The organism is Agrobacterium rubi TR3 = NBRC 13261 (assembly GCF_000739935.1).
GTDB classification, from domain to species: domain Bacteria; phylum Pseudomonadota; class Alphaproteobacteria; order Rhizobiales; family Rhizobiaceae; genus Agrobacterium; species Agrobacterium rubi.
In genome coordinates this window covers 461,372-576,714 of record NZ_BBJU01000007.1, presented here as the reverse complement: position 1 = coordinate 576,714, position 115,343 = coordinate 461,372, and the positions used below count along the sequence as shown (strand labels likewise).

General features: G+C 57.9%; 104 protein-coding genes and 1 tRNA gene (2 of these 105 running past the window's edge). 34 read left to right on the top strand and 71 right to left on the bottom strand.

Annotation, left to right across the window (positions count from 1 at the left end; translation table 11 throughout):
• The 3 genes from RRU01S_RS07130 to RRU01S_RS07120 form a co-directional block, all read right to left on the bottom strand.
• Positions 1–407, bottom strand: the 5' portion of a protein-coding gene (locus tag RRU01S_RS07130) for an LON peptidase substrate-binding domain-containing protein (protein WP_045229507.1). It extends 265 nt beyond the left edge of the window; the window shows 407 of its 672 coding nt (coding positions 1–407); its start codon is at positions 405–407; the stop codon falls past the left edge of the window.
• 121 nt (positions 408–528) lie between these two features.
• On the bottom strand, positions 529–1,506 hold the full coding sequence (gene trxA, locus RRU01S_RS07125; RefSeq protein WP_045229506.1) for a thioredoxin: 978 nt from the start codon (positions 1,504–1,506) through the stop codon (positions 529–531).
• Positions 1,507–1,560: 54 nt separating this feature from the next.
• On the bottom strand, positions 1,561–2,070 hold the full coding sequence (locus RRU01S_RS07120; RefSeq protein WP_045229505.1) for a prolyl-tRNA synthetase associated domain-containing protein: 510 nt from the start codon (positions 2,068–2,070) through the stop codon (positions 1,561–1,563).
• A gap of 257 nt (positions 2,071–2,327) precedes the next feature.
• On the opposite strand from RRU01S_RS07120, the gene RRU01S_RS07115 reads away from it, so the two are divergent.
• Positions 2,328–2,402 (top strand) — tRNA-Gly (locus tag RRU01S_RS07115).
• 178 nt (positions 2,403–2,580) lie between these two features.
• Here the strand turns inward: RRU01S_RS07115 and RRU01S_RS26730 are convergent.
• The 7 genes from RRU01S_RS26730 to RRU01S_RS07080 all read right to left on the bottom strand — a co-directional run bounded on the left by RRU01S_RS26730 (position 2,581) and on the right by RRU01S_RS07080 (position 13,847).
• Positions 2,581–4,308, bottom strand: coding sequence for a sensor histidine kinase (locus RRU01S_RS26730; RefSeq protein WP_045229504.1), 1,728 nt, complete (start codon positions 4,306–4,308; stop codon positions 2,581–2,583).
• 103 nt (positions 4,309–4,411) lie between these two features.
• Entirely contained in the window at positions 4,412–7,510 is a 3,099-nt protein-coding gene (locus RRU01S_RS07105; protein ID WP_045229503.1) for an efflux RND transporter permease subunit, read from the bottom strand.
• Positions 7,507–8,769 (bottom strand): efflux RND transporter periplasmic adaptor subunit, encoded by a 1,263-nt coding sequence (locus RRU01S_RS07100; protein ID WP_081880023.1) that lies wholly within the window; start codon positions 8,767–8,769, stop codon positions 7,507–7,509. The genes RRU01S_RS07105 and RRU01S_RS07100 overlap by 4 nt, the downstream gene beginning before the upstream one ends.
• 367 nt (positions 8,770–9,136) lie before the next feature.
• On the bottom strand, positions 9,137–10,150 hold the full coding sequence (locus tag RRU01S_RS07095) for an esterase-like activity of phytase family protein (RefSeq protein ID WP_327787046.1): 1,014 nt from the start codon (positions 10,148–10,150) through the stop codon (positions 9,137–9,139).
• 22 nt (positions 10,151–10,172) lie between these two features.
• Positions 10,173–12,077, bottom strand: a complete 1,905-nt coding sequence (cobT, locus tag RRU01S_RS07090) for a cobaltochelatase subunit CobT (RefSeq protein WP_045229502.1) — start codon at positions 12,075–12,077, stop codon at positions 10,173–10,175.
• A 98-nt stretch (positions 12,078–12,175) separates the two neighbouring features.
• On the bottom strand, positions 12,176–13,165 hold the full coding sequence (cobS, locus tag RRU01S_RS07085) for a cobaltochelatase subunit CobS (protein ID WP_045229501.1): 990 nt from the start codon (positions 13,163–13,165) through the stop codon (positions 12,176–12,178).
• Between the two features lie 64 nt (positions 13,166–13,229).
• Positions 13,230–13,847 carry a J domain-containing protein gene (locus RRU01S_RS07080; protein ID WP_045229500.1) on the bottom strand — a complete coding sequence of 206 codons (618 nt, stop codon included), beginning with the start codon at positions 13,845–13,847 and terminating at the stop codon, positions 13,230–13,232.
• 113 nt (positions 13,848–13,960) lie between these two features.
• On the opposite strand from RRU01S_RS07080, the gene RRU01S_RS07075 reads away from it, so the two are divergent.
• A complete protein-coding gene (locus RRU01S_RS07075; protein WP_045229499.1) occupies positions 13,961–14,242 on the top strand; it encodes a BolA family protein in 282 nt (93 codons plus the stop codon).
• Between the two features lie 6 nt (positions 14,243–14,248).
• On the opposite strand, the gene aroB is transcribed toward RRU01S_RS07075, so the two are convergent.
• Positions 14,249–15,382: a 3-dehydroquinate synthase gene (aroB, locus tag RRU01S_RS07070; protein WP_045229498.1), complete on the bottom strand. Its 1,134-nt coding sequence runs from the start codon at positions 15,380–15,382 to the stop codon at positions 14,249–14,251.
• A 12-nt stretch (positions 15,383–15,394) separates the two neighbouring features.
• The gene (locus RRU01S_RS07065) at positions 15,395–15,985 is read right to left on the bottom strand and encodes a shikimate kinase (protein WP_045229497.1); all 591 of its coding nucleotides are present in this window, start codon (positions 15,983–15,985) and stop codon (positions 15,395–15,397) included.
• Between the two features lie 171 nt (positions 15,986–16,156).
• Between RRU01S_RS07065 and RRU01S_RS25780 the strand changes: the two genes are divergently transcribed.
• From RRU01S_RS25780 to RRU01S_RS07035, 6 genes are all read left to right on the top strand, one after another.
• Positions 16,157–16,309, top strand: coding sequence for a hypothetical protein (locus RRU01S_RS25780; protein ID WP_045229496.1), 153 nt, complete (start codon positions 16,157–16,159; stop codon positions 16,307–16,309).
• A 20-nt stretch (positions 16,310–16,329) separates the two neighbouring features.
• Positions 16,330–17,283 carry a site-specific tyrosine recombinase XerD gene (locus RRU01S_RS07055; protein WP_045229495.1) on the top strand — a complete coding sequence of 318 codons (954 nt, stop codon included), beginning with the start codon at positions 16,330–16,332 and terminating at the stop codon, positions 17,281–17,283.
• A gap of 63 nt (positions 17,284–17,346) precedes the next feature.
• Positions 17,347–18,300 carry an acetyl-CoA carboxylase carboxyltransferase subunit alpha gene (locus tag RRU01S_RS07050; RefSeq protein WP_045229494.1) on the top strand — a complete coding sequence of 318 codons (954 nt, stop codon included), beginning with the start codon at positions 17,347–17,349 and terminating at the stop codon, positions 18,298–18,300.
• Between the two features lie 230 nt (positions 18,301–18,530).
• On the top strand, positions 18,531–19,985 hold the full coding sequence (locus RRU01S_RS07045) for a sensor histidine kinase (RefSeq protein ID WP_045229671.1): 1,455 nt from the start codon (positions 18,531–18,533) through the stop codon (positions 19,983–19,985).
• Positions 19,982–20,419, top strand: a complete 438-nt coding sequence (locus RRU01S_RS07040; protein ID WP_045229493.1) for a response regulator — start codon at positions 19,982–19,984, stop codon at positions 20,417–20,419. The genes RRU01S_RS07045 and RRU01S_RS07040 overlap by 4 nt, the downstream gene beginning before the upstream one ends.
• A gap of 7 nt (positions 20,420–20,426) precedes the next feature.
• Complete coding sequence (locus tag RRU01S_RS07035) at positions 20,427–21,467, top strand: sensor histidine kinase (RefSeq protein ID WP_045229492.1); 1,041 nt, start codon at positions 20,427–20,429, stop codon at positions 21,465–21,467.
• A gap of 11 nt (positions 21,468–21,478) precedes the next feature.
• Here the strand turns inward: RRU01S_RS07035 and RRU01S_RS07030 are convergent, their stop codons facing one another.
• The 4 genes from RRU01S_RS07030 to RRU01S_RS07015 form a co-directional block, all read right to left on the bottom strand.
• Entirely contained in the window at positions 21,479–22,234 is a 756-nt protein-coding gene (locus RRU01S_RS07030) for a L,D-transpeptidase (RefSeq protein WP_045229491.1), read from the bottom strand.
• A gap of 29 nt (positions 22,235–22,263) precedes the next feature.
• Complete coding sequence (locus RRU01S_RS07025) at positions 22,264–23,268, bottom strand: L,D-transpeptidase family protein (protein ID WP_165572213.1); 1,005 nt, start codon at positions 23,266–23,268, stop codon at positions 22,264–22,266.
• 196 nt (positions 23,269–23,464) lie between these two features.
• Entirely contained in the window at positions 23,465–25,288 is a 1,824-nt protein-coding gene (locus tag RRU01S_RS07020) for an ABC transporter ATP-binding protein (RefSeq protein ID WP_108722580.1), read from the bottom strand.
• 60 nt (positions 25,289–25,348) lie between these two features.
• A complete protein-coding gene (locus RRU01S_RS07015; RefSeq protein ID WP_045229488.1) occupies positions 25,349–26,545 on the bottom strand; it encodes an aminotransferase class V-fold PLP-dependent enzyme in 1,197 nt (398 codons plus the stop codon).
• A 127-nt stretch (positions 26,546–26,672) separates the two neighbouring features.
• Here RRU01S_RS07015 and RRU01S_RS07010 point away from each other — a divergent pair, with 127 nt between their 5' ends.
• A complete protein-coding gene (locus RRU01S_RS07010; RefSeq protein WP_234936105.1) occupies positions 26,673–27,482 on the top strand; it encodes an IclR family transcriptional regulator in 810 nt (269 codons plus the stop codon).
• An 8-nt stretch (positions 27,483–27,490) separates the two neighbouring features.
• Here RRU01S_RS07010 and RRU01S_RS07005 read toward each other — a convergent pair whose 3' ends face one another.
• From RRU01S_RS07005 to RRU01S_RS06980, 6 genes are all read right to left on the bottom strand, one after another.
• Entirely contained in the window at positions 27,491–28,021 is a 531-nt protein-coding gene (locus tag RRU01S_RS07005) for a RidA family protein (RefSeq protein ID WP_081880011.1), read from the bottom strand.
• 12 nt (positions 28,022–28,033) lie between these two features.
• A complete protein-coding gene (locus tag RRU01S_RS07000; RefSeq protein ID WP_045229485.1) occupies positions 28,034–29,239 on the bottom strand; it encodes an amidohydrolase/deacetylase family metallohydrolase in 1,206 nt (401 codons plus the stop codon).
• Between the two features lies 1 nt (position 29,240).
• A complete protein-coding gene (locus tag RRU01S_RS06995; protein ID WP_045229484.1) occupies positions 29,241–30,119 on the bottom strand; it encodes an ABC transporter permease in 879 nt (292 codons plus the stop codon).
• Between the two features lie 13 nt (positions 30,120–30,132).
• Entirely contained in the window at positions 30,133–31,074 is a 942-nt protein-coding gene (locus tag RRU01S_RS06990; RefSeq protein ID WP_045229483.1) for an ABC transporter permease, read from the bottom strand.
• 85 nt (positions 31,075–31,159) lie between these two features.
• Entirely contained in the window at positions 31,160–32,689 is a 1,530-nt protein-coding gene (locus RRU01S_RS06985; RefSeq protein WP_045229482.1) for an ABC transporter substrate-binding protein, read from the bottom strand.
• 140 nt (positions 32,690–32,829) lie between these two features.
• On the bottom strand, positions 32,830–33,846 hold the full coding sequence (locus tag RRU01S_RS06980; RefSeq protein WP_045229481.1) for a LacI family DNA-binding transcriptional regulator: 1,017 nt from the start codon (positions 33,844–33,846) through the stop codon (positions 32,830–32,832).
• A gap of 132 nt (positions 33,847–33,978) precedes the next feature.
• Here RRU01S_RS06980 and RRU01S_RS06975 point away from each other — a divergent pair, with 132 nt between their 5' ends.
• The 6 genes from RRU01S_RS06975 (at position 33,979) to RRU01S_RS06950 (ending at position 40,151) form a co-directional block, all read left to right on the top strand.
• A complete protein-coding gene (locus RRU01S_RS06975) occupies positions 33,979–35,013 on the top strand; it encodes a Gfo/Idh/MocA family protein (RefSeq protein ID WP_045229480.1) in 1,035 nt (344 codons plus the stop codon).
• 50 nt (positions 35,014–35,063) lie between these two features.
• Positions 35,064–35,930 (top strand): sugar phosphate isomerase/epimerase family protein, encoded by an 867-nt coding sequence (locus tag RRU01S_RS06970; protein WP_178119215.1) that lies wholly within the window; start codon positions 35,064–35,066, stop codon positions 35,928–35,930.
• Positions 35,931–36,003: 73 nt separating this feature from the next.
• Positions 36,004–37,239, top strand: a complete 1,236-nt coding sequence (locus tag RRU01S_RS06965; protein WP_045229478.1) for an ABC transporter substrate-binding protein — start codon at positions 36,004–36,006, stop codon at positions 37,237–37,239.
• Positions 37,240–37,357: 118 nt separating this feature from the next.
• A complete protein-coding gene (locus tag RRU01S_RS06960; RefSeq protein WP_045229477.1) occupies positions 37,358–38,260 on the top strand; it encodes a carbohydrate ABC transporter permease in 903 nt (300 codons plus the stop codon).
• Positions 38,257–39,084, top strand: a complete 828-nt coding sequence (locus RRU01S_RS06955) for a carbohydrate ABC transporter permease (RefSeq protein WP_045229476.1) — start codon at positions 38,257–38,259, stop codon at positions 39,082–39,084. The genes RRU01S_RS06960 and RRU01S_RS06955 overlap by 4 nt, the downstream gene beginning before the upstream one ends.
• Positions 39,081–40,151 (top strand): ABC transporter ATP-binding protein, encoded by a 1,071-nt coding sequence (locus tag RRU01S_RS06950; protein WP_045229475.1) that lies wholly within the window; start codon positions 39,081–39,083, stop codon positions 40,149–40,151. Before RRU01S_RS06955 ends, RRU01S_RS06950 begins: the two co-directional genes overlap by 4 nt.
• A gap of 1 nt (position 40,152) precedes the next feature.
• Here the strand turns inward: RRU01S_RS06950 and RRU01S_RS06945 are convergent, their stop codons facing one another.
• The gene (locus tag RRU01S_RS06945) at positions 40,153–41,895 is read right to left on the bottom strand and encodes a M14 family metallopeptidase (RefSeq protein WP_045229474.1); all 1,743 of its coding nucleotides are present in this window, start codon (positions 41,893–41,895) and stop codon (positions 40,153–40,155) included.
• 96 nt (positions 41,896–41,991) lie between these two features.
• A complete protein-coding gene (locus RRU01S_RS06940; protein ID WP_045229473.1) occupies positions 41,992–42,792 on the bottom strand; it encodes a hypothetical protein in 801 nt (266 codons plus the stop codon).
• Positions 42,793–42,826: 34 nt separating this feature from the next.
• Here RRU01S_RS06940 and RRU01S_RS06935 point away from each other — a divergent pair, with 34 nt between their 5' ends.
• Positions 42,827–43,147: a hypothetical protein gene (locus tag RRU01S_RS06935; RefSeq protein ID WP_045229472.1), complete on the top strand. Its 321-nt coding sequence runs from the start codon at positions 42,827–42,829 to the stop codon at positions 43,145–43,147.
• Between the two features lie 20 nt (positions 43,148–43,167).
• Positions 43,168–43,965: a creatininase family protein gene (locus tag RRU01S_RS06930; RefSeq protein WP_045229471.1), complete on the top strand. Its 798-nt coding sequence runs from the start codon at positions 43,168–43,170 to the stop codon at positions 43,963–43,965.
• Here the strand turns inward: RRU01S_RS06930 and RRU01S_RS06925 are convergent.
• Positions 43,953–44,924, bottom strand: a complete 972-nt coding sequence (locus RRU01S_RS06925) for a LysR family transcriptional regulator (protein WP_045229470.1) — start codon at positions 44,922–44,924, stop codon at positions 43,953–43,955. The genes RRU01S_RS06930 and RRU01S_RS06925 overlap by 13 nt on opposite strands.
• Before the next feature lie 179 nt (positions 44,925–45,103).
• Between RRU01S_RS06925 and RRU01S_RS06920 the strand changes: the two genes are divergently transcribed.
• The 6 genes from RRU01S_RS06920 to RRU01S_RS06895 all read left to right on the top strand — a co-directional run bounded on the left by RRU01S_RS06920 (position 45,104) and on the right by RRU01S_RS06895 (position 51,168).
• Positions 45,104–46,120: an ABC transporter substrate-binding protein gene (locus RRU01S_RS06920; protein ID WP_045229670.1), complete on the top strand. Its 1,017-nt coding sequence runs from the start codon at positions 45,104–45,106 to the stop codon at positions 46,118–46,120.
• 113 nt (positions 46,121–46,233) lie between these two features.
• Complete coding sequence (locus RRU01S_RS06915; RefSeq protein WP_045229469.1) at positions 46,234–47,061, top strand: ABC transporter ATP-binding protein; 828 nt, start codon at positions 46,234–46,236, stop codon at positions 47,059–47,061.
• On the top strand, positions 47,058–47,852 hold the full coding sequence (locus RRU01S_RS06910) for an ABC transporter permease (protein WP_045229468.1): 795 nt from the start codon (positions 47,058–47,060) through the stop codon (positions 47,850–47,852). Before RRU01S_RS06915 ends, RRU01S_RS06910 begins: the two co-directional genes overlap by 4 nt.
• Positions 47,852–49,168 carry a cytosine deaminase gene (locus RRU01S_RS06905; protein ID WP_045229467.1) on the top strand — a complete coding sequence of 439 codons (1,317 nt, stop codon included), beginning with the start codon at positions 47,852–47,854 and terminating at the stop codon, positions 49,166–49,168. Before RRU01S_RS06910 ends, RRU01S_RS06905 begins: the two co-directional genes overlap by 1 nt.
• 3 nt (positions 49,169–49,171) lie before the next feature.
• Positions 49,172–50,578, top strand: a complete 1,407-nt coding sequence (locus RRU01S_RS06900; protein WP_045229466.1) for an FAD-binding oxidoreductase — start codon at positions 49,172–49,174, stop codon at positions 50,576–50,578.
• On the top strand, positions 50,578–51,168 hold the full coding sequence (locus RRU01S_RS06895; protein ID WP_045229465.1) for an NAD(P)H-dependent oxidoreductase: 591 nt from the start codon (positions 50,578–50,580) through the stop codon (positions 51,166–51,168). The genes RRU01S_RS06900 and RRU01S_RS06895 overlap by 1 nt, the downstream gene beginning before the upstream one ends.
• A gap of 49 nt (positions 51,169–51,217) precedes the next feature.
• On the opposite strand, the gene RRU01S_RS06890 is transcribed toward RRU01S_RS06895, so the two are convergent.
• Positions 51,218–51,607, bottom strand: a complete 390-nt coding sequence (locus tag RRU01S_RS06890; protein ID WP_045229464.1) for a RidA family protein — start codon at positions 51,605–51,607, stop codon at positions 51,218–51,220.
• 381 nt (positions 51,608–51,988) lie between these two features.
• On the opposite strand from RRU01S_RS06890, the gene RRU01S_RS06885 reads away from it, so the two are divergent.
• The 4 genes from RRU01S_RS06885 to RRU01S_RS06870 all read left to right on the top strand — a co-directional run bounded on the left by RRU01S_RS06885 (position 51,989) and on the right by RRU01S_RS06870 (position 58,230).
• Positions 51,989–54,598, top strand: coding sequence for a bifunctional diguanylate cyclase/phosphodiesterase (locus RRU01S_RS06885; RefSeq protein WP_045229463.1), 2,610 nt, complete (start codon positions 51,989–51,991; stop codon positions 54,596–54,598).
• 37 nt (positions 54,599–54,635) lie between these two features.
• The gene (locus RRU01S_RS06880; protein WP_052815998.1) at positions 54,636–55,880 is read left to right on the top strand and encodes a type III PLP-dependent enzyme; all 1,245 of its coding nucleotides are present in this window, start codon (positions 54,636–54,638) and stop codon (positions 55,878–55,880) included.
• A gap of 12 nt (positions 55,881–55,892) precedes the next feature.
• Positions 55,893–57,059 (top strand): DMT family transporter, encoded by a 1,167-nt coding sequence (locus RRU01S_RS06875; protein WP_045229462.1) that lies wholly within the window; start codon positions 55,893–55,895, stop codon positions 57,057–57,059.
• 103 nt (positions 57,060–57,162) lie between these two features.
• Positions 57,163–58,230, top strand: coding sequence for an alginate lyase family protein (locus RRU01S_RS06870; RefSeq protein WP_131367772.1), 1,068 nt, complete (start codon positions 57,163–57,165; stop codon positions 58,228–58,230).
• 20 nt (positions 58,231–58,250) lie between these two features.
• On the opposite strand, the gene RRU01S_RS06865 is transcribed toward RRU01S_RS06870, so the two are convergent.
• The 9 genes from RRU01S_RS06865 to RRU01S_RS06825 all read right to left on the bottom strand — a co-directional run bounded on the left by RRU01S_RS06865 (position 58,251) and on the right by RRU01S_RS06825 (position 69,074).
• On the bottom strand, positions 58,251–59,651 hold the full coding sequence (locus RRU01S_RS06865; RefSeq protein ID WP_045229460.1) for a mannitol dehydrogenase family protein: 1,401 nt from the start codon (positions 59,649–59,651) through the stop codon (positions 58,251–58,253).
• 4 nt (positions 59,652–59,655) lie between these two features.
• On the bottom strand, positions 59,656–60,852 hold the full coding sequence (gene uxuA, locus RRU01S_RS06860; RefSeq protein ID WP_045229459.1) for a mannonate dehydratase: 1,197 nt from the start codon (positions 60,850–60,852) through the stop codon (positions 59,656–59,658).
• A 69-nt stretch (positions 60,853–60,921) separates the two neighbouring features.
• Positions 60,922–61,923 (bottom strand): zinc-binding alcohol dehydrogenase family protein, encoded by a 1,002-nt coding sequence (locus tag RRU01S_RS06855; RefSeq protein ID WP_234902031.1) that lies wholly within the window; start codon positions 61,921–61,923, stop codon positions 60,922–60,924.
• Positions 61,924–62,018: 95 nt separating this feature from the next.
• Positions 62,019–63,542 carry a UxaA family hydrolase gene (locus RRU01S_RS06850; protein WP_045229458.1) on the bottom strand — a complete coding sequence of 508 codons (1,524 nt, stop codon included), beginning with the start codon at positions 63,540–63,542 and terminating at the stop codon, positions 62,019–62,021.
• 4 nt (positions 63,543–63,546) lie between these two features.
• The gene (locus RRU01S_RS06845; RefSeq protein ID WP_045229457.1) at positions 63,547–64,392 is read right to left on the bottom strand and encodes an amidohydrolase family protein; all 846 of its coding nucleotides are present in this window, start codon (positions 64,390–64,392) and stop codon (positions 63,547–63,549) included.
• The gene (locus RRU01S_RS06840; protein WP_045229456.1) at positions 64,389–65,405 is read right to left on the bottom strand and encodes an aldo/keto reductase; all 1,017 of its coding nucleotides are present in this window, start codon (positions 65,403–65,405) and stop codon (positions 64,389–64,391) included. Before RRU01S_RS06840 ends, RRU01S_RS06845 begins: the two co-directional genes overlap by 4 nt.
• A gap of 64 nt (positions 65,406–65,469) precedes the next feature.
• Entirely contained in the window at positions 65,470–66,402 is a 933-nt protein-coding gene (locus RRU01S_RS06835) for an ABC transporter substrate-binding protein (protein WP_234936108.1), read from the bottom strand.
• Positions 66,403–66,496: 94 nt separating this feature from the next.
• Positions 66,497–67,528 (bottom strand): ABC transporter permease, encoded by a 1,032-nt coding sequence (locus RRU01S_RS06830; protein WP_045229454.1) that lies wholly within the window; start codon positions 67,526–67,528, stop codon positions 66,497–66,499.
• A complete protein-coding gene (locus RRU01S_RS06825) occupies positions 67,518–69,074 on the bottom strand; it encodes a sugar ABC transporter ATP-binding protein (protein ID WP_045229453.1) in 1,557 nt (518 codons plus the stop codon). Before RRU01S_RS06825 ends, RRU01S_RS06830 begins: the two co-directional genes overlap by 11 nt.
• Before the next feature lie 219 nt (positions 69,075–69,293).
• Between RRU01S_RS06825 and RRU01S_RS06820 the strand changes: the two genes are divergently transcribed.
• Positions 69,294–69,974: a FadR/GntR family transcriptional regulator gene (locus tag RRU01S_RS06820; protein WP_045229452.1), complete on the top strand. Its 681-nt coding sequence runs from the start codon at positions 69,294–69,296 to the stop codon at positions 69,972–69,974.
• A gap of 18 nt (positions 69,975–69,992) precedes the next feature.
• On the opposite strand, the gene RRU01S_RS06815 is transcribed toward RRU01S_RS06820, so the two are convergent.
• Positions 69,993–71,012: a DUF808 domain-containing protein gene (locus RRU01S_RS06815; protein WP_045229451.1), complete on the bottom strand. Its 1,020-nt coding sequence runs from the start codon at positions 71,010–71,012 to the stop codon at positions 69,993–69,995.
• 165 nt (positions 71,013–71,177) lie between these two features.
• Positions 71,178–73,223, bottom strand: coding sequence for a transketolase (tkt, locus tag RRU01S_RS06810; RefSeq protein WP_045229450.1), 2,046 nt, complete (start codon positions 73,221–73,223; stop codon positions 71,178–71,180).
• Between the two features lie 258 nt (positions 73,224–73,481).
• Between tkt and gnd the strand changes: the two genes are divergently transcribed.
• Positions 73,482–74,516, top strand: coding sequence for a phosphogluconate dehydrogenase (NAD(+)-dependent, decarboxylating) (gene gnd / locus RRU01S_RS06805; protein ID WP_045229667.1), 1,035 nt, complete (start codon positions 73,482–73,484; stop codon positions 74,514–74,516).
• A 29-nt stretch (positions 74,517–74,545) separates the two neighbouring features.
• Here gnd and RRU01S_RS06800 read toward each other — a convergent pair whose 3' ends face one another.
• The 13 genes from RRU01S_RS06800 to RRU01S_RS06740 form a co-directional block, all read right to left on the bottom strand.
• Positions 74,546–74,806 carry a hypothetical protein gene (locus tag RRU01S_RS06800; protein ID WP_045229449.1) on the bottom strand — a complete coding sequence of 87 codons (261 nt, stop codon included), beginning with the start codon at positions 74,804–74,806 and terminating at the stop codon, positions 74,546–74,548.
• Between the two features lies 1 nt (position 74,807).
• Complete coding sequence (locus tag RRU01S_RS06795; protein WP_052815996.1) at positions 74,808–75,107, bottom strand: helix-turn-helix domain-containing protein; 300 nt, start codon at positions 75,105–75,107, stop codon at positions 74,808–74,810.
• A gap of 124 nt (positions 75,108–75,231) precedes the next feature.
• Positions 75,232–76,119 (bottom strand): ribokinase, encoded by an 888-nt coding sequence (locus tag RRU01S_RS06790; protein WP_045229447.1) that lies wholly within the window; start codon positions 76,117–76,119, stop codon positions 75,232–75,234.
• Positions 76,116–76,991 carry a MurR/RpiR family transcriptional regulator gene (locus RRU01S_RS06785; protein WP_045229446.1) on the bottom strand — a complete coding sequence of 292 codons (876 nt, stop codon included), beginning with the start codon at positions 76,989–76,991 and terminating at the stop codon, positions 76,116–76,118. The genes RRU01S_RS06790 and RRU01S_RS06785 overlap by 4 nt, the downstream gene beginning before the upstream one ends.
• Positions 76,988–77,965 carry an ABC transporter permease gene (locus RRU01S_RS06780; RefSeq protein ID WP_045229445.1) on the bottom strand — a complete coding sequence of 326 codons (978 nt, stop codon included), beginning with the start codon at positions 77,963–77,965 and terminating at the stop codon, positions 76,988–76,990. Before RRU01S_RS06780 ends, RRU01S_RS06785 begins: the two co-directional genes overlap by 4 nt.
• A 16-nt stretch (positions 77,966–77,981) precedes the next feature.
• Positions 77,982–79,508: a sugar ABC transporter ATP-binding protein gene (locus RRU01S_RS06775; protein ID WP_045229444.1), complete on the bottom strand. Its 1,527-nt coding sequence runs from the start codon at positions 79,506–79,508 to the stop codon at positions 77,982–77,984.
• Positions 79,509–79,566: 58 nt separating this feature from the next.
• Entirely contained in the window at positions 79,567–80,631 is a 1,065-nt protein-coding gene (locus tag RRU01S_RS06770) for a sugar ABC transporter substrate-binding protein (RefSeq protein WP_045229443.1), read from the bottom strand.
• Between the two features lie 79 nt (positions 80,632–80,710).
• Entirely contained in the window at positions 80,711–81,682 is a 972-nt protein-coding gene (locus tag RRU01S_RS06765) for a sugar phosphate isomerase/epimerase family protein (RefSeq protein ID WP_045229442.1), read from the bottom strand.
• Positions 81,683–81,922: 240 nt separating this feature from the next.
• Complete coding sequence (rbsK, locus tag RRU01S_RS06760; RefSeq protein ID WP_045229441.1) at positions 81,923–82,843, bottom strand: ribokinase; 921 nt, start codon at positions 82,841–82,843, stop codon at positions 81,923–81,925.
• Positions 82,844–82,891: 48 nt separating this feature from the next.
• Positions 82,892–83,752 carry a carbohydrate ABC transporter permease gene (locus RRU01S_RS06755; RefSeq protein WP_412674278.1) on the bottom strand — a complete coding sequence of 287 codons (861 nt, stop codon included), beginning with the start codon at positions 83,750–83,752 and terminating at the stop codon, positions 82,892–82,894.
• A 74-nt stretch (positions 83,753–83,826) separates the two neighbouring features.
• Complete coding sequence (locus RRU01S_RS06750) at positions 83,827–84,936, bottom strand: carbohydrate ABC transporter permease (protein ID WP_045229439.1); 1,110 nt, start codon at positions 84,934–84,936, stop codon at positions 83,827–83,829.
• Positions 84,937–85,022: 86 nt separating this feature from the next.
• Positions 85,023–86,684 (bottom strand): type 2 periplasmic-binding domain-containing protein, encoded by a 1,662-nt coding sequence (locus RRU01S_RS06745; protein ID WP_045229438.1) that lies wholly within the window; start codon positions 86,682–86,684, stop codon positions 85,023–85,025.
• A gap of 61 nt (positions 86,685–86,745) precedes the next feature.
• Positions 86,746–87,807 carry an ABC transporter ATP-binding protein gene (locus tag RRU01S_RS06740; RefSeq protein WP_045229666.1) on the bottom strand — a complete coding sequence of 354 codons (1,062 nt, stop codon included), beginning with the start codon at positions 87,805–87,807 and terminating at the stop codon, positions 86,746–86,748.
• Between the two features lie 350 nt (positions 87,808–88,157).
• Here RRU01S_RS06740 and RRU01S_RS06735 point away from each other — a divergent pair, with 350 nt between their 5' ends.
• Entirely contained in the window at positions 88,158–88,604 is a 447-nt protein-coding gene (locus tag RRU01S_RS06735; RefSeq protein WP_178119207.1) for an RbsD/FucU family protein, read from the top strand.
• 27 nt (positions 88,605–88,631) lie between these two features.
• On the opposite strand, the gene RRU01S_RS06730 is transcribed toward RRU01S_RS06735, so the two are convergent.
• From RRU01S_RS06730 to paoA, 5 genes are all read right to left on the bottom strand, one after another.
• On the bottom strand, positions 88,632–89,612 hold the full coding sequence (locus RRU01S_RS06730; RefSeq protein ID WP_052815994.1) for a GGDEF domain-containing protein: 981 nt from the start codon (positions 89,610–89,612) through the stop codon (positions 88,632–88,634).
• Between the two features lie 64 nt (positions 89,613–89,676).
• Entirely contained in the window at positions 89,677–91,443 is a 1,767-nt protein-coding gene (locus RRU01S_RS06725; protein WP_045229437.1) for a sensor domain-containing phosphodiesterase, read from the bottom strand.
• A gap of 625 nt (positions 91,444–92,068) precedes the next feature.
• A complete protein-coding gene (gene paoC, locus RRU01S_RS06720; RefSeq protein WP_045229436.1) occupies positions 92,069–94,267 on the bottom strand; it encodes an aldehyde oxidoreductase molybdenum-binding subunit PaoC in 2,199 nt (732 codons plus the stop codon).
• A gap of 3 nt (positions 94,268–94,270) precedes the next feature.
• On the bottom strand, positions 94,271–95,221 hold the full coding sequence (locus RRU01S_RS06715; RefSeq protein ID WP_045229435.1) for an FAD binding domain-containing protein: 951 nt from the start codon (positions 95,219–95,221) through the stop codon (positions 94,271–94,273).
• The gene (paoA, locus tag RRU01S_RS06710; protein WP_108722571.1) at positions 95,218–95,808 is read right to left on the bottom strand and encodes an aldehyde dehydrogenase iron-sulfur subunit PaoA; all 591 of its coding nucleotides are present in this window, start codon (positions 95,806–95,808) and stop codon (positions 95,218–95,220) included. Before paoA ends, RRU01S_RS06715 begins: the two co-directional genes overlap by 4 nt.
• A 253-nt stretch (positions 95,809–96,061) precedes the next feature.
• Between paoA and RRU01S_RS06705 the strand changes: the two genes are divergently transcribed.
• From RRU01S_RS06705 to RRU01S_RS06695, 3 genes are read left to right on the top strand one after another with little or no spacing between them, the layout of a single operon-like run.
• On the top strand, positions 96,062–96,643 hold the full coding sequence (locus RRU01S_RS06705; protein WP_045229434.1) for a DUF6030 family protein: 582 nt from the start codon (positions 96,062–96,064) through the stop codon (positions 96,641–96,643).
• A 20-nt stretch (positions 96,644–96,663) separates the two neighbouring features.
• The gene (locus RRU01S_RS06700; RefSeq protein WP_108722578.1) at positions 96,664–97,005 is read left to right on the top strand and encodes an XdhC family protein; all 342 of its coding nucleotides are present in this window, start codon (positions 96,664–96,666) and stop codon (positions 97,003–97,005) included.
• Positions 97,005–97,709: an XdhC family protein gene (locus RRU01S_RS06695; protein WP_045229432.1), complete on the top strand. Its 705-nt coding sequence runs from the start codon at positions 97,005–97,007 to the stop codon at positions 97,707–97,709. The genes RRU01S_RS06700 and RRU01S_RS06695 overlap by 1 nt, the downstream gene beginning before the upstream one ends.
• Here RRU01S_RS06695 and RRU01S_RS06690 read toward each other — a convergent pair.
• The 11 genes from RRU01S_RS06690 to RRU01S_RS06640 form a co-directional block, all read right to left on the bottom strand.
• Entirely contained in the window at positions 97,689–99,344 is a 1,656-nt protein-coding gene (locus tag RRU01S_RS06690; RefSeq protein ID WP_045229431.1) for an NTP transferase domain-containing protein, read from the bottom strand. The two genes, RRU01S_RS06695 and RRU01S_RS06690, sit on opposite strands and share 21 nt — an antisense overlap.
• Positions 99,345–99,445: 101 nt before the next feature.
• Positions 99,446–100,639 carry an ABC transporter substrate-binding protein gene (locus RRU01S_RS06685; RefSeq protein WP_081880010.1) on the bottom strand — a complete coding sequence of 398 codons (1,194 nt, stop codon included), beginning with the start codon at positions 100,637–100,639 and terminating at the stop codon, positions 99,446–99,448.
• A 40-nt stretch (positions 100,640–100,679) separates the two neighbouring features.
• Complete coding sequence (locus tag RRU01S_RS06680) at positions 100,680–101,762, bottom strand: branched-chain amino acid ABC transporter permease (RefSeq protein WP_081880009.1); 1,083 nt, start codon at positions 101,760–101,762, stop codon at positions 100,680–100,682.
• A 4-nt stretch (positions 101,763–101,766) separates the two neighbouring features.
• A complete protein-coding gene (locus tag RRU01S_RS06675) occupies positions 101,767–102,672 on the bottom strand; it encodes a branched-chain amino acid ABC transporter permease (RefSeq protein ID WP_045229429.1) in 906 nt (301 codons plus the stop codon).
• Between the two features lies 1 nt (position 102,673).
• Entirely contained in the window at positions 102,674–103,408 is a 735-nt protein-coding gene (locus RRU01S_RS06670) for an ABC transporter ATP-binding protein (protein ID WP_045229428.1), read from the bottom strand.
• Positions 103,405–104,157, bottom strand: coding sequence for an ABC transporter ATP-binding protein (locus RRU01S_RS06665; protein ID WP_045229427.1), 753 nt, complete (start codon positions 104,155–104,157; stop codon positions 103,405–103,407). Before RRU01S_RS06665 ends, RRU01S_RS06670 begins: the two co-directional genes overlap by 4 nt.
• A gap of 255 nt (positions 104,158–104,412) precedes the next feature.
• Entirely contained in the window at positions 104,413–105,384 is a 972-nt protein-coding gene (locus tag RRU01S_RS06660; RefSeq protein ID WP_045229426.1) for a 5-oxoprolinase subunit C family protein, read from the bottom strand.
• Entirely contained in the window at positions 105,374–106,249 is an 876-nt protein-coding gene (locus tag RRU01S_RS06655) for a 5-oxoprolinase subunit B family protein (RefSeq protein ID WP_045229425.1), read from the bottom strand. The genes RRU01S_RS06660 and RRU01S_RS06655 overlap by 11 nt, the downstream gene beginning before the upstream one ends.
• A gap of 12 nt (positions 106,250–106,261) precedes the next feature.
• Positions 106,262–107,626 (bottom strand): acetyl-CoA carboxylase biotin carboxylase subunit, encoded by a 1,365-nt coding sequence (locus RRU01S_RS06650; RefSeq protein WP_045229424.1) that lies wholly within the window; start codon positions 107,624–107,626, stop codon positions 106,262–106,264.
• Complete coding sequence (locus RRU01S_RS06645) at positions 107,626–107,859, bottom strand: acetyl-CoA carboxylase (RefSeq protein ID WP_045229423.1); 234 nt, start codon at positions 107,857–107,859, stop codon at positions 107,626–107,628. The genes RRU01S_RS06650 and RRU01S_RS06645 overlap by 1 nt, the downstream gene beginning before the upstream one ends.
• 73 nt (positions 107,860–107,932) lie before the next feature.
• Entirely contained in the window at positions 107,933–108,655 is a 723-nt protein-coding gene (locus tag RRU01S_RS06640) for a LamB/YcsF family protein (RefSeq protein ID WP_045229422.1), read from the bottom strand.
• Between the two features lie 137 nt (positions 108,656–108,792).
• On the opposite strand from RRU01S_RS06640, the gene RRU01S_RS06635 reads away from it, so the two are divergent.
• A complete protein-coding gene (locus RRU01S_RS06635) occupies positions 108,793–109,698 on the top strand; it encodes a LysR family transcriptional regulator (RefSeq protein ID WP_045229421.1) in 906 nt (301 codons plus the stop codon).
• Between the two features lie 21 nt (positions 109,699–109,719).
• Here the strand turns inward: RRU01S_RS06635 and RRU01S_RS06630 are convergent, their stop codons facing one another.
• From RRU01S_RS06630 to RRU01S_RS06610, 5 genes are all read right to left on the bottom strand, one after another.
• On the bottom strand, positions 109,720–111,102 hold the full coding sequence (locus tag RRU01S_RS06630; RefSeq protein ID WP_045229420.1) for an aspartate aminotransferase family protein: 1,383 nt from the start codon (positions 111,100–111,102) through the stop codon (positions 109,720–109,722).
• A gap of 64 nt (positions 111,103–111,166) precedes the next feature.
• Complete coding sequence (locus RRU01S_RS06625; protein ID WP_045229419.1) at positions 111,167–113,515, bottom strand: xanthine dehydrogenase family protein molybdopterin-binding subunit; 2,349 nt, start codon at positions 113,513–113,515, stop codon at positions 111,167–111,169.
• The gene (locus RRU01S_RS06620; RefSeq protein WP_045229418.1) at positions 113,508–113,981 is read right to left on the bottom strand and encodes a (2Fe-2S)-binding protein; all 474 of its coding nucleotides are present in this window, start codon (positions 113,979–113,981) and stop codon (positions 113,508–113,510) included. The genes RRU01S_RS06625 and RRU01S_RS06620 overlap by 8 nt, the downstream gene beginning before the upstream one ends.
• On the bottom strand, positions 113,978–114,832 hold the full coding sequence (locus RRU01S_RS06615; protein ID WP_045229417.1) for an FAD binding domain-containing protein: 855 nt from the start codon (positions 114,830–114,832) through the stop codon (positions 113,978–113,980). The genes RRU01S_RS06620 and RRU01S_RS06615 overlap by 4 nt, the downstream gene beginning before the upstream one ends.
• 132 nt (positions 114,833–114,964) lie before the next feature.
• A protein-coding gene (locus tag RRU01S_RS06610) for a hydantoinase B/oxoprolinase family protein (RefSeq protein WP_045229416.1) crosses the window boundary here: on the bottom strand, positions 114,965–115,343 show its 3' portion. 1,589 nt of this gene lie beyond the right edge of the window; 379 of the gene's 1,968 nt are visible here — the last part of the coding sequence; its start codon lies beyond the right edge, outside the window — the gene reads right to left on this strand; its stop codon occupies positions 114,965–114,967.

Below are 115,343 nucleotides of genomic sequence, written 5' to 3'. Positions count from 1 at the left end.
TCATCGCTTTCGCCCGAGAGATCGGCGATGAACGGGGCATGTCTGAAGCTGCGGTAGGGCTTGCCAGCCGTCGCCTCTTCCAGCAAGCGGAAACGGCAAATGCCGCTCAATGAAATCATGTAGCGACCATCGCCCGTTTCCGAAAACGAGGTGATGCGGCCAAGGCAGCCAATCTGGCTCAGCTGACCTGCATCGGCACCGCCATCCAGCGAGGTGAGCGACGGTTGGACCATGCCGATCAGCCGATGTCCGGCAAGCGCGGCATCGATCATCGCCAGATAGCGCGGCTCGAAAATATTGAGGGGAAGCTGCCCTTCCGGCAGGAGAAGCGCGCCAGGAAGCGGAAACACGGGTACCACATCCGGTAGATCGGTGGTCTTCAAATATCTCGCATTACCGACTTGCATGGAAATGTCCTCAATTTCGAGACGTCTGGCAGGCCCGGCTCTATTCTGCCGTCGGGACTGCCAGACTTCGCAGATACCCTCTATAGATGTGTGCCGCGTGCCTGCACCGCAAGGCGAGCCGTCAGGAAAACAGGATCGAGGACAGTTTTCGACGGCCTGTTACCGAGGCCGGGTCCTTGAAGCCCCAGCTTTCGAAAAACTCGACCAGTTGCTTGCGGGCGCCATCGTCTTCGAAGGTGCGATCCTTGCGCATGACGGTCAGCAGCTGTTCAGCCGCTTCGTCGCGTCTGCCTTGCGCATTGAGGATTTTGGCCAGCTTCATGCGTGCCTCGTGATTGTCGGGATTGGCCGCCAGCTCACGCTCCAGCGCTGTGGGATCGCCCAGCGCTTTCGCCTCTTCATATTGGGCAAGCTTCTTCAAGGCGGCCTGAACGGCGGCATCGGCACGCAGCTCATCGGACAATGCGCCCAGCAGATCGCTGGCGCGCGGATAATCGCCAACGGCAATCATGCATTCGGCGATACCGGCAACGGCCTGCGGATTTTCCGGGTCCACCTGCATGACGAAGCCGAAGAGCTGCGCGGCACCCTGATGATCACCATCGGCGAAAAGCTGTTTGGCCTCGGCCAGAGCGGCATCGATCTCGGCCTGCGGATCATTGCCAGCAGGGCCAGCGATCTTGTCGATGAATTCCTTGATCTGGCTTTCTGGCACCGCGCCCATGAAACCGTCCACGGGACGGCCATCCTGAAACGCGACAATGGCCGGAATGGACTGGATGCCGAGCTGGCCGGGAATGGAGGGATGATCATCGATGTTGAGCTTGACGAGTTTGACGCGTCCGCCTGCCTCGTTGACGACCTTTTCCAGCACCGGCGTCAGCTGTTTGCACGGGCCGCACCATGGCGCCCAGAAATCGACCAGAACCGGCTGGCGGCGCGATTCCTCCATCACATCCTTGGAGAAGGCGGCGGTGGTCGTATCCTTGATGTAGCCACCGGCTGGGGCTTCCGCAGTCGTCGGCGCATTTGCATATTGCACGGAGCCGGTCATCTGTCCGCCCATGGACGTTCCGTAGGGGTTGTTCGTACCGCTCATGTCTGGTCTCCGTTCATTTTGCATGTGTCGCTGGTCTGGCGCAAAGATCGTACTTTATTCCGTCACTTTCAAGATGAGCGGCGTGTGACCCGTCGCCTCCAGAAAGCGAACAAGGTCATCGCGACCGATCGTCGTCGTCGCATCGTTGGACAGCGGGTGGCCGTTGATGAGATCATGTTTCATCAGCTCGCTGTCGAGAACGAAGGTGACGTTGTGATCCGTATCGTTGATGGCACCGAAGACGGTGACGGAACCCGGGACGACGCCGAGATATTCCAACATCTTTTCCGGCTTGCCAAACGACACCCGGCTGGAAGCATCAATGGTCTTATGAACCGTCTTCAAATCCACGACGGCGTTTTCTTCGACTGTCAGGACGAAATACTGATCCTTCTTGTCCTTCACGAAAAGGTTCTTGGTATGGCCGCCAGGAATGCGGTCGCGCAGCGATTCCGACTCGGCAACCGTAAAGACGGGCTCATGCTCCATCGTTTTGTGTTCGATGCCGAGACTGTCCAGCAAGGCAAAAAGGTCCTGCGCCGTTTTCGGGGATTGCTCCGTCATGTCTGCCCTTTCGCGTCATCGTTCCCAGTGTTCGATGATATCGTCATTAGGCGCTCAAGATGGGTTTTGCAATCACCTTTGGAATTTAATCATCAAAAATACTCAATGTTTTCCGTAACTTGTATGCTTTTTGGAATTTTTCTGAGTGTTTTTGTCATTTCCCTGTTGCATTTAAAAAGCGGTTGAGCGATATAGCCCTCGTCGCCGCAACGCAGCGACCCGCGGTTCAGCGATCTACCCCGAACCAGCGGATTTGAGCGGGTGTAGCTCAGGGGTAGAGCACAACCTTGCCAAGGTTGGGGTCGAGGGTTCAAATCCCTTCGCCCGCTCCAATTTTCCCTTACCATGAAAATTGACCACAGGTTCTGACATGAGAACCTTACTTTTGCCTATGGTTGTCGTCGTCGTAACGACAGTGCGCACCGCGTCTAACTTTCTAAAAAATCGAATCTCTTGCGACTGCATCTGGTGATTCCAGCGCAGTTTTTTCGATCACTCATCGAGAATCATTCAGGTGGGCATGGAGAACGTGAAACGCGTCTCATCAGCGTCGGAGTGGACATCGATCTTGCCATTGTGCGCTTTGGCAATCTCCGAGGCAATGTAAAGGCCAAGGCCGAGACCCTTCATGCCTGGACGCATATCGCCGCGTCTGAAGGGTTGAAACAGCCTTTCCAGCATATCCGGTGCGATTGGCTTGCCCTGGTTGCTGACGCTGATGGTGAGGTGCCCCTGCGCGATGGCGCCATCGATCCTGACGGCACCGACATCGGTGCCATGGGTGAGCGCGTTCGACACCAGGTTGGACAGCATTTGCGCCATGCGGAAACGATCGACCAGCACGGGGACGGGAATATCAAGATTGACGTCGATGCTGCGGGCGGGATGAGCGACTCGCAATTCATCCACGACATGGAACAGCGTCGTGCTCAGATCGTCCTCGAACAGTTCCAGCGAGATGCCACCGCCAAGCCGTGCGCGGGCAAGGTCCATGACATTGTCCACCAGACCGCCCATGCGGGCAATGCTGGCTTTCATGAGGTTGAGAACCAGAGGGCTGCGTTCGGTCCAGCCTTCCTTCAACAGGCGAGACGTTCCCGCATCGACCGCTGCAATGGGATTGCGCAGATCGTGGCCCAGCACGGCGATGAACTGCTCGCGCAGTTCGGCAACCGTGCGCTCACGCTCCAGCATGTCCTGCGCGACTTTCAGACGCTCGCCGGAATCCAGATGCTGGCCGATGAGTTCTGCAAAAAGCTTGAAGGTGCCGAGAACCTGCGGGTTCTTGATCTTTGCCGGGTTGGGATCGATGGCGCAGAGCGTTCCGAAGAACTGGCCGTTCGACAGGATGATCGGCTCGGAAATATAACTGCGCAATCCGTAGACACGTGGCGTGTGGTGGTCGCGGTAGACAGGATCTTCTGCCGCATCGTCGAAGACGATCGTTTCGCGATGGTCACGGATTTCGTTGCAGAGCGTGCTTTCGACCGGCAGTTCGTCGCCCGGTTTCAGGCCAAAGCCGACATGATCCAGTGCATGGCAGGTGATCCATCTGTCTTCGGTGACCCTTGCCACGGCGGCAAAGCCCATGCCCGTCATGCGCAGCACCACGTCCAGAATGGTGGGAACCGCAGCGATGGCGGCGACGCGGGCGATATCAGCGGAAAAATCGCCCTGCCCTTCGCTGGCCTGTGATGAGAAGCGGCGCGACTGCGCAAGGTCGCTCGACAAGGAGCCGATCAGTTCGATGGTTTCGAACGCGGAGGCTGCTGCACTGGCCAAAGCTTCCAGCGTCTCGATTTCCCACTGGCTCGGCTCATAGGTCTGCGCCCAGTAGGCGGCGATCACGCCAACGGGGTTTTCGGCGCCCACCGGCGCCATGGCCAAGGCCTTGACGAAGGTGCCCTCGTAAAGCTCATAGGGAACGCGGTCGTCTTTGGAAATATCGCAAATGACCGTGGTCTGCCGGTTGAGCATGGCCCAACCGCTGACGCAGGCCATCATCGGGAAGCTCTTGCCCTTCCACAGCGGGCCAATGGCGTCTTCTTCCACATAGTGGCAGAGATCACCATCGCGGCGAATGATGGCAATGCCCTCGCAGCCTATTAGAAAGCGCGCGGAGGTACGGATCGTTTCCGTCACGTCGTCCCAGCTTCTGGCACGAACGATGCGCGCCATGGCATCGGTCAGCTTAGATAGGGACGTCAATGGAACAGGCGAGAAATCATGCAATGCCATGTCGTTCTTCTTTCCCGGAACTATGGCCGTGTTGCATCGAAGACCCACTCTCGCACAAATTAGCATGTTGCGCAAATTTATCATGCAAAGGGACTTTGGCCGGTTACGGCTGCGATGGATGCGCAACCGGCTCGTGGTGGCCTTTCTTCCAGAACGACTTGATGAAATCCGAGAGCCGCTCGATTTCCACGAAAATCACCGGCGTCATGAACAGCGTCAGGATCTGGCTGACGATGAGGCCGCCCACCACGGCGATGCCGAGCGGTTGGCGCAATTCCGAGCTCGCACCGGTGCCGACCGCGATGGGCAGCGCGCCGAACAATGCGCAAAAGGTCGTCATCATGATGGGTCGCAGGCGGCGCACGGCAGCCTCGTGAATGGCCTCCAGCGTCGGCATATGCTCCTCGCGCTGCAAGGTCAGTGCAACATCGATCATCATGATGGCGTTCTTCTTGACGATACCGATCAGCATCAAAAGCCCGATCAAGGCGATGATCGACAGGTCGAAGCCGAAGAGCTTCAACGTCAGCAACGCGCCGAAGGCAGCAGACGGTAGGCCGGACAAGATGGTGAGCGGGTGCAGGAAGCTTTCATAGAACACGCCGAGCACGATGTAGATCGTCAGGATCGCAGCGCCGATCAGCAGGCCGGTGCTATCGCTGGTCTGCTTGAAGATTTGCGCGGCACCGGCAAGATTGGTGGTGACAGTCGATGGTACCTGTATCTGCTGTTTCAGCTCATCAATACGCGCGGTGGCCGAGCCGAGGGACACGCCTGCTGGCAGGTTGAAGGATAGCGTCACGGAGGTTAGCTGTCCCGTCTGGTTGACCGTGACAGGTCCGGCCGCACGGGTGATCGTCGCGAAACTGGCAAGCGGAACGAGCGCGCCGGAACTGGAACCGACCCGCAGCGCGCCGAGCGTCTGCTCGTTCCATTGCATCGACTGGTCGTATTCCAGAATGACATCGTAGCTGTTGCCGGTGGCCTGGATTTGCGCGGCCTGATAGCTGCCGAACGCCGCCTCCAGCGTCTGGCGCAGCGACTGTGAGGTAACGCCGAGCGTATTGGCCCGGTCATTGTCGATGGTGAGATGCGCCTGAAGCGCGTTGTCCTGCAAGTCGGATGCGACATCGACGAAATAGCTGCCATCGGCACGCATGGCATCGCCCAGGGTTTTCGACCATTGGCGGGCGAGCTTGGCATCGATCGACTGCAAGACGACCTGATACATGCTCTGCGAGTTGCGACCACCAAAACGCAGGCTCTGCTGCGGCGTGATGAACGTCTTGAGACCCGCAATGCCCGACAGCGAATGTCTGAGCGAGTTGAGCGTCACATCCAGCACCGGCCGCTGTTCGAAGGGCTTGAGCTGAACGAGGAGAGAGCCTGCGTTCAATGCCGAGCCGCCTGGGCCGGCACCAAGCGTGGAGGTGACATGGGCAACGGCCGGATCGGCCGACACGATGGCGGCGGCCTGGGCCTGAAGCGCGCTCATGGCTTGGTAGGAAATATCCTGCCGTGCCTGCGTGGAGACGGTCAGCAAGCCAATATCTTCGGTGGGGAAGAAGCTGCGCGCGAGGCTGGTAAACATCCAGCCAGAGCCGACGAGCGTCAGCACGAACATCACCATGATGATAAAGCGATGTTTCAAGCACCAGCCGACGGACCTGCCATAGGCGGCGGTTGCCCGGTCGAACAGTGTCGGTTTTCTGTCCTTCTCCTCTGGCTTGTGCGGCAGGCGGGCGGCAAGCATAGGGGTGACGGTGAGCGAGACGACAGCCGACGACAGAATGGCGAGTGTGACGACCACGCCGAATTCATTGAGCACGCGCCCGACGATGCCACCCATCAATAGGATGGGCAGGAAGACAGCGACGAGTGAAATCGACATGGAGATGATGGTGCCTGTGACTTCGCTGGCGCCTTCGATAGCCGCCTGGAAAGGCGGCATGCCCTCTTCCACCTTGCGCACGATATTTTCGAGCATGACGATGGCATCATCCACCACCAGACCGACTGAAAGCGTCAATCCGAGAAGAGAAATGTTGTCGATGGAAAAGCCGAGCGCATACATGGCGCCCAGTGTGGCGACCAATGACAGAGGCACGGCAAGGCCGGGAATGAAGGTGGCCCAGACCTGGCGCAGAAAGAGGTAGATGACGAGAATGACGAGGCCGAGCGTGATCATCAGCGTCACCTCGACATCGTCCACCGCCGCGCGGATGGACACCGAGGCATCGTTGACGACGTTGATGTGCATGTTGGCAGGCAGGCTTTTCTGCAACTCCGGCAATTTGGCCTTGATCGAATCGACCACGGCCACCGTATTGGCGCCTGGCTGGCGTTGAACGGCCAGCACGATTGCCGGCGTGCCATCCAGCCAACTGCCCTGATTGACCACCTCGACGCTATCCTTGACGGTTGCCACATCTTCCAGCCGCACGATGCGACCGTTGGGTCTGGCAATGATCAACGTGCGAAAGGAGGCCGCATCGGTGCGCTGGGTGGTGGCATCAATGGTCAGCGCCTGCGAGCTGTTCTGCAACGTTCCGACCGGCGACTGGTCGTTGGATGCAGCAAGCGTGTTGGAGACATCGTTGAGCGACAAGCCACGGTTCGCCAGTTTGGTCGGATCGACCTCGACACGCACGGCATAGGTTTTCGCGCCGTAGACCTGCGCCTGTGCCACACCAGAAATGGTCGAAAGCGCGGGAGAAATGATGTTCTCCGCGATATCATCCATCTTCGTCAGATCAGCCGCGTCGCTTGTCAGCGCCAGAATGATGACGGCGGCATCTGCGGGGTTGGACTTGCGATAACTGGGGGGCGAGGTCATGTTATCGGGCAATTGCCGCTGCGTACGGGCGATGGCCGCCTGAACGTCAGCCGCCGCCGCATCGATGTTACGCGACAGGTTAAACTGGATGGTGATCTGGGTGTTGCCGAGCGACGAGCTTGCGGTGATCGTATCGATACCGGCGATGGTTTCGAACTGCTTGATGAGCGGCGTGGCCACCGAGCTCGCCATCGTGTCGGGTGCGGCACCGGCCAGCTGTGCCGAAACGTTGATGGTCGGGAAATCCGCTTGTGGGAGTGCCGCGACGGGCAGGTTTTTATAGGCTGCGACACCGCCAATCAGAACTCCCATGATGAGCAGGATCGTGGCGACCGGACGACGAATGAAGATTTCAGAGATATTCATGTCGCGTCACCCGTCACGGGTGCCGTGGCTGGTTTCGTGTCGGCTTTGTCCTTGGGCTGGTTGACGATGACATGGCTGCCATTGATGAGGGATGCCTGCCCTTCCGTCACGACTGTTTCGCCGTCCGCCAGACCCTTCGAGATGCCTGCGACATCGCCATTGGTCAGCGCCAGCGTGACTTGCCGCTGCTCGACCGTTTTGTCGTCGCGCACGACGTAACAGACGAAGCCGCCGCCTTGCGGTTGGAGGGCCACGAGCGGAACGGTCACCAGATTGTCCATCTGACCTGCTTTGACGGTGACCTTCAGGGATTGTCCTGGCCAGAAGGTTTCGGGGTCGTTGTCGAGGCGCATGCGAAGCTTGAAGGTGCCGGATGCCTGATCGACGGTGTTGTCGATGAAGATGATATCGCCTGAGCCTGTTGCCTGACCATCCTTCTGCTGCGCCTGGGTGGAAAAGACATCGGCGGTCAGAATCTTCTTGGTCATGGCGGCCCGCACGAGGTCCAGATCGGGCTCCGGCAAGGCGAACTCCGCCAGCACCGGCTTCATCTGCGTGAGCATGACCACCTCGCCACCCGGCGCGACATAGGCACCCGGTGACAGGAGCACGGCGCCCAACTTGCCATCGAAGGTCGCGCGTATCTGCGTTTGCGACAGCGTGACATTGTCGGCTGCGATGTTCGACCTGTCGACGGACAGCGTGGCGTTTGCCTGTTTGACCGTCGCATTCGCATCGCTGAACTGTTGCTGCGTATCGACACCCTGCTTGCTCAGCGATTCGACGCGGGCAAGCGTTGCCTGGGCCGCTTCCAGGATGGCCTGATCCCGCAAAAGAACGGCTTCGTCGCGTTCTATGTTCGCCTTGATCGTGCGGTCGTCGAGCTGCACCAGAAGGTCGCCAGCCTTCACCTCCGCACCGTCATTGACCAGAATGTTGGCAACGATGCCTGAGATCGGGCTCGTCAATGCCGTAGATGCTACGGGGACGATAGCGCCGATCGTCTGGCGTGTGACCGGCAGAGACCCTGCTTTTGCCGTCGCAACCGTCACCGCCGATGGCCGCCCGCCTGCCTGCCCCCCGCCGCCGCCGCCGTGTTTCCCACCACTTCTGGCTTGGCCTTCACCGGCAGCCTGCGTCTGGGTGGTTGCCGAGGTTGGCTTGGCCCAGGACGGCAAATAGGCTTCCACGGCATCGCGGTTGACGAAAAGCAATGTGGAAATGGCAATGATGACTGCGACTGGTATGATATACCGCATGCGGAAGTCCTTTGAAGGCATTCGAGCCGATGGACAGAAGACGTTCTTTCTAACGCGCACAGCAAACGGGATTGGAAACTCCGCTGGCTAAACGTGTAGACTTTCAAATTGCATGTATAGTTTTAGTAATAGTCCTGCCGGGAGCGCTCCAGCGGCGTCATCATACTTAGCCCGCACTTCCTAAATAAACGTTATTCAGGAAAGGTCGACCGATGACGCAGCAGCCATCATTCCCTTTCCAACACTTAACGCGTCAATGTACGAAAACGGAAGACGATGTAATATTAAATTACTGTAATATTTAAGCTATTTCAAAAGTATCGATGAAAATGCGTTTGGAGATCACGGCTTTACAGGACCGAAACCGTCAATCCAGCAGCTTGAATTCCAGCATCACATTTCGTTGCAGAAACGAGTGATTGTCGTCGGACACCAGAATGAGATGCAGCGCGCCATCCGCTGCCTTGATGATATCCATGCCTTCCATATTGTCGATATCGTTGGACATTCCCGCCTCGATCAGGATTTCCCCATCCACGACCGCACCCGGTTTGATGGCATCTGCCTTGATGCGGCGAATGCGCATGCCGATGCCGACGGACAGTTCGAAGCGCCGCTCCAGCAACAGCAGGTCGCCATTGGGCAGAAATGCGCCATCGGTCACGGAAAAGGAATGGTCGTGGGTAACCGCGAAGAGGCCTTTTCGCGGGCCTTCCAAAATGGCGGCAAACAGGTTTCCATTGTTGTCGAGGCTTGCTTCCGCAACCACGACCATCGAACCGCGCAACGGGCCATCGGCGGGAGACAAGGCAAGTGTTTCCATTCCAGCGTTGCGGCGAAACTCGTTGTCGGGGATCAGGTGCGGCAACTGCCCGATCGGCTTTGCCGTTTCCAGAGTGTCGGTGGAATAGATCATGATGCGGGGCCGCTGCTCATAGCTGACGAAGGCGCGATTGCCCCGCAGCGCCAGCCCTTCCGAATCCATATCGCGCTTTCGCTTCGCCTCATGACCGGTCTCGTCCAGCATGGGATCGATCCGCACGTTCGACAGGCCTGATAAAAGGCCAGCGGAATTGCGCTCGATGGCACCCGCCATAAAGTGGCCGGTATCCAGAACCGCGAGAAAATTGCGGCCATTAGGCAGGAAGCGGATGCTTGAGATGGCACCGAACAGCGGTTCGGGAGACCGCATCACCAGACCACCGACGAATTCCAGATTGCCGAACTGCTTCTGGGGAGAGCCGACTTTGAACTCGGAAATCAGCCGCGCACTGACCGGCACATCTATGGTACCGGCGGCAATGCCGGACGGGATGAGGGTTGCAGCCAACAGCGCAACGCAGGCGGCAAAACCGACGATGCTTCGTTTGGCTGCTGCCACGACGCTGCGTCTGCCGCGCAGCTTACCCTGCACGGCGCATCCTGCCGGACCGGCGCGGTGCGGTGCTGGTGTCTTCAAACAGGGCGGCGAGCTGTTCTGTCATCGCGCCCGCCAATTCGTCCGCATCCACGATGGTGACGGCACGGCGGTAGTATCGGGTGACATCATGGCCGATACCGATGGCCAGCAGTTCCACGGATGAGCGCGTCTCGATCTGCTCGATGACGGCGCGCAGGTGGCGCTCGAGATAGTTGCCCGGATTGACCGACAAGGTGGAATCATCCACCGGCGCGCCGTCAGAGATCATCATCATGATCTTGCGCTGTTCGGGGCGATTGATGAGGCGATTATGCGCCCACATCAGAGCTTCGCCATCGATGTTTTCCTTCAGCAGGCCTTCACGCATCATCAGGCCGAGATTGCGACGTGCACGACGCCATGGCGCATCTGCGGATTTGTAGACGATGTGGCGGAGATCATTGAGGCGACCGGGAGATGGCGGCTTGCCACCGGCCAGCCACTGCTCACGCGATTGTCCGCCCTTCCAGGCCTTGGTGGTGAAGCCGAGAATTTCGACCTTGACGCCCGAACGCTCCAGCGTCCGTGCGAGAATATCGGCGCAGGTAGCGGCAACGGTGATCGGGCGGCCACGCATGGAGCCGGAATTGTCGATGACCAGCGACACGACCGTATCGCGGAACTTGGTATCGCGTTCCTTCTTGAAGGACAGCGGCTGCATCGGGTCGATCACCAGACGGACAAGACGTGCCGGATCGAGGTAGCCCTCTTCCAGATCGAAATCCCAGGAACGGTTCTGCTGCGCCATGAGGCGGCGTTGCAGGCGGTTGGCCAAGCGACCGACCGCACCCTGCAAATGCGCAAGCTGCTTGTCGAGGAAGGCGCGAAGGCGATCCAGCTCGGCCTCATCGCAGAGTTCTTCTGCGGAAATTTCCTCGTCGAATTCCTCCGTGAAGATGCGGTAATCGACCTTCTCGTTGAAATCGTCGAAGGGGCTGTTGGGGCGGCGGGTTTCGCCGGGTGTCTCGGAATCCTCATCGAGATCGTCGGACATTTCGTCCTCCGACATCTCAGCGCCATCCATTTCGCCGTCTTCCATCTGCTCCTGAGAGGCTTCGCTCTCTTCGGCGGGGGCGGCATCGGAACCGGCTTCTTCTTCGACCTGCTCGTCCTGCGTTTCATTGCTAGCGGGCTGGTCTTCCTCGGATTCCGTTTCCTGGCTTTCGGGCTGATCTTCTTCGTCGCCGAAATCTTCCGCCATCTGCATGGAGGTCAGCATTTTGCGGATGAGTTTCGAAAACGCCTTCTGGTCTTCAACGACCTTCGACAAATCCTGAAGGTCGGCGGAGGCCTTGTCTTCGATGAAGGAGCGCCACAGATCCAGCACCTTGCCGGCGCTTTCCGGCGGCTTTTCCCCGGTCAGCCGCTCGCGCACCATCATGGCGATGGCTTCGGCCAGCGGCGCGTCTTCCTGGGTGTTGATATTGACGAAATTGGCCTTGGCGTATTTCTCTGTGTTCATGGCGCGCATATTCGCGGCCATGCCGGGCATGCGCCGCGCGCCGATGGATTCGACACGTGCCTGTTCCACCGCATCGAAGATCAGCCGCGCATCTGGCCCCTGCGGGGCCATGGTGGCGTGAACGTCGCTATCGTGGCAGGCAATGCGCAACGCCATGGAGTCACCGAGACCACGGGTAATCGCGATTTCCTGGGCAGTCGGCTTCTTGGAGATTTCCGGCAGGCGCATGCGCTCACCGGCAAGACCCGGTCGCTCATTGGCGAAGGTGACTTCGACTTCCGCATCGCCCGCAATCGAGCGCACGCATCCCGTAATGGCCTGACGCAGCGGTTCTGCATCGATCATCATTCCGGATTTGGGTCTCACATTGTCGCCACGGCCTGCCATTGTCTTTCCTGTCGATTCCAGGACGTCACCCCTCCAACGAAATGGCAGGGTGACGTCTTCAACTCATGGGTGATATCATCCGGAAAAGCCGGGGAATATCATGCGCTGAGAACGATGTTCGCAGCGCTTTCCTTCAACTCGACGCCGAATGCGCGCTGATAATGCTCGGCCACCAGCGTCCGCTCCAGCTCATCGCACTTGTTGAGGAAGGTGACGCGGAAGGCAAAGGCGACATCGCCGAAGATATCGGCGTTTTCAGCCCAGGTGATGACGGTACGCGGGCTCATGACCGTGGACAGATCGCCATTGACGAAGGCGGCGCGGGTGAGGTCGGCAACGCGCACCATCTTGGACGCGGTTTCGCGACCCTTGGCGTTGTCGAGACTTTTGACCTTGGCAACGACGATGGCCACTTCCTGCTCGTGCGGCAGATAGTTCAGCGTCGTCACAACCGACCACCGGTCCATCTGTGCCTGGTTGATCTGCTGCGTGCCGTGGTAAAGACCGGTCGTATCACCGAGACCCACCGTGTTGGCGGTCGCGAAAATGCGGAATGCAGGGTGCGGGCGGATAACCCGGCTCTGGTCGAGCAGTGTCAGGCGACCAGACGATTCCAGCACACGCTGAATGACGAACATCACATCCGGGCGACCTGCATCGTATTCGTCGAACACCAGCGCGACATTGTGCTGGTAGGCCCAGGGCAGAATGCCGTCCTTGAATTCGGTGACCTGCTTGCCGTCTTTCAGAACGATGGCGTCCTTGCCGACGAGGTCGATACGGCTGACATGGCTATCGAGATTGACGCGAACGCACGGCCAGTTGAGGCGGGCAGCGACCTGCTCGATATGGGTGGATTTACCGGTGCCGTGGAAACCGGAGACCATGACGCGGCGATTGTGCGCGAAGCCCGCGAGAATGGCGAGCGTCGTATCGCGGTCAAAAAGGTAATCCGGGTCTAGGTCCGGCACATATGCGTCGCCCTTCGAATAGGCGGGCACGCGCAAATCCGTGTCGATACCGAAAACATCACGCACGGAAACGGTGGTATCCGGCAGGTTGGTAATATCCAGGTCAATTTTGCTCATAACGTCTCCAAGGCGGGTAGCAGCCACCCGGCCACATATCTATCAGGCGGTCACAGGAAAGGGCTTAGCAGAAACCGGATTGCTTTAACAATTGGTAGGCTTGAATAACAGCCCGAAAACGCTCTTCCGATCCGCGATCACCACCATTAGCATCAGGATGATGCTTTTTGACAAGGTCCTTATAGCTGCGTTTGATCTGTTCTTGCGTTGCGTTGACGGTCAATCCCAGCGTATCGAAGGCCTTCTGCTCCAGTGTCTTGAGCTTGCGGGCCTGCTGATAACGCGGGCCGCCCGAGCGCCCCTGCCCGGCAAAGCCGAAAGGATCGCGAATGCGCGCATTCGCCGCGCCCGAGCGAAGCGTCGAATGCAAAGGGCTGTCGCTGGCTGTCTTGTTGACGCCGACGGTCCAGGTGGGGCGGTGGCCGGTTATGGCCTCTTTCTGGTAGCGGGCAATCTCGTTGTCGGAGAGCCCGGAAAAGTAGTTGTAGCCCTTGTTGTAGTCCTTCACATGCTCGAAACAGAACATGAAGAATTGCCCCTCGGCATTGCGGCCGACGGGAGCGCGGTGAACGCCCGGCTTGGCACACCCATCCCACTGACAGGTCGGCGCCTTGATTTCAGGCTCCGGATCCCGTCTGCGGCGTGTGCGAATGCGGTCGAAGTATTTCGAATCCAGTTTCATGGTATCCTAATTATGGGGCGCGAAAGCGCGCCAAACAAGAATTGACAAAGTGGAATGTTGCAGGCTTCTAGAGAGCCCCTTCGACACGCAATACTGATTTGGAGACCGAACAGATGGCCCTGCGAGAGCGCATAGAAAACAAGCTCAACGAGACGTTTTCGCCAGTCCGGCTGAATGTGATCGATGAAAGTCACCTGCATGCGGGTCACCAGCCGGATATGACCGGCACCGGCGAAACGCATATGCGGGTTCAGATCGTGTCCGACAGCTTCTCCGGCAAGTCACGGGTGGACCGCCACCGCGCCATCAACGCACTGTTGAAGCCGGAACTCGACGCGGGCCTGCATGCGCTGGCGATAGACGTGGCAGCGCCGGGCGAAACGACCCGGTTCTAAAACTGCTCAGCCGGGGTGCTTTTCGCTCAGGAAGGACTGCACTTCGGACGCCGCGACATCGTCGGCCACAAAGGATTGGCCGATGCCATGGGTAAGGATGAAGGTGAGCTTGCCGCCCTTGACCTTCTTGTCCTGCGCAATGGCCGCCATCAGCGTTTCCACCGGCGGCAGTTCTCCGGGAATATCCTTCATCGTCGTCGGCAGACCAACGGCCTTCAAATGCGCTTCGACGCGGGCCGCATCGTCAGGGCTTGCCAGGTTGAGACGAGCCGAAAACTGATGCGCCAGCACCATGCCGATGGCGACGCCCTCGCCGTGGACGAGGCGTTTGCTGTCATAGTCTGTCGCAGCTTCCAACGCGTGGCCGAAGGTGTGGCCGAGATTGAGAAGGGCGCGGACGCCGTTTTCCTTCTCGTCGGCCACGACCACATCGGCCTTGGCCTGGCAGCTCGTCGCAATCGCCTGAATGCGCGCGGGGCCGCCCTTCAGGACATCTTCCCAGCTTTTTTCCAGCCAGGCAAAAAACTCCGGCTTGTCGATGAGGCCATATTTGACGACTTCGGCATAACCGGCACGAAATTCGCGTGGGCTCAGCGTGTCGAGGACCGCCGTATCGGCCAGCACCAGATCGGGCTGGTGAAAGACACCGACGAGGTTTTTGCCGTGGCGTGTGTTGATGCCCGTCTTGCCGCCGACGGACGAATCCACTTGCGCCAGAAGTGACGTGGGGATTTGCACGAAGCGCACGCCGCGACGAACGATGCCGGCAGCAAAGCCCGCGAGATCGCCGATGACGCCGCCGCCGAGTGCGATCACGGCATCGTTACGTTCGATGCGCGCCGACAGCACCGTGTCGCAGACCGTCATCAGATGGTCGAAACTCTTGGTCTTTTCCCCAGCGGGCAGCGTCAGCGACACCGCCTCGATGCCATCGGTCTGCAACCCATCCACCAGCGCTTCGAGATAGAGCGGGGCGACATGCTCATCGGTGATGATGGCGGCGCGCTTGCCCTTGAGGCGGGATGAAATCTCGCCACCAGCACGCGCCACCAGACCCGGTCCGATCAGAATATCGTAGGCACGTTCGCCCAGCGGCACGTGAACGAGGCGTTCGTCGGTGGACATGTCGGGAGATGTCATGGGGATCAGGCCTTATTGTTCCGTACTGGCGATGGCTTCCAGCACTTCTTTCACGATGATTTCCTTGCGGACATCCCGCGATTCGATGGTTATGTCGGCTTCCTGGTAGATCGGATAGCGTCGTTCCATGAGTGCCAGTAAAGTGGCTTTTGGGTTTTCGGTCTTCAAAAGCGGGCGGTGCTCGCGTTTGCTGACCCGCTCCCACAGAACCTCCAGATCGGCCTTGAGCCACATGGAAATGCCGCCGCGCTTGATGTGCCTGCGGGTGTTATCATTGACGAAAGCGCCGCCGCCTGTCGAGACGACCTTCGGCCCGCCACGCAGCAACCGCTTGATGACCCGCATTTCCAGTGCGCGGAATTCGTCTTCGCCATAGGATGCGAACAGTTCGGAAATGGTCATGCGCGACACGCGTTCGATTTCGGCGTCGGTATCGACAAAGGGAATTCTTAGCTGTTGCGCGACAAGCCTGCCGATTGCGGATTTGCCAGCGCCCATCAGGCCGACGAAAATCACGTTGCGTCTTCCAAGCTTCGCCCGGGCTCTTTCACCGATAGTTTTTTCACCCAAACCAGAGTGAGTCGTTGTGCTGGTTTCGCTCATGAATGATGGCCCGTTTGGCATCGGTATCTGCAAATGTTTACCAAGCGTCAAGCCTAATTGCGCCTTATAGAAAGAGAATCGCTTTGGAGACGCATTTCACGATCAAGACACTGGCCTTGTCGTTGATCGAGCCGCCTCTCATATAGTGTACGAGACCTGCCCGGAGTATCCATGCCAACCCTTTTACGTTTCATCTTCGTCCTGGCTGCCATCGCGGGCATCATCTATGGCAGCATGATTTCGCTGGTGATGCTGGTGCAGCCAAGGGAGCGCGAGGTGACGGTGCGCATACCCTCCGAAAAGCTGAACCCGCCCACGCCATGACCGAAAGAAAGCGCGCCTGAATGGCTGGACAGGATACGGCACGGCTGGAGAGTTTTCTGGAGATGATGAGCGCCGAACGTGGCGCGGCACTCAACACGCTGACGTCCTATGACCGCGATCTCAACGATCTCAGGGAATTTCTAAGGGCCAGAAACACGCCTGTCGCGGACGCGACGACATCGGATATCTCCGCCTATCTCGGCCATCTCTCAGCGCAGGGCTTTGCCGCCTCGTCGCAGGCGCGGCGTTTGTCCTGTCTGCGGCAATTCTACAAGTTTCTGTATTCGGAAGCGCTGCGGGGAGACGACCCGACGAGCATTCTGGACTCGCCCAAGAAGGGTCTTTCGCTTCCCAAGATCATGAGCGTTGCCGATGTCTCGGCCCTTCTTGCGCAGGCGCAAAAGGAAGCGCAGACGGAAGGCGCCGGGCAGCTGTCACGCATCCGCATGCATCTTTTGCTGGAGCTTCTCTATGCCACGGGCATGCGCGTGAGCGAACTCGTTTCGCTGCCCGCGGCCGTGCTGCGCCATGAGGGACGGTTTCTGATGATCCGTGGCAAGGGCAACAAGGACCGGATGGTTCTGCTGTCACGCACGGCGATGGAAGCGATGGACAGCTATGACCGCGCCCGCAAGCTGCTGGCACCCAAAGTGGAGGGAAAGCCGGAAAGCCCGTGGCTGTTTCCATCGAACGGCAAGCAAGGCCATCTGCCGCGGCAGGTGTTTGCGCGTGATCTGAAGGACATCGCCATCCGGGCCGGGTTGTCGCCCTCTGCCATCTCGCCGCACGTCATGCGGCACGCCTTTGCCAGTCACCTGCTGCAGAACGGCGCAGACCTTCGCGCCGTGCAGGAATTGCTGGGCCATTCGGACATTTCCACGACACAAATCTATACGCATGTGCTGGAAGAAAGGCTGCAAGAGCTGGTACAAACGCACCACCCTCTTGCCAAACAGGCCAAAAACCTTGAATAGAGCGACCGGAACCGCCGGGACCACCCGGTCAAACCTTGCGCAAAACGATCGGAAACGGATCTCATGCACAGCTACCTCGACTTCGAAAAACCTATCTCGGACCTTGAAGGCAAAATTCTGGAGTTGAAGAAACTCGCAGCCGAAGACGAGAGCATAGATACGTCGGAGGAGATTTCGCGCCTGGAATCGCGCGTCCGGGACGCGATGCTGGACATCTACTCCAAGCTGAACGCCTGGCAGAAAACGCAGGTCGCACGCCATCCGCAGCGCCCGCATTTCGTCGATTATGCCAAGGCACTGTTCACCGACTTCACGCCGCTGGCCGGTGACCGCAAATTTGCCGAGGATGCAGCAATCCAGGCAGGCCTTGGCCGTTTCAATGGCCGGCCGGTTGCGATCATCGGACAGGAAAAGGGGAACGACACCAAATCGCGCCTGAAGCACAATTTCGGTAGCCCACGCCCCGAAGGATACCGCAAGGCGATCCGCGTGCTGGAACTGGCTGACCGTTTCTCGCTGCCGGTGATCACCCTGATCGATACCGCAGGCGCCTATCCCGGCGTTGGTGCGGAAGAGCGCGGCCAGGCGGAAGCCATCGCCCGCTCGACCGAAATGTGTCTGAATGCAAAAGTTCCGATCGTCTCGGTGGTGATCGGCGAAGGCGGTTCGGGTGGGGCAATCGCCATTGCCACCGGCAACCGCGTTCATATGCTCGAGCACGCCATTTATTCGGTCATCTCGCCGGAAGGTGCGGCTTCCATTTTGTGGCGTGATTCGACGCGTGCCAAGGAAGCGGCCACCAATATGAAAATCACATCAGAAGATCTGAAGTCGCTTGGCGTGATCGATTCCATCATTCCCGAGCCGCTGGGAGGCGCCCATCGTGACCCCGCAACGGTGATCGAAGCGACCGGCAAGACGATCGAGGCGGCGCTGGCGGACCTGACACCTCTCTCCGGCAGCCAGCTTCGCGCCGAGCGTCGCCAGAAATTCCTCGATATCGGCCGCAACCTCTAAACAGGACCTGCGCCTGACGAAAAAAGCCCACCAGCGATAACCGCGGTGGGCTTTTTTGTGTATCCGTTCAGCCTCGCACCAGCGCGTTGTTCGATAAAAGTGAACAACTTAACCATTAATGCGGCAACGCCTTGCATATGGCATATCCGCTGGATTACTTACGAACCAACTTAAAAGCTACGGGGTTTGGGGTGGCAAAACTATCTGCGTTCGTTCAGCGAACAATGATCATGTTCGGGTTGGGGATCGCACTGCTTCTCGGCATGGTCGGGACGTCGCTGTGGCTTGTGCAGGCGAACAACAAATACTCGCAGGAAACCGCCGATCTGCGCCGGGTGCGTGCTGCTATTCTAGACGTGCTGACCACGATACAGGACGCCGAAACGGGCCAGCGTGGCTACCTGCTGACGGGTGACGAGCGCTACCTTGCTCCCTATCAGGACGCGTTGAAAACCCTGGACGAAAAACGCCAGCGGCTGGTTGAGCGTATCGGCGACAGGCGCGAATATCTTAACGACCTCCCCGCGCTTCAATCCAACCTCGACGCCAAGATGGCCGAAATCGGACGCGCCGTTCAGCTGATGAACGAAAACAAGACGTCTGAGGCCATCGACTTGGTGCGCAGCGACACCGGTCTTGCCTATATGCGCGATATCAGGGCCACGCTTGGGCGCTTCCAGGAAACAGCCGACAATCGGCTGCGCATCATCGTTGCCGATCAACTGGCCGCTGCGGAAAATCTGCGCTGGGTGACCATCGTCGGTGCTGTCGCCATCCTGGCCGTGCTGGGTGGAGCGCTTGCTCTCATCTCCAAATATATCCGTGAACTCATGCGGTCGCGCGAAGAGGTAGACGAGCTGAACAGAGGTCTGGAAGAACGCGTCGACGAGCGCACCAGAGACCTTGTGCGTGCCAACCAGGAAATCCAGAAATTCGCCTATATCGTGACCCACGATCTGCGCGCACCTCTGGTCAACATCATGGGCTTCCTGTCGGAATTCGATACGTCTTTGAAGCCCGTCCAGGCCTTCGTTCTGGCAGACGGCAAGCCCCTGTCCGAAAACGACGTGCGCGATGCAAGGCTGGCCGTGGAAGAGGATTTGCCGGAAGCCATGCGCTTCATCCGCTCCTCCACCCGCAAGATGGACCAGCTGATCAACGCCATTTTGAAGATTTCGCGCGATGGCCGCCGGAAGCTGCAGGCTGAAAAAGTGGATTTGAAGGACCTGCTGCTCACGGCGGGCGCCAGTGTGCAGCATCAGGTCAGCGCCGTCGGTGGCAAGATCGATGTCGACGTACAGAGCTTTACCGTCGTCACCGACAGGATTTCGATCGACCAAATCCTCGGTAATCTCTTCGATAATGCCGTCAAGTACCAGATGCCCGGACGCCCCCTGGAATTGACCGCCCGTATTCTGCCGCAAGGGCGCGGTACCGTACGCATCGATGTGAGCGACAATGGTCGCGGCATTGCCGAAGACGATCTGGAACGCGTTTTCGAACTCTTCCGCCGTGCGGGCATACAGGACCAGCAGGGTGAAGGCATCGGACTTGCCCATGTGCGCTCGCTGATCAGAAATTTGGGTGGAGACATCACGGTCGCGTCCGAGCTCGGCAAGGGAAGCACGTTTCACCTGACATTGCCGACCGATCTTAGAAAAATAACGCGAGGGAACGACATATGAAAGCAACCGGACAGGAAGTCACGATCGTGATGATCGAGGACGATGAGGGCCATGCGCGCCTTATCGAAAAGAATGTGCGCCGTGCCGGCGTCAACAACGAGATCGTGCCCTTTACCCTTGGTCACAAGGCACTGGATTTCATCCTCGGCCCGGAACGAGACGGTCTCGTCAGCAAGGACCGCTATCTGCTCATTCTCCTCGACCTGAACTTGCCCGACACATCGGGAATCAAGATTCTCGAACAGATCAAGAGCAACGAATACACCAAACGCCTTCCGGTTGTGGTATTGACGACGACGGATGACGAAACCGAGATTCAGAAGTGCTATGATCTCGGCGCGAATGTCTATATCACCAAGCCGGTGGACTATGAGGGGTTTGCAACCGCCATCAGAAATCTCGGTCTGTTCTTTTCCGTAATTCAGGTCCCGTGAACGCTTAATGACTTTAAGAATACTCTATGTCGATGACGACCCTACCCTTGCAAAGCTCGCACAACGCGTGCTGGGTCGGCATGACATAAACGTTATTCATGCATCCTCCGTTGCTGCCGGACTTGAAGAGTTCCGTGCAGGCAGCTTCGATGCCGTGGTTCTGGACCATTATTTCCAGAATGGTACTGGCCTTCAGTTTCTGGCGGCGATTGGCGAGGCATGCCGGGATATCCCGGTTCTCTACGTCACCGGTGCCAGCGAAGCCCAGATTGCCATCGATGCCCTGAAAGCGGGTGCCGCCGACTACGTCATCAAGAATGTTGCCGACGATTTCTTTCCGCTTCTGCTGAATTCCATTCACCACGCGCTGGACAACTTCCAGCTTCGTCGGGAAAAGGAAGAGGCGGAACGGCAATTGGTTCAGGCTAAAGAGCGCGCCGAGCTTATTTCCAAGGAAATGAACCACCGGATCGCCAACAGTCTGTCGCTGGTGTCGGCCATGATCCGGATGCAGTTGAACGCCGTGACGACGGCTGAGGCCCGTACTGCACTTCTGGAAACGCAGAGCCGCATTTCCGCCATCGCCGGTGTGCATCGCAGTCTCTACACGGCCTACAATGTCGGCGAGGTCGAGCTCGACTCGTATCTGTCATCGATTATCCAAGATCTTGCCAAATCGGCCCGCGACAGCGAAAAAATCCAGATCGCAACACATATGGACCCGGTCAAGGCGTCGCCCGATCAGGCCGTGGCGCTGGGTGTTATCGTGACCGAATTGACCACGAATGCTTTGAAATATGCCTATCCCGATGGCGTCGGCGAAATCCGTATTCTGCTGAAAACGGACGGAAGCCTCGTGCGCCTTGTGGTCGAAGACGACGGCATCGGCATGGACAGCGCCAACCCGCCTAAGGGCACCGGCCTTGGTACCCGGCTGATCACAGCCATGGCGCAGAGCCTCAAGGCAAAGCTCACCCAGTTTCCGACCGAATCATCCCAGGGCGCATCCGTTTGCGTCGAATGGGAAGGAAACATTCCCTCCCATTAGAGCGTTTGCGCTCAATAATACGGGTCCGGGTAGGGCTGGTCCCCCATGGGTGCCAGACCTGGTGCAACGGCCACAGATTGCGATGCGCCTGCACCCGACATCACGACAATCGGCGTGCCATCTGGGACGCGATTGTAGAGATCGACGATGTCCTGGTTCATCAGGCGCACGCAACCCGACGACACCGACTTGCCGATGCTCCACCACTCCGGCGAGCCGTGCAGACGATAGATCGTGTCCTGGCCATCCTTGAAGATATAAAGCGCACGCGCACCGAGCGGGTTCTTGAGACCGGGCTCCATGCCGCCATTGGCGGAACTGTAGGGCGCTAGCTCCGGCTGGCGTGCAACCATCTCGTCCGGCGGGGTCCAGCGCGGCCATTGGCGCTTGTACTGGATGACGCCCCTGCCCGCCCATTCGAAACCGGCGCGGCCCAGGCCAACGCCGTAACGCATGGCCTGATTGCCTTCATAGGTGAGATAAAGGAAATGGTTGGCGGTATCGACCACGATCGTGCCGGGGCGTTCGCCCGTTGGGTTGTCCACCATCTGGCGATAAAAGCGCGGGTCGATTTTCTCGTAGGGTATGGCGGGAAGCGGGAACTGCTCATCCGGCTTTGGACCATAGATTTCCGCGTAGAAAGGATCGGCGACGGGACGAACATTGCGCTGTGTCACCTCGCGCGGCGTGGTGTTACACCCGGCAAGCGCCGTCATGGCCAAACCTCCGGTACCCAAGAGGAAAGACCTGCGCGTCGTAGAGTCCATTTTCAATCGGTATCCTTGTCAGATATATGTTATCGCGAGCCCGCAAACGGGTCTGCGAGGGCCGCTTCGGGGCGGCTGATAGGGTATTTCGTGCCGGACACCTTCTCCGCCATGCTCTTTGCGCCATTGTTTTTCAACAGGGCGCGGAAGCTGGGGTGCATTCCGCCATCGACATAAGAGTTGACAGCGCTGGAGGTTCCCTGGCTGAGCGCTGCGGCAAGCTTTTGGTTCTCGGCGCTGAGCTTGGCGGCAACCGCCGGTTCCGGCTGGTTGACGACAGCAGGGCACGTTGCGAGCGGATCGCTGGGTTCGCCACCGGAAAACTCGCTGTTGAAGACATAGCGGCGACCACAGACCGAGACTTTCGGCTGACGTCTGGTCAGTTCGAAACTGTCATAGCCTTCCTTCAAAGTCTTCCAGAACGGGAAGTTCGGATCGTCCTTATAAGATGCCATGTTCTTGGCCGTCATGCGGAACGGATAGGCTTGGACCTGGAACTGGTTCTGGCCGCCTTTGAGCGCCCGATCGACAATCGCGTAGATTTCGCCGATCTGCTGATCGGTCATGGCGTAGCAGCCCGACGAGGAGCAGGCGCCGTGCACCATCAATGCTTCACCGGTGTAACCCAATGCGGATTCCAGGCGGTTCGGATAGCCCAAATTGAAGGACACGTAATATTGCGAGTTCGGGTTCAACATGCCGGCCGAGACGTGATAAAAACCTTCCGGCGCCTGTCTGTCGCCGCTCTTGGTCTTTGGGCCGAGTTTCCCCGACCAGCGGCACATGGGGTACGACTTGAACAGCGCGTAGCTGCCGGATTTATCAACCTTCCAGACTTCGAGTTCGCTTTCCTGCTTGAAGATGCGAACGAGCACGGGGCTTTCAGGCTTCATTCCCTTGGATGCCATGGATGCGGCAACTTTGGACGACAGCTTCGGCGGCTCCTTGGAGGCGGTATCGATGCCCATGGATGTGCAGGCCGCCAGCGCGCCGCAAAGCGCTGCCACTGCCGCCACCCGCATGGATGAATTCATGAATTTCCGCAGCCTCACGGGTACGAACCCTAGAAGATCTGAATATGCCATAAAATGCCTTGCCCGCCTTGTTCAGCAAACCCGTACATAAAGAAGTTGACCGCATGACGGCAACCGCACCGAAACACAAAGCTTCGTGAATTTGCGTTACGGTTTCGTTAACCGTAGGAACACAAGACCGTGACGCCGTTACCTGTCAGGCTTGAGCGACAAGATGACCGCTCGATACTTCGCGGAAACGTGCGGGCTGGACTTGGTAATCTACGGGACGGATCGGGCTTTTCAATTCCTCGATGGCGGCGGCACTTTTGAGCCTGCGACGATCCGGGTCCGGCACGGGCACCGCTGACATGAGACGTTTCGTGTAGGCATGTTGCGGATTGCCGAATACCGCCGCGCGTGGTCCGATTTCCACGATCTCGCCCAGATACATGACAGCCACCCGGTGGCTGACCCGCTCCACCACCGCCATGTCGTGGCTGATAAATAGGAATGCCAAATCCAGGCTTTGCTGCAAATCCAGCATCAGATTGATGACCTGCGCCTTGATCGACACATCCAGCGCCGAAACGCTTTCGTCCGCAACAATGACCTTCGGTTTCAGCGCCAGTGCACGGGCAATGCAGACACGTTGTCGCTGGCCGCCGGAAAATTCATGCGGGTAGCGTTTGGCCATGTCGGGCGTCAGCCCGACCTTCTTCAGCATGTCGGCAACGACGTCCTTCGCCTGCTTTTTGTCGCCCATCTTGTGTTCGAGGAAAGGTTCGGCGATGGCGGCGCCCACGGTCATGCGGGGGTTCAGAGAGGCGAAGGGGTCCTGAAAGATCATCTGCACGGACTTGCGCATCTCACGCATGTCTTTTTTGTCCAGCTTGAGCACGTCTCGCCCTTCAACGAGAACCGAGCCGCTGCCGGGTTCGATCAGCCGCATGATGGCGCGACCGGTGGTGGACTTGCCGCAACCGGATTCGCCGACCAGAGACAGCGTTTCGCCAGCGTAGAGATCGAACGAGACATTTTCCACTGCATGCACGCGGCCCGTGACTGTGCCGAACAGGCCGGAGTGGATATCGAAGCGCTTGGTAAGGTTTTTAACCTGCAACACCGGTTGCCCCTTGGCCACCGTATCACTAACCTCCACGGGAACATCGGATTCGCCCGTCAACACATTGACGACCGGAAAGCGCCGAGGCCTTTGATAATCCTGCATCGAACCCAGCACCGGCACTGCTGATAGCAGCGCGCGCGTATAAGGATGCTGGCCGCGGTGGAAGATGTCCGTCGTCGCGCCGGTTTCCACCTGCTCGCCCTGATACATGACGACGGTTCTATCCGCGATTTCCGCGACCACGCCCATATCGTGAGTAATGAACAGAACGGAGGTGCCCTCTTCCTCCTGCAACGTCTTGATGAGATCAAGAATCTGGCCCTGGATGGTCACGTCGAGAGCAGTCGTCGGTTCGTCGGCGATCAGCAGCTTAGGCTTTGTCGCCAATGCCATGGCAATCATCACGCGTTGACGCATGCCGCCGGAAAAGCGGTGCGGGTACTCATCGAAGCGCGAAGCGGCAGAGGGTATCCGCACCTTTTCGAGAATGCGGATGGTTTCGGCCTTGGCCTCGCGTTTGCTCATCGGCGAATGGCATAGCAAAGCCTCGGAAATCTGGTCACCGATGGTGAAAAGCGGATTAAGGCTCGTCATCGGCTCCTGAAAGATCATGGCGACATCATTGCCGCGCACCTTCCGCATTTCGTGTTCGGGTAATGCGAGCAGGTTGCGACCTCCGAGCATGACCTTGCCTTCGATGCGGCTGGTGTCTGGCTGTAACAGCCGCATGATCGACAAGGAGGTGACCGATTTGCCCGAGCCGCTCTCCCCGACGATAGCAACCGTTTCACCGGGTCCAACCGCAAAGGAGATATCGCGAACGACCGGCTTCCACTTGCCATCGACCACGAACGACGTCCGCAGCTTTTCAACCGACAGGACCGGGTCGTTGGCTGCTGACGCGAAGGGCATGGTCTGGGTGTTTGGCGTGTTCATGATCGTTCCCTTGTTTTTGTCTGAGGGTGGCCGGTTTTAGTCCGGCCAGCGTAGTGTGCCGTTAAAGCGGTGACGGCTCAGATCCTCGAAGGGGGTCGCGATGATTTCGTTGGAGGCGCGGGCCTTGTCCAGTTCCTCGGCTAGCCGCGATGCGACGACAGTTTCCTGACCGGGGTGCAGGTTACAGGGGTCGAGGTAGAAGTAGTGATGCTCGACCTCATGATCGCGCACGATGATCGGCTGCGGGCCGGAGCGCAGTGCAGCGGCCAGATCCCAGGCGGTGATGTGGGCTTCCTGCGCGGAGATGATCACGCGCATGCGGTCCAGCGGGTTGTTGGTCGGATCGGGTTCAATCAGAGCTGTGACGCCTGGGCGGTTCGCCAGTGTCTGTGCCCACAGGTTCAGATAGCTAGTTTCGCGTTCGCGGACGCCCGCATGGTCGCGCTTTTCCCAGGCCTCAAGGGCGGCCATAACGCCGTAGATGCTTTCCTTGCCGACCTTCATCCCACGGCCAACACCCATGTTTTGCAGGAAGGCATTGCGAACAAGCTCCTTTTTACCTGCAACGATGCCCGATGTCGGCCCGCCCAGAAACTTGTGGCCGGAGTAAAGCGCGATATCTGCACCCTGCTCGATGAAGAGCTTGAGATCATATTCGGAAGCCGCATCGACGATGACCGGCACGCCCTTGGCGTGAGCGATTTCCACGAACTCCTTGAGGTGGAGCAGGCCGTAATTCACGACATGGTGGGAGACGACGTAGACGGCAGCTGCCGTGTTTTCCGTAATGGCGTTTTCCATGTGATAGCGGTGCGTGGATGTTGCCTGCCCGATCATCACCACCTTGCCACCCGCAAGGCGAATGGACTGATCGACCGGAGCGCCGTAGCTCACCACATGGCCCATCTGAATGAGAACCTCGTTCTTCGGCGTCGTGGTTTCGGGAAGTCTCTCGATCGCCAAAAGGTCTGGGCCGGTAATGGTACCCGCAACTGCAAGGCTGATGCCGGAGGAGCAAGACGCCGTCACGAACCCGGCTTCGGCACCTGTCAGGCGCGCGATGATGGCACTTGCCTTGCGTTGAAGATCGTTGATTTCGACGAATTGCGGCAGGATCGCTGCCATGGCGGCAACCGCTTCCGGCACGACGATGGATGCCCCAAGGCTGGTCATTGTGCCTGAGACATTGATGACCGGGCGAAGGCCGAGCTTTGTTCTGATATCGTCGGACATTATCATTCTCCAGTCTGGGAACCGGCGCTTCCGGTTCTGATTTGGGTTGCCCTGCACAGGCCTATGCCATAGTAATGCAATAGGTTCTTTAACGTGCGGGAGCGTTGTCTTGGGTTTGAACACATCATTGGACGTTGCCTCCGACGATCTTCCTGCGGTGGAAACCGAGGGCAAAGCGCGTCGGTCGCGGGTCAGCGGCATCGACAGAGCCTTGCAGGTGATCGATTATCTCTACGAGACAGGCGCGCCCGCCGGCGCCTATGCGATTGCCAAGGCAGTCAAGGCGCCGCTGTCTACCGTCTACGTCATCATCGATGACCTCGTGGAAAAGAACATGCTGGCCCGCAATGCCGATGGCATGATCTGGCTCGGCGCTCGCCTCTATCATTATGGCCTTGCCTACGCCCGCTCGCTCGATTTCATGAGCGTGGCCACCCATGAGATGCACGATCTTTGCCGCGAAGCCGGTGAGACCGTTCAGGTTTGCGGTCGCGATGCCGAGCATATGCTGGTGTTGGCCATGGCCGAGGGCCCGAGCCATTTTCAGGTCGCGTCCCGCGTCGGTACCCGCGTGCCACTGAACTGGACGGCGTCCGGTCGCCTGCTTGTCGGCCATATGCCCGAGGCAGAGCGCATCGACCTGTTCAAACGCGGCGCCCGCATCTCTCCCACCGGTCGCGCGACGATCGATGCGGCATCCCTGTCGGATGCGGCCCGCAAGGCGTTCGAGGAGCGGTTGTCGATACAGGCGGGTGAGTCCGATTATTCCGTTGCCTGTATTGCTTCGCCGATTGTCGACAGCAGGGGAGACTGCGTGGCGACGATTTCCATCGTGCTTCCCGAGCAGAAGATCGTTGCCGACAAGTCCGGCTATGCCGACCGCGTCAAGGCGTCTGCCGCTCGTATCGAAAAGCTGATGGGCTGGCGTAACCACTGACCGTCTCCCTAAGCGTGCAACGCGACGATCGCTTCGATCTCGACCGTGATATTGCCGGGAAGCGAACCGAAGCCGACGGCGGAGCGGGCATGCTGGCCTGCCTCACCGAAGACAGCGTTGAAAAGATCTGAACAGCCGTTGATCACCAGCGGATGGTCCAGAAAATCAGGCGCGGCATTGACCATGCCGAGCAGTTTCACGACGCGCCTAACGCGGGAGAGATCACCCAACGCATCATGCATGACGGACAGCAAGTTGATGCCGGTCAACCGCGCATCGGAATAGGCTTTGTCAGACGAAACATCCGTGCCGACCTTTCCGGTGTGCAGGAAACCACTCGCCTCGCGCGGACCTTGGCCCGACAGGTAGAGCATATTGCCTTCGATGACATGCGTCACGAAGTTGGCAATGGGAGGTGCTGGTGGCGGCAGTTCGATGCCGAGCGCGGCAAGCCGGTCATAAGGCGTTTGCGCCTTCGCTTCTGACTTGATCGGGGACTGGGTCACGCAAACTCCTGTGTCATGCAAAATACTCTTCATGTCTGGCAGCACTCAGCGGTAGGAATAACCGTGGCTGTGGCGAACCAGTTTGCGGGCGCGGGGAATGTAGCGGCTGGCGACGGTCGCTTCCGCACCGATCACCGCATATCGCGGCTCGAACAATTGCTTCAGCTGCGAGACATCGCCGTTGGAATCGGTCGCTTCGAGATCGCAATCGATGACATCGAAGATCGTGAAATCGGCGCGCGCACCGACCGATAGGCGGTTTTGCATGTCGAGCTTGATGACCTCTGCCGGCGCATGGGTCACCGCGTTGACAACCTTGTCGAAGGGCATGCCGACAGACATTAGCTTCGACATCGTCGTTGCCAGATCCCACACCGGGAAGTTCATGGAATGGCCGTGCAAATCGGTCGAGATCGAATGCGGCAGCAGACCACGGGCAATGGCCGCTTCCGCAACCTTGAACGAAAAGGATGCACCGCCGTGGCCGATATCGAGCCGCACACCTTCGGACGCACAGCGTTCGGCCAGATTGAAGAGGTCTTCGTCTTCCATAATGGACGAGCCAGCCTTGCCGTTGAAGCAGTGGGTGACGACATCGCCGGGACCGAGGATTTCCAGCACTTCGTCATAGAGCGCAGGCGGCTCACCGACATGCACCATCATCGGTATTTTGAGGATTTTGGCGATCTTCTTGCCGAGCTTGACCGGCGTCACGCCCCAAGACCCGGTGATGACGTGGCTGGCGCGCACCTTCAGGCCGACGATATGCTCGCTGTTTTCGGCGTAGCATTCCAGAATGCGATCAAGGTCGATGTCTCTGATATCGCGCAATTCCGCCACGCGATTACAGGCAACGAGACCGATGGAACCGAGGTTCAGAAACGCTTTGATGCGCTCCTTGGAGGGTTCGATGATATATTCGCGGAAGCCATGAAAATTGGCTTCACCGGCAGAACCTGCATCAACCAGCGTGGTGACGCCACGTTCCGCACCGCATTCGGATGGACGGATGGAGATATCGGTGCCGCCGTGCCAGATGTGAACGTGCAGATCGACCCAGCCGGGAGAAACCCAGGCGCCTTTGCCGTCGATGCGGGTGGCATCGGCAGGCGCGTCTATGGACTGGCCGATGGCGGCGATCTTGCCGTCTGCACCGACTAGAATATCGGTCGCGCCTGAGTGTGCGGTTTCACCGAATGCCATCGGCTTGACGTTGGTGAGGAGGAGCGGCTTTACAGTTTCGCCGGTCATATTACAAATCCCTTCGCAGTCTTGGATCGAGCATGTCTCGCAATCCGTCGCCCACCATTTGCAGCGACAGCACGGAAAGAATGATGGCAAAGCCGGGGAAATAGGTCATCCAGTCGGCCTGCCCGATATATTGGCGGCCAGCGGCGATCATGGTTCCCCAGGTTGGAATTTCGGGGCTGACACCCAGTCCCAGAAACGACAGGCCCGCCTCGGCCAGCATGGCGCTGGCGAACAGGAATGTTGCCTGCACGAGGATCGGTGAGAGCAGATTGCGCAGCACGTGCCGCGTCATAATGTGGAATGTCGAGATGCCCAGCGCCTGTGCGGCTTCCACATAGGGCAATTCACGGATCACCAGTGTCGAGGCACGAACGATACGGGCCAGACGCGGCGCGTAGACAATCGATAGCGCGATGATGACGGTCGTCAAGGAGGGTCCGAGGGCCGCCACCAGCGCGATGGCCAGCAGAATATCGGGAAACGCCATCATCGCGTCGATCAGCCGGGCAATCGGCGTATCGAGCCGCTGGAAGAAACCTGCCAGCAACCCAAGCGTTACCCCAATTGCCGCCGACAGGACGACGACGGATGCGCCGATTAGAAGAGACAGGCGCGCTGAGTAGATCGTGCGCGAGAAAACGTCACGACCGAACTCATCGGTTCCGAACCAGAACATCTCGCTTGGCGGCTTCAGCCGGTTGACGATGGACAGTTTGGATGGCGAGTAAGGTGCAATCCATGGGGCGAGCGCCGCCAGCAGGACGAAGACCACCAAAATGATAAGGCCGAAGGCCACAGTCTTGCGCTTCAAGAACCGGCGAACGAACTTCGAGCCTTCGCTGGCGTCGGGCTGCGCGGGTGTTGCTGCAATATCGACCATCTGTCGCGCCCCCTTAATAACGAACACGCGGATCGATCGCCAGATACAGCATATCGATTGCGAAATTGATGAGGACATAGAGCGCAGCGATCACCAGCAGCGCCCCTTGGATGACCGGATAATCCCGTCGCAGCACGGCTGACACCACCAGACTGCCCACACCCGGCAGACCGAACACGGTTTCGGTGACGACCGCACCGGAGATCAGCACAGCGGCGGTGAGACCGATAACCGTGAGGATCGGGATCAACGCGTTTTTCAGTGCATGTTTGAGAATGACGCGCCGTTCGATCAAACCTTTGGCGCGCGCCGTGCGGATGTAATCGTCACCCAGAACATCGAGCATGGAGGCGCGAGTAAAGCGCAGGATCAAGGCGGAGGAGACGATACCGAGTGCGAAGGCAGGAAGCGTCAGATGATACATCCGCTCCGCGAAGCTGGCGCCCGGCCCGCCATAGCCCGAAACGGGGAAGATGTTCAGCCGGACCGCGAAAAACTGCATGAGAATGAGGCCAAGCCAGAAACTGGGAATGCTCGCAGCCAACATGGCTATGGTCGTCGCGGCCTGATCGACGAAGGAGCCACGGCGATAGGCGGCGTAAATGCCGATGGGCAGCGCGATGATGGTGGCGATAGCGAGCGAAAAGATCGTCAGGAAAAAGGTGGGCTCGGCACGATCCAGCAGCGCTGAAGTAACGGGCATGTTGAGAAAAATGGATTGTCCGAGATCACCCTTCAGCATCTGGCCGAGATAGAGCAGATATTGCACGACAAGTGATTGATCGAGCCCCAGCCGCATGCGTAGATCGGCAATGTCCTGAGCGGAGGCATCCGGCCCCAGCATGACGGCGGCAGGGTCGCCAGGGGTTACGCGCACGATGACGAAGACGATTGTCAAGACGAGGAACATCACGACGATCATGCCGAACAGGCGCTGAAGAATGTAACGGATCATCTATTTCTCTTTCCATGCTCCAGAAAGGAACGCTTTCGAAGCCGGATGCCGCCGCCAAGGGGCATCCGTGCACGATCGAAAAGGGTTACTTCGTGATGGATGCATTCCAGAAATACGGCCATGGAGCCGGGTCGACACCCTCGACCTTCTTTGCCTTGGCCGTCAGTCCGTTAAAGTCGCCGATCTTCATGTAGGGAATTTCCTCATACATGGCTTTCTGAACATCGGCCCAAAGTGCGACCCGCTTTTGCGGATCGGATTCGGCGGAGAAAGCCTCGACCGTCTGCTTGCGCAAAGGCGTGTCCCACCAGCCGGGAGAGGTGGGCGCGAGCGAACCGATCAATGCTGGCTCCGGCAGGAACGGGCTGTGAGTGATGTAGATGTCCCACAGAGCCTTGTCGGCACGGCGTTGGGTCAATGTTGCCCAGTCCACGACCTGAAGGTCGACTTTTAAGCCTGCGAGTTTCAGATATTCCGCAGCGACCTGCGCCATCTTGTAATGGAATTCATACTGGCGGCTGGTGAGAATGCGGATGGGCTTTTGCCCGTCATAGCCCGCAGCCTTGGCAGCTTCGGCGGCACCTTCCGGGTCTGCGAGATTGTAAGCGCCCTCTACACCGGCGTCGGTGTTCCAGACGTAGTTCTTGGGATAAATATCACCATCGACGGAGTAGAAATCAGTGCTGCCGAAAGCGGCGGCCAACATGTCTTCCATGTTCAGCGCCTGACGGATTGCCTTGCGCATGGCGACATCCTTGGCCACGCCTTCCGCCGTATTGAATACGAAGACCGGATAGCCGAATGGCTTCAGGACGACAGGCTCGGTGACGGAAGACGCCTTGACCTTGTCGAAGGATTCGACCGGCAGGCTGTCTACATAGTCGTATTGCCCGGAAACCGCAGCCTCTACGCGGGTGTTTGCATCGGGCACCGGCACAAAACGGATTTCATCGAGATACTGATGGCGCGCGCCGCCGTAACCGTTGCTGTCGCCTTCCCGGGACTTGTAGCCATCAAAACGCACGAGCTGGATATACTGGTCGGCCTTGCGCTCTTTCAGCATGTAAGGACCGGTACCGATGAACTCCTTCATCGGCTCATCCTGCTTCTCCGCAGGCAGGACAATGGCTGCCGAATTGTTGAAGGCCAGCAGGGACACCAGCGGCGCATAAGGCTGCTTCAGCGTGATGGTGACCGTCATCGGGTCGGTCGCTTCGATCTTCTCGAAGAAGGATGCGGCCTGCTTGCCGCGAGAGGCGACTTTCACCCAGCGGTTCAGCGAGGCGACGACGTCGTCGGAGGCCATATCGGAACCGTCATGGAACTTGATGCCGGACCGGAGCTTGATCGTGTAGGTTTTCCCATCGGCGCTGATGTCCGGCAGGCTTTCGGCCAGAAGCGGTGTCGGCTTCCAGTCCTTGTCGAAGGTGTAGAGCGTCTCGAAAATATGCTGCGTAACGATGCCGACAAGGTCAGCCGTCGATGCCATAGGGTCGAGTGTTGGCGGCTCGCCAATCGTTGCAACGTTGATGACGCCACCCTTTTCCTGCGCAAACAGAAGCGACGGGGCGGCGACCAATGCCGTGGCAATGAGGAATGCTAGCTTGAGTTTCATGCAAGGCTCCCGGTTTTAGATGTTCCATTATTATGTTATATAAGACTTTATAACAGAATATCGGAATGTCTCCGGGTGTCAATCGCGTTCATTCAAGAGTTTGCTCACAAACAGAAGCGATGGAGATTGCGTCCGGTCACTTAGCCGCTCTTGCCCTCGATCAACTCCATCGGCCAAACCTTGCGTTTGATGGCATTGGGATAGTGCGCCTGGTATTCCGGCATGATCGACAGCAGGCTCTCGGCAAGGCTGATGCCGAGATCGCGAAGAGACAGGCTGAAGCAGGTGAGACTTGGTTGAAGGAACTGCGCCTGCAAACTTTGCCGCCCGATTATGGCGATATCCTTTCCGGGCATTAGGCCGACTTCTTCGAGCCCCCGGTACAAGCCTGTCACGAGCGTTTCGTTGACCAGCACCACGGCCGTCGGGCGCACATCACACGCCATGATCTGACGCGCCATACCGTAGCCACCGGTTTCGCTCGGCTTTGCACGGAAGATGTGCTCGTCTGCCAGAGACAACCCATGTTGAGCCAAAACCTCCCGCGATCGCTGGACGAAAACGTGGCCGAGATTGAGATCGCCGTGCGGCCAGATCAGGCCGATGTGACGGTGACCGTTTTTCACCAGCCGCTCGATCGCGACCTCCGCCATGCCCTCGAAATCCAGATCGATCCAAGGCTGACCGACATCCGTCTGGCTTCGTCCCAATGTAATGAAGGGGATGTCGTGGCGGGCAAGCAACTCGAATCTCGCATCGTGGAGACGAGTGGCAGAGAGGATGATGGCGTCGGCAAAGCCGCGTGCTACGACACGCTGGAGATAGGCATCCGGGTCTTCGTCGGATGAACAGAGCAGCGCCACAAGATCGAGTTTGTGGCGGGCAAAGACCGTCTGCACGCCATCAAAAACGGTCATGAAGAATGTGTCGCCCTGTCCCGTAATTTCCGGACCGGTCTGCATCATGAAACCGATGACGCCAGTCGACCCCTTGCGCAAAGAGCGACCAGACTGGTTGGCAACGTAGCCTAACCTGTCGGCTGCTTCGAGCACTCGACGACGCGTTTCCTCCTTGACATCGGCCTTTCCGTTCAAGGCTCGGGAGACTGTTCCTATCGATATATCAAGATGTTCTGCCAGTTGGCGAATGCCCTTCATCAAGTGCCTTTCCGCATCTCTTAAAGTGATCTCTCAAACAGTATTGACAAAAACGGACGGCTGTCCATAGTATCGTAAACGTTTACGGAAAACCGGAAGAGGAGTTTCGGTTGCCGTAGGAGGAGGATTTCAGTGACATACAATGCCGTTTTGTGTGGTTGCGGAGCTATGGCCAAAGGCTGGCTCCGAGCGTTGCAGACCACACCGAAAATGCAAGAGGCCGTTAGGATCGTTGGTCTGGTTGATCTGGACCGGGCGACAGCCGAGGCGCTTGCTAGCGAATTTCATATCGAGAACGCCGTCATCGGCACCGATCTGGACGCCGTTCTCACGGAGACCAAACCAGATATTCTGTTCGATGTCGTCATCCCCGTCGCCCGCCACTCTGTGGTCAAAACGGGCCTTGCTCATGGCTGCCATGTGCTGAGTGAAAAGCCGATGGCGACGTCGATGGAAGAAGCACAGGATTTGCGCCACGCCGCAAAGGATGCCGGACGTATTCACGCTGTCGTCCAAAACCGGCGGTTCATTGCAGGTGTGCGCCGCATGCGCAGGCTGGTGAAGAGTGGCGCTATTGGAACGGTAACCGGCATCCACTGCGATTTCTTCCTAGCCCCTCATTTCGGTGGCTTCCGCGAGAAAATGGACAATGTCCTGCTTCTCGATATGGCCATCCACACCTTCGATGCCGCAAGGTTCGTATCGGGCAAGTCACCGCTTTCGGTCTATTGCCTGGAAACCAATCCGGCAGGCTCCTGGTATGCACATGGTGCCGCGGCCAATGCTATCTTCCGGTTTTCGGACGATGTCGCATTCACCTATCGCGGCTCCTGGTGCGCCGAGGGTGAACGCACCAGCTGGGAAAGCGCATGGCGCATCGTCGGCTCGAAGGGCATGTTGACCTGGGATGGCGAGGAGACCTTCAAGGCCGCCGTCGCTGGAAGCGAGCCCGGTCTGCTGCACGGCTTTACGCCCGTGGACGTGCCGCCTCCTGATAACGATGAGGAAACCCACGGCCACGCCAGCGTGATTGCCGATTTCCTCGATGCCATCCGCATGGGCCGTGAGCCTGAGACAGTCAGTCACGACAACATCAAAAGCCTGGCGATGGTCCTTGGCGCGATTGAAAGCGCCAAGTCTGGCCAACCGGTCGATATTGCAGCATAGGGACGACAACAGTGAGCAATCTACAGGGACAATCCATTCGCATCGGCACCATGGTCAGCGCCACCAAGGGACAGGCAGCCGAGCGTATTGCGCAGATCGCCGATATGGGGTTTGAGAGTTTCGAGCCGTTTTTCTGGCAGACGACCGGTGGCCAGGACATCGCTGATCTCGGCAAGCGCTGCAAAGACGCCATCGGTGACCGCGACATCACGATCTCGACCATCGGCATGTTCGGCAATCCGCTGGAAGAAACCGATATGGACCTTCAGACCTTGCAGGGTTGGAAGGATTGCATCGACAACGCCCACCATTTCGGCGCGACCTGCGTTGCCGGTTTCACCGGTCGCATCCGCAACAAGCCGCTGCCCGACAGCTTGCCACGCTACAAGCAGGTCTGGAGCGAGCTTGCCAAGCGCGCCGCCGACAAGGGGGTGAAGATTGCGTTTGAAAATTGCGCCATGGACGGCAACTGGGCGACTGGTGACTGGAACATCGCCCATAATCCAGATGCCTGGGAACTGATCTTCAATGAAACACCGGATGACAACATAGGTCTCGAATGGGAGCCCTGCCACCAGATGGTCTATCTGATCAACCCGTTGCCGCAAATCCGCAAATGGGCTTCGAAAATCTTCCACGTTCACGGCAAGGATGCGACGATTCGCTGGGACGTCATTCGCGAACACGGCATCTTCGGCAAGCATCCCTTCGTCCTCATGCGCACACCGGGTTTCGGCGACAGCAACTGGACGGACATCATCTCGGAACTGCGGCTGGCGGGCTGGTCGGGCTCCATCGATATCGAAGGCTGGCATGATCCGGTCTACCGGGACACGCTGGAAATGACGGGGCAGGTTCACGGGCTCAACCATCTGAAGCAGGCCCGTGGCGGCAGTTTCGTCGTCGACCCCGTGTAAGTTTGCAGGCGCGGCAAGGAGGAGGCCAAGCCGCGCCATTTAAGAATTCTGGATAACCACAAAGGAGGAGACTATGGGTATCCGCACATATACGATTGCTGTGGCAACGGCTCTCGCAACGAGCGCATCGCTCTTTGCTTTCGGCGCACAGGCAGAGGACGTGAAGCTGACGCTGTGGTCGCTGGACCGCGACATTCAGCCTGCCCCTAATCTGATCAAGGAATTCAACGCTCAGAAGAACGGCATTCAGATCGAGTATCGCCAGATCCAGTTCGATGATGTGGTGAGCGAGGCGATGCGCGCCTATTCGACCGGCAATGCGCCTGACATCATCACCATCGACAATCCCAACCATGCGATGTTTGCGTCGCGCAAAGCCTTTCTCGACCTCACCGACATGATTGCGAAGTCGACAACGATCAAGCCGGAGAATTACTTCCCCGGCCCGCTTGCCTCCACCACCTGGGACGGAAAATATTACGGTGTGCCGAAAGCCACCAATACGATTGCGCTCTATTACAACAAGGACCTGTTCAAAGCCGCAGGACTGGACCCGGAAAAGCCACCGCAGACCTGGGACGAGTTGCTGGAAACGGCCAAGAAGCTGACGGACCCATCCAAGAATGTTTACGGCATTACCTTCTCGGCCAAAGCCAATGAAGAAGGCACCTTCCAGTTCCTGCCCTGGGCACAGATGGGTGGCGCGACCTACAAGTCCATCAATAGCGACGGCGCTGTTCGCGCACTGACGATCTGGAAGCAATTGCTGGATGGCAAAATGGCGTCTCCTGATACGTTGACGCGCAGCCAGTGGGATGCAACCGCGACCTTCAATGCGGGCAATGCTGCCATGGCCATTTCCGGCCCTTGGGAAATCGACCGCATGTTGACGGACGCTAAGTTCGACTGGGGAACGGCGTTGTTGCCCGTGCCACAGCAGGGAGCCGAGCGTTCGTCGGCCATGGGTGATTACAACTGGGCGATTTTCTCCAATACCAAACATCCGCAAGAGGCTTTCAAGGCGCTTGAATTCTTCGCCTCCAAGGATGCCACCATGTACAAGGATTTTGGCCAGATCCCTGCCCGTTCTGATCTGCCGATCCCGCCAACCGGCAATGCGCTCAAGGATGCGGCGCTGAAGACCTTCGTGGAGCAGCTGAAATATGCCAAGCCACGCGGCCCCTCGCCCGAATGGCCAAAGATTTCCAAGGCCATTCAGGATGCCATCCAAGCGGCGTTAACCGGCCAGATGGAGCCAAAGGCGGCCCTCGATCAGGCGGCCGAAAAGATCAAGCTCATCGAAGGCTAGGGCTTCCAAGCCTGCTTCCAGAAACCGATGGCATCAGTGCCATCTACCTTTCCTCCCGGAGAGAACTGCTTGAGGCTTCGGCGTCGGGCAGTTCTCCACCGGCGCATATGGGGCTTCCATGAAAAGGATATTTTCCAGCATCACGGATGGGCGCGGCTTCGACATTGGTCTGGTCGGCGTACCCTTCGCCTTCCTGTTCATTCTGGCCGGTTTGCCCCTGCTCTACAATATCCTGATGAGCTTCCAGGAAGTGGATATGTTCAGCCTGGGAAGCATCATCAGACCGTTCGTGGGCTTCAAGAATTACATCGATCTTTTCAAGCAGCCCGAAACCCTGCCCATTCTCTACAACACCGTCATCTTCGTCGTCGGCTCCATCGCCGGTCAGTTTCTTGTCGGCTTCGGGCTAGCCCTGTTTTTCTGGGTCAACTTTCCGGGTTCTTCATGGCTGCGCGGCCTGTTTCTGGTGTCCTGGGTCATGCCCGGTCTGGTTGTCGGCGCGATCTGGAACTGGATACTGTCAGGCGACTTCGGCGTACTGAATTTTTTCCTTCGGGAAAGCGGCCTGATCGACAGCAACATCTTCTGGCGCTCCGATCCACATTTCTCGCTTTGGGCGGTTATTCTTGCCAATATCTGGCTCGGAACCTCCTTCAACATGATCCTGCTATCGGTGGGACTGTCCGCCATTCCCGACGACCTCTATGAGGCGGCGGAACTCGATGGCGCCAATGCCTGGCAGCGGTTCTGGACGATCACCCTGCCAATGATGCGCTCCACGATAGGTGCGATCATTTCGCTCGGGCTGATCTTCACCCTGCAACAATTCGACCTGTTCGCCGCCATCACCGATGGCGGGCCAAACAACTCTTCCAACGTCGCGCAATATTGGGCCTGGGACCTGTCGTTCCGGCAATATGACTTTGGCAAGGGCGCGACGATCTCGGTCATCATGACCGTGTTCGTGATGGTTGCCGCCATCGTCTATGTGCGCTCCACACGTCATGAGGTGCGCGGATGACTGAAACATCTCGAAATCGCATGATGCTCGCCATCGCTATTATCATGGCAGCGATCTATCTGTTTCCGCTGTACTGGATGTACATCACCGCGCTGAAAACAGGCTCGGAGATGTTTGCCAGCCCGCCAAGCTTCTGGCCATCGACAGCACAGTGGAGCACCTTCGTCTATGTCTGGGAAAGCCGGAACATGGGGCGCTATCTGTGGAACTCGACACTGATTGCCTTCGGCTCTGTGGCGCTGATCGCCATTCTCGGCACCGGCTGTGCCTATGTTCTGGCGCGCTACCGCAACGGCTGGGTGGATATCGGGCTATTCCTCATCCTGATGCTTCAGGTTCTGCCCGCATCCCTGATGATCACGCCGATCTTCGTCGGGTTCTCGCAAGTCGGCTTGCTGGACTATCCCCGCTTCGCCGTCATTCTGGCGATTGCGGCCAAGAGCATGCCGTTCTTCGTCGTGCTGGTGCGGGCGACCTTCATGGCGGTACCGATGGAGTTGGAAGAAGCAGCGTTGGTCGACGGCAATTCCCGCATCGGTGCTTTCTTCAACATCGTGCTGCCGCTTGCCCGCAACGGCATTCTCGTCAGCGCCATACTCATCTTCATGCAGGCCTTCGGAGAGTTCGTCTATTCCAAGTCGATGATCCAGAACATCGAATTGCAGCCCGCAAGCGTCGGCCTCAACTCGTTCATGGGTCCAAACACCAGCGAATGGAACAACATCATGGCCTACGCGACCATGTATGTGACCCCGATCCTTGCCATCTTCGTCCTCTTGCAGCGCCGCATCGTTTCCGGCCTCACATCGGGAGCTCTCAAATGACCAATCAAATCGAATTGTCCGGCGTCAACAAATATTACGGTGCCTATCACGCGCTGAAGGACATCGACCTTACCATTCGCAAGGGCGCCTTCGTGGCCCTCGTGGGACCATCGGGCTGTGGGAAGTCTACGCTTTTGCGCTCTTTGGCAGGGCTTGAATCGATCTCGGCAGGTGATCTGGTGATTGCCGGTGAGCGGATGAACAACGTGCCGCCGCGCAAGCGGGATCTGGCCATGGTATTCCAGTCCTATGCGCTTTATCCGCACATGACGGTCGAGGAAAACTTGACCTATAGCCTGCGCATTCGCGGGACCAAAAAGGCAGAAGCGAGGAAAGCGGCCGAGGATGTGGCTGCCATCACCGGTCTGTCGGACCTGCTGCATCGCTATCCACGGGAGTTGTCCGGCGGGCAGCGCCAACGCGTGGCGATGAGCCGCGCCATTATCCGCAACCCCAAAGCCTTCCTGTTCGACGAGCCACTGTCCAACCTCGATGCCGCCTTGCGCGTGCATATGCGCAAAGAAATCCGGGCGCTGCACGACCGGCTGGGCGCGACATCGGTTTATGTCACGCATGACCAGATCGAGGCGATGACCATGGCCGACCATGTCGTGGTGATGCGCACAGGCGTGATCGAGCAGCAGGGGCAACCGCTTGAACTTTACGACAGGCCCGTGAACCGCTTCGTTGCAGGGTTTATCGGCTCACCGGCGATGAACTTCATTCCGGCGACAGCAGGACCGGACGGAGCAAGCCTCGTGCTTGATCTGGGCCAGCCACAGACCATCCGTCTGGACCGCGCCATCCCTCCCACTCGCAAGCTTGTCGTCGGCTTGAGGCCCGAGCATCTGACCATTACCGAAGATGGCGCAGGGGCGTTGAACGTGCCGGTCGGTCTTGTCGAATCCACCGGCTCAACGACCTACATCACGACCGCAACGACACCCGAATGCGTCGTCGTCGTGAATGGACGTGCTGCCGTTACCGGTGGCAAGACCATTGGGTTGGATTTCCGACAGGAGCATATTCACCTCTTCGACGCCGAGACGAATATGCGGATCGAATGACTTAAACGACTGCCGACTGTGTCGACGCCACAATCTCTTGCCAGGCCTCATAGGCTGAGATGACCGTCTGCATCTGCGCGGTATGACCGGCAACGAAGCTGTCTCCGTAGATCGTTTCATCCGGGTATTCGGTGATCAACGTCACCGGAACGGTGTTGCTATCATCGAATGACGAAAAGCATGGAAAGCCATTGATGGTGCGGAAACCGGTTTCGCCGGCGTGGATTTCATAGAGCCCGATCTGGCGGTTGGTACTCTTCAGAAGGCCAGGAATGGCGCTGAGATGGCGGGTGACTTTGTCGAGCAACGCTTCCGCCTGCTCGGCCCAACCATGGTGATACCGCACGATCAGGAAAAATCCTTTCGGCAATGTCCACATCTCGAAATTCCGGGGCACATAACCGGAGAGTGGCCGGGTCCATTCATGCGATGGGTAGCCGTGCAGATTGAGATGCAGGGTGGCTGCGCTCAACGCCTGCGCTTTGAAGCGTATGTCCTTCTCGTTCAGATGCGCTCCAGAATTTTCGACCGTCCGATATTCTAGATCATCGCCCAGCGCCGTATAACGTGCGGCGTGGTGCATGTGGCGGGGATTGTCGACACGGAGTCGCTGGTGGATGGCGTAACCGTCAGGATTTTCGAGCGGAGAAATCGTGAAATGAGCCCCTGCCCTCGTTTTCAGCTGACCAGCGGCGCGGAGCGCTCCAACGATACCTGTCGTCTCATTCGGGTGCTGTCCACCGCTGATCATCACGGGCGCATCGCTTCCACGCACGTAGCATGCCGAAACCTTTCGGCCTGATCGCGCATGCGCCGTGAACTCTTCGCCACCGATCTCTGCCAGCAGATATGCAATCTGAGCGACAGCAAGCGGCGCGGTGGCAGTATCAATCGCGTGATCCGTGCCATCCAGAAACGTCGTGCCAAGTGGACGGGTTTCGATGCGAACAGAAATCTCCGCGTCGCTTTTGATGACTTCGGGCACAATCTGGCCGGGTTTGAGGCCACGGTCGCCCAGCGGCCGACCGGATTTTTTCTGAAAGAATTCGAGCAGTGAGAAGTAGACGTCCTCGTGCAGCGCCTCGCGCAGGCTGACCACCTCATCGCCAATGGCAAGCGGAAAATCGTCTGAGGGATAGAGGATGCGGATGTTCAGCTCATTGAAATAGGGCTCGTAATGTCCCCAATCGTGCTTTGCAACGGCATCGATCGCACGTTCGAACAGACGCTCGTAGTCCGTCTCCAGACGCTCCCCGGCCTCATCTTCGTCACGGCGCAGCCAGCCCGTGGGGGAGACATTGGTTTCGCCGACGATATCGACATGGACTCGATTGGGAGCCAGCACCTTCAGCGTTTCGGTTCCTGAAGCGCGTTTCAGAACCACGTCGTAGAAAAATGCATCATCGTCTCGCAGGACGAAGTCGATTTTGGCCTCTCTGACCAAAGCCGCCAGGGGATACGCTTCGAGCCGGAAACGATTTGCCGGTGCCGCAGTGTGGACCGGATATGCGATTTGAACACTCTCGACGCCCGTCAGGTCGATCTCCTCCAGAAAAGCGTGGAGCAGAGGTTTGTAAGCACTGCGAATGCGGGCGTTGACGCCTCTTTCAGACAGGCGCCGCTCGGCTTCTCTGCGGCTTTGGACATCATCGAACGTCCATGCCTCAAAGGACTGGCCGGAAACCGCCTGCTTGACCAGCGCATCGAGCGTGCGCTCAAATGTCTGACTGAAAATCTCGGTCATCTCTGTTACCTCGCGGTTCTGCCAGTTGGGTCGAGGCGGTCGCGCAGCCTACCGCGCCAAGCGGATCGGTGCTTCTAGCGAGGCGCACAAAGCACATCAGATCGAGAACAAGTCTGCGGATGCCTTGAGCTTTGGACTGACAAGATCATACTCCGACTGAACAATCCCTCTCAAGGCAATTTCAGCCATGGCCACCTTGTAAGCATCCATCTTTTGAGTGGTGACCGGCTCACAGCGGGGCAGGATAATGCCTTCCCAACCATCATAGGGTATGAGCCAGTTGCCCGGAACCATCGTTGCGTTTTCCAAATAGCACTGGAGCACGAACAGCATCTCCTGATGCAACACGTCCATTCTTGATTCCGCTTCCTCACCAATCTCGTCATAGCCTTCGGCACTCCGGGTGACAGGCACGTCAAGTGCCCGCGCCATGTCGATCTCGAAATGCACGAAATCGCCATAGGGTCGCTTGCAATCGACCGTGCTCGAGCGCCAGTTCGTGGTTTGCAGCAGCCTTATATGCTCCGTTGTCACCTCAAAGCTGCTGCGACCATTCAGAGGCTTTGCCAATGTGTATGGCCCCGGCCCAAAGCGGGCATGAAGGAAAAAAGCGCATGTGACTTTTTCCAGTCTTGCGAGCGCGGTGGATGCCGGATTATCGAATGCATCCCAATATGTCGCCTCGTCCATGCCATCTGGAATGATTGCCGGTGCGCCGGATTCGCAATCGATCCAAGTCGATCTTGCGTGACGAAACCAGGCGATGTCCTCTGCGGATATACCGACCGGCTGTGGGTAACGCCACTGGCCCGCAGCCGCAGGACGCACGGAGAACGCAGCAAGCGACACGGCAATCATCGAACGTCTCGTCAATCGCATCGTTTCAAACTGGCCCATCGGTTTCTCCACAAATCAAAGGGACCTAAAATCTGTGTCTGCCACGGCAGGGGCAGACACCTCGGCACGACAAAAAAGCCAATTCGCGTCCTTTGTTGCTTTGCTCCCATACTGCCAAAAGTTTGAGCGAGAGCAAGTAGAAGCGAAACCTTTCCGCAGCCGAAACAGCCATCCCGAGCTCACGGCGAGCAAGATCGCCAAGGGCAAGGTCTTCCTCTTTCTTCGCACCATGCCCAACGACTTGTTTCTTATAACTGCGGCAGATGCAGGTCATCGCGAGCACAAAAAGGCATCGGGCCGGACTGAAATTGATGCTTTTCGAGCTTCGATTCATCTCTTACGCCTGCATGGATAGATGGATGAAGGCGGGGACGAATGGGAAAGCCGTTTTACTGGAATGAACTGAACACGCTCGATTTCGCGGGACTGTCCGTAGACCGGACGATTGCCGTGTTGCCGATCGCCTCGACGGAACAGCACGGCCCGCATCTGCCGGTGGCCACGGATGTCGCGATTGCGAATGGGATGTTGGCAGAGCTGAAAACGCAGCGACCTGATGATCTCGATTTCCTGGTCTTGCCGACACAAGAAATCGGCAAGGCCAACGAGCATGTTTACGGTCCTGGCACATTATCCTTCGGACCCGAGATCCTCATTCCGGCCTGGACGGCAATTGGCGCCAAGGTTGCTGAGGCGGGTGTTCGCAAGCTGGTAATCGTCAATTCCCATGGCGGCAATGTCGATATCATGAGCATCGTTGCGCGTGAGTTGCGTGTCGCACATCGTATGGCGGTCGTCAGCACGCAATGGGGTCGTTTCGGAAATCCTGACGGTATGATCTCCGAACACGAGCAGAAATTCGGGATTCACGGGGGTGAGGTCGAGACATCCCTCATGCTTCATTTCCGCCCTGACCTCGTGCGGATGGAGCACGCCCAGAATTTTACGTCGAAGGCCGAATGGATGAAGGAACAGTCGCGCTTGTTGCAGCCTTTGCCGCCCCATTCCTTGGCGTGGATTGCTCACGATCTCAATTTGCACGGCGTCGTCGGAAATGCGGCAGCGGGCACCGCAGCCAAGGGGGCAGCCATCTGCCGCCATCAGGTCGCGGGCTTTATCGAGCTCTTGCGCGACCTGTCCGACTATTCGCTGGACAATCTCTATGTGAAGTGAACGCCATCGGTCTTGTCCGGTTGACGCTGCGGCGGCACGTGCCCCTTCGCTTCCAACTCCGCCACGAGCTCTGCCAGTCGCGACAGCAGAAATTCGACGAAAAGGCTTGTGACCGTGTCGAGCGAAGACCGCGAGCGCGCGAAGAGCTTCATGGGCTGATGTCGAGGATGTGGGCCAGCCAAAGGGCGAAACACGAGTTCGCCCCGTCGGCATTCTGCCAAGACGTCAAGCGGATTAAGCAGCGTCAGCCCTGTGCCGAGCTTGACCAATTGCTTGAGCATATCGGACGCATTGCTCTCCACGACGGGTTGAACCGCAACGGAAAGCGGAGCGAAAGCCAAATTGATGACATTGCGAAGACTGGTGCCGGACTGCGCGAGAACCAAAGGTTCCTGAGCGACGTCTGCGAGGTCGATCGGCCCTTCACCCGCCAGACGGTGTCCTGGCGGCATGACGACGCCAATCGGTATGTCGAAATTGGCCAGTGTGCGGATGCCAGGCGTGGCGGGAATGTTGAAGCCAAGGCCGATATCCACCTCACCGGCAAGCACCGGTGAAATCGTGTTCGACGGGCCGTCATTGCGCAGATGGACATGCACTCGTGGATGCTGGGCAATAAAACTGGCGACGATCTGCGGCATCGGCCCGGCGGCAAGACCCACCGTCGCAACCATCGAGACTTTGCCGGCCTGCGGTGTTTTCAGCCCGCGAATGCGTGCTTCCATCCGTTCATAGGTTTTGAGAACCTCGCGGATATGCTCGATGCACAATTCTCCGGCTGCCGTGAGCCTCAGTCCACGTGGCATCCGCTCAAAAATCGGGGCTCCCAACTCCTCCTCCAACGCCAGGATTTGCCGGTTAACCGCGGATGACGCAACATTCAGTCGCGCAGCCGCCTTGCGGATCGAACCGCATCTGGCGATCTCATCAATGTAACGCAGTTTTCTGGAGTGCAGCACCGGCACCCTCCTTTGCTCAATTTTAAGGCGCGCTGCCATTTTCAGCAGTCTATTTTGCAAGTGATGCCGTAAAGGCATCAATGCGCACGAATTTTGATGCTTTTCAAAGATCATGGCAACCGCTCAAATGAAAGAGAACGGGCACGCCTACGATGCCGGTAACAGGGGAACGGATCGAAATGTTCAGATTTTCAGAGACAAAGAGCTGCCTGGCCGCGTTGGGTCTGTGCGCTGCGACGTTATCGGCCCAGCCGGCATCGGCGCTTGACGAAGTGCGCTACGGAACCAACTGGCTGGCGCAGGCTGAGCATGGCGGTTTTTACCAGGCCATTGCAGATGGCACTTACGAGCGGCACGGTCTCAAAGTCACAATCGTCCAAGGCGGTCCGAACGCAGCCAATCGAGCTCTCCTTTTCGCCGGAAAAGTCGATTTCTACATGAGCGGCCAGTTGGGCGACATGGATGCGCGAAAGGAAGGAATTCCGGTGGTCAGCGTGGCCTCGCTCTTCCAAAAAGACCCGCAGGTCCTGATGGCGCATCCCGATGTTGGCGTCGAAACCTTCGGGGATATGAGCAAACTCACCACCGTGTTCATGGGCAAGGAAGGGTTTGCCACCTATTTCGAATGGATGAAGAAGAATTATCCCGGTTTCAAGGAAGAGCAATATAAGCCCTACACCTTCAATCCGGCACCCTTCATTGCAGACAAGCAGTCCGCGCAACAGGGGTACCTGACGTCGGAACCCTATGAAATCGAAAAGCAGACCGGCTGGACGCCCAAGGTCTTCCTGCTCGCTGATGCGGGGTATTCGCCATATTCGACGATGATCACCGCCATGCAGAAGACGGTCGATGAAAAGCCCGACATGGTCCAGCGCTTTGTCGATGCGACATTGGAGGGTTGGTACAACTACCTCTACGGTGACAACAAAGCTGCCAATGCTCTGATCAAGAAGGACAATCCGGAAATGACGGATGGCCAGATCGCCTATTCCATCGCGAAGATGAAGGAGTACGGCATTCTCGAATCCGGGGAAGCGGCGACAAAAGGCATCGGCTGCATGACGGATGAACGATACAAGAAGTTCTTCGACGATATGGTCGCGATCGGCGTCGAACCTGCCGACCTGGACTACAAGCAAGCCTACACGACAAAGTTCGTCTGCAAGGGCGTGGGTATGGCGCTCAAGAAATAAGGAGTGCGCGGAGCACGCACTTCGGTCCTGCATGTCAGCCGTGGAATTCACGGAAAAATCAACGCCACTAGGACCCAAGTTCTTAACGCCATGATGTTTGCCAAGGCCAAGTAATGACCCTATCGCCCGTTTCGACGCTACCCATTCAAAAAGAAGGTCGCAAACGCCCGCTGGTCAGCATGATGGGTGTTTCCAAACAGTTTTCGAACGGAACGCTGGCGCTGACCGACGTATCGCTGACCATCGAGCAGGGTGAGTTTGTCAGTCTTCTCGGACCGTCCGGCTGCGGAAAATCGACGGCGTTGCGGATCATTGCCGGGCTGGGCAGTGCCACCTCCGGCACGATCGACTGGCCGAGTTCGCGCATCAATTCCAAGGGTCTGCCGGAAGGCGACATTTCCTTCGTCTTTCAGGAACCGACACTGATGCCCTGGCAGACGGTGTTCGGCAATGTCCATCTCCCCCTGAAACTGCGGGGCGTATCGAAAAACGCTGCCAAAGACGATGTGGCGCGTGCACTCGCAACCGTCGGCTTGACCGATTTTGCCAATGCCTACCCGCGGGAGCTTTCCGGCGGCATGAAGATGCGGGTCTCGATCGCGCGTGCGCTGGTGACGAAGCCAAAGCTGCTGCTGATGGACGAACCCTTCGCAGCCCTTGACGAAATCACGCGGCAAAAATTGAACGATGATGTGCTAACCCTGTGGAAGCAAACCGGCATCGCTGTCGTTTTCGTCACCCATTCGGTTTTTGAAAGCGCGTATCTGTCCAATCGTATCGTCGTCATGAAGGCGAGGCCTGGCCGCGTGCATGCAGATGTCCCGCTCGTCACCAGCCTTGAGCGCGATGCCCATTATCGCACCTCGGAGGAATATCGTCAGGCCTGCGAAAAAGTGTCCAACATGCTGATCGAAGCCATGGATGGTAAGGAGCACGAATGACCGTCAATCGCGACATGGCTTTGCGCATAACCATACCGATCGCGGTGGTGATCTTCATGATCCTGATATGGCAAGCCATCATCAGCGCCTATGCGATCCCGCAATACATTCTGCCGGGGCCGATTGCGGTGGGAAAATCGCTTTACAATGACTGGGGCACGCTGTCTCCGGCATTGCTGGTGACCACCAAGATCACCCTTCAGGCGCTGGCGCTGGCCTTGATTGGCGGGGTGGGCATTGCCATCATTCTCGTGCAGTCAAAATGGATAGAAATTGCGCTTTACCCGATCACCGTCATTCTTCAGGTGACGCCGATCGTCGCGATTGCGCCGCTGATCCTGATCTATACACCGACGACCCAGGTCGCACTGCTGATCTGCGCCTTTCTGGTGGCATTCTTCCCGATCCTGTCGAACATGGCGCAGGGTCTGAAAAGCGTCGACCATAATCTGTTGAACCTGTTCGATCTCTACGGCGCCTCGCGCTGGCAAACGCTGATCTACCTCAAACTGCCATCATCGCTGCCCTATTTCATGACGGGCCTGCGGATCGGCGGCGGGCTTGCGTTGATTGCCGCTGTGGTGGCCGAATTTGCAGCGGGTTCAGCCGGTGCTGGCTCCGGCCTCGCATTCCGGCTGCTGGAATCGCAATATCGGCTGAACATCCCTCGATTGTTTGCAGCCCTGGTGCTGTTGTCGCTGCTGGGCGTCGTCATCTTCTGCATAACCTCCTTAATTTCCTGGCTCTTCCTGCATCGCTGGCACGAGAGCAGCCTGAAAAGAGAAAATTGATGACCGATGGATTTGTGGTCCTGCCACAGGCGGACCGTTTCGCACTCACGAACGCCACCTTGCCTTCGGTTGTAGTCGAAGGGTTTCAAGCACAGGCTAGGGATGGCCTTGTTTCTGCGGACATCGTGATCGCCAATGGCATGATCGAGGCGGTCTTACCCGCGGGTTCCGCCCGTTCGGACATGCCACAGGCCGACCTTCGCGACGGCATGATTTTCCCGTGTTTCGTCGACATGCACACCCATCTGGACAAGGGCCATGTGTGGGAACGTCGGCCGAACCCCGATGGCACATTTATGGGCGCACTCGAGAACGTGCGCGCCGATCGCATCGCCCATTGGTCGCGTGATGATGTCCGCGCACGTATGGAGTTTTCACTCAAGGCAGCCTATGCCCATGGTACGAAGCTAATCCGCACGCATCTGGACAGCATTCCACCGCAGACGGATATCTCCTTTCCTCTGTTTGCGGAAATCCAGGACGAGTGGAAGGACCGCATCGCCCTGCAGGCGGTTGCTCTGCTGCCGCTTGAAAGCGTGCTCGACAAACCGGTGTTCGATGCCATCGTCGCCACCACCAAACGCCATGGCGGATTGCTGGGCGGCGCAACCCGCATCCTGCCGGATTTCGATAAAATCCTCGACACCATGTTTCGCAGCGCTGCCGATAACGGCCTCGACATCGATCTGCATGTCGATGAGACCGAGGACCGGGAAGTCTTGACGCTGGAGGCCATCGCCGACGCAAAACTTCGTCATGGTTTTCAAGGCGCCGTCACCGTGGGGCATTGCTGCTCGCTGGCGCGCCAAAACGACGACACGATAAAGCGGGTGATCGACAAGGTCGCCAAGGCGAACATCTCGGTGGTGTCCTTGCCGATGTGCAATATGTACCTTCAGGACCGCCACGCGGGCAGAACGCCGCGCTGGCGTGGCACGACTTTGTTCAAGGAACTCACCGCCGCCGGTGTGCCCACCGCCGTCGCCTCCGATAACACCCGTGATCCGTTCTATGCCTATGGCGATCTCGATGCCGTTGAGGTGTTGAGAGAAGCGGTGCGCATTCTCCATCTGGATCACCCGATCGATGAGGCCGCACGCATCGTGACCACGACGCCTGCAGACATCCTCGGACGCCGCGATATCGGCCGCATCGGCGCGGGCCTGTCCGCCGATCTCGTCCTGTTTACGGCGCGTCGGTGGAGCGAATTCCTGTCCCGTCCGCAGGCAGACCGCATCGTGATGCGCAATGGCAAGGGCATCGACCGTCGCCTGCCGGATTACCGAGACCTCGACCCCATCCTGATGAAAGAGTGACCTATGGCCGACTACGCGCAGATCAAGAGAGAACTCGACGGCATTGCGACGGAAGACAATCCGGCCCTCGTGCGCCAAAAGAGCCGGGATTTTTACTGGTACTCCCCCGTTCTGAAACGGCAGCTGGACAATGTCACCGCCGACCTCATCGTCTCGCCAAAATCAGTCGAAGAGGTCATCCAGACACTCAAGGTTGCCTATGCCCATTCCGTCCCCGTGACGCCACGCGGCGCCGGGACCGGCAATTACGGACAAGCCATGCCGCTATCGGGCGGAATCGTCCTCAATCTCATCAACATGAACGCGGTCAAGGAAATCCATCCCGGCCGCGTCATCGCTGAATCCGGTATTATCATCGCTGAGCTGGACCGCCAGACGAAAGCACATTCCAACCAGGAACTGCGCTTCCATCCGTCCACCGCCCAGTCAGCAACGATCGGCGGTTTTGTTGCGGGTGGTTCAGGCGGCGTTGGTTCCATCCACTGGGGCGGGCTGCGTGACCTTGGCAACATCCTGCGCCTGCGCGTCGTGACCATGGAAGCGGAGCCACGGGTGCTCGACCTCACCGCATGGGACCTTCAAAAAGTGACCCACGCCTATGGCACAAATGGCATCATCGTCGAGGTCGAGATGCCACTGGCACCCGCCTATGATTGGGTCGACGTTCTCGTCGGTTATGACGACTACATGGATGCGGTCCGGCTCGGCGATGCGGTCGGTCACAAGAACGGTATTCTGGTCAAGGAGATCGCGCCGATAGCAGCACCGATCCCCTACGACTATTTTCCGCGCCACAAACCGTTCATTCGCCATCGGGGTCAATCGATCTGCGTGTTCATGGTCGCACCCCAATCCATGGATGCCTTTACCGCTTTCACCGAACGTCAGAAAGGCGAGATACTGTTTCGCTCCGACAAGGTAGAAAGCATGAAAGGCATACCGCATGCCTATGAGCTTGCCTGGAACCACACGACCTTGCGCGCGCTGAAGGTCGATCCGAGCTTCACCTATCTGCAAGTGCAATATCCCGGCCCGGATCACGTCGCCAAGGTTCAAAAGATGACCGAGATTTTCGGAGATGAAGTTCCCGGCCATCTCGAATTCCTCAAATTCGATGGGCGCATTCAGTGCTCCGGTTTGCCGCTGGTGCGTTTCACGACGGAAGAGCGCCTGGAAGAGATCATCAAAATCCATCAGGACAATGGTTGCCCGATTTTCAATCCGCATCGCTATACGCTGGAGGAAGGCGGCATGAAACAGACGGACACCGTCCAGCTTGCCTTCAAGCAGGAAACCGACCCGAAGGGTTTGCTCAATCCCGGCAAAATGATCGCTTGGGAAAACCCCGACTTCGATTTTAAAAGCGGTGAGAACTATCTCTTCCCCGGTCTGGCGGAAGCAGGTGGCTGATGAAGATTTTGATCCTTCACGCCCACCCGGTGGAATCGAGTTTCGGTGCTGCCCTACACATCGAGGCCCGCGAGACCCTGCTCAAGGCGGGGCATGAGGTGGACGACTGCGATCTCTATGCGGAAAATTTCGACCCTGTGCTGACCCGCGATGAGCGCCTTGGCTACCACACGGTTCCGGCCAACATCGAGCCCGTACGCTCTTACGTCGATAGATTGCGGGCGGCCGATGCGCTGGTGATCGTGACACCCGTCTGGAATTTTGGCTGGCCAGCCATTCTGAAAGGATATTTCGACCGCGTCTGGCTTCCCGGCGTCACGTTCGACATGGATGAGGGCGACCGTGGAAAACTCACGCGCAAGCTCACCAACATCAAGAAAATCGTCGTGCTGACGACCTATGGCGGCAACCGCTTGCGGGCATTCCTTGCCGGAGACCCGCCCCGAAAGACGGCAACCCGGGTGCTGCGCGCGGTGGCCAGACCGGCAAGGGGCGTCAGCTATCTCGCCCACTACGATATGAACAACTGCACGCCTGAGACCCGCGCGAGATTTCTGGCGAAAGTCCGCGCAGAGATGCAGCGGCTGTAGACGAGCTATTGTCAGAAACGATGCGCTTCGGCTGATCCGTTAAAGCCGATCAAAAGACCTTTGCGGCAGTCACCTCGACCTCGACAAGGAATTCTTCCCGGGTGAAGCCGCCGACGATAATCAAGGTCGAGACTGGCTTCGGGTCGAGCGTAAAACGGTCGCGAACCGCCATATAGGCGGGGAAGTCCTCGCGCTTGGTTACGAAACCGGAGATGCGGATGACGTCGGCATAGGTCATGCCGGCCTCCTCCAGAATAGCGCCAATTGCCGTGAAGCATAACTCGGCCTGCGTGGTAACATCGAATGGGATCGTCTCATCCGGGCCGATCCCCAATTGGCCGGATGTGACGAGCAAGCTGGCACCAGCTGGCACGAGCAGTCCGTGATTATAAGCGCCAAACGGCTGACGAACGGAGGATGGATTGAAAACACGCTTCATATCGTACTTCTTTCAGATGACCGTAAGACACCAGCATATAAGGGTTGGTCTGTGGTTCAATCCGCTTTCACGTGTGATGTGACAGCAACCAAGTAGATGAGGCTAATCACGAAGGCGCTTCTTGACTTTACATTTAGCAAACAAGCAAATTCCATGAAATACATACTAAAATTAACTTTTATTTTCTTTCGTAAAAATTAAAAATATTCTATGCTATGGATCGGCGCAGATACCGATTAAAATTAAACATAAAATATAATTTAGTCTTACCTCACGCACACTTACGGAATTTTAACTCACAATCACACAATTGTGAGAAGTTAATACAATATTGGCTAATAACGATCATCTTGCCGGGCATTCGTCTTCGAAAGGCAAGTCATGTTCTATCCGCAAGGCAAAAGCCCCTCCTTTAGCGGTGAAAAGTTCACGCAGCGGATTGTCGTTCCGATGGCGGGTATTCTTATCATTGCTATTATCGTGGTCATTGGATTTCTTTTTGTCGCCGCAGACCGACAGAACAGTCTTGAGGTCGAATCTTCGACTAAACTTGCCCAGACAGCCCTTGCCGTCAAAACGCGCGAAGTCGCACGCAATCTCAAGGACTACGCGGTCTGGGAGGATGTCTACAACAATTTACATCTGAAAGTGGACACGGAGTGGGCTGCGACCGACGGCAACATAGGCGCAAATATTTTTGAAGGCCTTGGATATGAGGCCGCTTTTGCCATCAATCCAGCGGGTGAAACCGTCTATGCCGTCATCGATGGCGTGCCGGAAAAAATCGATGCATTCACTCTGGTTCCCGATGGTCTGCGCGATCTGGTGATGCACTCGCATGGCCAGGTGGAGCCCGTGACAGGTTTGCTACGGTCAGGCAACGACGTGCTTCTTGTCGCCGCCACGTCCATTCTTCCCCCATCTGTCGACCGGGCATCTGTTGACCCGGCAACGCTCACCTCCATCGTCTTTGCGAAGAAACTGAACCATTCTTTTCTCGAAAAAATGGGCCAGGACTATCTTCTATCAAGTCTGCGGTACGATGACGTTGCGCCAGCCGGTGCGCAAGCTGCTCTCAATCTCACCTCATATGATGGCAAGTCGTTGGGCGCCATCACATGGATTCCCGCTAAGCCGGGCTACAAGCTGCTGCCCGTTCTGGCGCCGCCATTGGCGATCTGCGTGATTATCCTTGGCGCGTTCTCTCTTCTTGTCGTGAGAAATATCCGCAGATCGACAAATGCACTGGAAGAGTCTGCGAAGACCGTGGAAGCCTATGCGCAGACGATACAGGAAAGCGAGGCGCGCTTTCGAGACGTCGCCGAGGCTTCTTCGGACTGGATATGGGAGTGCGATCCGCAGCTCCAGATGATGTTTCTATCGAGCCGCTTTTCCGATGTGACCGGTATCGCCGCAGCCAGCGTGCTGGGCAGGACCCTGCCGCAATTCTTCCAGAGCGATAGCGACAATGACGGATGGACACGGCTTCTACAGGAAACATCCGAAAGACATGCGTTCCGGGATTTGCGCTGCCTCTACAAGGATTCGTCCGGGACAGCCCGTGTCTGCCGGCTTGCCGGTCGGCCCAATTACAATGTTGCGGGACATTTCGTCGGCTTCCGGGGCACTGCAACGGATATTACCGAAGAAGTCGAGGCGCAGGCCCGTGCCAGCCACCTTGCCCTTCACGATGCGCTGACGGGACTGCCCAATCGCGTCCTGTTCCGGGAGCGCCTTAATTCCGCGCTTGCAAGCAGCGGTGCCAAACCCTCGCGCGTATCTGTCATCTGCCTGGATCTCGACCACTTCAAGGAAGTCAACGATACGCTGGGCCACGGCGCCGGGGACATCCTGCTGAGACAGCTTTCACAGCGGCTTTTGGGCTGTGTTCGCTCCACGGATACTGTCGCGCGGCTAGGCGGCGACGAGTTTGCCATCATCCAGACCGGCGTCAGCCAACCGGCGAAATCGGAACAACTCTGCCGCAGGCTCATCGAGGTGGTACGAGCACCTTTTGAAATTGACGGAAACGAGCTTCATGTCGGCGTGAGCCTTGGGATCGCATTGTGCCGAGAATCGGGCAACGACCCTGAACGCATTCTCAAGAATGCAGACATAGCGCTCTACCGTGCAAAACAGGCTGGCCGAGCGACCTATCGTATTTTCGAAGCCCACATGGATCAGGAATTGCAGGATCGCAAATCACTGGAACATGATTTGCGCCAGGCAATGCTCAAGAACCAGCTGGAGCTTCACTACCAGCCGCTTATCGACATCAGCACGAAAAAAGTTGTTACCGTCGAAGCCCTGATCCGTTGGCGCCACCCAGTCCGCGGGATCGTGCCTCCGATCGATTTCATTCCGCTGGCGGAAGAGACGAACCTGATCGTCCCCATCGGCGAATGGGTTCTGGAAACGGCGTGCAAGCAAGCCTTGAGTTGGCCGGATCTGCGGGTCGCCGTCAATCTGTCGCCGGTTCAGTTCCGAAATCGCGAACTGGTCGAGGTGGTCAAGGATGTCCTCAAACGCACCGGCCTGGAACCGTCGCGTCTTGAACTGGAGATAACCGAAAGCGTCCTGATCAACGATGTCAGCTCGGCACTCGCGACGTTGACCGCCCTCAAGGATTTGGGCGTGAAGATTGCCATGGATGACTTTGGAACCGGCTATTCCTCGCTGGGTTACCTGAACTCCTTCCCCTTCGACAAGATCAAGATCGACAAATCCTTCATCGGCGACATGAGCGACAAGGACAAGTCCGGAGCAATCGTCAAGTCGGTCATCAGTCTCGGCCAAAGCCTCAACATGGTAACGACAGCTGAAGGCGTGGAGACTGCCGAACAGGCAGCCTTCCTGAAGGAAGAGGGTTGCGATCAGTTGCAGGGATACTTCTTCAGTCGGCCGATCACGGCAATCGAATTGACGAGTTTCATGACCGAGTGGAACGAGCGCGACAGCGACAGAGAACTCAACGTCAGCGTTGCGGCCTAAAAAACGATAACAAACAAAACGACCACAGGGACAGACTATGAACGCGCAGAGTTTACGCCTCCTCGACCTCGAGCCGGCCAACGATACCACGACGCTTGAACCACACATCGATACAGCTCTGCCGCAGATAGAGCGGGCCCGTCGCATCGGCTCGCCTTTGGAGGTTTTCGAAAGCGTCGATGCGATCATCGCCGACCTTCGTCCCACGGAACCGGTCTTTTGCCTGGAGCCTGCGAAAATCAGGCAGGCGGCCAAGCGCTTCAGTGTGTTTCCCGGTCGGCCGCTCTATGCCGTAAAATGTAATCCGCATCCGTTTGTTCTGGAAACGCTCTTCAAGTCCGGCATCACCGACTTCGATGTCGCCTCCCTTGAAGAAGTTCGCCTGATCGACAGCCTGTTTGGCAGTTCTGCCGGACAGTTCTTCAACAACCCGGCCAAATCACGCCCGGCAATCCGCACGGCCTCGTTCAATCACGGCATCCGTTTTTATACGGCCGATTGCGAAGAAGAGATCGAAAAGATCTTCCAGGAGGCGGATTTCGACAGTGACCTCATGGTTGCCGTTCGCCTGGCAACCAAGCCAGCCGATGCGCGCTATGTCTTGTCTACCAAATTCGGTGCCCAGCCGGATGATGCTGCCCGGATGCTGAAAATCATCCAACAGCGTGGGGCAAAGGCGGGAATTTCCTTCCACGTCGGATCGCAATGCCTTGCGCCGGAAGCCTTTTCGGCAGCTGTCACGCTTGCCGCGAAGGTCTCTCGTACCGCAGGCGTGCCTTTGAGTGTGCTCAATGTGGGTGGGGGCTTCCCCGCAGCCTATCCGGGAGACCGTGTGCAAGGGTTGGAACACTATTTCGCGCAGATCGTCCACGCCCGCCGCGGGATCGACCTGCCGCATGGCTGCATCGTCCTGTGCGAGCCGGGACGCTCCCTTGTTGCGGAAGCAGGAACGACCATCGTTCAGGTGGTGGTGCGGCGCGACCGGGCGATCTACATCAATGATGGCGTGTTCGGCACCTTGCAGGAACTGACGCATCCCAAAGAAACACGCCCTGTCCGATTGATCCGTCACCACGCCCGACCTGCTGCCCCGATGGGCAGTTTCAAGGTTTATGGTCCGACATGCGATTCCAACGACGTTCTCGGCGCACCCTTGACCCTTCCCAACGATGTTCAGGAAGGTGACTGGATTGAAATCGGAATGATGGGTGCGTATAGCCTTTCGATGCGGACCCACTTCAACGGGTTCCACACCGATAAAATCGTTTCGCTGGGCGAATAGGCTCATCAACCCATGGTCAATACTCCCAAACGCGCCGGTCGTTTAACCGCGTCCTTGATCGGAGCCGTGGGAGTTATTCTGTGGGCGACGGAAACGATGCTCGTCACCCTGACGACATCGATCCCGCCGCTTCAGACCGTCGCGCTGGCATTCATGTTTTCGGCGGCCATGTCGCCTGCCGTCTGGTTTTTGACCGGAAGCCACCCGCTTGAGGCCTTTCGACAGCCGCTGCGCGTCTGGGTGTTTACCGTGGTTTCGCTCGTCGGTTATCACAGCTGCATCTACTACGCCACGCAGCAGGCGCCGCCAGCGGCGGCGGCCTTGCTCCAGTCCACCACGCCTTTGATGATCGTTCTGGGCTCTGCGTTTCTTCCCGGCGAACGTCTTCGATGGTGGCACGTCATCGGGGCCTTGTTGGGCTTTGTCGGCGTCACGCTTCTGGTCGAAACCGGAGGCGAAGGTGCCTCGGCCAGCTCGTCGTTTTTCTATCTCGCCCTGATTGGCGTGGCCGCTGGCCTGTGGGGTCTTTATTCCGTCGTCGCGCGGACGTTGCCGGATGTGCCTTCGTCTACGCTCGGAATGTTCTACGCCGCCTCAGCCGTGATCACATTTGCGGCGCATCTTCTTCTGGAAAGCTGGGTACCGCCTCAGCCAACGGAGTGGTTGGCGGTTGCGGGTCTCGGGATTTTTCCGATGGGCCTTGCCATCTATTTTTGGGATTTCGGCCTCAAACGCGGGGATATTCAGGCGCTTGGCGCATTCTCCTATGTCGAGCCCTTCATTGGCGCCGTCTTGGTCGCCCTGTTTACCGGCGCGACACTGAGCTTGTCTCTGTTCTGGTCTGGACTTCTGGTCGTGACCGGTGCGGTGATTGCCAGCGCGGGCCTTTGGAGAAAAACACAAGCCACATACCCGATTGCCACTCCATCACCCCTGCCCCAGAGTTGGCTCAACTGCGTGAGTGCAATCAGCTCTCAAGCCGATCTTGATCATGCAACGAACTGCGTCATCGAGCGCATAGTGGTCATTGGTCGCGACTATGGTGACCCACGCGCCCATGATCGCGAAATGAAGGAACTGCTGTTTGCACTCGGCTGCCTGGTGCAAATCTGGGATGCGTTGCAGTCTGAGCCGGAAGACAGTACCGAGCCGAGAGCCGCGTGCACGCTGGTGGCATGACGAGAAACACGGTGTAGCCTGTTACACGCGTGAGCAAACGCCCTCATCAAGGACACAAAGAACTCCAATAACTGAAGGTCTTTGAAGTGAACCGGAGGCGTCAGTGAACAGATCTATCTCTGGTATGATTGCTTTGGCCATCGCCATCTTCGCGATGCCTTCGCTCGCATCGGCCGCGATTACAGCGCCGTTCACCCAACGCGCGCCCAGCGATGCTGCAATGTCATCGGATTGCACTGCACCACCCGAGGCGATCGTCAGTCTTGCAATCACCTCCAAGTATGGCGGCGATGGGCCTCAGCGAGACACGATCGATCCAGAGGCTGATCGCACCTTCAAAAAGCAAATGAAGCCTATCAGAGCGTTTTCCCAGCAGGTGGTCAAAATGGCGAACCGCTATACGTTGCGAGGCAGAATTGCCGATGCGCAATGCGCGCTTTCATGGCTGGATGCCTGGGCGCAAGCTGAGGCCTTGTCCAAGATGGATAACCCCAATGCGGAGTTTGAACGTGCCCAAACGCTCGCTGGGCTCAGCATCGCGCTGTTGCAAGTCGAACCTGCTATGCGCGATGATGCCCGCTTTGCGACCGTCACCAGATGGATGACCGGCTTGGCCACATCGACCAACGCATTCTTCGATGCCACGCGCGATCAGCTCAAGGGTTCGCGCAACAACCACGCCTATTGGGCCGCGCTGGCTTCAGCCGGAGTGGCAACTGTGGCTGACAACGAAGCTCTGCTAGACTGGTCTGTGCAAACCTATCAGCGTGGCGTCTGCGGAGCGACCGCGCAAGGCGGATTGCCGCTGGAACTGGAGCGCGGTAAGAAGGCTCTCGAATACCACCTGTTTGCGCTGAATGCCCTGGTGCCTGTCGCGGCATTTGCCGAGGCCAATGGCATTTCGGCTTACAATATGTGCGGCGGCGCATTGCACAAAATCGTCAATTTCACCTTGCAGTCAATCCGCGATCCAGCAGCGATGGCCTCTGCCGCTGGCAAGGAACAGGAGCCTTTTGTGAACGGGATGCCCTCAGCCCAAGATTTGGCATTTCTGGAAATCTATCATCGTGCCTTTCCGGATACAGCTCCGATGGAGAGCGAATTCTTGAAGCTGCGCCCGTTTTTTGCCACCCCTTTGGGCGGAAATCAGACCTTGCTTTACCAGAAATAGTAAAGCCTTCGGCTTGGTCGCTACAAGACCGCCAATTCTGCATTGACACGATCCCGCCACGCTCGATTTTTAACGAGCTCCGGTGGGAAAAGGCCTGCTACCTCAAAGAAGGGCGCAGAAGGGTCCAAACTGACAGCTTTTTTGGATGCCGCCAGTATCTCTGGCTTTCTTGGATCATTTAAATCTCCACGCTTGTGGATGGACGCGATCCAGACGGCGACGGCATAGGCGAATTCTGCCGCATCGTCACCGGCGGCAAGCGTCTCGATCGCGGCAGCCAGAATGCGCTGCGGCAGTTTCTGGCTGGTGTCCATGGCAATCTGTTCGTTGCGGTGCGCGATGGTCGGGTTTTTAAAACGCTCGATAAGCTCGTTTCGATAGGACGGCAGATCGATGCCGGGAACGCTGTCCAAGGTTTTGGCGGCAGCATCCATATGGCGCTTCACCTTGTCCACGAATGCCGGTACCGCCATGACATCGCGGACGAATTCCAGATCGTGCAGAATGCCCAGATGCGCAATCAGCGTGTGCGAGCCGTTCAGCAGCCGAAGCTTCATGTTTTCATAGGGTTCGACCGATGGCGCAAAGACAGCGCCTGCGGCCTCCCACTCCGGACGACCGGAGATGAAGTCATCCTCGATTACCCATTGCAAGAACGGCTCGGTTTCGAGGGCGAGATGATCGTCTACGCCGAGCAGACGAGCGGCGCGTTCGCGTGTTTCATCCGTCGCCGCTGGTACGATGCGGTCGACCATGCTGCACGGAAACCGACCTTCCGCGGCAATCCAACGCGCCAGTTCAGGGTCACGCCGCTCTGCCATGTCGAGGACGAGGCGACGCACCACATGGCCATTAGACGGCAAATTATCGCAGCACAGAACCGTGAAAGGCGCGATGCCCCGCTGCTGGCGTCTGGCAAGACCTTCCACCAAATAGCCCACGGCACCGACGGGAGCATGCGGGTTTTCAAGATCAGCGGCCACGGATGGATGTTTGAGGTCAAGTCCACCCGTCATAGGGTCCAGCCCGTAGGCTTTTTCGCTAACGGTGAGTGTGACGATGCGGATATCCGGGCTGGCGAGGTAGGTGAGCACATCCTCGCCCGCGTCTGCGGCGCACAGCCAATCGACCGTCGCTCCGATCACCTCAGCGCGATCGCCGTCTGCGCTGCGGACGATAACGGAATAGAGGCCGTCCTGTTCTGCAAGCGCTTGAACGGGGTCGCGAGAGCGCAGATTGACCGCGACGATGCCCCAGGGACCAAAATTCTTTTCGAGGGCTCTTTGCGTGAAGACGGCCTGATGTGCCCTGTGAAAAGCGCCAAGACCGATATGCACGATTCCAGGCTTCAAAGCCTTGGCGTCATAGGCTGGCCCGGAAACGCTGTCCGGCAGGATGGTGGAGGACGATAGTCTGTTCATGGTGCTATACTCGACCGTATCGTGGATGAAGAAGGGCACGTTCTATGCCGCGCAGTTCGGCCAAGCCTTTGAGGCGGCCGATTGCGGGATAACCGGGCTGCGCATCGCGCGTCACGTCGTCCAGAATTTCCTGCCCGTGGTCAGGGCGCATGGCGATGCGGTGGTCTTCGCGACCTTCCGCCCGCCTGCGTTTTTCCTCTTCCAACAGCGTTGCGATGACCGCGACCATATCGGTCGCCCCCTCCAGATGCTCATCTTCGAAGAAGGAGCATGGCACGGTGTCTGTCTCGCGCGTGACGTTGCGCAGATGGACGAAGTGGATTCGGTCGGCAAATGTCTTTGCGATAAACGGCAGGTCGTTGTCCTTATGCGCGCCAAGCGAACCGGTGCAAAGGGTGACGCCATTGGCGCGACTGTCCACCTGCCCCAGCATATGCGCGTAATCCTCTTGCGTCGAGAGAATGCGCGGCAAGCCCAGCAATGGCCAAGGCGGATCATCGCCGTGGGCGCAGATATTGATGCCCACCTCTTCCGCGACCGGCACGACGTCAGACAGGAAATCCACCAGATGGGATTGTAGCCGCGTACGGTCCACGCCTTGGTAGGTCCGCAGCTTTTCCAGAAGCTGTTCGAGTGTGTAGCCATCTGCCGAACCCGGCAATCCCGCGCTGATGTTGAGGCCAAGAGCGATGATCTTGGTATCCGGCATCTGCGAAAAGCGTTTGGCAGCTTCTTCCATCAGCCACTCTGGATAATCATCCCGGGCGTCGGGGCGCTTCAGGATGTGAATGTCGAAAGCTGCAAAATCCGTGAGGTCGAACCGCATGGCTTTCGCGCCGTGCCGAGTCTCCCAACGCAGATCGGTGCGTGTCCAGTCCAGAACCGGCATGAAGTTGTAGCAAACGGTACGGATACCGCTGGCCGACAGGCGTCGTAACGTTTCCTGCCAGTTGGCGATATGGGATTTCCAGTCACCGGTCTGGGTTTTGATATCCTCGGAAACCGGCACGCTTTCCACAACGTCCCAATAAAGACCACCAGCCTCGATGGCTTCGTGGCGCTTGGCAATCTCATCGACGGGCCAAACGGCACCGGTTTCGATGTGATGAAGGGCGCTGACGATACCCTCCGCGCCCGCCTGGGCGGCATCGCGCACAGTGACCTTGTCGATCGGCCCGAACCAGCGCCATGTGTGCTTCATCTTTAAACCCTCTCGACATGAACAGGCTCAGCCAAACGCATGCGTTCAGAAGCTCAGAGCTCCTCACCCCTATCGCTCGATAATGATTTTCAGCGCGCCGGGATGGTCGTTCCAGTATGGCAGCGCTTTTTCAGCCTCATGAAACGGAAAGACATCGGTAATGAGCGCATCGGCAGTATCACCAATTGTCTCGAGGTGGGCTATGACCTCGTGGAAATCGGCCATATTCGCGTTGCGCGACCCCATGATATCAAGTTCCTTGAGATTGAAGAACTTGGAATCGTAGGTGACCGGTGCTTTCGAATATCCGATATAGACGACACGTCCGCCATAGCAGGCAAGATCAATGGACTGGGTGAAGGTCTGTGGCAAGCCGACGGCCTCAAACACGACATCTGCACCGTCACTATCGGTCCATGCATCGATCACGGCGGAAACGTCTTCTGTCAGTGGATCGATGGTTTTGGTCGCGCCAAAATCGGCAGCAAGCGCCCGTTTTTCCGCACTCGGTTCAATCGCGACGACCTCGGCACCCTGTTTGACGGAGGCGATGACGGTTCCCATACCGATCATGCCGCAACCAATGACGACCACGCGGTCTGCTGTCTCGACACGCCCGCGTCGGACGGCATGAAAACCGACGGACAAAGGCTCGACAAGGGCGAGCCTGCGAGGCGGAAGAGTGTCGTTGGCAATCAATTTGGCCTCTGGCAGCACAATTTCTTCGGCAAGGCCGCCATCCTGCTGCACGCCAAGGGTCTTATTGTAACGGCAAGCGTTGACACGACCCTTGCGGCAGGATGAGCACGTGCCGCAACTGGTGTAGGGCATGACGATGACACGAGTGCCTGCCCGAAGATGGTCTCCAACGGCAGAACCGACCTCGACAACTTCCCCGCCGATTTCATGCCCGGGAATGCGCGGCAGAGATACGAGAGGGTTCAATCCCCTGAACGTGTTGAGATCGCTGCCGCACAATCCGACATGGCGAACGTTGACCCGAACGTCGTTTGCACCCAACGTCTTGCTGTCTATCGTGTGAAACCGCGCGACCTGATTGCTTTCTATCATCAGAGCCTTGATCATCGTGGTGGTACTTTCATAACTTGTCGCCAGCACGACCTGCGGGCGTTGACATATTGACTGAAAATCATCTGTGCGGTCGCTTACATCACGGCACCGATTTGCCACGGTACGAACTCGTTATCGCCAAGCCCCAAAGTCTCGCTGCACGTATGCTCGCCAGACGCAGTCCGCAGAATGAGATCGAAGAGGTTTGCCCCTGCTTCCTCAAGCGTCGAGGTCCCGTCAACGACGACGCCGGCGTTGAAGTCCATGTCAAGTTCCATGCGGCGGTAAAGCCCGGTGGTGGTGGCGATCTTCAAGGATGGGGTCGGCTTGCATCCGTAGGTCGAGCCGCGTCCGGTGGTGAAACAGATCAGATTGGCCCCACCGGCCACCTGGCCTGTGGCCGAGACCGGGTCGTAGCCGGGCGTGTCCATGAAGACGAGGCCCTTCTGTGTCACGGGTTCGGCGTATTGATACACCTCCATCAGGCCCGTTCGCCCAGCCTTGGCGACAGCGCCAAGCGACTTTTCGAGAATGGTCGTAATGCCACCCGCCTTGTTGCCGGGTGACGGATTGTTGTTCATGTCACCATGATTTTCAGCCGTATATTTCTCCCACCAGTCGATACGCTCCAGAAGCTTCGCACCGACCTCGGGCGTGGCGGCACGGGCCGTCAGCAGATGTTCGGCACCGTAGATCTCCGGGGTTTCCGACAGGATCGCCGTTGCGCCATTTGCCACGAGCATGTCAACCGCAACGCCCAGCACGGGATTGCCGCTAATCCCTGAATATCCGTCTGAGCCGCCGCATTGCAAACCGAGTGTCAGCTTGTCTGCGCTCACGCTTTCACGTTGTTGCGCATTGGCCGATGGGAGCATGGCGTAAACCGCCGCAATGCCCGCGTCGATGGCCGCCTGGGTTCCACCGGAATCCTGAATGGTCATCGAGCGGATCAACCCCTCTGCGCGCGGTGTGACCCCACCCATCAAAGACTGTATCTGATTGACCTCGCAGCCGAGGCCAATGAAGACGACGCCTGCGAAATTGGCGTGGTTGGCATAGCCGGACAATGTGCGCCGCAGAATGTCAAAACCAAGTCCCAGCCCCATGCCACAGCCGGTCCCATGCACGATGGCGACCACGCCATCGACATTTGGATAGGCCGCCAGCTTTTCCTTGGTGAATGCGGCTGCGACCATGCGACAAACGGTGGCCGAGCAGTTCACACTCGACATGACAGCAATATAGTTGCGGGTCGCAACCTGCCCGTTGGCGCGCTTGTAGCCCTTGAAGGTTGCCTTCGCATCGATGGTCGTCGGCACGTAGTTCTTGCCGATACCATGACCAAGGTGGAGAACGGCCATGCCGAGATTGTGGACGTGGACGTGTTCCCCCGCTTTGATCGGCGCAGTGGCGTGACCGATGATCTGGCCGAACTTCAAGACCGGCTCATCCGCTTGAATGTCACGCAGCGCGATCTTGTGGCCGTTGGGGATATCGTTGACAGCTTGGATGGTCTTACCACCCGCAAGCACGCTGGAACCAGCGGGCACAGCGCTGAAGACAACTGCCACGGAATCGATATCTTGCAGTATGATGGCCTGTGATGTCTGGTTCAGCATGTCCTCAAGGCTCCACGGCTGTTTGCTGGCTGGCGGACAGCCGATAAAAGGATTGGGCATTGTTCCCGAAGACCGCCGCCTTGTCGGCGTCGGGTACAATATCTTGGCATTGCGCAAACCAGGATTGGTAGTCGGACACCAGCGTCAGAACCGGCCAATCACTGCCCCATATGGTTTTTTCGGCACCGAAAAGCTCGACTATGGTTTCGGCATAGGGCCTGACGGCGGCAATCTGCCGCTCGCCACCGGCCTCGGTCAAAAGGCCGGAGAGTTTGCAGTGGACGTTGGGCAACGCAGCCAGCTCCGACATTGCCCGCCGCCATGCCACGAAATGCCCCTGTGCGATCAGCGGCTTTGCGCCGTGATCGATGACGATGCGCAGACCTAGATGGCGTTGTGCGAACTCCAGGAGAGGTCCGAAATGTCTGGGTGTGATGAGAGCATCGAATGCCAGATCATGTCGAACCAGTGCCTCGATTGCGGGCGTGGCGCGTCGATCAAGAATCCAGTTGGTGTCATCGATATCCTGAAGCATCGGGCGAACGCCCTTGAACTTCGCATGCGTCGCGTAATGGTCGAGGCGGGTGGCGGCGGAAGGATCGAGAAGATCGACCCAGCCGACTACACCCAGAATGGACGGTGTCGCTTGCGCAAGATCAAGGAGATAGTCGGTGTCTTCATTGCGATCGAGTGATTGCACGACGACTGTCCCGTCAACACCCGCCGCCTCAAGGCATGGCTGCAAATCATTCGGCTCGAAGTCACGATGGATCGCAGCGAGTTCGGCCGGTGGCCATGCGCCTTTCCGCGCGCTCATCAACCAATAGTGCTGATGCGCGTCGATAATCATGGCATCTCACCCGTGGGGAGCGGCGTGCCGTCTGCGAAAATCCCTCGTTCTTGAAGGTTCCGCCACACGGACGCGGGAATGTCCTCCTCGAACCAGTCGATATTGCTTTTTATCTGGCTAGCATTGCGCGCGCCTGAGACAACGCTGACGACGGCGGGGTGAGCGGTCACGAATTGCAGGGCGACGGCTGGCAGCGAGACGCCAGCATCTTTGCAGATAGTCTCAAGCACCTCGACACGCTCCAGCAGATGTGTTGGTGCGTCGGCATAGTTGAACTTGCGGTTTCCTGCCAGCAAGCCGGAATTGAACACGCCTGCGACAACGATGCCAACGCCGCGTTCGGCGCAGGTATCGAGAACGCCGAGGCTTTCCTGCTCCAAAGCAGTGTAGCGGCCTGCAAGCATCGCGATATCCAGATCGAAAACGTCCATCGCCTGGCGGATGATACCGGCATCGTTGACGCCCAGCCCAACGGCTTTCACCGATCCTTCGCGGCGGAGATCATCGAGCGCGCGGAAGCCTCCGCCTGTGGTGATCTGATCCCAATAGTGTTGGTGTTTGTCACCGTGCTGGACAGGGCCGATATCATGCACGAAGAGAATATCCGGCGCGAGAATTCCAAGCCGAGACTGGCTGGCTTCAAACGACCGCATGATGCCATCATAGCTATAGTCGAACACCGGTCTGAACGGCAGCGGATCGACAAAATCGCTCTCATAGGCACCGACAGTCGCATCCGGCGTCATCAACCGCCCGACCTTGGTGCTGACGACGTAGTCTTTACGTGGATGCTCGCAAAGCATGGTGCCAAGGCGCAGTTCGGAACGGGTAAATCCGTAATAGGGTGCCGTATCGAAGTAACGCGCCCCGGCCTCCCAGGTCGCATCGAACGTCGCTTTGGCGTCATCATAGGGTGTAACGCGATAAAGGTTTCCCATCTGCGCGCAGCCAAGGCCAAACACGGTGATATCAAGATCCACTCTGGGAAGTTTGCGTCGGTCCGATACTTTCATGTCCTGCCTCTTTCCACGCCAGAAGGCGCCCGGCCTCAAGACCGGGCGCAGGAGGTTGATCCGCTCAGTAAAGAACGTTTTTCGCTTCAGGTTTGTCGATGTTGTCCTTGGTCACCATCACGACGCCGGTATCGACGAACTTCTCGACCTTCTGCTTGTCGATGACTTTCAAGATGGTCTGCACGCCGCGCTCGCCCATCTGGTAGGAGCCCTGAACGACGATGGCGGCCAGAGTGCCGTCCTTGACGAAGCCTTGAAGGTCTTCATTGCCATCAAAGCCGATGGCGACGATCTTGCCAGCTTTACCGGCCTGAACGATGGCACGGCCCATGCCGATCGCGGTCGGTTCATTGGCCCCAAAGATACCCTTCAGGTCCGCATTGGCGGCCAGAACATCGGTGGTCTGGTTGAGCGCTGTCGCCATTTGCGATTGCGAATAGAAAGGGCCGACGATTTCAAGCTTGGAATTCGCCTTGATATAATCAACGAAGCCACCGACACGACCAACCTCAGAACCTGCACCTGCAACATAGGACATGACGGCGATTTTGCCGTCCTTGCCGACCTTGTCGATCAGCGCCTGCGCCGCCAGTTCGCCAGCCTTCTTGTTATCGGTCGCCAGGAACGACTGATAATACTGCTCTGCACTGGCTGCGAGCTGCGAGTCGATCAAGATGACGGGAATGCGCGCTTCCCAGGCTTTCTTGACGGCAGGGGCAAGCGCATCCGGATCGGACGGTGCCAGCACGATACCGGCCACCTTTCGGTTGATCGCATTTTCGACCATGTTGACTTCATCTGCGATGGCAGACTCGGACGCTGGCCCCTGGAAGGTGATCGTGTGCTTTCCCTTGGCTTCACCAATCGCGGCATCCGCACCCTTCTGAACGTTCTGCCAGAAGGTCGAGTTGACGGTCTTGACGATGACGGCAATTTCGCCAGCATTTGCGGAAACGGCCCACAGGCTTGCAACGGATGCAAGCGCAGCAATGGTCATTTTTCTCACGGTATTCCTCCAAAATCGTTGTTTATCTCAAACCGGGAAAGTGCTCCTCTTTTCCCGGCTATGGGCCCATGGGCCTCATCACGTGTTATCGGCGGTTCCGCAACTGGTCTATCCAGACCGTTCCGAGGATGACGCAGCCGATGATAATCTGTTGGGTGAAGGCGGAAACGCCGTTCATATTCAATCCGTTGCGCAAGATACCGATCACGAACGAACCGATGAAAGTACCCGAAATCGTGCCGACGCCGCCGATCAGAGATGTGCCGCCGATAACGGCACTTGCGATGGCATCCAGCTCATACATCACGCCTTCATTCGGTTGCGCCGTGACCAGTCGCGACATCAGCACGCATCCGGTCAGCCCCGCCAGCGTGCCTGAGAGAACATAGGTAAAGCTGGTGACGCGTGAGACGTTGACGCCAGACAGCCGTGCCGCATCAGCATTCGAGCCCACAGCATAAATATGACGCCCAAGCACGGAGCGATTGAGCATGTAGGCCACAGCGATGGCAATGACGATCATAAGAATGACCGGATACGGAATGCCGGGAAAGACGACCGTCGGGAAGCCGTCATCACCGATATCGACGATACGAAACAAAGCGCCATTGCCCAGCACGCCAAAGGATTCGCCGAGGCCAGAAACCGCTCTTGCACCGGTGATCTGAAGCGCCACGCCTCGCGCAATCAGCATCATGCCCAGTGTTGCGATGAAGGGCGGAAGCTTCAGCTTGGTGATGAAGAAGGCATTCAAAAAGCCACAGAGCGAACCCGTCAGAATACCGCCGGCCATGGCCAATGCGACGGGAAAGTTGGCATCCTTCACGAGCAAGGCTGCAACGACCCCGGACAGGGCGAGAACGGAGCCCACGGAAAGATCGATGCCGCCGGTGATAATCACGCATGTTGCGCCGATACCCAGCAAGGCGATCGAAGTTACCTGAAGGGCGATGGTCATGGCGTTGTTGACGGAGAAGAAGGCTGGGCTCGTTGCCGAGAAGATGAGTGTCAACAGGACGAGACTGCCCAGCGCCGCAAACTTCTGGATAATATCTTTTTGCCGATCACTCAGCCGCGATGACCGCTTGGCCAATCCTTTGGTCGTGTTATCCGTCATGGCTGCTCCGCTTCTGCACCGATGCATAGTGTATGATGTCTTCCAGACTGGTCGTGCGCGTATCGAGGATCGCGTTGATGCGCCCCTCGCGAAACACGGCGACGCGGTTGGTCATTCCCAGGATTTCCGGCAATTCGGAACTGATGAGGATCACGCCAAATCCCTTCGCGGCCAGTTCATCCATGATTTTATAGATGGCGTATTTCGCACCCACGTCGATTCCGCGCGTCGGCTCATCGAAGAAGAATACCTTCGCATCGCTGAACAGCCATTTTCCGATGATGATTTTTTGCTGGTTGCCGCCTGACAAAAGCCGCACGACCTGCTGCGTGCTCGGCGTTTTGATGTCGAGAAGGTCGATATATCTTTCGGCGACGGCATTATGCTTGGCGCGATCAATGATGCCGAAACGGTTCGAAACGCCGTCCATATTGGCAAGGACCATGTTGGCGGCGACGGACATTTTGACCGCCAGTCCGTTGCCCTTGCGATCCTCTGACAGATAGGCAAACCCTTCGGCAATCGCATCGCGGGGCGAACGGATGGAAAGCTCGCGGCCCTTGAAACTGATCGTGCCGCTGTCCGGCAGCTCTGCGCCAAACATCGAACGCGCAAGCTCTGTTCGGCCAGCACCCATGAGGCCAGCAAAACCGAGAATCTCACCCTTCTTCAGGGTGAAACTGATGTCGGAGAATACGCCCGCGCGTGAGAGTCCCGATACCGAAAGCAGAACTTCCTCCGTAGGCACCGAAGTCCGTTCGGGAAACTTTTCTTCCAGCGATCTCCCGACCATTCGGGATACGATTTCATTGATATCCGTCGCGGCGAAGTCATCGGTTGATACATACCGACCGTCCCGCAGGATCGTGACCCGATCAACGATCTGAGACATTTCATCCAGCCTATGGGAAATGTAGATAATGCCAACGCCGTCGGCCTTCAGGTCTCGGATGACCTTGAACAGGACAGCCGTTTCCTGCTCGGTCAGCGACGATGTTGGTTCGTCCATGATCAGGACATCGGCGTTGAGTGAAAGCGCCTTGGCGATTTCGACCATCTGGCATTGGGCAACGGACAGGTTGCGAACGACATCGTCCGGCTGGATGTTAAGCCCAAGGCGATCAAGACAGCGCTTGGCGTCCTGGCGCAGTTTTTTCCGGTCGACCAGAAATCCTCGCCGTGGCTCGCGCGCCAGATAGATGTTTTCTGCGACAGTGAGGTGCGGAACGAGATTGAGTTCCTGGTGGATGATAGCGATGCCAACCGCTTCGGATTCCCGTGGCGATCCGAAGGTAACGTCTTTGCCCTTGTAGCGAATCGCGCCTGATGTCGGCTGGTACACACCGCTGATGACCTTCATCAGCGTCGATTTTCCAGCGCCGTTTTCACCGCAGACGGCGTGAACTTCGCCTCGTCTCAGGTTGAATTGCACGCCCGCGAGTGCGACGACACCCGGAAATTCCTTGGTGATATCGTCGAGCTCAAGAATAACATCGTGAGGGCTGGCGAAAGCATCCCTTTGCAAATAGGCCTGACCAGTCGCCATGCTCGTCTCCTCCCGTGACTGAAACAGTCGCCTCCCGGCTGTTCAGTCGTCACGGTTTTAGTTACGGCAATTAAATTGGTCAAGCCAATTGATGTTTTCATTGGTGGTAGTCGACATTTAGGTCTATAAAGGTCTGCATTCAGGCCGTAATGCAAAGCCGCTTCGTATTTTTATGAATTTTGGTCAGACCGATTATCGGGAAAAGATGGTGATTGCCCTTTGAGCAGCGTTGAACCCAAAAAACTCTATCAGCAAATTGCCGACCAAATCAGAACGATGATTCAGGATGAAACCTTCCCGGTTGGTGCAAGACTGCCCAGTGAGCGGGAGCTTGCCCAGCAGCTTGGCGTTTCCAGACCGTCGCTGAGAGAAGGGCTGATCGCGCTCGAGCTTCAGGGGCTTGTGGAGATCAAGGTCGGCTCTGGCGTGTATGTTCTGGCAGAGCGGTCAGCGACGCCACCGGCCGTTCCCTATATGGGCGATAGCCCGTCCGAATTGATGAAGGCCAGAGCGGTGTTGGAGGGAAGTGTTGCAGCACTTGCTGCCGGTCAATTCAGCGACGAAGCGCTTGGCAAGCTCAACGACATCATCGGCGAGATGGAAAGCGCGATCAGTCAAGGCACGAACCCGTTGGAGCATGATCGCCGCTTCCATCTGATGATTGCCAGTCAATGTGGAAACAGCGTTCTGGAACGGATCGTGGCGAGCCTGTTCGATGAACGCCACAGCCCCATGTCGGAGCGGTTACAGGACAGGTTCGGAAGTCCGGAAACCTGGATCATGGCGCTTCAGGAGCACAAGATGATTTACAACGCACTGTCGCGGAAGGACATCGTTCTTGCTGAAGCGTCCATGCGGGTTCATCTGGAAGCATCCCGGCTGCGTTGGACGGAATCGTGACAGACAGCCGGATAAAGATTACGTCTTGTCCGCCACAGGTTGTTTTCTAAAGCGTTGTGGCAGCAGCGACTTTATCAGGCGCCACGTCGGCGACACGATGTAGGTCGCAGCTGGGATGGCGATCAAACCAACGATGATCCCGAAGACACCGGCACCGGCGGCCTCGACGATCCACCGAACGATGGACGCAACGGAAGGGACCATCTGCGAGACGGCGGTTCCAGCGGCTTGGATGAAATGGGCAAGACTATCGATGCCGAATGTCTCGAGACCATGAACGATAATGCCGCCACCGACCCAGATCATCGCAGCCGTGCCGACCACACCCAACACCTTCAGAAAATACGGCATTCCCGCCACAAGTCCGCGACCGATGACCCTCGACAGCGAGCCCATCGCAGACGTCGATTCAACCCGTGCCAGCATGAGACCGAAATCGTCAGCCTTGACGATAATGGCCACACCGCCATAAACGAGAGCGGTGATACCGAGGCCCACAGCGGCGAGGATGAAGGCCTGCGAGAAGAGACTGCCGGGGTCAAGCGCGCCGAGCGTGATCGCCATGATTTCAGCGGACAAGATAAAATCGGTCTTGATGGCGCTGGCCACCTTTTCATCTTCAAGCGATTGCGCGTTGAGGCCGGACGTTTCGAGCTTTGACTCATGCGCATCAGCCGCATGCGGCACCACGAGCCCGTAGACTTTTTCGACACCCTCATAGCAGAGATAGAGCCCACCGATCATCAGCAACGGCGTGATCGCCTGCGGCAAAACCAGGCTAAGCGCGAGTGCCGCGGGAAGCAGGATCAGCAACTTGTTCTTGAGGGAACCAAGGGCGATTTTCCAGATAATCGGCAATTCGCGGGCTGCAGAAAATCCGGTGACATATCGGGGCGTTACGGCTGCGTCGTCGATCACGACGCCTGCGGCCTTTGCGCCAGCCTTGGCGGCTTGGCCGGCAATGTCATCCAAAGAGGCTGCGGCAACTTTGGCAAGGGCTGCGATATCATCGAGAAGCGCGATCAATCCGACACTCATGAGCGCCTCCGTTTTTTAAAATATGGGCTACAGAAGCCGAAAATTTATTAGGTCAATGAACTGATCTCTGCCAGCCCTCGGGAGGGCCATGCCATAGTTTTTGTCAAAAGAACAGGCTAGCTCCACCGCGCCATGACAACGAGACTGGCGCGGTGACGGTTGAGATCAGCTTTCCAGTTGCTTGATCACCGCACGCGCGGCGGCAACGACTGCTTCGGTGGTGATGTCGAACTTCTTGTAGACATCATCGATTTTACCGGAAGCACCGAAGCGGTGCATGCCGACGAACTTGCCGTCCAGTCCGATATAGCGATCCCAGGAATCCTGCACCGCGGCTTCGACAGCAACACGCGCCCGTGTTTCGCCAACGACAGAGCGCTGGTAGGCAGCGTCCTGCTGTTCGAACAGCAATCGGCACGGCATGGAAACGACTGCGGTCGGCACGCCGTCCTGCTGTAGGACCTCGCGGGCATTGACGGCCAGCTGCAACTCCGAGCCTGACGCGAAAATGGTCAGCTGCCGCTCACCGCCTTCGGCATCCAGCAGGATATATCCGCCCTTTGCAGAAAGATTATCTTTGCTGGAATCGCGTCTGAGCAAGGGCATTGGTTGGCGGGAAAGCGCAATCAACGCTGCCTGCCGCGGAGCATCCAGAATGGCCTCCCAGCATTCCGCCGTCTCGATGGAATCGCCGGGGCGATAGACAGCGAGTTGCGGAATGGCACGCAGCGCACTGAGATGCTCGATCGGCTGGTGGGTGGGGCCATCCTCGCCAAGACCGATGGAATCATGGGTCATAACGAAGATCGTTCGTATTTCCATCATGGCGGCCAGACGGATGGAGGGGCGGCAGTAGTCCGAGAAGGTCAAGAACGTACCACCGTAAGGGATGAGCCCGCCGTGCAAGGCAACGCCGTTCATTATGGCGGCCATTCCGTGCTCTCGCACGCCGTAATGGACGTATGACCCTGAAAACTCACCGGGCACGATCTCTGTCTGGTTTTTGGCTTTGGTGTTGTTGGATGGCGTCAGATCGGCAGACCCGCCCAGCATCTCGGGAATCGCATCGAAGAGGTGATTGAGAACGATGCCGCTGGCCTGACGGGTTGCGAGATCCTTCTCGCTTTGCAAAAGCTCCGCCTTCGCCCCCGCTATCGCCTCGCGCCACCCATCCGGCAGCTCACCGTCCATGCGGCGTTTGAAGTCTTCGCCTATGTCACCCTTTGCCTGCGCGAGCCTATCAGACCAAGCTTGCCGCTTGGCTCGGCCCTTCGCACCAATGGTGCGCCAGTCATCCAGCAGGTTCTGGGGTATTTCGAAGGGTGGCGACGACCAGTCCAACAATTTGCGTGCACCTGCAATCTCTTCTTCACCAGGCGCATCGCTGTGGGCTTTTTGCGTGCCGGCTTTCGTTGGAAATCCGAAGCCGATGATCGTGCGGCAGGAGATGAGGGACGGTTTGTCGGTCACCTCCCTGGCTTCGATGATCGCTGCGCGGATCGCATCCGTATCATGGCCATCGATTTCAACGACGTGCCAGTTGGAAGCACGGAAACGAGCGGTCTGATCATCCGACTCGGACAGATTGGTGGCGCCATCGATGGAAATCGAATTGTTGTCGAAGAACGCAATCAGTTTGCCGAGCTTGCGGTGTCCGGCAAAAGAGATCGCCTCCTGGCTGATGCCTTCCATCAGGCATCCATCTCCTAAGAAGACATAGGTGAAGTGATCGACCAGATCGTTTCCAAAGGAGGCGTTCATGATCCTCTCGGCAAAGGAAAAGCCGACTGAATTTGCAAGCCCCTGCCCAAGCGGCCCCGTCGTCGTCTCGATACCCGTTGCGTGGTGATATTCCGGATGGCCTGCGGTGCGGCTATCGATCTGACGGAAGCGTTTGATCTCATCCAGCGTCATGTCTTCGTACCCGGTCAGATACAAAAGACTGTAAAGCAGCATCGAGCCGTGACCATTGGAAATAAGAAAGCGGTCGCGGTCGAACCAATGCGGCTCTTTCGGATCGAAGGTCATGAATTCGGAAAACAGCACCGTTGCGATATCCGCCATGCCCATCGGCATGCCTGGATGGCCACTTTTTGCCTGTTGCACGGCATCCATCGACAAAAACCGGATGCAATTTGCAAGTTCGCGCAAATGCGGGTCACGGGCTGGCGGCACAGATTTCTGTGTTGAGACGGTTGATTGATCCTGCATGGGAAAACTCCTCGGGCATGCTCGCGTTCGCGGCGCCACGTCGGATAAGGCAATTGGAGCATCAGATGTTCCAACACTCCGCCGTGTTTATCTTCATTCACTGGCGGAAATCTGATGAATGACGTTGCGCGCACCGCCACCGAAAATACCATCGATATGTCGCAATTGCCTATGACGTTGGTTGAACAGTCGCGGCAAACACCTGGCGACATCGGCACACCTTCAAAAACCGGATATAACGACTTCAAGGAAAATGACATGCAAATTGGAATGATGGGACTGGGCAGAATGGGCGCGAACATGGTTCGCCGCCTGTTGAAGGGTGGCCATGAATGTGTCGTTTTCGATATCAACCCGGCAAGCGTCGCCGCTCTCGTGGCTGAGGGCGCGACGGGCGCGACCTCGATGGAGGATTTCGCGGCCAAACTGACGAAACCCGCCTGCGCCTGGCTGATGCTACCGGCTGCCATCACCGGCCAGAATGTCGACAAGCTCGCGGCGTTGATGGCGCCAGGGGATGTCATCATCGATGGCGGCAACTCCTATTATCATGATGACGTCGACAAGGCCGAGCAACTGCGCGCCAAAGGCATCGATTACGTCGATGTCGGCACCAGTGGTGGCGTATGGGGACTGGAGCGCGGTTACTGCCTGATGATCGGCGGGCCGGATAACGCAGTACGTCGTCTCGACCCAATCTTTGCAACCCTTGCTCCCGGCAGCAACGCGCCGGATACAGCGGCATCGAGCGAAGCGTTGCACACGGCGCAACTGGGCTACCTCCACTGCGGTCCCACCGGTGCAGGCCATTTCGTAAAAATGGTCCATAACGGCATCGAATACGGCATGATGGCCGCCTATGCGGAGGGGATGAACATTCTCAAGGCCGCCAATGCCGGCAAGAAGACACGTGACGTGGATGCGGAGACCAGCCCGCTGCCAACACCGCAATATTACCAGTTCGACATCGATATGGCTGCGGTCTCGGAAGTCTGGAGGCACGGTAGTGTCATCAGTTCATGGCTTCTGGATTTGACAGCGGACGCACTGAAGCAAGACCCTGAACTGGCCGGCTATGGTGGCCGCGTTTCCGATTCCGGCGAGGGACGCTGGACACTCAAGGCAGCAATCGACACCGGCGTTCCGACGCCAGTCCTGTCGTCGGCCGTATTCCAGCGGTTCAGCTCACAAGGCGAGTCGCTTTATGCGGACAAGTTGTTGTCAGCCATGCGCTTTGCATTCGGCGGTCACCACGAAAAGCCCAAGTCTGATACGGGCGCGAAAGCAACGTGAGGGGCTGAAGCGCCCAGCAAAACCGGTCGCTAATGCACGACCGGTTCGTCTCCGTCGAGGAAACTTCTGATGCCGTCTTTCTCACAGGTGGCCAGGAACTCTTCCCAAGCATCCTTGTCGGTTGCGAACGGTTCTTCCCAGGTGGTCACGTCGTCTTCTTCGCTGACGACCTCCATGTGCCAATCCTGTTGCGTGCCCGCCGGTCGAAAAATATCGACGAGCACCGTCACGCCATCGTCTTCGAACTCACCTGAGAATTCGGAATGTTCCAGCTTCTGTTTTTTGGACATGTCAGCCTCCTGCACCTGTCGGCGCGTCGGGAGCAAGATGCTCCGGATATTGGACTGTTTGAGATTGGTCGGTGTCGAATTCGGCGGGCGACTTCAAAAGCCGTACACCAGGACCACCAGCCGCCGACGTCTGGTTGTCGTCGATGAAGGAAACGCCTGCGGATTGGAGGGCGGCTTTCAACGCGTCAATCATCGGCTGATCGATATCATCACCCGTTTCAAACCGGGTGATCGCTTGCGCCGGGACATGCGCGGCATCGGCGAGTTGGTTCACGTCCCAACCGACAGCACTGCGCGCCATACGACACTGCAAAGACAACATATGTTCAATCCCCTACGATCTCTTTTCAGTAGCCAAAGCACGTCATCTTAGCAACAGACAGATCGAGGTGATATCACAGCCGAAGCCGTGCGGGGTGGCTGACCTAAAGCCGATCCTGCTCGGGCGTGCTGACCAACACCGCGGCTGCGCGGTTTGCCTGACGCAAGGCATCCACGATCGAGCGGCCGGAGGCGAGCTCCGCTGCGAGCACGCCAATGAATTCGTCTCCGGCACCGTGAGTGCTTTCGACGTTGACTTTGATGGCTGGAATCACGGTCTCTGCACCATCGCGACTCGCATAGGCAACCCCTGCCCCTCCAGCTGTGACCACGACCTCAGGATAGGTTTGCGCCAGTATTTTTGCAGCCGCCAAGGCACCATCGAGCGTTTCTACCACGGGCGTATTCGCCAGCATTTCAGCTTCGATGGCGTTGACGACGAGGATATCGATGAGCGGCTGAAGATCGTTCGACAGCGCTCTTGCCGGGGCCGCGTTGATCAGGACCCGGCCACCGGACTGCTTGACCGCTTTTGCGCCGATGACGTTGGCCGCATCCGGGATTTCGTTTTGCAAAACGAGCAGCGTCGTTTTCGACAGGAGATCACGAGCAGCGGCAACATCGGCTTCGCCAAGGGTGAGATTGCTACCGGATACGATGACGGCACCATAGTCGCCCTCGCCATCAAAGATCGCCACGCTCATGCCGGTGGATTGTGAGGCATCGCGCCGGACGAAGGTGTGATCGACACCTTTGCGGTCCAAATTGGCGAGCAGAAAGCGTCCGAAGTCATCATCGGCAACCGCCCCGATCATCGAGGTCGCCATGCCAGCACGTGCTGCCGAAACCGCCTGATTTCCGCCTTTGCCACCGCTTTTGGGGTGCCACGACGTGCCTGTTACCGTCTCGCCCTTGCGTGGGCGCGATGGACCCATGACGGCAATATCGTAATGCAGGCTGCCAAAAACGGTCACGTGGGCAGAGGATGTCATGAAAGTCTATCTTTCCGTTTGGATTTGACGGCGGCCATGGTGCGATCAAGATTGCGTTCAGCCGCTTCGTAGTCGCGCTGCGCGACCGCCATGAAGACGGCGTCGAGAATATTCAGTTGAGCGATGCGGGCAGCAGCGTTTTCTCCCATCAAAGGCGAGCCCTGCGCGGTCGAACAGAGCACGACATCGGCGGCCTGTGCCAATGCAGACGAGTTGTAGTTGGTGACCGCAATCGTCCGTGCGCCGTTGCGCTTGGCGAGTTGAAGCCCCTCGATGATGGCGGTGGTGTTGCCAGAATGGGAAAAGCCGATGGCGATATCGCCTTCGGACAACAGAGCCGCCGACATCAGCATCATGTGCACATCATCGAACACACTGGCGCGCACGCCGATGCGCAGGAATTTGTGTGACACATCCCTTGCGATCTGGGCCGAACCGCCGACACCGTAAAAATCCCGGTGTTTTGCATTGTGAATGAGATCGGCTGCCTTGTCGAAGGCTTCCATATCCAGAATGGAAAGCGTTTCCTCCAAGGCATTGATCGATGTGCGAAAAACCTTCTGGACGATCTCTTGCGACGTGTCATCCACCGAGAGTTCCTGGTGCATTTCCGCTGTCGGCTGGCGATTATATTGGCTGACGGCGGTTCGGAAATCGCGGTAGCCGGAAAAGCCGAGCTTCTTGGTGATTTTGACAACCATGGCCTCGGACACACCCGCATCGTCTGCGATCTGTTTCAGCGACGTCTCGTCGCTGAAATCCCGCATGGCGAACACGGTATCCACGACCTTTGCTTCGAGAGGCGTCAGCAAGGGCATCATCATGCGAATGCGCGGGCCGACGGCCTTTGTGTCGAAGCTTTCCGAGTTCATTCTCTTCCCCTTGTCGCACGATCAATCATCATGGCGACGAGGATTATAAGGCCAGTGGCGAGCAGTTGATAGAAGGCCTGAACATTCATCAACGTCAAACCATTGCGCATTGCACCCAAGATGATGGCGCCGAGAATAGTCCCGAGAATGCTGCCCTTGCCGCCCATCAAAGATGCGCCGCCAATGGCTGCTGCCGCGATGGCGTCGAGTTCCCAGAGGTTGCCGAGGATCGGTTCGGCTGCACCAAGGCGACCGATAAGGATGAGCGAAGCAAGTGCAGCCAGACCGCCTGAAATGACATAGGCGGTGATCTTGGTGCGGGCAATCGGAACGCCTGCAACATAAGCGGCTTCCTCATTGCCACCAACAGCCATCAAGTATTCGCCAATCGGCGTCTTCTTGAGCAGGATCCATGCGGCGATAGCAACGACGGCGACGATAAGCACCGGCGTCGGAATGCCGAAGAGATTGCCGTTGAACAAGGATCGGAAACCGGCGGGAATGCCGAGAACAGGATTGCCACCGGTATAGATCAGCGCGATGGCGCGGTAGGTGCTAAGCGTGCCGAGTGTCACGATGAACGGTTGCAGGCCGACATAGGCAACGAGGCCGCCATTGATGAGGCCGCAGAGAACGCCAACGCCGAGACCCGCAAGGATGGCGAGCGGAATGGGGGTGCCAGCGACGAGCAGGCTGGCGGTGACGACCGCGGAGATCGCAGCCGTCGGGCCAACGGACAGATCGATGCCGCCCGATATGATGACGAGTGTCATGCCAAGCGCCAGGCACGCATTGATGCTGGACTGCTGGAGGATGTTGACGAGGTTTCGCTCGGAAATGAAGCCCGGAACCAATGCGGCAAACACGGCCATGATGACGATGAGACCGATCAGCGTTCCGGCATCGCGCAGCGAAAACGAGAAGCGGCGGAAAGCCGGAGCGGACTTGGGCGTGGCGTTAGAATTGCTGGTCATGGGTTGTCCTGTAAGTTCACACGGGTCGCGCAATGCGCGCGTCATCCGCATCGGCATTCGCCCCTGGAATGGCATGCGCGACAATCGCGCTTTCGCTCAGTTGATCACGGTCTATGGTCGCGGCAATTCGCCCTTCGCGCATGACCAGCACGCGATCCGACAGGCGGATAACCTCCGGCAGTTCGGAGGATACGACGATGATGGAATGGCCCTCACGGGCGAGGTCTTCGATCAGGTGATAGATTTCCGACTTGGCCCCGACATCGATGCCGCGTGTTGGCTCATCGAACAGCAGAATTTGCGATTTCGCTGCCAGCCAGCGCGCGATAATCGCCTTCTGCTGGTTGCCGCCGCTGAACAGGCGGATCGGGCGATCCAGCTGGAAGGGCCGCAGATTGACGCGCTTCAACAAATCCTGCGCGGTGGCGCGTAGCTTGGAATTGTTGATCATGCCGCCGGATGAAAAGCTGCCAAGCGACGCCAAAGCCATGTTGGTGGCGACGGGGCGCAGGGGGATGATGCCCTCACGCTTGCGCTCTTCCGGGACGAGACCGATGCCGGCGGCAATCGCATCACGGGGATTGGAGAAGCTCTGCGCCTTGCCGTCGATGCTGATAGATCCAGCGCTTAAGCGATCGACACCCGCCAGCAGGCGCAAGAGTTCCGTGCGGCCTGAGCCGACGAGCCCTGCAATGCCGAGCACTTCGCCCCTGTGCAGGGTAAAGGACACATCGCGAATTCTGGTGGCCGAAGACAGGTTTCTGGCTTCGAGTTTCACGGTATTGGTAACGAAGGAATTATGCTCTTCCTGCATCAATTCGCGACCGACCATCTTGGCGATCACGTCGGTTTCCGAGACCTTGGCAAGGTCCACGATGTCCACCAGCTTGCCGTCGCGCATGATGCTGGAGCGTTGGCAGATGCGGAACACCTCATCCATCTTGTGCGACACGTAGATAATGGACACGCCACTTTGTGACAGGCTGGCAATGACTTCAGCCAGACGATCGAACTCGCTGGGTGTCAGGCTCGATGTCGGCTCGTCCATGGCGATGACCTTCGCCTTGTCGAGAAGCGCGCGGCCGATCTCGACGATCTGGCGCTGCGCGACCTTGAGCGACGAAATCGGTGCCGATGGGTCGATGCTCTTGTCGATCATAGCAAGTGCTTCGGCGGCGCGGGCTTCCTGTTCGCGGCGAGAGACGAACATGCCGCCCATATGCGTCAGAGAATGTCCGAGAAACATATTCTGGGCGACGCTTAAGTGCGGCACCTGCTGAAGCTCCTGATGGATCATCGCGATACCGGCGGCACGCGCATCCATCGGCTTCTTGAAGGCGACGCCCTCACCATCCACGAAGACGGTGCCGGATGTCGGGCGAAACACGCCTGATAGAATGCGCAAAAGGGTGGACTTACCAGCACCGTTTTCGCCGAGAAGTCCGTGGATTTCACCGGGAGCCACGTCAAAGGAGACATCCGTCAGCGCATTGACGCCGGGAAAACTCTTGGAAATCGTCTCGAATCTCAGTCGCGGCGTCATCGTTTCACCTCTCAGGCTGATGAGGATGCGGGCGAAACCCGCCTCCCCTGAGCGCTTGTTACTTGGCCGTCTTGGCATCTTCCATCAGCACGGCGCGCACATCGACGCCCTCGCCCTGATAGCGGCTGAGATTGTCAGCGGTGATCAGCGCCTGTGGCGTCGCAACAACGCGCGGCAACTTCTGACCCGCAACGAGACGCAGCGCGGTTTCCAGCGCGACCTCGCCCGTCAGAACCGGGAAGCTGTCCACGGTGCCGGTGAGTTCGCCAGCCTTGATCGACGCATAGGCATCGGAAATGCCATCCGTGCCGAAGACTGCGACCTTGCCTGCAAGACCGGCAGCCTTGACCGCTTCGACAATACCGAGCGCCATGCCGTCATTGTTGGCGTAGAAACCAATCAGGTCAGGGTGCTGGTTGAGAATGTTGGTCGCGGCATCATAAGACGTCTGGCGATCCCAGTTGCCGGGAACGCTGGCGACGACCTGAAACTTGCCACCTTCGCTGATGGTCGACTTGAAGCCATCGGTGCGCTGGACAGCGGCGTACACACCGGCCTGTCCTTCAACGATGGCCACCTTGCCGCCTTCAGGGCGGTTCTGGATGAACCACTTGGCAACACGCACGCCGTTGTCGCGCTGAACGTTACCGACATAATGCTCGGCCTGCGGGATGACCGCATCATTGACGTTGACGACAGGAATACTGGCGGCCTTTGCCTGCTCGATCACCGGCTGCAAGTTGGCATCCGTCTGCGGAGACACGAGCAGGACATTATAGCCCTGCGTGATCATGCCTTCGGCAATGGTCAGCTGGCCCAACTGGTCACCCTCGCTCTGGGCGGCCTGGTAAGCAACGGGAACGTTGACCTTTTTGCCGAGCGCTTCATATCCGAGACCCAGGGAGCGCCAATATTCATTGGTCAGCGTCTTGGAAACAGCACCGGCCTTTGTGCCTTCAGGCAGTTTCGGGAACGGGCCAAGCTTGGCTTCAAGCTGCGACCAGTCCATGCGGTCCTTTTCGGTGTCGGAATTGAGCGGCGCGAGTTCCTGCGCGAAAGCTGCGCTGAACAGGAAGCTGGCGGCAAGCCCGGCAGCAAGGGTCGTCTTCAAAAAGGTCTTCATCGGCTTCCTCCCGGATGGAATATGTCGGCACGCTTGCTGCGTGCCCTTGGTTACGAGGGTTTGAGATTGTTTGGGCAAATCAGCCGAGCATCAGCTCCTGAATGACCGCCTGTGCGGACACGGCGTCCTGACGTTCGACGGCACCGGACAAGCGATTGTCCTGCTCGATCCGATCGACGATTTTCAGCATGCGCTTGACGGTCTGAATGTTGACTTCGCATTCGTGAACCGGGTCGAGACCCGTCATGTCAGGGAAGGTGTCGAAATAGATCGCGCCGTCATAACCGTCCTTACGGATCTGGCGCAGAAGCTCGATCGTCTGCTGAGTGTGGACGGCGCCAACCATCAGACCGTCATCACGCTTGGCGTAACCGTCATTGAGGTGGACACCGAGAACGCGGCTGTAGCGGGCAATCAGGGCGGCCGCGAAAGCAGGCTGCTCATCGGCGTAGAGGACGTGCGCAAAGTCCAGCGTGACGCCGAGGTTCGGCATATCAACATCTTTGATCGCCAAAAGCGTCGTCGCGCAGTCGGGCATCAGGCTGTAAGAGCGGGGCTCGTTCGGCTTGTATTCGATACTGACGAGGCAATCCGGGTCATGCGTACAAACTTCACGAATTCCATCGATCTCGTGTTGCCACAGGGTGTGGTAATCGGCCTGGAAGGCATAGTCGAAGCCATCCTGACCCAACCAGAGCGTCATCAGGTTGCTGCCAGCGGCACGTGCGGCATCAATACCCTTCTTCGTAAGGTCAATCGCTTCACGCCTGACAGCTGCATCCGGGTTGGTGAAGGCACCGATCTTGAAGGCCGGATTGGTGTAATAGCGCATGGCAAAGCCATTGATCGCCAGACCGAGATCGCCAATTTGACGAGCCAGAACAGCGGGATCGTCGTTGACGTGGTCAGGATAATTGAGATCGAGATCCGTCAGGCCTTCAACTTTCGCGGCCCGCGTTGCCATTTGCAGCATCGAAGGCTTGCCGGAAATCTCCGGCCATTCCGCTGATTGTTTCGAGGCGAACGAGTTCAAACGGGTGGCAAATTTCAATTGGGTCACGGCAATGGCTCACTTCAATCGTTGTTACGGCAACTTCACAAATTAATTTTATTTTGTAAAGCTATATATGTTGTGCATTGCATCAAATCGTTCTCGCGACGCCGTTTTCTGACCTTATTCGGTAGTCTGAGAACGCCAAAAAACGCGCGGCGGTGGCTGCTGCAAGCATTCATGGGCAGGCGTGACGGGGCAGAGACCTGCACCCTCAAATCTGCCTGTGAGTTGATGACCTCAGCGCGCCAGTAATGCCTCGATTTCCGCAAGCGTCGGCATGGCAGGCGCAGTGCCGCGCCGTGTCACGGCAATACCAGCAGTCGCGCATCCGAATCGAACAGCCTCAAGCGGGGCTACCCCTCGTGAAAGGGCTGCTGCGAAACCGCCCACGAAGGCGTCTCCGGCACCGGTGGTATCGATGGCAGGGCCGTGAGACATAGCTGGCACATGGACGGATTGGTCGGCTGCATGAAACAACACGCCGCGAGCACCAAGCGTGATGAGCGCCATGCCGGCACCGCGAGACAGCAACACATCCCCCGCGCGCTTGGCATCATCCAACGTGTCGAGCGGGAAGCCCACCAGTGCTGCGGCTTCGGTTTCATTGGGAACGATGAAGTCGCAGAGACTATAGATTTCCGTGGGAAAAGCTTCGGCAGGCGCTGGGTTGAAAATGGTCGTGACACCGGCATCGCGAGCTATTTCTAGCGCGCGATGAGCAGCGCGTGCGGGCTGTTCCAGTTGCGTGACGAACACTGCCGACTGCGTGATGGTGTCCCGTGCCGCTTCGACATCACTGACATCAATCGTACCGGCTGCTCCGGCATACACGATGATGGCGTTATCGCCGGTCGTATCGTTGACATAGATAAAGGCAGCACCGGTGGGATGATCATCGAGAATGGTCAGCCTCGTTGTGACGCCCGCCTGTTCGTAGGTTTTCAGCGCCAGATCACCAAAGGTATCGCGACCGATCTTGGAAATGAACGTGACGTCGGCACCCGCCCGCGCCGCTGCGACGGCCTGATTGGAGCCCTTGCCGCCGGGACCGACGGAAAAGCCGCTGCCGGTAATGGTTTCACCGATGACAGGCATGCGCGGAGCGAGATAGGCAGTATCGGCAACGAAAATGCCGAGAATTGAAACTCCAGACCCCATGATAAACTCCAAGCCTTCCCTATTGAGTGTCGCGGCGTTCAGCCTCGCTTATTTGACCGCCCCGGCCGTCAGGCCCTTCACGATGTAGCGCTCCAGGAAGATGCCGACGAGGATGAGCGGCATGATGGCCGCAGTGGCAATCGCCGCCATGGACCACCAGTTGATGCCCTGCGACCCCGTCTGGCTGGCCACCATGACCGGCAGGGTCTTGGCATTCGAACTCGTCAGCAGGGCAGCGAAGAAATATTCGTTCCAGCAGAGAATGACCGACAGGATAAATGCAGCGACCATACCCGGCAGGGCGATGGGCAGCACGATGCGCATGAACGCACCCCAGATGGAGCAACCATCCACCAGTGCCGCCTGCTCCAGCTCCACAGGGATCGTGTCGAACTGGTCGCGCATGATCCAGATGACGATGGGCAGAACCATCAGCGTGTAGACAAGGATAAGGCCGACCAGCGTGTCCAGCAGCATCAAGTGCTTGTAGAGAACCAGAAACGGCATGGCGAGCACCACCGGCGGCAGGATGAGCTGCGACAGGAAGAAGAAGGAAATGTCCTTGTTCTTCATCCAGAGGAATTTGTAGGAAAAGCGGCTGAGACCATAGGCGGCGAGCGAGCCGATAACGACGGCGAGGAAAGACGCGCCAGCCGAGGCCACGATGCTGTTGATAAACCGGCGGATGAATTCGTCACGCACGGTGGATTGCGCAAAGATCGTATCGGGAGAAAGGCCCAGTGAGCGCCAGCCTTTCCAGTCGGGCGTGAAGTCGACGAAGGGAATGAGATGGCCCTGCGTCACATTCACCGCAGTCTTGAACGACGTTGTGATCGTCCAGTAAATCGGAAACAGCGACACGAAAGCCCAGAACACCAAGGCGGCATAAATTAGCAGGCTGCTGGTCATAAACTGCGGGCGGCGGGACCAGAGGCTTGGCCGTGTCGTGGATGTCTCAACCTGTGTTGCCATGGGCTTCACCCTCAATTGTCGCGTTGCATCCACCGGCTCGCCCCTTTGAGGATGAGCGCGACGAAAATGATGATGATGACGAGATAGAATTCCGCAAGCATGGTGCCGTAACCGACATTCGAGCGATCCCGGTATTCACGGAAGATGAAGCTGGAAATGGTATCGGTCGCCCCGCCCGGCCCGCCTGCCGTGACGTTGATAACGATATCGGCCAGCTTCAGCTGGAAAATGATGCGCAAGATGATGACGGTGATGCTGACGGGAAGCATCAGCGGAAAGGTGATTTCCTTGAAACTCTGCCAGCCTGAAGCACCATCCACCTTCGCCGCTTCCTTGATCTCGGACGGCAAGGCCTGAAGGCCCGCCAGCAGCAAGATCATCATGAAGGGGATGGAGACCCAGGCATCCATGGCCATGATCGATGACCGCGCCAGCCATGGCGTGGAGAAAAATGCCGGATTGTCCCAGCCAAGATGGCGCGCAAGCGTGGCGGCGGGGCCGAAGCGATATTCCATCAGAGACTTGCCGATCATCCAGCTGACTGCAACCGGGCTCAGCATCAGCGGTAACAGGAAGGCGACACGGAAGAATTTGCGCGCCTTGATCTCCGCGTTGAGCAGCAGCGCCAATCCAAAGGCAATGGCATATTGCACCAGTACCGACAGAACGTAATAGACCATGTTCAGCAGCGCGTTCCAAAAATATCGATCAGCAAACAGGGTCCGCAGATTATCCAGCCCGTTGAAACGACGCCCGGCAGCGGCACTGAGGTTCCAGTCGGTAAAGGCGATATATAGGCCAAAGACGGTGGGAAACACCACCATGGCGACGGTGAAGAGGACAGCTGGAAGCACGAAGGCCGCACGCTGTCCCGCCTCGCCGCGGATCAAGATTTGCGCCGCGCAAAGCGCAGTTGCCCAGATGATGTAGGCAAACAGCAACGGTCGCCAGCTGACGAAACCAAATGCGGTTAATCCCGCCGCATCGGATATCTGAAGAGCGAGCACGACGAACATGAGGACTGTCGCGGCCAACAGCAAAAGCTTGCCGCGTTTGGCGGCGCGTTCCTGAACAGGAGCCTGTTCGACGGGCTGCAAAGCTGGCGTAATCGTATGCGACATGGGCAAACCTCAGGGCTGGAAAGCCGTCTTCAAACGGTCGCTCAGGCGACACAACGTTGTGCCGCCTGAGACAATGGTTTCAGGCATCAAACGCCGAGAGACGCCTTGTAGAGCGCGATCTGCTTTTCGCGGCCCAGCTGGTCGGTGACCTTTTCCCAGGCAGCGGCGATAGCGTCTGCCCCTTCCTGGGCCGAGGCTTGTCCGGCAAACACCTTGGCGAGCTCGTCTTCGGCCACGCTATAATACTGGAAGATGCCCGGTATACGTGGCTCGATGGCGGCATTGGGATGGTTGTAGGAGTTGGACTGGGAGGCGAGATAGTTCGAGATGAACGCCTCGTCATAGCCAGCCGTGACCCATTCCTTGATGTCGAACTGGCTCTTGCGATAGCACTGGAAGCCGGATGGATAGGCCGCCGTCCACAGCGCAACGTCCTTTCCGCCGAGATGGGCTGCCGCACTCCAGGCCGCCTTTTTCTTCTTCTCGTCACTATCGACGCGCGCCATGACATATACGCCCCAGCCGAGATAGGCCATGTTCGGCGCATAGTTGGGGCCGCTGGCAAGCTTGTCCCATTTGCCGGTCTTGGCATTGTACACATCGTCGGAGCCCGGCAGGATATCGAAACCGATGGTATCACCGATAACAGAGGTATCGCTGGTTCGCGCAGCGGCACCGACGTCACCCCACCACGAGACCATCGATCCGGTGCCAGCCAGAAACTGCTGGAAAGCTGCCGTACCGGGGTCGGCATTGAGCTGGTCGCCAGCTTCCGATGGCAGAGCGTCGATCACGTCCTGAATGGCGCGAACCCAGGCAGGATTGTTGATGCGCGGCTTCATCGTGTCGGTGTCAAACAGCCAGGCCTTGTCATCGGGGTGCTTGGCATAGGCCGTTGCGCGGCTGCCGAGGAAGTAGAAGCCGAAACCACCCCATGCCTTCGGCGAATCGAGATAGCCGATGGCATCGGTGCCAGCAATTTTCTTGCCTTTGAGGAATTTGGTGACTTCCTGCACCTTCTGCCAAGTTCTTGGCACCGCCCAATCGCCTTGATGGCCTTCGTCCTTCCAGGCTTTAGCCAAGTCGGCATCGGCAAAGTAATCGGTACGGTAGTTGAAGTTGTGGCAATCGCCATCGACGGAGACACGGTAGGTCTTGCCATCCCAGGTGCCTACGGGGGCTTTCAGGTAATCGACGTAGTCATCCATGTCGATCTGGGCCTTGACCCAATCCGGCATTTCCGACGCCAATCCCTTGCCGCAGACATCGCCTTCGAAGGGAGCGCCCATTTCGAGCAGGTCGAAATCCACAGTGCCGGTGGCAATGGCTTGCTGGAGGCGCGGATTGTAATCGGCCTGCGCCAAATCGATCCAGGTGATCTTGGCACCGGTGTAATCTTCCCAAGGCTTCAAGAAACCACGGAACAGAACGTTGTGGAGGTTCTGGTTGTTGAGGCCCATGAAGGACAGCTCGACCCCGGCAAACTCGCCCTGTTTGACGCTCTTCTTGGTGGCCTCCAGGCACATCTCACCCACCTTCTGCCAGTCGGCATCGGTTGGCGAGCCCTTGCCGACGCCCGGCACCTGCAAAATCTGGGTGCGCAAGGACGCGTCCTGCGCATAAGCTGCCCCGAATGGCCCAAGCATACTGCCCGCCGCTGCAACGGCACCCAAGCTTGCGCTGGTCTTCAAGATAGCGCGGCGGCTCAGGCCGATCGCCATCATTCTCTCGAAATCACTGACTTTCATGCGGTTCTCCTCCCGTTGATATGGTGTCGTCGCTTTTCTCCTCGCAGCGACAACCAGAAATTCAGTCCAGCCTCAGTCCGCTTTCACCATCGAACAGATGGACCAGCGCAACATTCGGCGTCATGGCAATCGTGCCGCCCGCGGGTTCTTCCACCCGGTCGCGAAACACACCGATGATCTTCTGCTGGCCGATTTTGGCAAAGACCTGCGTTTCCGAGCCGGTCGATTCCACCACCGTGACCTGCGCGTTGACCGTGCCGCCAAGTGTGAAATGCTCGGGCCTTATTCCGTAAAAGGCAGACTTTCCATCAGACCCGGCAGGCGCGCGCGACAGCGGCAGGCGAATGCCGTCATCCGTCTCGAAATATGGGTCTGCGGCGCTGCGAATATGGCCCTTGATGAGGTTCATGGATGGGGAGCCGATGAATCCGGCAACAAAGGTGTTGGCGGGTTTGTCGTAAAGCGTCAGCGGCGAACCGATCTGCTCGACACGACCATCGCGCAGCACGACGATGCGGTCAGCCATGGTCATGGCCTCTACCTGATCATGCGTCACATAGATCATGGTTGTCGCCAGCCGCCGCTGCAATTCCTTGATCTCGGCGCGCATCTGCACGCGCAGCTTGGCATCGAGGTTGGAAAGTGGTTCGTCAAACAGGAAGACTTTGGGATCGCGAACAATGGCACGGCCCATCGCCACACGCTGACGCTGACCGCCGGAAAGCTGGCGGGGATAGCGAGCGAGATACGGCACAAGGTCAAGGATTTCAGCTGCTTTACGCACTCGGGCGTCGATATCGACCTTGGTCTCACCGCGCATTTTCAGCGCAAAGCCCATATTCTCGGCGACTGTCTTGTGCGGGTAAAGCGCGTAGCTCTGGAATACCATCGCGATATCGCGGTCTTTCGGTGGCAGGTCGTTGACCACCTTCCCGTCGATCTGGATATCGCCGAAGGTGATCGGCTCCAGCCCCGCGACCATGCGCAGCAGCGTCGATTTTCCGCAGCCGGACGGACCCACCAGAACGACGAATTCGCCGTCGGGTATTTCAACGGAAACGCCATGGATCACCGTCAGGCTGCCATAGGCCTTTCCGACATTGACGATATTCATCGATGCCAAAAGCGTTTCTCCTCCCACGGCGTCGCGCACTCCTCGCGACATTGCGCCTCCCTTTTCCGTCGGCGGGCGCAGCCAATCGCTGCACCCGCCGAACGTCTTATCCTTGGGAGGACGTCATCCGTTTCGAGAACTTCACACAGATTTTCGGTATTGTAAATTGCGTTATTAAGAAGTTGAAGAATATTTCTCAACGCGCAGAAATTTGACGCTGCGACCACTCGTTTACTCAGTATTTCGGCTGAATTTGGACGGAATATTTGCTCTCAGTGAGAAGAACTTACTCGTGTCGATTGCCGACATTACAAAAATCATATATTCTGTGAAGCAGATATCTGCATTCAGAGGAGGAGATGGCAGTGCTCAAAGGGATCGATCCGGTTATCAATGCGGAACTTCTCCATGCGCTTATGCTGATGGGGCATGGTGACCAATTGGTCCTGTGCGACATCAACCATCCGGCCCAGACCATTGCGAAACACACCAGCTATGGTCGCCTCATCGACGTGTCAGGCTGCGGCCTCGAGCGCGCTGCCGAAGCAATCTTGAAGCTCTTTCCGCTTGATACGTTCGTTGAGGCGCCGGTCAAGCGCATGCAAGTCGTGGGTGACCCGGATGGTCAGGTACCTATCTTTTCAGCGATGCAGACCGTCGTCAATACCGCAGAGGGACGCCCTGTTTTGATCGAGTCGCTGGAACGTTTTGCCTTTTATGAAGCAGCAAAACGTTCATTTGCCATCGTTCGTACATCCGATCCAGGACCTTATGGCTGCTTCATCTTCGGCAAAGGCGTTTGCTAGCGGCAGTATCACCGTCCCGACCGCCGATCAGGCGATTTCGACATGTCTCTGGGCAACGGGTTGCAGAACAGACGGGTCGAACCAGTCCCAGCTGTTTTTCTTGCTGCGCTTCATGCGGTAGAGAGCCTGGTCGGCTGCATGCAAGAGCTCTTCCAGATTACCGGCGTGATGCGGGTAGAGGCTGGCACCGATGGTCGCCCCGACCTCGACGCTTGCTTCGCGCACGCAAAACGGCTTGCGAAACGCGCCAGCAATCCTTTGGCATATTCTCTCTGCCACGCCTTGATCTCTTAAGCCGGGAAGCAGGATGACGAATTCATCCCCGCCCATGCGCACGATCATATCGTTGTGACGCACGGATTGGCGAAGGCGCGCCGCCACCATCTTGAGAATATCGTCGCCAGCCTCATGACCATAATAGTCGTTGATCGGCTTAAAATTATCGAGGTCGACCATCAAAAGCGCCATCATAGGCTGCTGTCGACACGAACCCTTGCCAGACATGAGCTCCCCCCACTTGTCCTTCAGCGCACGTCTGTTGCCAAGACCGGTCAAAGGGTCTTCATAGGCAATGCGTTTCAGTACATTTTCTGACAGCTTCTGCGCAGAAATATCTTCGAATATGGCAATGGCGAGATTGAATTCGTGAAGCACGATGCCCCGATGAAGGGTCTCCACCATCGTTCCGTTGGCGTGCCGGACTCTGGTTTCAAACTCCTTTATCTCGGTCGTTCCGTGCGTGCCCTTTTTCCAAAGTGTTTCCCAACGGACGCGCGCTTGGTTGCGCTCCGCCTCTTCCGGATAGGTTTCGTCTATCCATTGATCGATGGTGGCGAAATATCCGTTTTGGTAGCCGAAGGTTCTCGTAAAAGCCTTGTTCACGAACCGTATCTGGCCATCAGGAAGCGATGCCCAGGAAATCGGTATAGGCAGCGTATCCAGAATGAACAGAAGATCATCATCCACTCTGGTAGTGCCACTCGCCATACGCGCGAAAATATCTTTCATGTCACTGACCTTGTAAGGATGTTCAAAGGAGAGTTTTCTCTCGCGACGAATATTTGAGAGGCTATCAACCAGCCAGCAGAGACGCCGGACGGTGCCGTTCCAGCAACCAATCGATCAGTGCCGCACTTCTGACAGGCCGGGAAAGCCAGTAACCCTGGATTTCGTCACAACCCATTGCCTGGAGAAGATCGGCTTCCTCCTGGGTCTCTACGCCCTCGGCCACAACCCGATACCCCAGGCTATGAGACAACTCCATCATCGAGCGAACGAGAACCCGCTCACGATTTCCGTTGACCATGTCCGATACGAAAGACCTGTCGATCTTGACGATATCGGCCGGCAGCTTCTGGAGATAGGCAATGCTGCTATATCCGGTCCCGAAATCGTCGATCGCCAGCTGAACGCCCGCCGACTTCAACTGATCGAGCAGGCCGAAAGCGCCTTCGGTCTCTTTCATCATGACGGTTTCCGTCAGTTCCAGCTCGATTTGGTCCGGATCGACTTTGCATGTCGCAAGCTTGTCCATCAGTCTTTCGAAGAAATCGGACTCTTCGAGATTGAGCGCCGAGAGATTGATGGAGAGCTTGAAACGCAGACCACGGGCCCGCCATTGCGACAGATGCGACAGAGCTTCGTCCAGCACCCAATCGGTCAGGCTACGTGCACAGGACGACACTTCGACGACAGGAATGAACTCTGCCGGGGAGATGGGGCCGAGGATCGGATGATCCCACCGCAACAATGCCTCTGCGCTCAAGACTTCGCCGGTTTCCACATCCATACGCGGCTGGAAAACGAGAGACAACTGATCGTCGGCAGCCAGAGCCGCACGGAAATCCTGCAAAATTCTGTAGTTGCGACGGTGACGCAAATCCATAGCTGGCGAAAACAAACCGATCTTGGTCGCGCTATCGCGCGCATCCTGCGCCGCGCTCTGCATGAAGCGAAGCACGTCTTCGGGCTGAACGTCCTGCGGCTGAAATGAAACAATGCCAATCGATGGCGTCATCGACATCTGAAAAGCATTGTCTGCTTCTAGTTCGTGCAGCTTCTGTTCCAGAAGGATTTCATAATCAGCAACATGCACGCCTTGTTCGGCAAAGAAAGCAAACTGCGTCGGCCCAACGTGATAGGGCACGTCATCCGGCCCGACATGCTCTCTCAATATATTCGCAGCAGCCTGAATCGACGTATCGAAATAGGATGGGCCGAGAACGCGTGAAAGGTGTTCGAACTGCTCGGTTTGCGCCAAGTCCAACAGACAGATGACACGCTCGCTACGATCACCGCGCAGCTTCATATCCGAGAGATCGCTCAGCAACTGGAACCGGTTCGGCAGGCCACTTGTAGGCTCAATGCGGCCCAATGCGTGGGTTAGTTCCACCTGATCCATGACCATCGCGGCAAGATCGACCAGTGTCGCCATTTCGGCGGGTGTTACTTCGCGCGGTTCCGTTCCCAGAACGCACAAGGCACCCAGACCGAAGCCTTCTGCGGTCAGCAGCGGCGCGCCTGCGTAAAAACGGATACCGGCATTGCCGAGCGTGCTGTCAATGAAACATTCGTCCTGCTGAAAATCATTGATAACGAATGGTTTCCTGCTTTCAGCGACCTCTGCGCAAGGCGCTTTGTAACGTGGAATTTCGTTGTGTTCGACACCGACTTTGGACTTGAACCACTGGCGATGCGTGTCGGTCAGCGAAACGGCGGCAATCGGGAGCCCGAAAATGTTCGCTGCAAGCCGCGTGATCCGGTCAAAATTTTCGCTGGGGAGTGTGTCGAGGAGGCGTAAGTCTTTAAGACTGGCAAGTCTGGCAATTTCGTCGTGCATTCGTGTTGTCCATGGCAACGCCATCGTGCAGGCCTGCACGTCCGCGGCACCCGAAAGAGTGTTCGATTCATCTTTAATGCAGCGGTGTCAAAGGCCTATCGCCCGTTTTGGGCGCGGTAATGTGGACCTGACAGTCTTAAGGCATCATGCCTGAGCTTATTACGAAAAGTGCGTATTGCCATTGTTTTACGTGACAATAATTGAACCAGATATAAATCGTTCCGCAGTAGTTTTGATCATAGTTACGAAAACGGTAACCAAACGACGAGCCTTGTCGCTAACTTGTACTCAAGCGGGGTAACCCCCTACCGCACCGGCGCTCAGCTTAGCTCAAAATGAAGTTTTTAGGTCCGTTATATCTATTCAATTTCAATATCTTAGATGTTATTCAAACGTGCGATAATTCTATACTTAATGATGCCTTCGTCCTCGCAAGTGCGCCTCCAGAAAAACGCAAAAAACATTCTCCAAAACCGCATCGTTTATCGATTTTGTGACAACGCGACTACGGTGCCGGTAATGCCACAGATTGCCTCGACATTTTAGAAAGGGAAGGACATGAGCGGCAAAAAGAAACCGTGTGAAGGAGATCACACGGTTTCACTTTGGCACGCAACATCTCGACTTATGCGACTTCGGGAAGGCCGCTCAGAAGCTTGTCGAGAGTGATGGGATAGTCTCTGACGCGGATACCGGTGGCGTTGTAGATTGCGTTTGCAACTGCCGCAGACACGCCGCACAGACCCAGTTCTCCAACCCCCTTCGCCTTCATTGGCGAAGACATGGGGTCGGTCTCATCGAGGAAAACGACCTCCTGGGCTGGAATGTCGGCATGAACTGGAACTTCATATCCGGCCAGATCGTGGTTGACGAAGAAACCGCGTTTCGTATCGACGGCAAGTTCTTCCGACAATGCGCCGCCAGCACCCATAGTCATTGCGCCGATCACCTGACTGCGGGCCGTGATCGGGTTGAGGATACGCCCGGCTGCGCAGACAGCCAGCATGCGGCGAATGCGGGTTTCGCCCGTGGCGATATCAACGCCGACCTCCACGAAATGAGCCCCGAAGGTTGACTGCTGGTGCGTTTCCGTCAGATCGCCCCACTCCATCTTATCCTCACCGAGAAGGCCTTCAGACCCCGCGGCTTGTGCAAGTGGAACGGTGCGGTTGCCAGAGGTCACGGCACCGTCTTCGAACACCGCGTCTTCCGAATTGAAGCCGAGTTTCTTGGCGATCTCTTCCCGCAGTTTGACGCAGGCGGCATAGACCCCTGACGTCGAAGAGTTGGCGCCGAACTGACCGCCAGAACCGGCCGAGACCGGAAAGTTGGAATCGCCAAGCTTTACATCGACTTGGTCGACAGTCACGCCCATCATTTCGGCGGCGGTCTGAGCGATGATCGTGTAGCTACCGGTTCCGATGTCGGTCATGTCGGTCTCGACGGTCACCTTGCCCGTGCTGTCGAGCTTCACACGGGCACCGGAGGGTACCACGAGGTTATCGCGAAAAGCAGCCGCGACGCCCATACCAACCAGCCATTTTCCATCGCGTCGCGTAGCGACGTCTGGACGGTTGCTCCAGCCGAAGCGTTCCTTGCCGAGTTTGAGGCAGCCGATGAGGTCCCTGTGCGAAAAAGGACGCTCAGGCTTTTCAGGGTCAACCTGCGTATCGTTGATAATGCGAAATTCGATCGGGTCGAGACCAGCCTTTTCCGCAATCTCGTCAATCGCGATTTCGAGAGCCATCAGGCCCGGCGCTTCGCCGGGTGCACGCATGGCGTTGCCTTCCGGCAGGTTCAGCGTGGCGAGCCGCATGGCGGTCATGCGGTTCTTGCCCGCATAAAGCAGACGCGTCTGATTGACCGCCACTTCGAGCTGACCGTCCGGCTGGTCGCCCGACCAGCTTTCATGCCCAATGGCCGTGATCTTGCCATCCGTGTCGGCACCGATGCGGATGCGCTGAATGGTAGCTGGTCTGTGCGTTCCATTGTTGATGATGAAGGGACGCGGGAGGGCGACCTTTACCGCGCATTTCGCTTCCTTAGCGCCAAGCGATGCAAGAACGGCATCTACACGCAGGAACAGCTTGCCGCCAAAGCCACCGCCGATATAGGGCGACCGCAGTTGAATATCCTCCTTTTCGATACCCAGCGTGGTCGCAAGGTCCGTGCGCCACCAGTCGATCATCTGGCTCGAAGACCAAACGGACAGCTTGCCATCTTCCCATGACGCGATGGATGCATGCGGCTCCATCATGGCATGGGACTGGTCGGGCGTCGTATAGGACTGATCGAGAGTCACAGGTGCTGCACGGAAGGCAGCATCAAAGTCGCCGACCGCGGTATCGGGCTTCTGCTTCTCATCCGGCTTTTTCGCTGCATCCTTTTCGGCATGAAGATCGAACGCGCCCTTTTCCTCAGCGTATTCGACTTTGACGAGAGAGGCCGCCGCGCGTGCCTGCTCGAACGTTTCAGCCACGACAACGGCAATCGCCTGGTGATAATGCTGGATTTCATCGCCGCCAAACAGGTTGGCCGTGTTGTACTCACCCTTTTCAAGCTTGCCGACATCAAGCGTTGTCACCACAGCCAGCACACCGGGTGCGGCTTTGGCGGCGTCCACATCCATGGACTTGATGCGCCCCTTGGCGATTGCCGATCCAACGGGATAGCCATAGGCATAACGCAGGGCGGGATCGTGCCACTCATAGGCATAGGTCGCCTGCCCCGTGGTCTTCAACTGACCATCGACGCGATGGATTGGCTTGCCGACGACTTTGAGGCGATCGATGGGATTGGTGGTTGCTGGTGTATCGAACTTCATGGCTCAACCCCTTGCTTCGGAAAGGACGGCGCCGAGCGTGCGTTCGACGAGATCGATTTTATAGCGGTTCTGTTCGGTGGGACGCGCACCTGCAAGGATTGCACGGGCGGTTGCGCGTGCACCGTTGGGCAACTCACGCTCGGCCGCTTCGACGCGCCAGGGCTTATGAGCCACACCGCCGACAGCAACCTGGCCGGTTCCATCTTCGTGAATCACGGCGCCCACAGAAATGAGGGCGAAGGCATAGGACGCTCTGTCTCTGACCTTGCGGTATATCTGCTTTCCGCCGACAGGCGCGGGAAGAACCACGGACGTGATGAACTCACCCGGCTCAAGTGTCGTCTCGATATGCGGCGTGTCACCAGGCAGACGGTGGAGATCTTCTATAGGGATAGCGCGTTTGGTACCGTCAGCTTTCACAGTTTCTACTGTCGCGTCTAGCGCCCGCATGGCGATTGCCATATCGCTCGGATGTGTGGCGATGCAGGCGTCGCTGACGCCCACCACCGCATGCTGGCGGCTGAAGCCACCGACGGCGGAACAGCCGCTTCCGGGGTTGCGCTTGTTGCAGGGTTGGTTGGGATCGTAAAAATAAGGACAGCGGGTGCGCTGCAAAAGATTACCAGCAGTCGTTGCCTTGTTGCGAAGTTGACCCGACGCGCCAGCAACGAGCGCGCGTGACACGAGCCCATAATCTCGACGGACGACCTCGTGCGACGCAAGCTCGGTGTTGCGCACCATGGCACCAATGCGCAAGCCGCCTTCAGGCGTCGCTTCGATCTCATCGAGACCCAGTCCATTCACATCGATCAAATGCGTCGGCGCTTCGATCTCGAGTTTCATGAGATCCAGCAAATTGGTACCGCCCGCGATGAATTTGGCGTCTGGGTTGGAGCCAGCAGATTTTGCTGCATCTTCGATCGACGTGGCGCGTTCGTAGGTGAAGGCCTTCATGCTCTGACACCTCCCACTTCCGAAATGGCATCGATGATGTTGGCATAGGCTCCGCATCGACAGATGTTGCCGCTCATACGCTCGCGCACCTCATCGGCGGTCAATTGAACCTGAGTGTTGAGATCACCTGTGACGTGGCTGGGGATATTTGCTTTGATCTCCTCAAGCACCGCCACGGAGGAACAGATTTGCCCAGGCGTGCAATATCCGCACTGGAAGCCATCATGCTTGATGAAGGCAGACTGCATGGGGTGGAGATTGCCGGGTTGGCCAAGGCCTTCGATCGTCGTGACGTCATCACCTTCATGCATAACGGCCAGCGAAAGACAGGAATTAATCCGTCGTCCGTCGACCATCACCGTGCAGGCGCCGCACTGGCCATGGTCACAGCCTTTTTTCGTGCCGTTCAGGTGGAGGTTTTCACGCAAAGCATCAAGCAATGTCGTTCGGTTATCCACGTCAAGCACGTGGGTCTCACCATTCACAGTGAGGTTAACTTGAGAAGAATGGTTCATTCGGCTCCCCGGAATATGCGCCACCGCGCTTCCGGCGACACCCGCGGCCGCGCTCACCGCGACCGTTGGGATAAGTCAATTCAACCGAGAAAGTTCCGCTCAAATTCAATCCTGACGACTAAAGAATAAGCCACTGCTAATCTTTTGACGCGCCCTTTGTTGTGATCATCTGTAGACACATCGTACTGGCGTTGCTGACGACCGCATGCTGGTAACCAATTATTGAATCTACAAATCTTTCTGAGACTTACGATACATCTGCGCCCTTGTGCATGACGCTTATGCGCGTACAATCTAGGCGCTAAAAGGATGGCCTTTGAACACAATGCTCGCCGCTATAGTCATACCCTTCATTCTTGCTGGCGGCGGCGACGTAGGTCGAACGGCTGTGGTTTTGCCATTGCTATCACAATCGCCTTCTGTCCAACTCGTCCAGCTGAATGCGCCGCGTGAGGCAGTCGCCGACTTCAATGCACTGAGATGTAAGGGGATCGGCGACCTGTCTTCGCCGAATAAACCCGTCTTCACCGAAAGAGGGAACGGTGAATGGGAATGCACCTATTTGCAGGAGTATCCTGAAACGGGCCATACACCTTCCGTGTTTCTGCAGATCAGAGGTGTCGAAGCCGGGGTTTGGAGCAGTTTCAGATTGAAGCTGAACTTTGGCTCTCTTCTGTCGCGTCAGGTGCTGGGTACGCGGGCTGCCAATCTGGTCTATGCGCTGATTGGCAATGACACGCCCATGCGAGAATTGGACATCACTCTGGCCGCCGGTCGGGAATTCGAAATCGCGTTCGGTGGAATAACCTTGAAGTACCGACAGGAACGAATGGACCAGACGCGCTTTAACGTGTTCGGGACGCAAAAAGGTCGGGTACCGGATACTGCCCCGCCCGCGCCTGAGTGAACGCAAGACTGGAGATGATGATGAGCACTGCGACTGATAACGGCCATGGGCATGCAGACCCGCTTGCTGTGGCTGAAAGCTGGAGGAAAAGCGGACGTGATGTCGCTATAGCAACCGTCATCGAAACCTGGGGATCGGCACCGAGACCAGTCGGGAGCCATCTCGTTATCGATGCGGACGGCAATTTTGAAGGGTCGGTGTCAGGCGGCTGCGTCGAGGGGGCGGTCATTGCTGCGGCAATCGATGTCATTGGCAACGGAAAGTCCGAAATGCTGGAATTCGGCGTGGCGGATGAGACTGCATGGGCGGTCGGCCTGTCCTGCGGCGGGCGTATCCGCGTCTATGTCGAAAGAGTGCACTGATGGATTTCGCCAATCTCAAGACGCTGAACCGTTACCGCCTTGATCGCATCGCCGCAGTAACGGTTACCGATATGAACACAGGCGTCAGCCATGTCGCAACAGACAGCCAGTCCTTCAAGGGTACTCTCGGTGAAGCCGTTGCAGCAGCACTTCGATCCGGAAAATCCGGCAGCGTCACCATTGAAGACACCACTTACTTCGTCAATGCCTACCTCCCCGCCCCGCGCATCATCATCATCGGCGCAGTGCATATCACGCAAACACTGGCGCAGATGGCACAGCTGACTGGGTTTGATGTCAGCATCATCGATCCGCGCACGGCTTTTGCCACGACGGAACGCTTTGGGCAGGTCGACCTCATCGCGGATTGGCCGGAAGACGTGTTGAAGACCCGCCCACTGGATGCGCATACCGCACTGGTCGCCGTCACACATGACCCGAAAATCGACGATTTTCCGCTCGCTGATGCGCTGCGAACCGGATGCTTTTATGTGGGCGCGCTGGGTAGCCGCAAAACCCATCGAGCCAGGGTGGAACGGTTGGTGGATCAGGGGCTGACGGAGGCGGAGATCGCTCGCATCCACGCGCCTATCGGGCTTGATATCGGCGCGGCAAGTCCCGCTGAAATCGCAGTCGCCATTCTGGCGGAAATCATCAGCGCTTTGCGCTCCGGCAATGCCACACTATCGAAGCGGGACGATTAGGCCACCAACAAGCACGCCGCCCGCTGCCTCAATTGCATCAGGCGTATCGACATCCGTCTGGGCCGCCGACCCGACATCGATATTGATGATGGGCAGGCCAGAGGTTTCGATCAGATGGCGCGCACCCACATCGCCCTCTAGACGCAAGACGGCATCATGCAACGAGCGCGGCAGGATGACGGGATTTCCCGGCTTGCCTTGTGAAACGGCCCGCACGATTGCGGTGGCTCCCGATGCCGCGAAAGCATCGATCATCTGATCGAGATGCGTGCTTGTCAGACCCGGCATATCGGCCAGCATGACCATGATGCCCTCGGCATTGCGCGCTTCGTTCGTCGCAAACCCGGTCGCAAGTGAACTCGCCATGCCCGATGCGTAATCCGGATTGACGACTGTCGAAAGCTCAAGGCCAGACAGGACAGCTTGTAATTCGTCCTTTCGATGACCCAGGACCACCGTGACCGAAGACGCCTTGCTGCCCACCGCCACGGCCGCAGTACGGCGCAGAAGGGGAACACCGTCGAATTCGGACAGAAGTTTGTGAAAGCCGCTGTTTCCCATGCGGCTCGACATGCCCGCTGCGAGAAGAACGATTGCGATAGACATCTGGCCTTGCCTTTCTGAAACCGTATCCCGCGGCATAGGTCGCGAGCGAATTTCTTTCAACAAGCCGCCGACACCCATATTTGCAATATCATATCCATCCGGTTTTTCACCGGCCAGAATGCGCTCCAGAATCCAGTCGAACCCGTTTTCCATCGGGCTACGCGCGCATCCGGGTGCACCGACGACATAGGTGTCACCGATAAGCCCCAGAACCAGAAGGTTTCCCGGATCGACAGGCATGCCCACCCGCAAGACGGTGCCACCCGCCTCGCGGATGGCCTGCGGAATGACATCGCCCTCGTCTATGACCGCCGATGCCCCGAAGACGACAATCAGTTTCGGGGCTTCTTCGGGCAAGGCCGAGACCTCTCGAAGTGTTTGGGACAGTGCTTTCGTGTCATGCGCGTTGCGCATTTCCCGCTGCAAGGAATTGCCGCAAACGGCCAGCCGCCGAGATAAAATGCGGGCTGTTTTGTCCATGACGGACGGCTTCAGGCGCGGTAGTTCAGTGGCAATGAGGTTGACGGCAAACCGTTGGAACGGGCGCACGGCAAATGCCGCGCCGGCCTGCATCACCTTGGATGCCGCTTCGACTATCGACTGCGAAACGGCAAGGGGGATGATCTTGAATGTGCCGACCATGTCGCCAGCACTGACGCGGGTACGATCGGCCAGACAGGCGAAGGTGATCGCGGGGTCGATGCCATTGAAACGGTCGATGGTGGCCCTATCCGCGACGAACAGCCCTTTGACAGTGGCGTAGACATTGACGCGCCCGGTTTTCGCTTCGGAAAATCGCAGATGGTCTGCCGTCACGGATCGCGCCAGCATCCGCGCCGCCTCGTCTTCACCGACATCGTCGCTTTCCAGCAGAGCCGCCGTGACGGACGTCAGACCGGCAGCTCTTATGCCGGATATATCCGATGGTTGGAGGACGTGTCCCTTCGAGAGCTCGGCGTCCTTGAGCCTGAGAGAATGGGCGAGCGAAAGACCCGTAGCATCATCAATGGGAAATTGCCCGAACTTCATCTGTACCGCTCCCAGGGCGCGGCACGACCGCGCATCGTTTCAAGACATGCAAACGCCATGCATCCTTATTCGATGCATGGCGCTCGATGCTCAAGGCAGCTTTACTTGACGAGAGCACTCAGAGGAACGGGTTCAGATATCGTCCAGTTGCCGACAACACCCGGTTTTCCGTTTTTTGTTTCGACAATCAGATAACGCGCCTTGTTCTGGTGGTGCAGTTCCGCCGTGAAGGTGCGTGGTCCGAACAGCGTCGGTTCATCCTTCATCTTTTCGAGTTCAGCCACGACAGCGTCCGCTTCGGTGGTTCCTGCCCGCTCTACGGCCTTTGCCCAGACATCGATCATGGAATAGCCGGGATAAACATATTGGCTGGATGGATCGGAGCCGGTCTTCTTTTTGTAGGCGGCATTGAACGTCTGAACAGCCGGGTTCGGGTCGTCGCCATAGATGGAGCCTTGAACCGGTGTGAAGAAGTTGGACAGGTCCGGCACCGCCGACAGCCAGTAGCTTCCATCAACGCCGGAACCGTTGAGGATCATTGAGTTGATACCGGCGGCCCGGATCTGCTTGATGGCCGATACGGCTCCCGGCATCATCGTGCACAGCATGATGGCATCGGGTTCCTGCGGCAACGCCTTGATGCGGCTGATCTGCGCGGCAATCGAAGCATCCTCGTTCTTGAACGTGTCCTTGCCCACGAGCTTTGCGCCCTTGGCTTCGAGCTTGGGCATCATCCAGTCGAAACCGTCGCAAATGCCCTTATTGTATTCGGTCCAGGTGTCGAGCAGGCGGTAATAGGTCTTGGCTTTCTTTTCGTTGAAAGCCCATTCCGCCATCGTTGCACCCTGCACGGCAGCCAGAACCGAAGCGGAGAAACTGTGTGGGCCGACGCCCTGGATGCCCGCCTTTACCGACTCTGCGCAAAGGAAGAACGAGACAAGTCCCGCATCTTCAGCCGCTAGCGCCGCTGGTGCACCGAAGTCGTAGTCGCATGACACGACGACGAGGTCGGCGCCCTTGTCGATGACCGAAAGACCGGCTTTGGCACCTTCTGCCCGGTCGGATTTCGTATCGGCACTGACGACCTCGATCTTCTTGCCGAGCAGGCCACCCGCCGCATTGATCTCGTCGATGCGGATCATCGCCGCATCCTGCGCCGGTTTGTCATAGGCTTCCATGAAGCCGGAAGCGCCGGTCGCAAAGCCAACCACGATTTTGTCGTCGTCCGCCCATGCCGGTAAGGTGGTCATGGCAGTCGCCAGAACCGCAGAAAGCATTCTCGTCATATACGCCATGTCGTTCTCCTTTATTGCCGTGCGGTTTCCTCTCCGCCGGCTATTTGTTGTGACTGCGACGAAACAAGGTAATCTCGCGGTTGCCGATCAACCCGGCAGGACGAAGCGCGAGGATCACGATCATAATGACACCGAGGGCGATCTCCTGAAGCCCCTTGGGAAGGGCAAAGGTGACAGTGCCAACGGGGACACCGGCCTCAAGCATGCGGAGTGCCTGAATGAGGGTAGAGAGCAGAACCACGCCGATCACAGCGCCGGACAGGCTGTTCATGCCGCCGACGACAAGCATGGACAGCGTGATGAAGGTCAGGCCGAGATAGAACGTATCGGGCGTCACTACGCCGATGGAATGCGCCATCAACGCGCCGCCCAGTCCCATGACGGCACCGGAAATTGTGAAGGCGACGAGACGCTCTTTGGGAATATCTACACCGGATGCCGCAGCAGCCGTCGGTTCGTCACGCGCGGCCCGCAGTGCAAGGCCTGAACGGGAAATGGCGTGCGCCCAGGCGATGAAGACAGCGATGACGGCGGCGATGACATAGGGCCAGATGGTTCTGACGATGGGGATGCCGACCACCGAGGATGTCGCGCCGGTCACATCCTCCCAGTTGGAATAGACCGTATTGATCATCGCCAGCACGGCAAAGGTCGCAATCGAAGCTGCGATGCCGGAAAGCCGCATCAGCACCTTGCCGAAGACGAGCGCCACGACACCCGCAAAGAGCGCTGCCAATATGGCCGATTCCCAATAGGGCAATCGCGTATCCAGCAACCATTGTGGCAGGCCCGGAAGCGCGCTTTTCTTCATGATCGGGTTGATGGTGAGCCATGCAGCGGCATAGGCACCAAGGCAGGTAAAGCCGATATGCCCGAAGCTCAAGACACCAGAATTACCGATAAAGATGTAGAGACCGACAACCAGCGTGACACGCACGAAGACGTCGATGACGGCCTGATTAAAAGGCTTCGACCCGGTCATCACCGTGAGCACCGCGATCGCCAGAAGCAGCAGCGACAACAGGATCGGCGTCATGATGGTGCGGCGCGCCAATGAGAAAGGGGCGGGTTTCTTTGGAGACGCCAGCTCGATGGGGAGGTCTGGCATGGTTGCGATGGTCATGGCGTCAGACCCTTTCCTTGGTGCCGCGCGCGGCGATCAGGCCCTGTGGGCGGAACAGAAGCACGAGGATGACCGCGCCATAAACGAAGGCGTCGCGGAACGGGCGGGCATCTACCGGCAGCATGACTTGCATGACGACGGAGGCAGCGCCCAACAGGAAGCCCGCAAGCACAGCCCCCGCCAGACTACCGAGCCCGCCGATGACGGTGGCGATAAAGGCCATCAGCATGATCGACGCCCCCATCTGGATATCGGCCGTTCCGGTCTGGCTGCCGAAGATGAGAGCAATGGCACCGGCCAGCGCGCCGGACAGTGCAAAAGCACCCATGATGACGCGGTTCGCGCGAACACCCAGCATACGGGCCATGGAAAAGTTTTCCGCCGCCGCGCGCATTTCAAGACCAAAGCGGGTACGTCGCAGAAAGAGCGACAGGCCGATGAGGATCAACACCGTTGTGATAATGGTGATCAGTTGCAGAAGCGGTAGCCGCGCGCCAAAAATCTCCACCGGTTGCGAGAGCATCGGCAACAGCGAGATGGATTTCGGTCGGCTGGTAAACAGCATCAACAGGAAGTAGCGAATGACGAAACCGAGCGCGAAGGACGCAATCATCATGGTTGCCGGATTGGCCCGCCGGAATCGCCGGAAAACGACGATTTCGCACAGCACCGACAAGCCTGCGCCCGTGATCAGCACCAGCGGCACCAGCAGATACCAAGGTAGTTGACCCGCAAAGACGATGGCCATGGCATCGGTCGATGGCCACAACAGTGCGAAGATGCAAAAGGCGATGACATCGCCATGGGCGAAGTTGACCAACCGCATGACACCGAAAATGAGCGCAATGCCGAGGGCACCAAGGGCATAAAGCGAGCCGAGAGACAGCGAGTCGAAGACGATCTGTAACATCTCAATGATCCTCGTAACCGAAATAGGCGGCCTGAATGGCCTCACTGTTGCCGAGTGTGCGAGCATCGCCATCCAGCACGATCTCGCCGCCGCGCATGAGGATCATCCGCCCACCGACCATGACGGCGCGGGCAGAGCTTTGCTCCACGATCAGAAGCGTCAAGCGACGTTCGGCTTGCAACGCGATCAATCGCTCGTAGACCTGATCGGTGATGTTGGGAGCAAGACCCAGCGATGGCTCATCGATGGCAATCAGACGTGGATTGGTCATAAGAGCGCGACCGATCACCAGCATCTGCTGTTGGCCGCCAGACAGAAGGCCCGCCTGCCCGTTGCGACGATCTTTAAGCATCGGAAACGTCGCGTAGACCGCCTCCATTTCTGTGGCGGCACGAGCGCGCCAGCCACGGTCACGGGCGTGCATTCCGGTTCCGACAAGAAGGTTCTCCTCGACGGTCAGCGAACCGAAAACCTCACGGCCCTCTGGCACCATGGAAAAGCCAAGGCGCGCAATGTCTTCAGGTGCTTTGCCGGTGATTTCGCTACCATGAAAATCGATGCGTCCGGCAGAGGCCGGGGTTACGCCGGCAATCGCCCGCATCAGCGAGGATTTGCCAGCGCCGTTCGGGCCGGTGATGAAGAGAATCTCACCCTCTTGCATGGAAAAGGAAACGCCGCGCACTGCTGTCAGCCTGCCATAGCGAATTTCAACTTCGGAAACCGCAAGAATACTCATTGCAGCGCCTCCACGACGGGCAGATCCGTATCGGCAGCGGTTCCCATATAGGCGTGGCGCACCTTCTCGCTGCCGCGAATGGCGGCGGGCGTGCCTTCTTCGATAACAGCGCCGGAATCGAGAACCACGATATGATCGCAGAGACCGAGCACCAGACCCACATTATGCTCGATGATCAGAACGCCACAGCCAAGATCGCGCGCGATACGCTTTATCAACGCTGACAAATCTTTCGCCTCGTGACTGCTCATCCCGGCAGCGGGTTCATCGAGAAGGATGTAGGACGGGCGTCCCATGAGCGCACGGCCGATGGCAACGCGGCGCTCATCCGTATAGGGCAGTGTTCCGGCGATGCGCGATCCGAGAGCGCCAATGCCCATCCAGTCCAGCATGGCCTGAGCCTCGGCAACGGCAGCACGCCTGCTCATGCCCAGGCCGACGCCTGTCACTTCGAGATTGTCGATAACGGCGAGATCCCGAAACAGGCGTCCGCCCTGAAAGGTTCGGGCGATGCCACGGCGGCGCACCATATGCGGCTTGAGCCCGCTGAGCGGTGAACCGTCGAGATTGATGGCTCCTTCGGTCGGAGCCTGAAAACCCGTGAGAACATTGACCAGCGTGGTCTTGCCAGCACCATTGGGGCCGATAAGGCCGCTGATATGTCCGGGCGTGATGTCCAGCGTCACCGACGACAGCGCCTTCAGCCCCGCAAAGGCGACGGAGACGTTTTCTGCACTCAGTAGACCCATTTCCCTGTTCCTTATGTTGTTCAGGAAAGGGCATGCTGGAACGGACCGTGCCACGGCCTGCAAATTCCAGCGATGTTCCCCTTATTCTTCCGGCAATCTCTGCGGATCGCTCGGCATAAATTCACGCCGTTTATCGGCTTCGTCTTGTTGTTGCGCGCGCCGGATATAGTGATCTGGCGCGGCGGAGGATCAGCTCGGCTGACCGATCCCTCCCCTGGACATCTCCGGTTCCTCTTCCGGACATACCCGACCGCATCAGGCGGTCAGGAATTCTTCTGCCTTGGCAAGAGCGGCCTGCCGGTCAGCCCGCGCGGCCAGCGCTTGCTCAAGCGTGACAGGCGCGAATTGCGCCGGAGTGTGCGGCTGCAATTGCGCGATGCGGTCCATATCTGCTGATATGACCACACCCAGCATCATGTAACCGCCGCCCGACACCGCATCGCGGTGAAGCACGATCGGTTCCGTGCCGCTCGGTACTTGGACCGAACCATAGGGATAGCAGGCATCTACGATATTGGACGGGTCCGAGCCGGCGCCGAAAGGCTGCTCGCGCGGCATGAATTCCAGCGGCGTGCCACCCCGGAAGCGATAACCGATACGGTCTGCTTCCGGTGCCACCTTCCATGTATCCTCGAAAAAGCGCTTTCCGGCAGCTTCCGTAATGCGATGCCAGTAAATGCCCGGCAACATGCGCAGTTCAGCGGGCATGGCACTCAGACCACGCAAATGGGACGGAAGGGAAAGTCCTGCCGTGCCTAAGCCTTCGCCGATCGGAAGCACGTCACCTGCCTTGAGAACACGCCCTTCAAAGCCACCGAGCGCACCCAGCACATAGGTCGAGCGAGACCCCAGAACGACGGGGACGTCGATACCGCCGGAAATCGCGATATAGGCCCGAGCACCCGCTTTCAGATAACCGAACGACAGGCGATCGCCTGCTTTGATCTCGAAGCTTTCCCATGTTGGTTGTTCGACACCATTCACCTTGGGTGGCAACTCGCCACCTGTGACGGCGACGACAGCAGGCTGGGTGAACTCCAGTTCCGGCCCCATGAAGGTCACTTCCAACACGGCAGAACCGGGATCGTTGCCCACCAGAACATTAGCGATGCGGGTGGAAAAGCGGTCCATGCCGCCACCTTCGGGAATGCCGGAGTGATAATAACCGGGGCGACCGAGGTCCTGAACCGAGGTGGCAAGGCCAGGCGTGATAACGTTAACGGCCATGGAGCAGCTCCATCAGTTGGGCGTTGGTGCCGTAAATGTCATTGTTGAAACTGGCGAGGCTGAAGCTGCAATCGCGCACCACCGGTTGCCAGCGATTGGCTTCGATCTCCTCCAGCATCGCGTCATATTCATCGCGAGTGATCGACTTGAACTTGACGATATCACCCGGTTTGAACAGGCACATCTCATCCGTCAGGTACCGAACCTTGCGGGTGGGATCATAGATAGGCGCGGGAGTCACACCATACATCTGATAGCCACCGGCACCGCGCACGGAATAGATCGCCGCAAAGCAGCCACCATGCCCTACCGTCAGCTTTGGCGTATCCGTGCGAGGCCGCAGATATTTCGGCGCTTCGATCTGCTTTTTGCGCTCGACCATCTGGTAGAGCCACGGCAGACCCGCCACGAAACCGACCATCGACACGAACCATGGCTGGCCGGAATAGGCCGCAATGAACTCTTCAACCGTGCCGTATCCGTTGATGCGGGCGGAATATTCCAGATCGGTCGAGTTCGGGTCCTGATGACGTTCGCGAAACCGCATGGCGGTCTCGTGCGTCCACGGGTCCTGGAAATAGACCGGCAGTTCGATGATCCGCGTTTTCAGTGCGGCATCGGATTTCGATGCCGCATCTTCCATCGAGGTCAGCTCTTTGAGCAAATCCTGTGGGGAGATGATGTCCGGGTTGAAGCGGATCTGAAAGCTGGCATTGGCCGGGCAGGTTTCGGTCACGCCACGAATATTGGCCTGACGCACCGCATTGATCATCGACAGGCCGGTGAAAAACGAGGCAAGCGACATCTCTTCGGACACTTCTCCGAAGATGTGTTCGTCGCCGCCGAAGTTGAATCGTATCGACATCGCTTCTCCTTTTCAGCCGGCGAGCGCCGCTGCGTTTTCGGTCAGCCAGCCTTCCAGCCAGCGCGTGTGGACGTCTCCGGCCTGTACCGCAGGGTCGGCGGCAAGGGCCAGAAACAAGGGCTTGGTGGTTTTCACTCCGGTAATTTCGAGTTCTTTCAATGCTCTTGTCAGGCGTGCAATGGCCGCTTCACGTGTTTCTGCATGCACGATGAGCTTTGCCAGAAGCGAGTCGTAAAAAGGCGGTATCTGGTAGCCATTGTAGAGCATGGAATCGAAACGGACGCCGGGACCGCCGGGGATGCGAAGATTGTCCACCTTGCCGGGAAACGGCGCGAAATCCTTGGCCGGGTCTTCGGCATTCAGCCGCACCTCGATGGCGTGCCCCTTAACCTTGATGTCATCTTGCGCCAACCGCAACGGCTCACCACCTGCGATCCGCAGCATCTCCGCAACGAGGTCGATCCCGGTGATAGCTTCGGTCACAGGGTGCTCGACCTGAATGCGGGTGTTCATTTCGATGAAATAAAAGCGATCGGCTGCATCGTCATAGAGATATTCGACCGTGCCTGCACCGGAGTAGGACACGGCCTTTGCCAGCGCCACAGCCGATGCGCAAAGCTCTTCCCGCAAGGCATCGGACAGTGCTCGGGACGGCGCTTCTTCCCAAACCTTTTGGCGTCTGCGCTGAAGCGAGCACTCTCGCTCATAACAATGGACGGCATCACGGCCGTCAGCCAGAACCTGCACTTCGATATGGCGCGCCTGTCCGATGACCTTTTCCATATAGAGACCACCGTCACCGAATGCAGCCAAGGCTTCTGCCTGCGCCTGCGGATAGGCCTGCTCGAATTCGGCAGCCGAATTGGCGATGCGAATACCGCGACCGCCGCCACCGGCTGCGGCCTTGATCATGACCGGGAAACCTGTTTCTGCCAGAACATCTCGCGCCGCTTCGATGCTCTCTACGCGACCGGCAGAACCCGGAACGACGGGAACACCCGCTGCTGCCGCTGCGACACGCGCCGATACCTTGTCTCCCATCAAACGGATCGCATTGCCCGAAGGCCCGACAAAGACGAGACCGGCCGCCGTGACGGCGTCCGAGAACGCGGCATTTTCTGCGAGAAATCCATAACCGGGATGGACGCTGTCGCAGCCGGTGCTGCGGGCCGCTTCAAGAATGGCGTCGATGTTGAGATAGGATTTCTTGGCGGCGGGAGGACCGATATTCACCGCCTCATCGGCAAGCTGCACATGCAAGGCGTCGGCATCGGCTGCGGAATAAACGGCAACGGTCGCAATGCCGAGATCCTGAGCTGCGCGAATAATGCGCACCGCAATCTCCCCACGATTGGCGATCAGCAGCTTTTTCAACATCAGCTGAGGTCCGCAAGCGCTGCACCGGCCATCACCGGGTCTTCATTATCAACGAGGAAGGTGACGCTGCTACCCGCGACTTCGGAGCGGACTTCATGGAAAGACTTCATCACTTCGATGAGGCCTATGACATCGCCGATGGCGACGTCTTCGCCATCTGCCTTGAGCGGTGGCTGACCGGGGGCTGCGCTGCGATAGAACGTTCCAGGAAGAGGTGAAAGGATCTGTGTCATGACAAGAGTCTCCGGTTCCGACGATGCGAGAAGGCTGCAGGCATAAAACCGCCATCAAAGGCGGTTGTCGATCTTAGTGCCAGGGCGAGATGGCTTCGCGCACGGCCTTGGCAATATCGATGGCATTCGGCGTATCGGAATGAACGCAGATCGTCTCACAGGCGACCGGGAAGAAGCTTCCGTCATTTGCCGTACCCTGGCTTTCCTTCAGCGCACGAACGCAACGTTCAGCCATCAGATCAGGGTCTTTGGCGTCGTGTTCACGCGTCACGATCAGGGTACCACCGGGTGCATATTCCAGATCGGCGTAGAACTCGGGAATGAAGGTAATGCCGCGCTGCTGGTAGATTTTCTCGTGCATCGTATTGGTCATGCCGAACAAGGGCACGCCGAAGATTTCAGCCGCATCGCAAATGCCGTGGGCAATCTCTTCTTGACGCGCCGCCATGCCATACAGGCTGCCATGCGGCTTGATGTGGTGCAGCGGCATGTTCTCGGCCTTGAGGAAGCCCATCAACGCACCGACCTGATAGATGACGCTGTTGGCAATTTCCTCCCGGCTCATCTTCATCTCGCGACGGCCGAAGCCCTGGAGATCGGGAAGCGACGGATGAGCACCGACCTTGACGCCGTTTTCCTTGGCACGGCGAACCGTGGAGCGCATGTGGTCAGGATCGGATGCATGAAAGCCGCAGGCAACGTTGGCGGCATCGATGAGCGGCATCAAGCCCGCATCATCACCCAGTCGGTAGAGGCCAAAGCTCTCCCCCATGTCACAGTTTAGCGTGACGCTCATGATCGATATTCCCCTGTTTTATGCTGCCGTCTTTGCGGCGTTGCACAAATCTTGTCTGAGGAATTTGCTCTTGTGAAATAGTAATTTTTTTATTGTAATATTAAAAAAAAAGATAATCATTCAGAGGATGAACTATTATGAGCATCACATTGAAGCAGCTTGATTATTTCATCGCGTCTGCTGAAAGTGGACAGGTGAGCCACGCTGCTGTTAACCTGAATATCTCTCAATCGGCGGTTACCGCTGCCATCAAAGCTCTCGAAGAGGAGCTTGGGGTCAAGTTGCTGGAGCGCACACATGCCGGGGTGCGGCTGACCATGGAGGGGTCGCGTTTTCTGGAACATGCCCGCATCATCACGGGTGCTGTTGCTGCCGCGGTGCACAGCCCGCTGCGTGAGCGTGAAGGGTATTCCGGCAAGTTGACACTTGGAATGACCTATACCGTCTCCGGCTATTTCATGTCCAAATATTATGCCCGGTTTCGAAAGACCTATCCGCAAATTTCCGTCGAGTTGAAGGAGTTGCCGCGCACGGAACTGGAGCGGCAACTGGCCTGCGGCGATATCGATATCGCGCTGATGCTGGTGTCAAACCTCGGCAATACGGAGGAACTGGAGCAAGAGGTTTTGATGCGATCCCGCCGTCGCCTATGGCTGTCGGCAGATCATCACCTGCTTTTGCGCAACGACATCAGCCTGGCGGATATCGCGCAGGAAGATTACGTCATGCTGACCGTCGATGAAGCCAACGAAACCGCCGCACGATACTGGGATCTGGCTGGGCTGAAACCACGCACGGTGCTGACCACCAGCTCCGTCGAGGCCGTCCGATCGCTGGTTGCGGCGGGCGTGGGCGTAACCATACTCTCAGATATGGTCTATCGCCCTTGGTCGCTCGAAGGGCAACGCATCGAACTCAAGCGGTTAGTCGAGCCCATTCCAAGCATGGATGTCGGCCTTGCCTGGGCAAGAGCCCGCCCTGTCGCGTCCGCTGCGGCAACCTTCCGCGCCTTCATGTCCGTCACCATGGGCGGTGGCGGCTGAAGGCCTGTTAGAAGAACCGTGTTACACCAGCCCCTCGGCAGCAATCGCCCCCGTCAAACGGTCAAGGGTGCGACCCATGCGGGTCATGATCTCATCCACCTCGTCGGAGGTGATGATCAGAGGCGGGCACAAAGCGAGTTGGTCGCCGATGGCACGGAAGATCAGCCCTTCCTCGTGGCCGATCATCGACGCAATCGCACCTGCCTTGCCGATTTTATCAAAGGGCTTGCGGGTTGCCTTGTCGGCCACCAGTTCCACCGCACCGATCAGGCCCGTGCCGCGCGCCTCACCCACAAGCGGATGATCCGCAAAGGACCGCAGACCGGCCTGGAATTGCGCCTCCAGCCGGGCCGCATTGCCCATCAGGTCGCGTTCCTCGATGATGGCAAGATTTTCCAGCGCGACCGCCGAGGCGACCGGATGGCCGGATGCCGTAAAGCCATGGCCGAACGCACCGATCTTCTCGGAATTATCGGCAATCGCCTGATAGATCGCATCGGAGAACATCACGGCTGCAAACGGCATGTAGGACGAGGTGATCTGCTTGGAAAGCGTCATGATATCAGGCGTGAAACCGAATTTCTGGCAACCGAAGGGCGTTCCCAAGCGACCAAAACCGCAGATCACTTCATCCGAGACGATCAGAATATCATTGGCACGGCAAATCCGCTCGACACCTTCCCAATATCCTGATGGCGGCGGCAGGACGCCACCGGCTGCCATCAAGGGCTCACCGATGAAGGCGGCGATGGTGTCGGCACCTTCCGTTGCGATCACTGTTTCCAGTTCGGCCAGCAACCGCGCCGTAAACGCAGCCTCATCTTCGCCTTCCGCACCAAAGCGATAGAAATGCGGGCATGTCAGATGGTGAACCGGGATGGCGGGCAGATCAAAATCGCGGTGGTTGATCGGCAAGCCTGTCAGGCTACCCGAGGCAATGGTAATGCCATGATAGCCCTTTATACGCGACAGAAACTTTTTCTTGTTGGGACGGCCCAGTGCGTTGTTCATGTACCAGACCATTTTCACGATCGTGTCGTTGGCTTCTGAGCCTGACGAGGTGAAGAACGCACGGGTGATATTCGCTGGCGTCATCTCCACTAGCTTTTCCGCAAGCCGGATGGACGGCTCGTGCGATTTGGACGAGAAGGTATGATAATAGGGCAGCTTCAGCATCTGCTTGTAGGCAGCTTCGGCCAGGCGCGGCTCTGAAAACCCAACCGCCACCGACCAAAGACCTGCGAGCCCCTCGATATATTCCTTGCCGCGATCATCATAGACGCGGATGCCCTCGCCCCGTTCGATCACCAGCGGACCCGTGCGCTCGTGCTGGCGCAGATTGGTGTTGGGGTGCATGATGGAAGCGATATCGGCGGCGGCAAGCGAATTGGAGAGGATGTTCATGTCAATCTCTTTGGCTGGAGCTGATCGTGCGGTACGGCATACTATCTGTTCTGTTGCGAGTTCTTCAACCCAATGTGTTCTTCACCCACATCGGCGCGATGTGAGAATGAGCATGCGGCGGCTCCAGATCATGGAGCAAGCGCAAGACACGCGGTGGTGTGAGCGGCAGGCGTGATACCGGCTTGCCGATGGCTTGCGAGACGGCGCAGGCAATAGCCGACCCGACGGCGAGAATGGGCACTTCACCCGCCCCTTTCGTGCCGAGCGGCCCCATGGATGGCGCGCCTTCGTAGAGATCAGCGACGACGGGTACAACATCCTGCGCCAGCGGCACGCGGTAGGTTTCGAAACCATCCTGCGCGATGCGCCCGTCATCGGTTATCGTCACCTCTTCGTGCAGGGCGTAACCCAACCCCTGCACGACGCCACCTTGAACCTGGCCCATGATGGCGCGCGGGTTGAGCGCACGCCCGACATCCTGCACGACCCGATAGGCCAGCACCTCGACATGGCCGGTATCGGGATCAACAGCGACTTCCGCTTCATGGACGACGAAGACCGGGATATCGAGCGCTTCAATGAAGTGCCCCATCGCGCAACCGGCCATGGCAGGCGTGTTCTTTGCGGTAAAGCTGCCGGTACCGGTAATCGGACCCGTCGTTGCCTGCGCATGGGCCACGACCGCCGGGACGGTGGCGCCAGATCCTGGACGCTCCGCGATTTCCACCCGTCCCTCGCGCAACACAAGGGTTTCGGGCGGCGTCTGCAACATCTCGCCGGCCGCTCGCAGCAGTTTTTCTTTCACCTCGGCAGATGCGCCCACGCTGGCCGCGCCGATGGAGACGGTGGTTCGTCCACCACCGACGCCAACATCCAGGCCCGCCGCATCCGTATCCGCTTCCTTCACCACGACCTGATCGGGCTTCAAGCCCAATTGGCCCGCCACGATCTGCGGCAAGGATTGCATCATCGTGCCGGAGCCGATCTCGACACCTGATGTCACCAGCGTTGCGCTGCCATCGGCATTCATGTTGATTGTCGCGGCAGACGGCCCAACGAAGATGAACCACGTGCCAACCGTCGTGGCACGACCGTAAAGGCGGCCATCGGCCTTCTCCTCAACGGTGCCGGTTTTCGCGCGCAGCGCATCCATACGCTCCAGCATCGGACGCAGCACATTGCCTTCGAATATCTGGCCCGTCGGCCCTAGATCGCCATCACCCAGAACGTTGCGCTTGCGAAACTCTACTGCGTCCATGCCGATTGCCGCGCAAATCTCGTCGGTGTGACGCTCCAGCGCGAAACCGTTATAGACGCCGTTGCACGCCCTGAACGCGCCGTTCGGTGGCGTGTTAGTGTAGATCGCGCGGCTGACGAGCCTGACGGCACCCAGCTGATAACTGCCGCCCAGGGTGTGCGAGGTCATCGTCGTGAGGAAGACTTGCTCACCGCCATAGGCACCGCAATCCATCAACACCACGGCCTCACGACCGACGATCTCGCCATCAGCCGTCACTGCCGAGCGAATGGTGATCTCGGCATTTTCCCGGCAAAGACACGTTGCCATTTCCTCCTGTCGGCTGTTTTCCAGAATGACGCTGCGTCCCGTCATGCGGGCCAGCAATGCCGTGATCGGCTCGATGGAAGCATCGAATTTCAGGCCGAAAGCACCGCCCACCGGCGGCACCGTCACGCGAACCCACCCCGGCGGCAGTTGCATGACGCGCCCTGTGACATTGCGCACCGTCCACGGCACCTGCGTCGAGGTCTGGATATGAGCGCGGCCATCTTCCCAGCTGCCGATGGCCACACGCGGTTCAAACGGAACATGACTTTGCCTGCCGACGGAAAAGCTGCTTTCAACGATGGTCACGTCTTGGCGTGCAAAGGCGGCATCGACATCGCCACGCACCGATTTTGCTTCCCAGGCTATGTTGCGAGAGCGCGAACCACCCTCTGTCAAAACCTCGTAGTCGCGCCAATTCTCGTGCACCAGCCGAGCGTCGGACTTTAGGGCCTCTGCCATGGTCAAAACGGGTTCGAGCGGTTCGATCTCGAGGATGATAGCGTCAAGGGCAGCCCGCGCCTGCGCCTCGGTTTCGGCCGCGATGGCGGCGATCGGCTCGCCGTTGTAGCGGATCACATCGACCGCAAAAAGCGGATGATCGGCGATGCCGATGCCGTAATGTCCCGGCGCGTCCGCAGCCGTTGCAATGGCCAGAACGCCGGGGCATTGAAGCGCTGCGGATACGTCAAGGCGCACAATGCGACCGCATGGGACATTGGAACGCAGCAACACCGCATGCAGCATGTCCGGGCGGGCGCGGTCATTGGTATAGCGGGTGCGGCCCCGTAGTTTGTCGCGGGCGTCGCGGCGCGGCAAATCCATGACGGTGGTGGAAACATCAACCATCGGCGCGTGCTCCGGCCATAACATCCATAACGGCATCGACAATCCGCTCGTATCCAGTGCAGCGACAGATGTTGCCGATCATCGCAGCCTTCACATCGGCGCGGCTGGCATCAACATTTTCGCGTAGAAAATGCGAAAGGCTCATCACCATACCGGGAAAACACATGCCGCATTGAACAGCGTCGGCGGCTTCGAACGCCACTTGCAGCGGATGCAACGGCCCATCCCCGGTCGACATGGCTTCGATGGAGGTCACGCTCGCGCCTTCCAGCAAGCCGACGGGTTGAAGACAGGACGTCACGGCTTCGCCATCGATATGCACGGTACAAGCACCGCAAAACCCTTCACGGCAAACCGCCTTGGTCCCGGTCAGGAAACGCTCGTTGCGCAGCACATCGACCAGTGGTGTCATCGGATCGCCGTTAAAACGATAGGCAGAACCGTTGATGCGAAGTGAAACCGTCATCGCGCCGCTTCCTTGTGCAAGAGCGCTTCCATGCCACGACGAACCAGCGCGGGCAGAACCTGGCGGCGATACCAGCCATCGGCTTCGATGCCGTCCCGGCCTACAAAATCATTGCATTCCTCTGCGAGAGTTGCAGCAATCTGTGCATTCGCCGGGCACCCACCAGGCTCTCTCGAAAATGCCGCCTCAAGCGTCGTCCAGCGTCGCGCGACGTCCTCGACAGAACCAACGGCAACATTGATCCTGCCCTTACTCGACAAAGCGCAGGAGACGATCGCAACCGGATAATCTCCGGCACGCCGCAGTGGCAGGCGCATATGCACGCTGGCGATCATGCTACGCGGAACAAGGACACCCGTCAGGATCGCATCGGCCAGCAGTTCCTGCCGATTGGCGAGGAAACAGGCGAGAGGCAGACGCATCGGTGCGTGATCGGCGCGCAGTTCCACAATGGCATCAACAGCAAGAAGTGCCGGCAAAAGGTCTGCGGCGGCAAAGTCTGGTGTGCACAGGTTTCCGCCCACCGTCGCCACGCGTCGAATGGCCGGATTGGCAGAATTCGAAGCGGCGGTAGCGACAGCTTCGAGCACGGCTATACCGCGCAAGGCCCGCCCCAGTGCCTCATGAGTCACGGCTGCGCCGATGGTGACTGTGTCGGCCTGGATGTCAATAGTCTTGAAGCCGTCCAGCCTATGCAACGAGACGAGCGCGCGCGGCATGGAAATGCCTCGCCTGGGATAGCGCATCAACCATGTGCCCCCGGCCAAAATCGCAGCGCCCCGTCGTTTTGCGGCAAGCGCCTCACCGATCGTGCCCGCAACGGTCAAAGACCGCTCCAGATCATCCAACATCGTTCAGAACCCCTTCGATGCCGTCTTTTGCGGCGTTGCGTGATAGTGGCCGAGCCTTCACTCCATGTGAAATAGTTGTTTCTTGAAAGTGATATCGATTAAACAGATGGCTTTGCCCATGAACCAAGGGCATCACGTCCAGTGAGCTACGCTGCGCTTTTCGAAGCTCTCGCGGAATTGTGCGGTGGTTTTTTCCAGTACCTCACCGCTTTCCCAATCCAGAATGACGGCGAAGCGACGGACCGCATCCAGCGAATTGATCTCACCGGATTTGTATCGTGCAGACACCGCATGCGGATTCATCCGTGCCCAGTCCTTGCGGTGCGCCCGGATGTCGGCGCGTGCAGCTTGCGTCGCCGCGACATCGATTTCGTATTCGCAGAGATCGGCATCGATGGCTCTGATGACCACCCCGTAATCCAGCTTCGCCCGTTCGATGGACACGTAGTCATCGATCACGTCCTCCATGACGTGGGCTGGGTCGCGCTCCAGAGGGTCGCCAAAGCCACCA

Bases quoted from the DNA above. Each gene is read 5' to 3' on its own strand.
- RRU01S_RS07005 (WP_081880011.1), bottom strand. From the start codon at position 28,021: ATGAAGAGTATTTTGCATGACACAGGAGTTTGCGTGACCCAGTCCCCG.
- cobT (WP_045229502.1), bottom strand. From the start codon at position 12,077: ATGGCAGGCCGTGGCGACAATGTGAGACCCAAATCCGGAATGATGATC.
- RRU01S_RS06880 (WP_052815998.1), top strand. From the start codon at position 54,636: ATGAACGCGCAGAGTTTACGCCTCCTCGACCTCGAGCCGGCCAACGAT.
- RRU01S_RS06645 (WP_045229423.1), bottom strand. From the start codon at position 107,859: ATGACACAGATCCTTTCACCTCTTCCTGGAACGTTCTATCGCAGCGCA.
- RRU01S_RS25780 (WP_045229496.1), top strand. From the start codon at position 16,157: ATGCCAACCCTTTTACGTTTCATCTTCGTCCTGGCTGCCATCGCGGGC.
- RRU01S_RS06705 (WP_045229434.1), top strand. From the start codon at position 96,062: ATGCTCGCCGCTATAGTCATACCCTTCATTCTTGCTGGCGGCGGCGAC.
- RRU01S_RS07065 (WP_045229497.1), bottom strand. From the start codon at position 15,985: ATGAGCGAAACCAGCACAACGACTCACTCTGGTTTGGGTGAAAAAACT.
- RRU01S_RS06830 (WP_045229454.1), bottom strand. From the start codon at position 67,528: ATGACGGATAACACGACCAAAGGATTGGCCAAGCGGTCATCGCGGCTG.
- RRU01S_RS06900 (WP_045229466.1), top strand. From the start codon at position 49,172: ATGGCCGACTACGCGCAGATCAAGAGAGAACTCGACGGCATTGCGACG.
- RRU01S_RS06960 (WP_045229477.1), top strand. From the start codon at position 37,358: ATGAAAAGGATATTTTCCAGCATCACGGATGGGCGCGGCTTCGACATT.
- RRU01S_RS06755 (WP_412674278.1), bottom strand. From the start codon at position 83,752: ATGACCAGCAGCCTGCTAATTTATGCCGCCTTGGTGTTCTGGGCTTTC.
- RRU01S_RS06885 (WP_045229463.1), top strand. From the start codon at position 51,989: ATGTTCTATCCGCAAGGCAAAAGCCCCTCCTTTAGCGGTGAAAAGTTC.
- tkt (WP_045229450.1), bottom strand. From the start codon at position 73,223: ATGCAGGATCAATCAACCGTCTCAACACAGAAATCTGTGCCGCCAGCC.
- RRU01S_RS06770 (WP_045229443.1), bottom strand. From the start codon at position 80,631: ATGAAGACCTTTTTGAAGACGACCCTTGCTGCCGGGCTTGCCGCCAGC.
- RRU01S_RS06715 (WP_045229435.1), bottom strand. From the start codon at position 95,221: ATGAAGGCCTTCACCTACGAACGCGCCACGTCGATCGAAGATGCAGCA.
- RRU01S_RS06620 (WP_045229418.1), bottom strand. From the start codon at position 113,981: ATGACGGTTTCACTTCGCATCAACGGTTCTGCCTATCGTTTTAACGGC.
- RRU01S_RS06845 (WP_045229457.1), bottom strand. From the start codon at position 64,392: ATGATTATCGACGCGCATCAGCACTATTGGTTGATGAGCGCGCGGAAA.
- RRU01S_RS06690 (WP_045229431.1), bottom strand. From the start codon at position 99,344: ATGAAGTTCGGGCAATTTCCCATTGATGATGCTACGGGTCTTTCGCTC.
- RRU01S_RS06980 (WP_045229481.1), bottom strand. From the start codon at position 33,846: ATGAAGGGCATTCGCCAACTGGCAGAACATCTTGATATATCGATAGGA.
- RRU01S_RS06800 (WP_045229449.1), bottom strand. From the start codon at position 74,806: ATGTCCAAAAAACAGAAGCTGGAACATTCCGAATTCTCAGGTGAGTTC.
- RRU01S_RS26730 (WP_045229504.1), bottom strand. From the start codon at position 4,308: ATGGCATTGCATGATTTCTCGCCTGTTCCATTGACGTCCCTATCTAAG.
- RRU01S_RS06735 (WP_178119207.1), top strand. From the start codon at position 88,158: ATGGCAGTGCTCAAAGGGATCGATCCGGTTATCAATGCGGAACTTCTC.
- RRU01S_RS06825 (WP_045229453.1), bottom strand. From the start codon at position 69,074: ATGGCGACTGGTCAGGCCTATTTGCAAAGGGATGCTTTCGCCAGCCCT.
- RRU01S_RS06950 (WP_045229475.1), top strand. From the start codon at position 39,081: ATGACCAATCAAATCGAATTGTCCGGCGTCAACAAATATTACGGTGCC.
- RRU01S_RS06630 (WP_045229420.1), bottom strand. From the start codon at position 111,102: ATGAACATCCTCTCCAATTCGCTTGCCGCCGCCGATATCGCTTCCATC.
- RRU01S_RS06790 (WP_045229447.1), bottom strand. From the start codon at position 76,119: ATGACATCCTCTGCCCACGTGACCGTTTTTGGCAGCCTGCATTACGAT.
- RRU01S_RS06695 (WP_045229432.1), top strand. From the start codon at position 97,005: ATGGATTTCGCCAATCTCAAGACGCTGAACCGTTACCGCCTTGATCGC.
- RRU01S_RS06850 (WP_045229458.1), bottom strand. From the start codon at position 63,542: ATGCTGAACCAGACATCACAGGCCATCATACTGCAAGATATCGATTCC.
- RRU01S_RS06660 (WP_045229426.1), bottom strand. From the start codon at position 105,384: ATGGCCGTTAACGTTATCACGCCTGGCCTTGCCACCTCGGTTCAGGAC.
- RRU01S_RS06640 (WP_045229422.1), bottom strand. From the start codon at position 108,655: ATGAGCGTCACGCTAAACTGTGACATGGGGGAGAGCTTTGGCCTCTAC.
- RRU01S_RS06890 (WP_045229464.1), bottom strand. From the start codon at position 51,607: ATGAAGCGTGTTTTCAATCCATCCTCCGTTCGTCAGCCGTTTGGCGCT.
- RRU01S_RS06990 (WP_045229483.1), bottom strand. From the start codon at position 31,074: ATGATCCGTTACATTCTTCAGCGCCTGTTCGGCATGATCGTCGTGATG.
- RRU01S_RS06940 (WP_045229473.1), bottom strand. From the start codon at position 42,792: ATGGGCCAGTTTGAAACGATGCGATTGACGAGACGTTCGATGATTGCC.
- RRU01S_RS06995 (WP_045229484.1), bottom strand. From the start codon at position 30,119: ATGGTCGATATTGCAGCAACACCCGCGCAGCCCGACGCCAGCGAAGGC.
- RRU01S_RS06615 (WP_045229417.1), bottom strand. From the start codon at position 114,832: ATGTTGGATGATCTGGAGCGGTCTTTGACCGTTGCGGGCACGATCGGT.
- trxA (WP_045229506.1), bottom strand. From the start codon at position 1,506: ATGAGCGGTACGAACAACCCCTACGGAACGTCCATGGGCGGACAGATG.
- aroB (WP_045229498.1), bottom strand. From the start codon at position 15,382: ATGACATCTCCCGACATGTCCACCGACGAACGCCTCGTTCACGTGCCG.
- RRU01S_RS06745 (WP_045229438.1), bottom strand. From the start codon at position 86,684: ATGAAAGTCAGTGATTTCGAGAGAATGATGGCGATCGGCCTGAGCCGC.
- RRU01S_RS07100 (WP_081880023.1), bottom strand. From the start codon at position 8,769: ATGCGGTATATCATACCAGTCGCAGTCATCATTGCCATTTCCACATTG.
- RRU01S_RS06910 (WP_045229468.1), top strand. From the start codon at position 47,058: ATGACCGTCAATCGCGACATGGCTTTGCGCATAACCATACCGATCGCG.
- RRU01S_RS06685 (WP_081880010.1), bottom strand. From the start codon at position 100,639: ATGGCGTATATGACGAGAATGCTTTCTGCGGTTCTGGCGACTGCCATG.
- gnd (WP_045229667.1), top strand. From the start codon at position 73,482: ATGCAAATTGGAATGATGGGACTGGGCAGAATGGGCGCGAACATGGTT.
- RRU01S_RS06795 (WP_052815996.1), bottom strand. From the start codon at position 75,107: ATGGCGCGCAGTGCTGTCGGTTGGGACGTGAACCAACTCGCCGATGCC.
- RRU01S_RS06750 (WP_045229439.1), bottom strand. From the start codon at position 84,936: ATGTCGCATACGATTACGCCAGCTTTGCAGCCCGTCGAACAGGCTCCT.
- RRU01S_RS06635 (WP_045229421.1), top strand. From the start codon at position 108,793: ATGAGCATCACATTGAAGCAGCTTGATTATTTCATCGCGTCTGCTGAA.
- RRU01S_RS07015 (WP_045229488.1), bottom strand. From the start codon at position 26,545: ATGTCCGACGATATCAGAACAAAGCTCGGCCTTCGCCCGGTCATCAAT.
- RRU01S_RS06955 (WP_045229476.1), top strand. From the start codon at position 38,257: ATGACTGAAACATCTCGAAATCGCATGATGCTCGCCATCGCTATTATC.
- RRU01S_RS06815 (WP_045229451.1), bottom strand. From the start codon at position 71,012: ATGAGTGTCGGATTGATCGCGCTTCTCGATGATATCGCAGCCCTTGCC.
- RRU01S_RS06775 (WP_045229444.1), bottom strand. From the start codon at position 79,508: ATGACGCCGCGACTGAGATTCGAGACGATTTCCAAGAGTTTTCCCGGC.
- RRU01S_RS07035 (WP_045229492.1), top strand. From the start codon at position 20,427: ATGACTTTAAGAATACTCTATGTCGATGACGACCCTACCCTTGCAAAG.
- RRU01S_RS07055 (WP_045229495.1), top strand. From the start codon at position 16,330: ATGGCTGGACAGGATACGGCACGGCTGGAGAGTTTTCTGGAGATGATG.
- RRU01S_RS06835 (WP_234936108.1), bottom strand. From the start codon at position 66,402: ATGACCATTGCTGCGCTTGCATCCGTTGCAAGCCTGTGGGCCGTTTCC.
- RRU01S_RS06905 (WP_045229467.1), top strand. From the start codon at position 47,852: ATGACCGATGGATTTGTGGTCCTGCCACAGGCGGACCGTTTCGCACTC.
- RRU01S_RS07050 (WP_045229494.1), top strand. From the start codon at position 17,347: ATGCACAGCTACCTCGACTTCGAAAAACCTATCTCGGACCTTGAAGGC.
- RRU01S_RS07080 (WP_045229500.1), bottom strand. From the start codon at position 13,847: ATGAAACTGGATTCGAAATACTTCGACCGCATTCGCACACGCCGCAGA.
- RRU01S_RS06655 (WP_045229425.1), bottom strand. From the start codon at position 106,249: ATGTCGATACGATTCAACTTCGGCGGCGACGAACACATCTTCGGAGAA.
- RRU01S_RS06855 (WP_234902031.1), bottom strand. From the start codon at position 61,923: ATGATAGAAAGCAATCAGGTCGCGCGGTTTCACACGATAGACAGCAAG.
- uxuA (WP_045229459.1), bottom strand. From the start codon at position 60,852: ATGAAGCACACATGGCGCTGGTTCGGGCCGATCGACAAGGTCACTGTG.
- RRU01S_RS06675 (WP_045229429.1), bottom strand. From the start codon at position 102,672: ATGTTACAGATCGTCTTCGACTCGCTGTCTCTCGGCTCGCTTTATGCC.
- RRU01S_RS06625 (WP_045229419.1), bottom strand. From the start codon at position 113,515: ATGGTTGATGTTTCCACCACCGTCATGGATTTGCCGCGCCGCGACGCC.
- RRU01S_RS06970 (WP_178119215.1), top strand. From the start codon at position 35,064: ATGGTCAGCGCCACCAAGGGACAGGCAGCCGAGCGTATTGCGCAGATC.
- RRU01S_RS06840 (WP_045229456.1), bottom strand. From the start codon at position 65,405: ATGAAAGTATCGGACCGACGCAAACTTCCCAGAGTGGATCTTGATATC.
- RRU01S_RS06780 (WP_045229445.1), bottom strand. From the start codon at position 77,965: ATGACCAGCAATTCTAACGCCACGCCCAAGTCCGCTCCGGCTTTCCGC.
- RRU01S_RS06665 (WP_045229427.1), bottom strand. From the start codon at position 104,157: ATGGGTCTACTGAGTGCAGAAAACGTCTCCGTCGCCTTTGCGGGGCTG.
- RRU01S_RS06725 (WP_045229437.1), bottom strand. From the start codon at position 91,443: ATGCACGACGAAATTGCCAGACTTGCCAGTCTTAAAGACTTACGCCTC.
- RRU01S_RS06945 (WP_045229474.1), bottom strand. From the start codon at position 41,895: ATGACCGAGATTTTCAGTCAGACATTTGAGCGCACGCTCGATGCGCTG.
- RRU01S_RS07000 (WP_045229485.1), bottom strand. From the start codon at position 29,239: ATGACCGGCGAAACTGTAAAGCCGCTCCTCCTCACCAACGTCAAGCCG.
- RRU01S_RS07045 (WP_045229671.1), top strand. From the start codon at position 18,531: ATGTTCGGGTTGGGGATCGCACTGCTTCTCGGCATGGTCGGGACGTCG.
- RRU01S_RS06680 (WP_081880009.1), bottom strand. From the start codon at position 101,762: ATGACCATCGCAACCATGCCAGACCTCCCCATCGAGCTGGCGTCTCCA.
- RRU01S_RS06785 (WP_045229446.1), bottom strand. From the start codon at position 76,991: ATGAACTCGGAAAGCTTCGACACAAAGGCCGTCGGCCCGCGCATTCGC.
- RRU01S_RS07105 (WP_045229503.1), bottom strand. From the start codon at position 7,510: ATGAATATCTCTGAAATCTTCATTCGTCGTCCGGTCGCCACGATCCTG.
- RRU01S_RS07120 (WP_045229505.1), bottom strand. From the start codon at position 2,070: ATGACGGAGCAATCCCCGAAAACGGCGCAGGACCTTTTTGCCTTGCTG.
- RRU01S_RS07020 (WP_108722580.1), bottom strand. From the start codon at position 25,288: ATGCCCTTCGCGTCAGCAGCCAACGACCCGGTCCTGTCGGTTGAAAAG.
- RRU01S_RS06930 (WP_045229471.1), top strand. From the start codon at position 43,168: ATGGGAAAGCCGTTTTACTGGAATGAACTGAACACGCTCGATTTCGCG.
- RRU01S_RS06700 (WP_108722578.1), top strand. From the start codon at position 96,664: ATGAGCACTGCGACTGATAACGGCCATGGGCATGCAGACCCGCTTGCT.
- RRU01S_RS06650 (WP_045229424.1), bottom strand. From the start codon at position 107,626: ATGTTGAAAAAGCTGCTGATCGCCAATCGTGGGGAGATTGCGGTGCGC.
- RRU01S_RS06865 (WP_045229460.1), bottom strand. From the start codon at position 59,651: ATGAACAGACTATCGTCCTCCACCATCCTGCCGGACAGCGTTTCCGGG.
- RRU01S_RS06895 (WP_045229465.1), top strand. From the start codon at position 50,578: ATGAAGATTTTGATCCTTCACGCCCACCCGGTGGAATCGAGTTTCGGT.
- RRU01S_RS06920 (WP_045229670.1), top strand. From the start codon at position 45,104: ATGTTCAGATTTTCAGAGACAAAGAGCTGCCTGGCCGCGTTGGGTCTG.
- RRU01S_RS06730 (WP_052815994.1), bottom strand. From the start codon at position 89,612: ATGAAAGATATTTTCGCGCGTATGGCGAGTGGCACTACCAGAGTGGAT.
- RRU01S_RS07030 (WP_045229491.1), bottom strand. From the start codon at position 22,234: ATGGACTCTACGACGCGCAGGTCTTTCCTCTTGGGTACCGGAGGTTTG.
- paoC (WP_045229436.1), bottom strand. From the start codon at position 94,267: ATGAAGTTCGATACACCAGCAACCACCAATCCCATCGATCGCCTCAAA.
- RRU01S_RS07040 (WP_045229493.1), top strand. From the start codon at position 19,982: ATGAAAGCAACCGGACAGGAAGTCACGATCGTGATGATCGAGGACGAT.
- RRU01S_RS07025 (WP_165572213.1), bottom strand. From the start codon at position 23,268: ATGAATTCATCCATGCGGGTGGCGGCAGTGGCAGCGCTTTGCGGCGCG.
- RRU01S_RS07075 (WP_045229499.1), top strand. From the start codon at position 13,961: ATGGCCCTGCGAGAGCGCATAGAAAACAAGCTCAACGAGACGTTTTCG.
- RRU01S_RS06915 (WP_045229469.1), top strand. From the start codon at position 46,234: ATGACCCTATCGCCCGTTTCGACGCTACCCATTCAAAAAGAAGGTCGC.
- cobS (WP_045229501.1), bottom strand. From the start codon at position 13,165: ATGAGCAAAATTGACCTGGATATTACCAACCTGCCGGATACCACCGTT.
- RRU01S_RS06670 (WP_045229428.1), bottom strand. From the start codon at position 103,408: ATGAGTATTCTTGCGGTTTCCGAAGTTGAAATTCGCTATGGCAGGCTG.
- RRU01S_RS06875 (WP_045229462.1), top strand. From the start codon at position 55,893: ATGGTCAATACTCCCAAACGCGCCGGTCGTTTAACCGCGTCCTTGATC.
- rbsK (WP_045229441.1), bottom strand. From the start codon at position 82,843: ATGGGGTCTGGAGTTTCAATTCTCGGCATTTTCGTTGCCGATACTGCC.
- RRU01S_RS06985 (WP_045229482.1), bottom strand. From the start codon at position 32,689: ATGAAACTCAAGCTAGCATTCCTCATTGCCACGGCATTGGTCGCCGCC.
- RRU01S_RS06965 (WP_045229478.1), top strand. From the start codon at position 36,004: ATGGGTATCCGCACATATACGATTGCTGTGGCAACGGCTCTCGCAACG.